Source organism: Haloferax gibbonsii ATCC 33959, assembly GCF_000336775.1.
Taxonomy (GTDB): domain Archaea; phylum Halobacteriota; class Halobacteria; order Halobacteriales; family Haloferacaceae; genus Haloferax; species Haloferax gibbonsii.
Window position 1 is genome coordinate 1 of the sequence record NZ_AOLJ01000019.1, and the last position, 110440, is coordinate 110440.

Genomic DNA, 110440 nt, shown 5'->3' on the forward strand with positions numbered 1-110440 from the left:
TGTGTATAAGAGACAGCCGCCGTACTTCACGTAGTCGCGCCGCGTCAATCCCTTCCGTGGTGTCTCGTCGCGTTCCATAGTTTTTTAGGCCAGCCTAAAATAGATAATTGCTTCGGTTCCCGGACGACAGCGGGGCCGTCACGAGCGCGAACAGCGCCTCGTCGGCTCGGCCGCGCGTCGGCTCCGACAGGAAACTGCGGGGGCCGGCCTCGCGTCGCCGCTTGGTGCGATTGGACTGCCTTCGGCCGTTCGGCCGATTCCGTGCTCACCTTGGGTCTGTCGGCGGCGAGGCGGCGGTCGAGCCGTCGGTACCGCTCGCCCTCGTTTGTTTTAGGTTGGCCTAAACTATTGAAGCTTTTCGGTTTGGTGGCGTGGGCGGCAGTAACCACTCCGTGTAACTCGATTGAATCAGTCGTTCTCGGCCTGTGGAAGACTCGTATTTCAAGCGTCTCAGGGCTCCCGTAGCTCTCTCCTAGGAGCATGAGTTCCGCATCGATCACGCCACTCACCGGTGAGTCGTCCAATACATATCATGCCACGAATATATTATATATCCTGAATGTATCCCACCAGACACTCTAATGACCAACCTTACTGATGCGATTCAACCGTATCTGTCCTCCAACGAGTCTATTCGCGCTGCTCGAGCCAACGACTCAAGCGCGGTCGTCGTTACAGACCGGCGCGTTATGGAGGTTAAACGAGGCTCAGACAGTCGAGGACGTGACCTCAAACTTGCGAAGAGCACGCTCATTACGGGACCAAACATTCTCGGTGTCAAAATCGTCGAGGAAGGGAGTGAGCGAGTGGACCTCCAAGGACTCGCCGCCGGGTTGGTAGCACTCGTACTCGGTTTGGGGATTTTCTTCGTCACCGAGCGTGTGAGCGGTGAGCTCGCAGGTCTTGCTGAACTCGTCGGACTGGCCTCGGCGTTCATTGGTGGAATCATCGGTGTCGTGTACATCTGGAACGCGGTCCAGACGAAGCAAGGCGCAGTCACGGTGAAGGTTATCGGCGATGACGGGGACGTGATTGAGACGATTTCGCTCGCGGAAGAAGAGGCGGATGTGGCAGCAGAGATCTCGAGTGTGATCGGAGCGTAATCAAATGAGTTCCTGTGACTTTGATTTCGGGGCTCCGTCAATTCAGATTCGAACTTCCCTCGCTGTCGCTCGGGCGTTCGAATCTTCAGTCGCCCAGACAACCGTTTCGGGGAGACTCGCACACGCTACGCGGTGCTCGTTGGCGTTGAAAGGGGTAGAAATGGGCCGGCTCAGATTCGAACTGAGGTTACGGCCACCCGAAGGCCGAAGGATACCAAGCTACCCCACCGGCCCGCATTTTGAGGCAAGCCACCGTCGCGTTTAACAGTTGTGATTGTGGGCCACCGTCAGACGGCGTGACACACCGCCGACCCCGCCTCAGTACCGCGAATAGGCCGCAGTGTCGAGGTAGTTGTGCGCGACCGTAATCGAGTGGTCGGCGTGGAGAATCTCGGGACCGAGTCGGACCCGCTCGTCGGCGGCGGCCGCCAGCAACTCGGCCTCCTCGTCGGTGAAGTCGTGGTGGTCCGAGAGGACGAAAAGCGGGTTTTCGGGCGGTTCGACCTGAACCACGGGGTCGCCCTCCTCGTGGAGTTCGACCACGGTCGCGTCGCGGGCGGCCTCCTCCAGCGTCGTCTCGAAGCCCATCCGGCGGATGGAGACCCCCGGCGACGACTCGGCGGGCATGTGCCCGATTGCCTCCTCGCGCTTCTCCAGCGCCTTGCGAATCAGGGCGGCGGTGGAGCGCTCGTCGGGGTTGAGCCGACGGAGTTCCGAACCTTCGAACCGGACGGTGTACTCGTCGCCGAGGACCAGATGAACCCGAACGTCCTCGCGGATGTCGTGCGAGAGGAAGAACGCGGCGTTGACACAGCGACAGAGCACGTCGAGTCGGCCGGCCCCGCCGGCGATGTCGTCGAGCGAGAAGTCGGGCGTCGTCGGCGCGTCGTGGCCGATGACGATGAATTGGCGCATGACTCCGATTCGTCGCGTGGGAACCTTATCGCTGTTCACTCGGGCGGGCGTGCGGGCGAGGGCGAAGCGACGCCCGCAGCGGGCGCGAATCTCCCCGACCGCGCACGTCATATCCGCCGGACGCTTACCTCAGGTAAGTGAGCCACAAATCCGGGCGCGACCCGATGGTCCGCCTGTTCGCCGAATACGGTCGCGAGAACCTGGCGTGGTTCGTCGTCGGGCTACTGGCGAGCGTCCTCGGGCGACTCGTCGCCATCGTCCCGGCGCTCGTCCTCGGGGTCGCCATCGACGCGGTGTTCTTCCGGAACACGGCGTACGCCCTCCCGCTGGTTCCGTCGTCGTGGCTGCCGACGACCGTCTCCGGGCAGTTCTGGCTGAGTTTCTGGCTCGTCATCGGAGCGTTCGTCGGCGGGGTCGCGCTCTCGTGGGTGCAGGGCCTCGGCCTCGCGGTCTACTCGAATCGCGTCCAACACGCCGTCCGCGTGGACACCTACGACGCGCTCCAGCGCCTCGATATGGCCTTCTTCGACGACAAGCAGACCGGGCAGGTGCTGTCGATTCTCGACGGCGACGTGCGAAACCTCCGGACGTTCCTCGACAGCACGCTCTCGGGCGGCCTCCAGTTGGTCGTCGCCGTCGTCGGCATCGCGGGCGTGCTGTTCTACCTGAACGCCCAGCTCGCGGTCGTCACGCTCGTGGCCGTCCCGCTTCTGGCCGTCTTCACCGTCTGGTTCATGCGGACGATTCGGCCGCTGTACCGCGCGCTCCGCGAGAGCGTCGGCGCGCTCAACACCCGCATCGAGAACAACGTCTCGGGGATGGAGGTCATCAAGGCCTCCGCGACCGAGGACTACGAGACCGACCGCGTCGCCGACGCCTCCATGGACTACTACCGGCGCGCCCTCGCGGTCGTCAGGCTCGACTACCTCTACCAGCCGTCGATGGAACTCCTCGCCGGCGTCGCGTTCGCCGCCACGTTCGCCATCGGCGGCGTCTGGCTCATCTTCGGCCCGCCCGCCCCCTTCACCGGGGACCTGCTCGTCGGCGAGTTCGTCACGTTCCTGTTCATGACCCAGCGGTTCATCGATCCGCTGTCCGGCGCGGGCCGCATCGTCAACTCCTACGAGAACGCCCGCGCCTCGGGCGAGCGCATCTTCGGGCTGGCCGACCGCGAGGCCGTCGTCCGCGACGCACCCGACGCCGAGTCTCTCGACACCGTCGCCGGGCGAATCGAGTTCGACGGCGTCTCGTTCGCCTACGCGACCGGCCGCGACGTGCTCCACGACGTCTCGTTCGCGGCCGAGCCGGGCGAAACCGTCGCGCTCGTCGGCCCCACGGGCGCGGGAAAATCCACCGTCGCGAAGCTCCTCCTCAGGCTCTACGAACCCACGGACGGAGCGGTCCGCGTGGACGGCCACGACGTGCGCGACGTCGAACTCAGGAGCCTCCGCGAGGCCATCGGCTACGTGAGTCAGGACGTGTACCTCTTCGACGGGACTGTCAGGGAGAACCTCCTGTACGGAGCGTTCGACGCGACCGAGACGGAGATGGTCGCGGCCGCGAAAGCCGCCGAGGCCCACGAGTTCGTCTCGCGGCTCCCCGAGGGCTACGACACCCGCATCGGCGAGCGCGGCGTGAAGCTCTCGGGCGGCCAGCGCCAGCGGCTCTCCATCGCCCGCGCGATGCTCCAAGACCCGCGGATTCTCGTCCTCGACGAGGCGACGAGCGCCGTCGACACCGAGACGGAACTGCTCATCCAGCGCGCGCTCGACCGCCTCTCGGCGGGCCGGACGACGCTCGTCATCGCCCACCGGCTCTCGACGGTCCGCCGCGCCGACGCCATCGTCGTCCTCGACGAGGGCGAAGTCGTCGAGTCGGGCACCCACGACGAACTCGTCGAACTCGGCGGCCTCTACGCGACGCTCTGGGGCGTCCAAGCCGGCGACGTGTCGGGCGTCTCCGCGGACATCCTCGCGCGACTGGTCGAGCGAAGCCGCGCGGCCGACGAGGCCGACGCGGACCGCATCGCCGACGGAGTCACCGCCGACGGCGGCGAAGGCGCCTGAGGAAGTCGTCAACCGACGCTAGGCGAAGAACGACGAAAGAAAACGGGGCGGGGCAGCGAAGCCGGGAGTCCGGCTTCGGCCGCGTCGGTGCGACTCAGTTACGCCGGAGTCGGGGCGGTTCCCTGTCCGGGTGCCGAACCGGCCTCGCCGCCGGATTCGGGCGTGGCCGGGGCGGGCGCGCCGGACTCCTTGTCGCCGGAGACGAGGAAGTCGGCGAGGTTGCCGACGAGCACCTCGTTGTCGGCCTCGTAGGCCGATTCGGGCGCGAGGAAGTCGGCGTCACCGATGGCGACGACCGTCTCGCTCTGGGCGGCGACCGTGTACGGACCGGTCTTGCGAATCGACTCGACGCGGGTCTCGCCGCCGGAGACGAGCGCCGGCGAGACGCTGTCGGCCGAGACCGAAAGCGGCGCGGCGTCGCGGAACACGACCTCGTCGACGCCCTCGGTCAGGGCGGTTTCGCCCTCGGGCGTGGCGTAGACGTTCTCGTAGTTGAGGTAGTAGTCGTGCATGTTGTACAGCGACGAGGAACCGAACGAGACCCCGTAGTCGGAGGTCAGCCCGGCGTCGCCGCCGACAGCGCCGGACGACACCGAGACGGTGATGAGACCGAGGACGCTCGTCGTGCCCGCGGACTGCGGGTCCCCGACGAGGGCGACGCGGCCGCCGGCGTCCTCGAACGACCGCAGGCCGGCGAGCTGGTCGCCGGTGTACGGCTGTTCGGGGTTGACGACGACGAAGGCGTCGGCCGACCGGAGCGAGGCGTTGAAGTTCCGCTGGGCGTCCTCGCGGGTGAGGTACTTCACCTGATGGCCGTTGGCGACGAGCGCGTCGACGAGCGGTTGCATGTCGGACTCGCTCACACCGTTCTCGTGGGCCACGTCGATGAGGACGGTTTTGGGCTCCGCGTTCGAATCCATCGTCACCTCGCCCGATTCGGGGCCGGGCGTGGCGACGAGTTCGTCCGCGTCGAACGCCTGTTTCGCGGCGTTTTCCGTGTCTGCCGGGGCGCTACCGCCGAGTTGGAAGGCGTAGGGTGCCACCGCGGCTCCGACCAAGATGAGGCCGAGCGCGACCGCGAAGACGACCGTCCCGCCGAGTAAGTTACGCTGAGACATTGCCGATCACCTCATCTTCGTACTGCACTTGTCCGTACACCATCAGGAACTGCGGCGCGCGAACGCCGTCGTACCCGATGGGACTCTCTTGGATGACGACCGACGAATTACCGTTCTGCGAGCTGAGAAGGATGATTCCCGAGCGGGTCGGGGGCTCCTTCTCGACGACCTCGTAGTTTTCGAGGCCGGCCTCGGAGGCGGCGCGGTCGATGGCCGTCTGAAGCGTGCCGATGTCGTCGGCGTAGCCGTTCTGCGTGGCGCGAGCGCCGGTGTAGACCTTCGCGTAGGCGACCTCCTCGCGCGACAGCGAGAGTTCGTCGCCGCGGTGGTCCATGACGCTGCCGACGAAGGCGTGCTTCAGCGTCTCAATCTGCGCTTCGCGGTGGTCGAGAGTCATCGACGCCTTGTCGGGGCCGGTGCGAATCTCGCTGGACGTGCCACCGTAGGGGGCCGACCCGCGGACGCCGACGCTCCCGATGACCGACGAGGGCGTCACGTAGATGCTCTCGGAGGGGAGCATCGTGTAGTACGCGCCCGACGCGCCCGTTCCTTGGACGCTCGAAACGACGGGCATCTCTTGGGCGGTCCGATTGACCGCCAAGTACATGCGCTCGGAGGCGGCGGCAGAGCCGCCGGGGCTGTCGACCTGCAGGACGACCGCCTTTATCGATTCGTTCTCTCGCGCTTCGTGGAGGTCCTCTTCCAGCTGGTCAGCTGTGTAGGAGGTGATGGTCCCGTCGACCGAGATGACCGCGACCCTGTCGGGGGTGGGCGCGGCCGCGTCGTAGACGACGGGGGCGAGGAATGCTCCAACCAGGACGGCCGCGACGAGGGCGAGGACCGAGATGGTCCGCGCCGACGCCGCGGAGGAGGGTTTTGATACCATACTTCGGACGTGACTTCTAGAGCGTGTGTCAAAATACTTGTCATCTCAAAAGACAGTTGTTCAGACAAGAACTCCGAGCGGCGGGTCGAAAATGCGCCGACCGCGCCCGGTCGCCACCGGAGGAAGTCGACGACGGTCGACCGACCTCAGTCGGTCAGCCCGTAGCCGCGCCGGAAGAGAACGACGTTGAGACCGACGACCCCGAGCGTGAGCGCCGTCAGCACGCCGAGAGACAGGTTCGGGTCGACCTCTGTGACGCCGAGGAAGCCGTAGCGGACGCCGTTAACCATGTATATCATCGGATTGAGGAGCGACGCCTGCTGGAAGGTCGCGGGAATCTCGTTGAGCGAGTAGAAGACGCCGCCGAAGAACACCAGCGGGCGCAGGATGAACTGGTTCATCATCGTCAGGTCGTCGAAGTCGTCGGCCCAGAGGCCGCCGACCACGCCGAGACCCGCGAAAAGCAGGGTGATGACGAGCATGAACGCGACGAGGTAGAACGGTCTGGCGACGCCGACGGACGTGAAGAACGCGCCGATGAGCGCGACGAGCGCGCCGACGAGCACCCCGCGGGTCGCGCTGGAGAGGACGTACGCGCCGACCATCGAGGAGTACGAAAGCGGCGAGGTCAGCGCCTCCTCGATGTAGCGGTTCCAGCGGCCGTGGAAGATGGAAAACGAGGCGTTCTCGAAGGCGTTCGAGACGGCCCCGAGGACGATGAGACCGGGGAGGATAAACAGGATGTACGGGACGCCCGCGATTTCGTTGATGCGCTCGCCGAGGATGACGCCGAACACGGAGAAGTACAGCACGTTCGTGATGAACGGCGGGACGAACGTGTTGCGCGGGCGGCGGACGAACCGGAGGACTTCGCGGCGGAGCAGGGCGTAAAAGCCGGTCACGTCGAGGCTCGTGAGGCTCACTGCTCGACCTCCGCGGTGGCGCGGCCCTCGCCCTTTCTCGTCATCTCGACGAACACCTCTTCGAGCGACGTGCGCGAGATTTCGAGGTCGACGATTTCGTGGCCGGCGCGGTCGAGCGCCTGCACCACGTCGGGAGCGACGAGGCCGCCCTGCTGGGCCGTCACGACGAGGCGAGTCCCGTCCAGTTCGACGGCCTCGACGCGGTCGTCGTCGGCCGCGAAGTCGGGGACCGCCGTCGGCGGGTCGCGGAGTTGGACGACGATGTCGTCGGTGCCGCGGTCCATCAGTTCCTCGGGGCTTGCGACCTCGATGACGGAGCCGGAGTCGAGGATGGCGACCTCGTCGCAGAGGCGTTCGGCCTCCTCGATGTAGTGGGTCGTGAGCAGGATGGTCGTCCCGCTGTCGTTGAGGTCGACGATGGTCTCCCAGAGTTCGTGGCGCAGTTGCACGTCGACGCCGGCGGTCGGCTCGTCGAGGATGAGCAGGTCGGGGTCGGTGATGAGCGCCCGCGCGAGCATGAACCGCCGTTTCATCCCGCCGGACAGCCAGTCGAACCGGGTGTCGCGCTTGTCGTAGATGCCGACGCGCTTGAGCACCTCGTCGGCGCGCTCTGCGGCCTCGTCGTGCGGAATGCCGTGGTATCCCGCCTTGTGTTCGAGCACTTCGCGGATCGGGAAGAATCGGTCCACGTTGAACTCCTGGGGCGCGAGGCCGATTCGGTCGCGGGCTTCGCGGTAGTCGTCTTCGACGTCGTAGCCGAAGACGCTCGCCTCGCCGCCGGTCTTGCGGACGAGGCCCACGAGGATGTTGATGAACGTCGTCTTCCCCGCCCCGTTCGGCCCCAACAGCCCGAAGAACGACCCCTCGGGAACGTCGAGGTCGACGCCGTCGAGGGCGCGGACGTCGCCGTAGGACTTCGTCAAGTCGCGTATCTCTATCGCGGATGCCATTCGCTGGTGCGTCGTCGGGCGTGGACGCGATTAAGCGTAGTGTCCGCGGAACGCCCCGTCACGGCGTGGCACGCCCGGTCGCCGGGGAAACCGACGACGCTCGAACCCCGCTCAAAGAGTTAGATGTGTTACCACGTGTCAAATTAGGGCCTAATATCCATCCGTACAGAACTAAGCCATTAACTAATATTATCATTATCAATCATTAACTATTAGTACCACTCGGCAGTCGAACCGGGTGAGGAGACATCCGATGGTAGTATCCGCAGCACACCACGCAACCGACCACTCGACGACCGCGACCCGAACCGACCGCTACCGACCGCCGACCCCACCGACGTAACCGATGACAAACCGCGACAACACGACCCGAACCGACACGACGACCCGCACGCCGACCACCACTCGCTCGACGACGACTCGCCCTCGCGCCGCGCGACGCTACCCCAACAACGAGGAGAACATGGACGCGCCGCTCGTCCCCTTCATCCGACAACCGGGGGAGGACGACGAGATGACGAGCATCCGGCGCGAACTGGCCGCGCTCCGCGCCCAACTGAACCGCATCGAGCGAACGATGCAGCCCACCGATACCCAATGAACCCGACCGAACTCGACAGCGACGTCTTCGCACAGGATGTTGACAACCAGAAGGCCCGCGAACTGCGGGAGATGCTGAACACGCAGGACTTCGTGTTCGCCCCCGGCATGTACCACGCCCTCGACGCCCGCCTCGCCGAGATGACGGGCCACGACGCCGCCTACATGTCCGGCTACTCGACGGTCCTCGGGCAGTTCGGCTTCCCGGACCTGGAGATGGTCACGATGACCGAGATGGTCGAGAACGCCAAGCGCATGGTCGAGGCGACGAACCTCCCGGTCATCGCCGACTGCGACACGGGCTACGGCGGCATCCACAACGTCCGCCGCGCCGTCCGCGAGTACGAGAAGGCCGGCGTCGCCGCCGTCCACATCGAAGACCAGACGACGCCCAAGCGCTGCGGCCACATCGCGGGCAAGCAGATAGTCTCCCGCGAGAAGGCCCGCGCCCGCTTCGAGGCGGCCGTCGACGCCAAGCAGTCGGAGGACACGGTCGTCATCGCCCGCACCGACGCCTACGGCTCCTCGAACGGCGACTGGGACGAACACGTCGAGCGCGGTCGCATCTACGCCGACGCCGGCGTCGACATCGTCTGGCCCGAGATGCCGAACCCCTCGCGCGAGGACGCCGTCGCCTACGCCGAGGAGATTCACGAGACGCACCCCGACCTGAAGCTCGCGTTCAACTACTCCTCGTCGTTCGCGTGGTCCGAAGAAGAGGACCCGCTGACGTTCCAGGAGCTGGGCGACCTCGGCTACAAGTACATCTTCATCACGCTGTTCGGGCTCCACTCGGGCGCGCACGCCGTCTACGAGGACTTCAAGAAGCTCGCCGAACAGGACGAGGAAGGCCAGTTCGACCTCGAACAGCGCTACCTCGGCCACCCGACCGAGAGCCACCACGAGCTATCGTTCGTCTCGCGGTATCAGGACATCGAGACCGAGTTCGACCCCGAGGCGCGCCGCCGCATCGAGGAGTCCGAAGGGTTCAGCGAGGAGCAGGCCGACCCCATCACGAGCAACGACGATGACTGAGCGCAGACACGACCGCGAGTTCGTGCGGACGTTCTTCACCTCGCCGACGGCCGTCGAGGGCGAAGACGACTCCGCGAAGATGCTCCGACGGGCGGCCGGCCTCCGCGGGATGCAGGCCCCCGACGTGTGGGTCCCCGACAACGAGGACGCCACCGCGCCGTCGATGCGCGACGAGGGGGCCGAGAACATCGTCGAAGTCATCTCCGAACACGGCTCGGAGTTCCCCGGCGAGATTCACCCCCGGATGGTCTGGCACCGCGACAGCCCCGGGACCCGGTATCAGGGCTTCCAGCACATGCTCGACATCACCGACCCCGAGCGGGGCGCGGTCGAGCACATCGACGGCTTCGTCATCCCCGAGGTCGGCGGCATCGACGACTGGAAGAAGGCCGACGAGTTCTTCACCATCGTCGAGAACGAACACGGCCTCGAAGAGGGGAGCCTCGCCATGTCGGTCATCATCGAGAGCGGCGAGGCCGAACTCGCCATGGGCGACCTCCGCGACGAGATGGGCAAGCCGACGAACAACCTCGAACGGCTGTTCCTCCTCGTCGACGGCGAGGTCGACTACACGAAGGACATGCGCGCCATGACGCCGACCGGCGAGCTTCCGGCGTGGCCGGAGCTTCGACACAACACCTCGCGCGGGGCTAGCGCCGCCGGCTGTATCGCTGTCGACGGCCCCTACGACGACATCCGCGACGTGGAGGGCTACCGCGAGCGCATGACCGAGAACCAGGCGAAGGGAATGCTCGGCATCTGGTCGCTCACGCCCGGCCAAGTCGTCGAGGCGAACACCTCGCCGCTCCCGCCGAAGACCGGCAGTTGGCTCCTCGACGCGGGCGGCGAGGAAGTCGAACTCGCGTCCGAAGACGGGGCCGAGGTGTACGACGGGGACCGCCTCTCGCTCGAAGCTACCGACGACGGCTACGAACTCCGGGTCGGCGGCGACACGCGGGAACTCACCGCGGACGAACTCCGCGAGGAACTGCTCGGCCTGACCTCGTACGTCCCGAGCATGGACGACATCGTCGACTCCATGGAGGAGTTCGAGGCGGCCAAGGAGGCCGGCCGCGGCGCTATCGCCATGACCCAGTCGGCGACGCTCCGCATCGGCGGCACCGAAATCGACATCGCCAAGGACCGCATGTGGGACGAGGCGACCTATCAGGCCGCGATGACGCCCATCAGCCTGTTCCAGGACGTGTACGAACACCGCCCCGACCAACACGAGGAGTTAGCGGAACGCTACGGCGCGGGCGTCGTCGAGCGCGCGATGGAGGTGGGACTCTAAGCTCGGGACGCGACTCCACCGCAGGGGTTCCGCCGTCGGCCCCGGGGTTCCGGCTTGGTCACGCGACGGCGTCCGGCTTCGTAGCTCCGACGACGCGCCCGCCCGAACCGTGGGGGCGGCGCGTCGCGCTCTTTTTCCACTCGACGCGCAGTTTCCGACTCGACACGACCCCGACCGACGCTATTCTCAAGTTCCGCCCGCGCGAGTTGACACGTGTGAACGATTCGACGAACACCCCGGCGACGCCCGTGGAGACGAGCGACAGCAACGGCGACGCGGACGAGTCGCTGGAACCCGACGTAGTCGTCGACTTCGAGTCCGTGGGCGTCGCGGACGAGGAGACGCTCGCGCGACTCCGGACGGTGAGCTTCTACCTCGACGAGGCGTTCGAGATTCCGGGGACGAACTACCGCATCGGCCTCGACCCGATTCTGGGGCTCGTGCCCGGCGTCGGCGACGCGACGGCCGCCGCGCTCTCGGCGTACATCCTCGTCGAGGCCGCCATGCTCGGCGTGCCGCGGGCGACGCTCGCGCGGATGCTCGGCAACGTCGTCCTCGACGCGACCGTCGGGTCGCTCCCGGTTGTCGGCGACGTGTTCGACGCGGCGTGGAAGGCGAACGCCCGGAACGTCCGGCTGTTGGAGGCCCGATACGACGACGCCTCCCCCGCGGCCGTAGAGGCCGACCGACGCTTCCTCTTGGCCGCGGTCGCCGCCATCGCCCTCCTGCTCGTCGCGCTCGGCGCGGCGACCGCGCTCGTCGCCCTGTGGGTGCTCGGACAGGTTGGACTGTTGTAAGTTACCAGTGCTCGAAACGAAGAAATCCGCTGTGTGAGTCGTTATCCACCCCCAAACTGTAAACTACAAGACATATATACGGGCTTGCAAATCATGGCGTATGGAACGACGAACTTTCCTGAAGAGCGTCGCCGCGACGGGAGCCCTCCTCACCACCGCCGGATGCATGGGCGGTGGCTCCGGGTCGCAGCCGACCGCGGGCAACGAGACGGGTAACGAGACCGGCAACGGCACGGCGGGCGAGACGACGGCCGACGTCGAGCCGGCCGAGGTCCCGGACCCCGAACTCGCCTTCCGCACCAACAGCGGCGTCCTCCGCGTGGTTCACATGGGCGGCGAGAAGATTACCGACGAGGCGACGAGCGAGGTCTACGTCACCGTCGACGACGAGCGCACCGCGACGTGGGTCGCCGACGGCGAGGAGGGGCAGGACTACCCCGTCTCGGTGGGTAACTTCCGCGAAATCGAGTCCGCCGAGAGCGGCTCGACGGTCGAGGTCGTCTGGGTCGGCCGCGCGGGTGCCGAAGAAGTCCTCGCCACCCACGAGGTCGCCGCAGAGGAGACCACGACGACCGCGACGACCAACGAGACGACCACGAACGGGACCGCCACCAACGAGACGGTCACCGAGACGACGGCCGCCAACGAGACGGTCACGACGACGAACGAGACGACCACGTCGTCGGACAACGAGACCAGCAACTGAGAACGACGGCCGACGCCGACGCGGACACCGGCGTCGGACGCGACGAGGCTTTTTTCGACTCGAAAGCGGTTCGACGTTCGCGCTGTCGCGGAGCAACGGGACCGCGATAGCGCTACGATACTCTCGGGTGGGCGGCGGCGGAACCGGCTCAGTCGTCGGCCGGGAGGCCGTCCGGGTCGGTCGCCGGTTCGGGCGCGACGAGACCGACGCGGACGCCGAGGCGACGACCCAGCGGGCCGAGCGCGTCGCGCTTCATGAACGCGAAGCCGAGGAGGATGAGCGCGAAGCCGACGACGGTGACGGGGCCGATGCGCTCGCCGAGGAACGCCCAGCCGGTGACGGCGGCGACGACCGGCGTGACGTAGTTGACGAGGCTGATTTCGACCGCGCCGATGCGGTCGAGCAGGACGAAGTAGGCGATGAAGCCGACGGCGCTGCACAGCACGGCCAAGAACAGCAGCGCGGCGACGACGACCGGCGACCACGCCACGCTCGCGAGGCCGGGCTCGCCGAGGACGGGGCTCGTGACGTGGAGCATGCCCGCGCCGAGGAGCATCATCCACGCCTGCATCGGAACGACGGGCGGGTTCCCGGGGAGCCGCTTGACGAGCACCGAGCCGAACGCCCACGCCGCGGCCGCGAGAAGGAGCAGGACGACGCCGAGGAGTTGGCCGCCGACCGACCCTGACGCGAGGGCGATGACCACCGTCCCGGCCAACCCCAGAAACACCCCGAGGAAGCCGAACCCGTCGAGGCGCTCTTCGGGCAGCATCGGCCACGCGAAAAGCGGCGTGAGGACGGGCGCGAGGCTGATGACGATGGCCGAGACGCCGCTCGTCACGTACCGCTGGCCGGAGAACAGGAGCGAGAAGTGCGCGCCGATGAGGAGCGCCCCGCCGACGAGGACGACGAGCCACTCGTCGCGGCCGCGGGGCCGCCAGTCCTCGGCCGCGAGCAGGCCGTAGGTGAACAGCACCACGCCGGCCACGTCGTATCGGAGGGCGGCGAACAGTACGGGCGGGAGGACGTCGAGGCCGACCTCGATGGCGATAAACGAGGTTCCCCAGAGGACCGCGATGGTCGCGAACAGTGCGAGCGTCCGATTCGTTTGCGTATTGATAGACACGAGATATCGACCGTAGACCCAGGTGTTGAAGCGGCTACCACGCCGCCGTACATCAAATTTCTCGGAGCCGAGATAGCACTCCACTCGGGTCGTGTTGACAAACATCTCTGAGCTGAGATACGTCGACAAGCCGTGCCGCGGCGACGCGGCGAACAAAGTAAGCTAGTTACGCGCGCCCCGATAGAGACCGAACATGAGCATCCTTGAGGACGCGCGAGCGCTCGCCGAGAGCGGGCCGGTCTGCGACGCCTGTCTGGGCCGGGCCTTCGCCGAGCGCAGTTTCGGGCTGACGAACGCCGAGCGGGGCAAGTCGCTCCGGGTCGCCGCCGCCCTCGACGCGGACGAGCCCTACGAGGCCGTCGAGACCGAGGACTGCTGGGTCTGCGAGGGGGCCTGCGCCGAGTTCGACGCGTGGGCCGAACGCTGCGCCGAGGCCATCGAGGACGTGGAAGTCGAGACGTATCAGGTCGGCACCCGCGCGCCGCCGCTCGTCGAGGAAAACGAGCTACTGCTCCGCGAGGGGGCGGGCCTCCCCGAGGACGCCGGCGAACTGTTCAAATCCGAGTTCAACCGCGAGGTCGGAAAGCGCGTGGGCCGACTCACCGGCACCGAGGTCGACTTCACCCGACCGGACGTGCAGTTCCTCCTCGACATCGAAGCCGACACCGTCGAGGCGCAGCTCAACTCCGCGTTCGTCTACGGGCGCTACCGGAAGCTCGCGCGCGACATCCCGCAGACCGAGTGGCCCTGCCGCGAGTGCGACGGCTCGGGCTACAAGGGCAAGGAGCCCTGCGACTACTGCGGCGGCTCGGGCTACCTCTACGAGGACAGCGTCGAGGGCTTCGTCGCCCCCGTCGTGACGGACGTGATGGACGGCGTCGACGCGAAGTTCCACGGCGCGGGCCGCGAGGACGTGGACGCGCTCATGCTCGGGACGGGCCGGCCGTTCGTGGTCGAAATCATGGAACCCCGCCGCCGCACCATCGACGTCGAACAGCTCGAAGGCGACATCAACGCGATGGCCGAGGGGGAAATCGAGGTCGAGGGGCTCCGCCTCGCCACCTACGACATGGTCGAGCGCGTGAAGAAACTCGACGCGAGCAAGGAGTACCGCGCCGCCGTCGAGTTCGACGACGACGTGACCGACGAGGAACTGGGGGCCGCGCTGGACGAACTTACCGGCGCGACCATCGAGCAGTACACGCCCCACCGCGTCGACCACCGCCGCGCGAGCATCACCCGCACCCGCCACGTCTACGACGCCACCGGCGACCTCGAAGACGCGCGCCACGCGACCGTCGAAATCCACGGCGAGGGCGGCCTCTACATCAAGGAACTCGTCTCGGGCGACGAGGGCCGAACCAACCCGAGCCTCGCCGGCATCCTCGACACCGGCGCGGTCGTCACCGCGCTCGACGTGATTGCGGTCGAGGGCGAGGACGAACCGTTCGAGGACGACGACTTCTTCAAGGACTGAAACGAAGCCCCGGGGAACCCCTGCGAACGTCGCCGCAGACCGCAATCTCTAATTCTCGCCCGCGACACCCGACGAGGTATGCACATCGGCGTCGACGAAGCCGGAAAGGGACCCGTGTTGGGTCCGATGGTCGCCGCGGCGGTCCGAGGGGACCCCGACGCCCTCCCGGACGGAATCGCCGACTCGAAGCGACTCGCTCCCGAGCGCCGCGAGGAACTCGCCGCGAAACTCCGTGACCGAGACGACGTGGAAGTCGGGGTCGCGTTCGTCGAACCCGAGACCATCGACGACCCCGAGACGGACATGAACCTGCTGACCGTCCGAGCGCAGGTCGAGGCCGCCGCCGAGGTCGCCGTCGACGCCGACGAACTCGTCTGCGACGCGGGCGACGTGAGCGAGTCCAGATTCGGCCGCCGCATCCGCGAGGGGTTGGCCGAGGCGGGCGTCGAAGTCGAAGTCCACGCCCAGCACCGCGCGGACGACGAACACGCCATCGTCGGCGCGGCGAGCATCGTGGCGAAGGTCGAACGCGACCGCCGAGTCGAGGAGATTGCCGCGTCGTACGGCGAGGTCGGAAGCGGCTACCCGAGCGACGGGACGACCCGCGAGTTCCTGCGGGAGTACGTCCGCGAACACGGGATTCTCCCGGACTGCGCGCGGAAGTCGTGGTCGACCTGCGCCGACCTCATGGCCGCACACGAACAGTCGTCGCTGGGCGATTTCTGAGTCGGCTCGGGAGCGGCGGTCGAAAAAGTGGAGGGTCGGTGGTTCGAGGGCGAGTCGCGGAGACGGCTCACCGCATCTCGGCGAGCGCGACGTACGAGCCTTCCTGCGCGGAGAGCCACGTCGTCAGCAACTCGTCTTCTGCGAGTCCTGCGGGGAAGATGGTGCACTCGTCTGGTGCGTCCTCGTACGGGGCGACGATGGCGACGAACTCCTCGTCGTCCGCGGGGGCGGAGCGTCGCGGAGCGTCCGGCCGGGTCGTCGTCGCGTCCGTGTCGTCGCGTCGAAGTGGCGTGTCTTCCATGAGTGGAGTGCGTGCACCGTGAGTACCGACGGGCGGCGGTTGGTCGGTTGCCGGTTCGGTCAGTATTTTATAGACAGTCTATATGATTCTGTCGGCGAATACGTCCCGATGAGGACGACCGAAACCGTCGCCGTCTTCTGATTCTGACATGGGGAACGATTGAGCGGTCGGAGAGGTATCAACTGCGAGAATCGCCACGGTGGTCTGCGGGCGGGGTCGTCGGCTCGCGGGGCTGGGCGCGTGACGGACGAGTGAGAGAAAGCGTCGGTCGGAGGTGGAGCCGACCTCAGCGGTCCTCGGTCAGGAGGATTCGGAGGATGTCACCGTACGCCGGGCGGGTGACGAGGACGCCGATGATGACACCGAGGATGGTGAAGATGGCGAAGCCCTGCAGGTCGCCGAGCGAGAGCACGGCGAGCGGGCTCATGGCGATGATGGTCGTCGCGGCGGCCGCGCCGATGACCCAGAAGGCCCGACGGAACCGCGACTGGAAGACCTTCCGCGACTTCACCGTGCCCTCAGCCATCACCTCGTCGGCGATGATGATGAGGTCGTCCACACCCGTCCCGATGACGGCGATGAAGCCGGCGATGACAGAGAGGTCGAGCGGGTAGCCGATGGCCGCGGCGAACCCGAGGAGGATGTACACCTCGGAGAGGCCGGTGACGATCATCGGCAGGGCGACCTGCGGTTTGCCGTAGCGGACGAAGACGACGCCGGCGACCGCGAGGACCGCGATGATACCCGTGATGAGCGAGTTGAACTTGAAGCTCTCACCCTGGCTCGGGGAGATGTACGACGAGGTGCCGCTGTCCTCGCCCGAGAGGTCGAGCTTGGCCGGCAGCGCGCCGGCGCGGAGGTTGATGGCGATTTCCTGGGCCTCGGACGTGTTGCGCGTCTGGAGCTGGAAGCTCGGTGCGCCGGCCCACTCGCCGGCCCGCATGGTGTCGGCGAGTCCGTCGCTCATGCCGAAGGCGTTGACGACCTCCCCGTTGACGACGAGCAGGAGACAGCCCTCGGTCGTGTTCTGTCCGCCGTCTTCCATGTAGGTACACCGAGTCCCGCCGTTCTGGGCGAGGCCGGTCTCGACGACCGCCGACTGGAACTCCTGTGCGGGTTCGTCCCGGACGGAGACGGGGACGAACGCCCCGCTCCCGACCTGGGACTCCTGTGCGGTCCCGATGGAGGTGAAGTCGGCCTGCGTCAGGACGGCCTCGCGCGTCTCGTAGGTCCGCGTGCCGTTCTGTGAGACCGGGTGATAGATGTCGATTTGGACCGTCCCGCGCTCGCCGACGAGGTCGACGACGTCCGACTGGTCGCGGTTGGGGACCTCGACGAGGATGAAGTGTTCGCCCGTCGCCGTGGTCACCTGTTGGACCGTCCCGCCGGAGAGGCCGGCCTCGTTGATCTTCGACTGGAGGACGCGGACCGTCTCGGCGCGGGTCGTCTCGGTGACGCCGTCTCTGACCTCGCCGTGGGCGTAGCCCGCGGCGTCGAGCGCGGCGGCCAAGTCGTCGGTCGTGGCGTTCTCGATGGTCACTTCGACCGTGTTGGACTCCGCGCCCACACGGGCGATGACGTCCGCGGCGTCGGCGCCGTCCAACTGAGCGGCGACCTGTCGCTCGACGACGCGGTCGGAATCGCCCTCGAACTCGACGTCCTCGGCCGTGACGCCGACGAGCGGCGCGCGGATGCGCGTCCCGCCGTCGAGTTGGAGGCCGAACTTGAGGTTCGTCGCGCCGCCGTCATCGGCGACGGGGCCCTGGGTCTGCCCCCCGATGGTCGGCGAGAAGAGGGCGAGCGTCGAGAGCAGGACGGCGACGACGAGGAAGATGACCCGCCAGTTGTCGCGGAGCGTGCTCATCGGGCCACCCCCTCGAACTTGTACCAGCGAAGGAGGGTCACGTTCAGCATGTAGGTGTTCATCAGGTCGGCGGTGAGGCCGAAGACGAGGACCGTTCCGATGGCGGCGAGCAGCTGAATGCCGAACAGCGTCGCCGTGATGGTCATGACGATCATCGCCGCGATGGACGTGAGCGTCATGGTGACACCGGTGCGCATGGCGCGCGCGGTGGACTCGTAGAAGTCACCGGACCGTCGGAGGACGTGGTTGTTCAGGAGGATGTCCGAGTCCACCGAGTACCCGATGAGCATCAGGAGGGCGGCGACGGTCCCCAGCGATAGCTCGATGCCGAGGAGGTTCATCAGCGCCACCGGGATGACGATGTCGGAGAACGCCGAGACGACGACCGCGATGGAGGGGACGAACGAGCGGAACATGGCGAACACGAGGATGCTCATGCCCGCGAAGGCGACCGCGAGGCCACCGAGGGCGAGCAGTTGCGTCTCGGAGCCGAAGTTAGCCGACACCGCGTCGATAGACCTGACTTCGAAGCCGGCGTCTTCGGCCTGCGTCTGGAGCTCGCTCGACGTCGCGCTCCCGGACTGGAAGGTCACGACGTACGTTCCGTCGGCCGCGACGGAACGAATCGATTCGGGCTGACTGTCGAAGGCCGCGGCGACCTCGCTTTGCGGGGCATCCGTTGCGATACGGAGTTCGGTCCCGCCGGTGAAATCGACGCCCGGGTTCACCGGCGCGCCAGTCGCGACGTACCACCCTCCGATGACCAGTAGGGCCACCGCGAGGACCGCGAGGGGGACGGCCACGAGTTGGCGATTCGTGTACCGGGTGTAGTCTACCTCCGGTACCGTAAACTCAACCATGGGTTGCGGTCCTGAGCGGTGCCGAATAAGGTTTCTTATCCGCGGACGGCCTCGGCCGTAAAACGGTCTGACGGGCGCGCGGCGAACCCGCGACAGGCCCATAATCGTTGGCCGACAATCGTGAGGTATGGCGACCGACCAGACGGCGACCCGCGTGGTCGTCTCCTTTCCCGACGAACTCAGCGCGTGGGGCCGCGACCAGCTGACCACCGACCACTTCGTGACCTACCTGCAGCGGGTCCACGAGGACGCCGCGCCGGGCGACGAGTGGGAGGAGTTCCTCGACGTGGGCTGTTGCGGCGACGCGTTGACGCTGACGCTCCGCGTGGAGGGGCTCGACCCCGCGGACGCGACCGGAATCGGCGAGGAGACGACCGTCGAGTTCGTCGAGCGCGAGGGGAGCGTCCACGGCGGGTGGTGCGTCCAGAGCGCGGACGGTCCCGTCTCCTCGACCGGAACACAGCGGTAGCGAGAGGCGAAGCGGGAGCGAAGTAGACGAGCGAGCGGAGGGCGGAAAAGACCCGACTCAGGGCATGTAGCGGACCGCGACGACGCCCGGCTGCGAGCGGACTTCGACGCGGTTCACGTCGAGTCTGGCGGCCCGCGAGAGCAGCCCCTCGCGGTCCGAGAGGACATCGTCGACGGCCTGTTCGGTCATGTCGTCGGGAACCGAGAGGACGTGAATCTCGCCGGTGCCGGCGCGTTCCTCCCGGACGAGTTCGCCGTCGGGGTTGTCCGCGGCGATGTCGCGGGAGTTCGTCGTCGGCGACTCGGTGGAGCGCTCGACGGAGACGGTCCAGCGCGAGTCGACCTCGACGAGTTGCCACGAGACGTTCATCGGCGGGTCGGGCGCGACGGTCCCGCGGACGGCTTCGTCCTCGGAGACGCCGGGGTTCGACGAGAGCGCGTGAACCTGCCCGGAGTGAACGTCCTTCAGGACGGCCGACTCCTCGTCGGCGGCGGTGACGAGAAACGTTCCCGTTCGCTCGGACTCGGATTCGGTCTCGGACTCGGTCTCGGTCATCACCCGGTGTAAGCCGCCGGGCCTTTTCCCCGTTTCGGGCGCTTTCGACCGCGTGTGCCACCTGTACCCACGGCGACGGTGGGCTTTTCTCGCGGCGCTTCGACGCGACTGACGATGCCCGCGCTCTGGCGGTTGACCCGGACCGAGACGGCCCGACGCGTCTACGACGCGCTCAAAGCCCGCGGACTCACGGCGACGCAGATGGACGAGTACGTCGCGGACGCCGACGCGGCGGACGTCGGCCGCGACCCCCCGGCGGGCGTCGAGATTCGCGCGCTCGACCCCGCGGAGGCGACGCGGTTCGAAGCCCGATACGACGCGTTTTCCGAACTCAGAGGCGACGAGACGGCGGTGTGCGCGTTCGATGGTGGGGCAGACGAGGAACCTGTGCTCGTCGGCTACCTCTTTCTCGGCGACCCCGGCCTGACGTACCGCGTCCACCCGCTGGAGGCCGACGTGACCTTCCCCGGCGGCTACGTCCGCCGGGTGTTCGTCGCGCCCGAAGCGCGGAATCGCGGCATCGCCACCGCGCTCGTCTCGCGGGCCGTCGCGGTCGCCGGCGAGCGGGGGGCCGAAACGGTGCACGCGCTCGTCGCCCGCGACAACAGACCCTCGCAGTGGACCTTCGAGAGCGTCGGCTTCCGAGTCGCCCGAACCCGGGCGTACTACCGGGTCGGGCCGTGGCGTCGCCGGCGCGTCAAACCGCGTTCATAGCGGTACAGAGTGCTCAGTTACGTCCCGAGCGCTCCGTTCGGGAACGTTGATATATAGATATTTGTTTTATATATACTATAGCGATTAAATTTATACTCAATCGGCCGAGTGTGTCGGACAGACAGGCATGACGGACGAACTCAGGTCAGCACTTCGCGGGAGGCTGGACGCGGTCGACGCGCGGGCGAGCGAGGTCGTGCGCTCATCGACGGGGGAGAACATGATTTCGCGGCTCGGGGTCGCGGACTGGTTGAGTCTGGGCGCGCTCTTCTGGGCGTGGGTCGGCGCGATACTGTTCGTGTCGGGCGAGCCGAACTGGGCCATCGTGGCCGTCCTCGTCGGCTTCGCCTTCGACAAGGCCGACGGCTACTACGCCCGCAAGACCGGGACCGCCTCGGCGTTCGGCCGACAGATAGACTCCTTCATCGACATCTTCGCGTACCTCGTGTCGGCGGCGCTCCTGTACCACGTCGCGCTCGCGCCCAACCCGGTCGTGAGCGCCGTCGTCGGGTTCGTCGTCCTCACCTTCGGCGGCCTGCGACTCATCCGCCACAACAGCGAGGGCTTCGGCGACGACTCGGGGACCTCGTACTACCGCGGGACGACCGTCGTCCACACGCACCTCGTCGTGCTGGCGAACTACTTCCTCCTCCAGTTCGTCCCGCCGTGGAACGGCTGGGTCGCGGGCGCGACCATCGTGGCGGTCTGCCCGCTCATGACCTCCGACTACAAGGCGTACAAGACCGACGCGGGGCACCTCCTCGTCGGCGCCGCCGGCGTCCTGACGGTCGTCGGCTGTCTCGCGCTCGAATTCGGCGTGATATGAGCGGTCGGACGCAGGGCTCGCGGGAGGCGCGGACGCTCGCGGTCGACCTCCACGTCCACACCGACGCCTCCTACGACTGCGAGATGTCGGTCGAGGCGGTGTTGGCCCGCGCCGCGGCGGTCGGCCTGGACGCGGTCGCCATCACCGACCACGACTCGGTCGGGTCGCTCCCGCGAGCGTTCGACATCGCCCACGAGTACGGCGTCCGGGTCGTCCCCGGCGTCGAGGTCTCGACGGCCGACGGTCACCTCCTCGCGCTCGGCGTCGACGACCCGCCGGCGAGGGGACGACCGCTCTCCGAGACGGCGCGGGCGGTCCGCGAGTCGGGCGGCCTCGCGGTCGTACCGCACCCCTTTCAGACGTTCCGCCACGGCGCGTCCCGTCGGGCGATTCGGGACGTGGACGCCGTCGAGGTGTACAACGCGCACACGCTCACCGGGTTCAGAAACGGGCAGGCGCGGCGCTACGCCCGCCGCGAGGGCCTTCCGGGGACGGGTGGAAGCGACGCGCACCGACCCGCGCTGGTCGGACAGGCGTACACGGCCGTCTCGGTCGCGGCGGACGGCGGCGTCACGACCGACGCCATCTTGGACGGGGTTCGCGCCGGGCGGACCGTCGCGCGGGGGACGCGAACGACCGCCCGCCAGTACCTGCGGAAGTACGCGCTGAACGCCCGGCTCAAGACCGCCTCGTTCCTGTGACGGGCCGGCTGTTCGACTCGCCCGCGGCGCGGAACGCGGCGCTCCTCAGAGTCGGCGTCGTCGCGGTCGCCGCCGCGGTCCTCGCGGTCGCCGTCGCCGCGTTCGCCCCACGGCTCGCCGACCCGGCGTGGATTCGCTCGGCGGTCGAATCGACCGGCCCGTTCGCGCCGCTGGCGTTCGTCGGCGTCCAGACCCTGCAGGTGATTCTCGCGCCGATTCCCGGGCAAGCCCTCGCCGCCGTCGGCGGTTACCTGTTCGGGACGGTCGCCGGGACGGCCTACAGCATGGTCGGCGTCGTCGCCGGGAGCGCAATCGTCTTCCTGCTCGCCCGGCGTTTCGGCCGACCCGCGGTCGAGCGCCTCGTCGCCGACGACGCGCTCGCGCGGTTCGACGGCGTCGCCGACCGCCGGGGCGTCGCCGGCCTGTTCGTCCTGTTTCTCCTGCCGGTGTTCCCGGACGACGCGCTCTGTGCGCTCGCCGGGCTCTCGCCGCTTCGACTGCGGACGCTCGTCGTCCTCGTCGCCGTCGGTCGCCTGCCGACGTTCGCGCTCGCGGCGGCCGCCGGGCGGAACGCGGGGGCGGCGAACTACGAGACGGTTGCGCTCCTCGTCGGCGTCGGCGTCGTGGCCTCGGCGGTCGTCTACCGCTACCGCGACGAGTTAGCGGCGCGAGTCGGGTGAGGCCGAGTCGGAAAAAACGAGTCCGTGGCGGTTACCGAAGCAGTCGGTGAATCCCGTAGATTCCCACCGCGCACGCGACGGGCGGGACGAGCCCGTAGATTGCGGGCAGGTCGTAGAGGAGCTGGACGACGGGAACGAGTGCGGAGACGGTCACGGGACCCACCGTGAACGGCTCTGCGGGCGTCTGAAGCTCCGCCGGCACCGACGCGACGAGCCCGACGTACACCGACGCCATGAACACGAAGCCAGCGAGCGCGAGGCTCAGGTCGTACCGCGGCTCCGAGCCGGTGCGGCGGTGTCGTCGGGCGACGAACAGTACGGGAGCGACCAGCGGCGCGACGACGAACAGCCCCACGAGGACGTAGAACGACCGCGAGAGGGTGAGCGAGCCGCCGGGGACGCCGGCGGTCGCGCCGATGAGAACCACGAGTCCGAAGGCGACGAACAGCGAGACGACACCCGTCGCGAGGGCACCGACGAGCACGTAGCACTTGAACAGCCACGACTCGCTGTGCCGGAAGGCGTACGGGAACGCGCCGATGACGCCGCCGTAGTCGTCTGCCATCGGTCGCCCTTGGGAGCGGCCGCGATTAAAGCGACCGGTGTCGTTTTGACGCCGGGCGACGCGGCATTCTGTATGCAGGTAGACCTCGGGAACGTCCTGGACACGGCGTCGTCCCACGGCGTCTCGCGCGAGACGCTCGAACGACTCGACGGCCGCGTCGCGGCCGCCCACGACCGCATCGAACGGGGCCGAGAGGCCGGCGAGCACGGCTACGAATCGCTGAACCTCCCGAACAGCACCGACCCCGCGGCGATTCGGGACGCCGTGAGCCGGTTCGACGACCCCTCCGCGGTCGTCACCGTCGGCATCGGCGGGAGCGCCCTCGGTGCGGCCACCCTCACCGACGCCCTCGAAAGCGACGTTGACGCCTACTACCTCGACAACGTCGACCCCGAGGCCGTCGAGCGCCTCCTCGACTCGCTGGACCTCTCGTCGACGGTCGTCAACGTCGTCTCGCGGTCCGGCACGACCGCCGAGACGCTGGCGAACTTCCTCGTCGTGCAGGAGGCGATGGCCGACGCGGGCGTCGACTGGGCCGACCGTACCTTCGTCACGACCGGCGAGGAGGGCAATCTCCGCGACCTCGCCGACCAGCACGACCTCCCGTCGCTCCCCGTCCCGGACGGCGTCCCCGGCCGCTTTTCGGTGCTCTCGACGGTCGGCCTCGCCGCCGCGGCCCTCTGCGGCCACGACATCGAGGCGGTGCTGGAGGGCGCGGCCGCACAGGAAGCGCGCCTGTCGGACTCGCTTTTCGACTCGCCCGCCTACGCCTACGGCGCGGTCTCCTACGCCCTCGCCGAGCGCGGCCTGCGGCAGAACGCGATGATGCCCTACGCCGAGTCGCTCGAAACGTTCTCCGAGTGGTTCGCCCAGCTGTGGGCCGAGTCGCTCGGAAAGGACGGCCTCGGCCAGACGCCCCTGCGAGCGCTCGGCGCGACCGACCAGCACTCCCAGCTCCAACTGTACCGCGCCGGCCCGCGCGACAAGCTCGTGACGCTCGTCCGCGCCACGGAGCGCGAGGACGTTTCCATCCCCGAGACCGACCTCGACGGCCTCGCGTACCTCGGCGGCTCGTCGCTCGGCGAACTGCTCGACGCCGAGTTCGAGGCGACCGAGGCGAGCCTCGCCGCGGCCGGCTGTCCGAACGTCCGCATCGAACTCGACCGCGTCGACGAGTACGGGCTGGGCGAACTCCTCTACGCGATGGAGGCCGCCTGCGTCCTCTACGGCGAGCTCGCCAGCGTTGACACGTTCATCCAGCCGGCGGTCGAGTGGGGCAAGCGCGCCGCCCGCGGCCTGCTCGGCGGCGGCGACTTCGCGGAGGCCGACGCGGTCGAAGAGAAGTCGCGGCTGGTCGTGGAGTAGTCGGAACGAGAGTCTCCCGGCGACCACGGCCGAGAGCTAACTTTTGCGACGACCACCGAACGACCACCCAGCGACGACCACCGAACAGTCCACGGGCGGGGGCTTTCGAGGGGGGTCCCGAAGTCCGGTTCTCTTCTCGAAACGACGCAAACGGCGCAGAGTCACGTGACTCCACGGAATCACGAGAATCGACCCGAATCGGTTATCCGACCCCGTTCCGAAGGGGAGGGCAATGGCACACGACACCGCCCGCACGTCTGCGAGCCCCGCAGACCACCTCCAAGCGTACGGTGGCATCATCATCGTCGTCGCCCTCTCGCTCCTCGTCGGCGCGACGTTCGGCTCGCTCGCCGGCGGCCTCGCTCGCGGCGTGGTTCCGGGTGACACCGCACTCATCGGCGCGATACAGAGCGCCGGGCAGTTCGTCGGCTTCGGCGTCGTCGGCGCGGGCTACCTCGCCGCCCGCGACGACTGGGACCTGATTCGGTTCGAGCGACCGACCGCGCGCGACGCCCTGTGGATCGTCGGCGGGTTCGTCGCCGTGATGGGCGTCTACCTCGGCGCGTCGGCGCTGATGTCAGCGCTCGGCATCCAGAGCGGCGACAGCGTCATCGCCCAGCAGGGCCGCGAGAACCCGGTGTACTTCCTGTATCTCACCGTCGTCACCATCGTCCTCGTCGGCCCGGCGGAGGAGCTCATCTTCCGCGGCGTCGCCTTCGGCGAACTCCGCCGACTCTGGGGTCCCGCGCCCGCGGTCGTCCTGTCGAGTCTGGTGTTCGCGTCGATTCACGTCTGGTCGTTTTCCGGCGAGGGGGCCTTCGTCTCGCTGGGGATGGTGTTCCTCCTCGGGAGCGTCCTCGCGCTCGTCTACGAGAAAAGCGGGAACCTGCTCGTCGCCGCGCTGGTCCACGGGCTGTACAACGCGGTCCAGTTCCTCGTGAGCTACGCGCAGGCGACCGGCATGGTCTGAAAAAGAACGTCGGACAGCCGAGTCGAGTCGGCCGGTTCGACCGGCTTACGCCGGATTCTTCCGCGACAGCTCCATCCCGCAGATGGGACAGCGCTCTTTGTTCTCGTCGAACTCGCGGCCGCAGCCCTGACACTGGAACTTCCAGCTCCGCTGTTCTGCGATGCCGTCTTGGGCGATGACTTCGACGCCGACGTTGAGCCGCTCGGCGACGTTCTGCATCGCGTAGTCGTCGGTGACGAGCGTCGCGTCGAGTTCGAACGCGGCGGCGATGAGGCGCGTGTCGGTCTCCGAGAGCACGTCGCGGTCGCCGGTCTCGCCCGCGGCGCGGAGCACCTTGTCCACGGTTCCCTGTCCGGGGATGTGGACGTACATGCCCGCGCCTTCGAGCGCGTCGAACCGGAAGGCGTGCTCGCCGGTGAGTTCTTCCTTGACGAGGGGAATCGAGGCCGTCTCGTCGTCGGTGTGGTACTCGTTGATGAACGCAGAAGCGTCGAGAATCCGCATTGAGAATCTATCCTGAAACTACCGTTGGACGACGATGTAATCCTTGACCGCCTGCACGCGGTTCACCGGGACACGGAACCGACCGCGGTCGTCCTGGTCGAACGCCACGCGGCTCGGGGCGACCTGCTCGTTCGGCTGGACGAGGAGGTCGTGAAGCTCGCCCGATTTCAGATCCATCGTGATGTTGTACAGCATCCCGAGTTCCGTCCCGTCGGACCCCATGACGGCCTTTCCGGAGAGGTTCTCGGCGAGTATGTCGGCCATACACACCCCTTCCTCGCCGGTTCACATAAACGACACGGGCACGTCTGACGGGCGGCCGACGAGCGAATCCGGGCCCGAGCGTGGGCCGCGAGAACAGTCGACACGGCGAATCGCGGGGTCGTGCGCCCGTGACGATGGACTTAACTTGAGTCACCGACTCGATTCCGGTAAGAGCTTTCTCCGGGGCGATTCTCCATGTCCGACACTGATTCGACGTCACAATCCGATACGCTTCGCACACCCATCGTGGCCGTCCTCGGCCACGTGGACCACGGGAAGACGAGTCTTCTCGACAAGATTCGCGGCTCCGCCGTCAGCGAGGGTGAGGCCGGTGCCATCACCCAGCACATCGGCGCGACCGCGGTCCCCTTAGACACCGTCTCGCAGATGGCCGGCAGCCTGGTCAAACCCGAGGACTTCGACCTCCCGGGGCTGTTGTTCATCGACACGCCGGGCCACCACTCCTTCAGCACCCTCCGCTCTCGCGGCGGGGCGCTCGCCGACATCGCCATCCTCGTGGTCGACGTGAACGACAGTTTCCAGCCGCAGACCGAGGAGGCCATCGACATCCTCAAACGAACGGGGACGCCGTTCATCGTGGCCGCGAACAAGATAGACACGACGCCGGGCTGGAACCCCCAAGAGGGGGCCCCCATCCAGAAGACCTACGAGGAACAGTCCCAGCGCGCCCGCTCGAAACTCGACGAGAAGCTGTACGAGATTATCGGCGAACTCTCCGACCGGGGCTTTTCCTCTGACTTCTACTGGCGCGTCCAGAACTTCCAGTCCAACATCGGCGTCGTCCCCGTCTCCGCGCTCACCGGCGAGGGCATTCCGGACCTGCTGGGCGTCCTCATGGGCCTCTCCCAGCGCTACATGAAAGACGAGATGGCCATCGACGTGGCCGGCCCCGGCTCCGGGACGGTCCTCGAAGTCAAGGAGGAACGCGGCTTCGGCGCGACCCTCGACGTGGTCCTCTACGACGGGACGATTCGCGCGGGCGACACCATCGTCGTCGGCGGCGCGAACGACCCCATCGTCACCGAGGTCCGCGCGCTCCTCCAGCCCCGACCGAACGCCGAGATTCGCACCGAAAAGCGGTTCGACAAGGTCGACGAGGTCGGTGCCGCGGCCGGTGTGAAAATCGCCGCCCCCGACCTCGAAGACGCGATGGCCGGCGCGCCGGTCCGCGTCGTCGGCGACCGCGACCTCGACGAGGTCATCCGCGAGGTCGAAGCCGAACTCGCCGACATCGAAGTGACGACCGAAGAGGAGGGCGTCGTCGTCAAGGCCGACACGCTCGGCAGCCTCGAAGCGATGGCGAACGCCTTACAGGAGGCCGAAGTCCCCATCCTCCGCGCCGAGGTCGGCGACATCGCCCCGCGCGACGTTGCCGTCGCCTCGACCGCCCGCGAACCCGAGCACAAGGTCATCCTCGGCTTCAACGTGGACGTGCTCTCGAACGCCGAGGACGAACTCGACAAGAACGACGTGAAGCTGTTCGAAGACGACGTCATCTATCAGCTCGTCGAAGAGTACGAGGAGTACGTCGACGAGATGAAACGCGCCCAGCAGGAGACGATTCTCGACAAAATCGTCCGGCCGTGTCGCTTCCGCATCCTCCAGGACCACGTCTTCCGGCAGAACAACCCCGCCGTCGTCGGCGTCGAAATCATGTCCGGGACCATCAAGAACAACATGAACGTCGTGAAGTGGGAAGACGGCGAGCCCACTCGCGTCGGGCAGCTCTCGGGCATCCAAGAGAACGGCGAGGACGCGTCGAGCGCCCGCGCCGGCTCGCGCGTCAGCGTCGCCATCGACGGCCCGACGGTCGGCCGGCAGATAGACGAGGGCGACGAACTCTGGATCGAACTCCCCGAGAAGCACGCGAAGATTCTCGAACAGGAGCTCCGCGACGACATCCCCACCGACGAACTGGAGGCGCTGTCCGGCTACCTCGAAAAGCACCGCCGCCGCGACCCCTTCTGGGGGAAGTAGGCGCGAGACGCGACCGGAAATCTCACAGAGTCACCGCGCCCGCGACGCCCGCCCGACGCGGTCCGGACGGCCGTTCCATGCGACCACCGGGGCCGACCCGTCCGGCGAAATAGCTATTATTCACACGTTCGTACTCGTCTCCGAGTGGTATCATGCGCACACGAACTCCCCATAGCGACAGCATCGTCTCGGAAGCGACGCGGTACGACGCCATCCTCGCGACACTGCCGCTCCCAATAGTCGTCGGGACGGCGGCCGGCACGCTCTCGCCGCTCCCCCTCTCGCTCGTCGTGGGGGCGAGCGGCCTCGTCTCGGCGGCCGTGCTCGCTTACGGGTTGTTCGTTGCGACGCCGCGGTCGGCCGTCGGGCCGACACGCGGGTCGGACGCGTCCGCCGAGACCGACGTCCCGCTCGGCGGCGTTACGTCTCGCGCTCGCGACGACACCGGGCGAAACCGTCGTCGCGGGAGCGTCTGAGCGAGTTCACGCACTCGTTTTGCACTCAGGGTCGGTTCCACTCCCAGAACCAGTACGCCGCGCCGAACAGCATCAGCCCCGCGCCGAGCGCGGAGGTCGCCGGTTCCGGGAAGACAAACAGGAGGAATCCGACGATGATGAGCGTCGTCGGGCCGATCTCGTCCGCGTATCCGAGGAGCGAAGCCATACCTCCCTTTCGACCGCCTCCGTGAAGTGTATTGTTCTCGTTCTGAGAGGACGAGAGCGCTCGGAAGCGAAGCGACAGGCCGTGAAAGGAGTCGCGGAGTGAATCGGTCGGCGACCGCGCGTCAGTCGCCACTCGGACCCCGACGGCGGCGGGGGTCGTTCGGGGTTACCGCGCGGCGGGCGTGAGGTCGTCGCCGACGGCGCTCATCACCTGGAACGCCGCGGTCGCGGCGAGTCCGCGGGCGACCTCGTTTCGGTCCTCGTCGGTGAGTCCGGCGTCGAGTTCGTCGGCGTCCGGCGAGAAGCCGGCGCTGACGGGGTGGCCGACGGGCGGGTGGACGGCCACGGTCGCCAGCGGTCCGTTCGACCCCGTCGAGAGCTCCGAGCCGACGGCGAACCCCTCGGGGAGATACGACTCGGTGCGCGAGACGATGCCGGCGACGGCCCGCCGGAGTGCGTCCATCTGCTCGACGGTCAGTTCTCGGTTGGCCGACGGCTGGCCGGCCCCAGCCACGCCGGGAGCGCCCGCATATGGGTTGTTCCCGTTCATCAGTCGTCTGCGATACGGGAAGGACGTGTAAAAAGCCGTCGTCGGCGGTGATGTGGCGAGCGAATCGAAACCGGGTGACGACGCGGTTGCGACGCGGGCGAGGCCGTCGCGGCGCGGACGAGACCGTCGCGGCTCGGTCTCGGCTCGGTCGCGGCGCGGTCACGACGCCGTCCGCGGGAGCGACACGGTGACCACGGTCCCGTGGGCCTTCGGCTTCGAGATGTCGAGGGAGCCGCCGGACGCGTCGACGATGGCGCGAACCAGCCAGAGGCCGACCCCGCTCGTGTGCGAAAGCGGCGTCTCCGAGCCGGAAAGGAGGGCGTCGCGCTCGGCATCGGGGATACCGGGGCCGTTGTCGGTGACGGTCACCCCGGCGACTTCGCCGAGTTGCCAGACGCCGACGTGCACCTCCGGTTCGTCGCAGTCGGCGTGGACGACGGCGTTGTCGAGTAACTCCGCGAGACTCCGCGGGAGCGCCGGATGCGCCCGCACGACGAGCGACTCCGGCGAGGCGATCGAGACCTGCACCTCCGGATACTCCATTTCGAGGTCCTCGACGGCGTCCGCGACCGCACAGGAGAGGTCGACGTCGACCTCGTTCCCCTCCGCGAGTTCGACGGTGCGGAGGAGCGCGACCTCGTCGCTCACTTCGACCAGCCGGTTCGCGCGCACCTGAATCGCCTCGACCGGGTCGATGTTCGAACCCGCGTCGCCTTTCGACTCGACGAGTTCGGCGTAGCCGAGGATGGCGGTGCAGGCGTTTCTGATGTCGTGTCTGAGGATTCGATGGAGGACGCTCGTGTGTGCGAGCGTCGACTCCAGTTGCTCGGAGGTCCGGTTCAGTTTGGACTGACTCCGGTTGACGAGGGCGTACACCAACAGCGCCGAGAGGCCGACGAACAGCCATCCCTTCGCCGTCTGGATGAGTTCGTGGTTCGGGAGTCCCTCTACGAGACTGTCGCTCGTCGCGACCCAGAGGAAGCCGAAGGCGGCGTAGATAAGCGCCACTCGCCCGGGAGACAGGTCGAACGGCGCGTCACCACTCATACCGGAAGGGTTCTCACAAAAGCTGATGAGTCCGTCGGTCAGCGCGGGGACCGTCAGAAGATGGATTCGCTCTGCCCGTAGGCCGCGACCGTGACGGCGGTGGTGTAGCCGTCGCCCTCGTGGGTCCCGGTCGTGAGCGCGACTTCCTCGTCGTCGAACGACCACTCGCGGAGGTTCCGGCCCGCTTCGAGCCCGTCGAGGACGGCCGCGCGAACGCTCGCTTCGTCGGTGCCGGACGCCTCGTAGAACAGGCCGGGTCCGGAGCCGGTCGCCCAGCCGAGGCCGGCGACGACCGTCTCGCCGGGCGTCGAGGTGGTCTCGCGGGCCTGCACCACGGTCAGTCGGTTGCCCGCCGGGCCGAGGTCGGGGGCCACGTCGACCGCCTCGACGGTCGCGTCGGCGGGGACGACCGAGGAGACGGCGACGAGGTTGTAGTTGTGGACGTTGGCGGCGGCGAGGGCGGCGTCGTACGACGCCATCTCGGTGGGGGCGGTGCCGACCCCGCGGACGACGCGAATCGTGTTCATGTCCGAACTCTCGCGGCGGCGGAAAAGGGGGTTACGAATAGTGGCGCTCGAAAGCCGGGGCGAGGCGGGGGCGTCGACGACCGCCGCGACGCCGGTTCCCGGCCGGGTTCAGTACTGGTAGTCCGTGAAGCCCGAGATGGGGCCGGTGCCGGACTCCTCGACGTTCGAGAGCTTCTCGTGGGCGGCGTCGAAGTCCGCGCCCGTCACCACGGTCCGGCCGTCGCGGATGGCGAACATCCCGGCCTCGGTCGTGAGCGACGCGATGTCCGCGCCGGAGTAGTCGTCGAGTTCCTCGGCGAGCGCGTCGAGGTCCACGTCGTCGGCGACGTTCATGTCGCGGGTGTGGATGTCGAGGATGCGGCGGCGGCCCTCGACGGCGGGCTTGGGCACCTCGATGAGGCGGTCGAACCGGCCCGGCCGGAGAATGGCCTCGTCGAGCATGTCGAAGCGGTTAGTCGCCGCGATGATGCGGATGTCGCCGCGGTCGTCGAAGCCGTCCATCTCCGAGAGCAGTTGCATCATCGTGCGCTGAACCTCGGCGTCGCCGGAGGTCTTCGAGTCCGTGCGCTTCGAGGCGACGGCGTCGATTTCGTCGATGAAGATGACCACCGGTTCGCGCTCGGCGGCGAGCTTGAACAGGTCGCGGACGAGCCGCGCGCCCTCGCCGATGAACTTCTGGACGAGTTCGGAGCCGGCCATCTTGATGAACGAGGCGTTGGTCTCGTTGGCGACGGCCTTCGCGAGCATCGTCTTCCCCGTTCCCGGCGGGCCGTACAGGAGCACGCCCGCGGGCGGGTCGATGCCGACTTCCTCGAACATCTCGGGGTTCTCGAGGGGCTGTTCGACCGCCTCGCGGACCTCGCGGACCTGCTCGTCGATGCCGCCGATGTCGTCGTAGGTGACCGTCGGCGACTCGACGACCTCCATCGCCTGCGCCCGCGCGTCCGTCTCGTCGTCGAGGACGGTCTGGACGGCGAACGAATCGTTGATGGCGACGCGGTCGCCGGGTTCGATGTCGTCGATGTTCAGGCTCGGTGCGAACTCGGTCAGGACCTCCTGGTTGTTGCCGTGCTGCTTGATGATGACGCCGTCGTCGGTCAGTTCTTCGACCGTGGCGATGTAGTACGAGGCCGTCTTCAGGGCCTCGTTTCGCGCCTTCATCTGGTCGACCTCGTCGACCAGTTCGGCGTGACGGTCGTCGGCGTTCTGGAGCCGCTGGTCGAGTTCGCGGTTGACGTCGACCATGCGTTCGAAGTGCTGGCGGAGTGCAGAGAGGCGCTCTGCATCCGACATCTCGGGGTCCAGATCGAGATGAGGACGTTCCGGGAGAGATGGACTCCGTGACATCAGTGATTGGCCACACTTAGGCATGCGCGTAAATGTGCCTTTGGGTCAGAGAACACGAGTGCGCCGCTCGAAGCGGTTTTAGGTGACAGCGCCACCGTGGCCGCTCGCCTGCCGGGCGAATCGAAGGCCCGCGGGCGGTGTCTACGACTCGCGCGAAGCGAACACAGGTCCAGCAGGAACACGGGCGCACTCAAGAAGATGTGGAAGGAGGAAGTTGCGGAGGTTCGGTGTGTACAGGTCGCCCCTCGTTTCGGCCCGACATGCCCTCCGCGAAGACAGATACGACGCCCATCGACTTGAAAGGAATTCGTCATCGCCGAGAACGTCCCGTAAATCGAGATGTCGGTATTCATTCGGTACGATCCGCCGAGCGATGCCTCCGGAGCGCCATCGACCGGAAGCCGTCAGCGGGTCCGCTCGCCCTGATAGCTACCGTCGTAGGTCCCGTCGTGGTTCGCGTCCGCGAGGACGATTTGAGCCACGCGCGCGCCGCGTTCGAGTTCGACCGGGTGGTGGACCTGCAAGAGCCCCTCGCCTTTCCCCTCGTAGCCGGCGTCCCAGACGGCCGTGTTCAGCATACAGGAGTTCCGCATGAGCGACGACCGCGGGTAGATGAAGCCGACGTGGTCTTCCGGGATGTGGACCGTCTCGGCGTACTGGAGGACGTAGCCGCCGGGGTCGAGTCGGTACGTCTCGGCGTCCGGGTCGGCGAACTCGAGGGGCCGACGCTCGCCGATGGTCTTCCCTTCGCGGCCGAGGCGGCCCGGTTCGACCTGTTCGAGGACCGCTTCGAGCGTCAGGTCGACGCCGTTCGGTTGGACCTGTTCGGCCGTGACCGGCGAGATGTGCTGTGCGACGAACGAGCCAGCGCGGTGCATATCCGAACCCCGTCCAGGGGGCGCAAAACTGTGCCGAACCTCGGTCGGTCGGCGGCCCGAGGACGGTGTCGATTCCGAGGTCGTGACGGGGTCCAAACACCCCGGTTTCGGGGGGATGTGAGAGCCCGAATCGCCCTCCATCTGGGGCGGTGACGACCCCCGCGGTGACAAGTCACATGGGAGAACCAACAAGGAGTTTAATGGCCCTTAGACGCTAGAAACCCCGAGACGGCGCTATCGTTCACGTTCGAAGATAGGGAAGTACGCGGGATTTATATCCGAGGACCATCGACGTTCGGGTGTTATGGGACAGACGCTCACGGAAAAGATTCTCTCGGACCACCTCGTCGAGGGTGACCTCACCCCCGGAGAGGAGATCGGAATCGAAATCGACCAAGTCCTGATGCAGGACACGACTGGGACGATGGTGTGGCTCCAGTTCGAGGCGCTCGACCTCGACGAGGCCCAGACCGAACTCGCCGCCCAGTACTGCGACCACCAGACCTACCAGTTCGACTTCAAGAACACGGACGACCACCGCTTCCTCCGTTCCGCGGCCGGGACATATGGTGCCCACTTCTCCCGCCCCGGTAACGGTATCTGCCACAACGTCCACAAGGAGAACTTCGCCGCGCCCGGCAAGACGCTCCTCGGCTCGGACTCCCACACGCCGACGCCCGGCGGCCTCGGCCAGCTCGCCATCGGTGCCGGCGGCCTCGACATCGCTGTCGCCATGGGCGGCGGCGCGTACTACGTCGAGATGCCGGAAGTCGTGAACGTCCGCCTCGAAGGCGAACTCCCCGAGTGGTCCTCCGCGAAGGACGTCATCCTCGAGATGCTCCGCCGCGAGACCGTCAAGGGCGGCGTCGGCAAGGTGTTCGAGTACACCGGCCCCGGTGCTGAATCGCTCACCGTGCCCGAGCGAACCACCATCACCAACATGGGAACCGAACTCGGTGCCACCTCGTCGCTCTTCGAGACCGACGAGAAGACCAAGGACTACCTCGAGCGCCAGGGTCGCGGCGACGAGTACGTCGAGCTGACGGCCGACGACGACGCCGAATACGCCGACGAAATCGTCATCGACCTCGGCGACCTCGAACCGCTCATCGCCTGCCCGTCGATGCCCGACAACGTGGTTCCGGTCCGCGAAGTCGCCGGCGAGAAGGTCGAGCAGGTCCTCGTCGGTTCCTGTACCAACGGCGGCTACGAGGACGTCCTCCCGGCCGCGAAGATGGTCAAGGACCAGGAAGTCGCAAAGCACCTCGAGATGATCGTCGCGCCCGGTTCGAAGCAGGCCGGCGAGATGCTCGCCCGTCAGGGCTGGACGGCAGAGATGATGGCGGCCGGCGTCAACGTCTCCGAGGCGACCTGTGGACCGTGTATCGGTATCGGCCACGTCCCCGCCTCCGACTCCGTCTCGCTGCGCACCTTCAACCGCAACTTCGAGGGCCGCTCGGGCATCGAAGACGACAACGTCTACCTCTGTTCGCCGCAGGTCGCCGCCGCCGCGGCGCTCAAGGGCGAAATCGTCGACCCGCGCGACCTCGCCGACGAACTCGGTCTCGACGCCCCCGGCATCGAGCTCCCCGACAAGTACGACGGCTCGAAGACGGACCTCATCTACGCCGAAGACGCCATCGACGACGAGCTCATCAAGGGCCCGAACATCGGCGAGGTTCCCCTGCAGGACCCCCTCGGCTCCAACATCTCGGGTGAGACCCTCCTGAAGATGGAGGACAACATCACGACCGACCACATCATCCCGGCGACGTCCGACATCCTCAAGTTCCGCTCGAACATCGAGCGCCTCTCGGACTTCACGCTCTCGCGCGTCGACGAGACGTTCGCCCAGCGCGCCAAGGATGCCGGCACCGGCGTCCTCGTCGCGGGCGAGAACTACGGTCAGGGTTCCTCCCGCGAACACGCCGCGATGTGTCCGATGTACCTCGGCATCGAGGCCGTCCTCGCGCAGTCGTTCGCCCGCATCCACAAGGCGAACCTGTTCAACTTCGGTATCGTCCCCCTCGCCATCGACGAGGAGACCTACGCGAAGATCGAACAGGGCGACGACGTCGAAATCGTCGACGACGTTGCCGAAGCCGTCGAATCCGGCCAGGAAGAGTTCACCATCCGCGTGAACGACGACTGGGAAGCGACGGCGAACCTGCACGCCTCCGAGCGTGAGCGTCGTATCCTCACCGCCGGCGGCAAGCTCCCCCTCACGAAGCAGCAGGCCGAGGGCGGCGCTGCCCCCGCGGACGACTGAACGCGACCAACACACCTTCTCACTTTTTCGCCCGGCGAGCGGCGGCCACCGCGCGGCCGGAAGTAGTGCACCGCCCGCTCCCGTGCGCGTCTGTCTCGACGTCGGTTCCGCGTCCGTCCGACGACCGTCCGCACCCGTGCCGACCGTCCGCACCCGTGCCGTCGGGCTTTTGCGTGCCAACCACGTAGCGCCGGGCGTGACGGCGTTCGACGACGCGCTCGCCGGCGACTTGGTCGTCAGGCGGGTCGACCGGGCGGACCTCCTCGACGTGCTCCGCATCGAGCGGACGTGTTTCTCCGAGCCGTGGCCGTACTCCGCGTTCGAGATGTTCGTCGACGAGCCGGCGTTCCTCGTCGCCGCCCGCGGAGACGAGGTGCTCGGCTACGTCGTCGCCGACGTGATGCCGAACCACGGCAACGACATCGGCCACGTGAAGGACCTCGCGGTCCGCCCGGAGGCCCGCGGGAACGGCCTCGGTCGGCGGCTGCTCGTCCAGTCGCTGACGGCGATGGCCATCGCGGGCGCGACGGTCGTGAAGCTCGAAGTCCGCGTCTCGAACGAGCCGGCCATCGGCCTCTACCGGAGCCTCGGCTTCGAGCCCGCCCGCCGGGTGCCGGGCTACTACGGCGACGGCGAGGACGCGTACATCATGGTCCTCGACGTGGCGGAGTGGCAGCGCGCCTGACAGGACCGCTCGCGGCCGAAGGAGCGCTTATCACGACGAGCCGCGTACACGGGTTGTGTTACCGTCCCCCACCGTGCTCTGTCTGAGTGACGACGGCGAGTTCGCGGCGTCCCTCGACTCGTCGCTGTCGTCGCTCGACGGAGCGACGACCGTCCGGCACGTCCGCACCCCCGCCGCGGCGCGCGCGGAACTCGTTTCCGCCTCGGCGGCCATCTCCTGTATCGTCCTGGCCGCCCCCACGGCGGCCGGCGACGAGGGGGCGTTCGTCCGCGACATCTACGCCCAGGGTATCGACGTCCCGGTCGTCGTCGCGGCCGCCGACCAGGAGACCGCGACCCGCGCGGTCGAAGCCGGCGCGACGGACTACGTCGTCCGCGACGACGACCCCGAGACGATGTCGTGGCTCGCCTTCCGCGTCGAGCGGGCGCTCGGCGAGTGCACCCTCGCTCGGAGCCACCGGGACCGAATCGAACAGCAGCGCGTCGTCTCCGAAATCGGAACGCGGGCGCTGACCGCCGTCGACCTCGACTCGACGCTCGACCACGCCGCGAGTCGCGTCCGCGACGTGCTCGACGCCAGTTCGGTCACGATTTTCGAGGGCCTCGACGACGGCGCGTTCCGCGTCGCCGCCGCCGCGGGCTGGTCGGCGAATCGGGACCACGGACTCGCCGCGGCCGGGGGGACGCAGGCGGTCGAGACGTACCGGTCCGGGCGTTCGACGCTCGTCGACGACTTCGACGACGACGAGCGCTTCGAGCACGCGAGCGACGCGGGCCCGTCGGGACCGAAAAGCGGAATGAGCGCGGCCATCGGCGGCGACGACACCCGGTGGGGAGTCATCGCCGTCCACGGCGTCGCCAGCGGGCAGTTCTCCGACGACGACGTGCTCTTCTTGGAGAACATTGCCGCCGTCGTCGGCGCGGCGACCGAACGGCACGAGCTGAAAAGCGCCCTCTCGGAGGTCTTAGAGCGGATGGACGAGGCGGTGATGGGGTTCGACGCGGACTGGCGCGTCACCTACGTCAACTCGACGGCCGAACACGGCCTCGGGATGTCGGCCGAGGCGGTGTTGGGGACGCGAATCTGGGACTCGGTGCCCGAGTCGGCCGTCTTCCGCGAGGAGTTCGAGCGCGCGATGGAGCGACAGGAGCCGGCGACCTTCGAACAGTACTACGACCGCCTCGAAACGTGGTACGCGGTTCGGGCGTACCCCTCAGAGACGGGGCTGTCCGTCTACTTCACCGACATCACGGAGCAGTTGGAACACGAGGTCGAGGCCGAGCAGTACGGGCGGATGCTCGCGGCCGTCGCCGACGCGGTGTACGCGCTGGACGACGAGGGTCGGTTCGCGGCGGTCAACCCCGCGTTCGAGCGCCTCACCGGACTCGACCGCGACCGCGTCATCGGGTCGTCGACGGCGTTGCTCACCGAGAACGCGAGCGCGACCGACGGCAGCGACGAGGCGTTCGCGTCGACCTCGCAGGGAATCGTGGAGTTGGACCTGCGGACGCCCGACGAGGGGGTCGTCAGAGTCGAGGACCACCGGACGCCGCTGGTCGTCGGCGGGGAGGAGGTCGGCTCGGTCGGCGTCCTCCGCGACGTGACGAAGCGACACCGCTACGAGCGCCTGCTCGCGACGCTCCACGACCGGACCCGAGAGATGATGGGCGCGACCGACCGACAGGCGGTCCTCCGGGCCGCCGTCGACGCCTGCGACGAGGTGCTCGGCGACGCCCGGACGGAGCTGTTCGTCTTCGACGAGGCGGACACGAGCCTCGTCCGGGTCGGCGCGGCCGGAACCGGCCTCGGCGACAAGCCGGTCGGGGGCGGCCTCGACCGCGGCGGGGTCTGGGACGCGTTCGTCTCCGGCGAGGTCCGGGTGGTCGAACTCGCGCCCGACGGGGGCGTCGTCGACGGCGTCGAGCGCGTCATCGCCGCGCCGCTCGGTCGTCACGGCGTCCTCGTCACCGGCCACCCCGGCACCGTCGCGCCAGACGAGGTCGACGTGGAGCTCGTGAACCTGCTTTCTGCGACCGTCGAGGAACTGCTCGACCGAATCGACGCCGAGGCGGAGCTACGCGAGCGCGACCGGCGGCTCGAGGCCCAGAACGAGGCGCTCACCCGACTCGACCGAATCAACGCGACCATCCGGAACATCAACCAGTCGCTCATCCGCGCGCCGACCCGCGGCGAGGCGCTTTCGGCCGTGGCCAAGCACCTCGTCGACGCCGACGACTACGCCATCGTCTGGCACGCAGAGGCCAGGGACGTAGACGAGACGTACCGGCCGACGAGCGACGCGGTCCACGGCGCTGACACCGCCTACGCCGACCGGCTCGGAGAGGTGGCGTCCGCTGAGCCGCTGTTTCCCCTGCTCGAAGCCGCCGTGGAGACCCGGGAGATACAGGTGGTAGCGGACGTGCTCGACGACCCCGCGTGGGCCGACCACCGAGGCGACGCCCTCAGCTACGGGTTCCGCGCTATCGCGGTCATCCCCGCGGTCGCCGACGACCGGGTGGAGGCGCTGTTCGTCGTCCACGCCACCGACCCGGACGCCTTCGCCGACGACGACGGCCTGCTCACCGACCTGGGCGAGACGGTCGGCTACGCCCTCGCGGCCACCGGGCGCGCCGACGCCATGCTGACCGAGCGCCGGACGGACGTGCAGGTACAGCTCGGCGGCGACCGGCTGTCGCTGTCGCGGCTCGCCCGGCGCGTCGGCCGCGCGGTGAGCCTCGGCGGCGTCATCCCGAACTCCGACGGCTCCGTTATCGCGTTCGTCACCAGTGACGCGGAACCCGAGGAGGTCGTCGCCGCCGGGCGGGACATCGCGACGCGCGTGCGCCACGTCTCGACCGACGACTCGGGGTCCCTGTTCGAACTCCGCCTCCCGCGGGAGTCGCTGTTCGAGACGCTGTACGCCTCGGAGGCGACCCTGCGCGCGCTCGACGCGACGCCGACCCAGACCACGCTCACCGCCGAGGTGCCGGAGCGAATCCGGGTCCGGTCGTTCGTCGACGCGCTCGACTCGAACTACCCGGGGACGAGTCTGCTGTCGCGGCGGACCGCGGACGACGGCACCGAGTCGCCGCAGACGTTCGCCGCCGAGATGCGCGAGGCGTGGACGAGCCGGCAGTACGAGTCGATTCGGGCGGCCCACCTCTCCGGATTCTACGAGTGGCCGCGCCGCAGCACCGCCGAGACGCTCGCCGAGACGTTCGACATCAGCGCGCCGACCTACCAGTACCACCTGCGCGCGGCCGAGCGAAAACTGGTCGGGCGCGTCTTCGAATGATAACATACCACATGAGAACCAGCGATACCAGCTGATTTTCAGTTACGGTTCTAGGTACCTAGAGGTGGCGCGCGCGCCACCACTAGTTGGATAGCAGCGACCGATATATTCACGAACGTCGTCGGCTCGGATGTCGGCGAGGCGCCGACGCGAACCGAACCATGGACGAAACTCGCGTGTTACCGGGCAACGATGTGGGATGGAATACGGGGACGACCGACGAGGTCGTCGCCCGACACGACTGGAGCGGACGAGACACCCTCGCGGTGACCGTCGTCACCGCGGCCGCCCAGTTGCGAGACGTGGACGCCGTCGACCTCCCGCCGCTGTCCGAGACTATCGACCCCGACGCGCTCTGCCAACTGTTCGCTCCGCTGGCGCGGGCACCGGCGACGGACGGCGGCACCCGCGGGTCGGTCGTCCCCTCGCGCGGTCGAATCGGGTTCCGGTACGCTGCCTGCGACGTGACCGTCTGGGCCGACGGAACGGTCATCGTCAAGTCCGCCTGACGCATCGACACACGAACGAATCGGTATCACCACCACCCACCACCACACGACGCGGCACCTCGTTCGGTGCCGCGAGAGCCGACCGTCGCCCGCGACCCACCCACCACCGCGCGGGCGACGCGGCCACATTTCCTTCGACGACCGACGACGCCGACGCGGCGCGACGCAACGCGACAGAGCACGACGCGAGAGTGCGACGGGTTTTGGTACACAGAGCCGCTACCGGAGGGCATGGGATACGCCTGTCCGGTCTGCGACGCGCCGCAGCGCGACGAGACGCACCTCGCGAACCACCTCGCGTTGCAGGCCATCGTCCACGGCGACGACCACGAGACGTGGCTGGACGAACACGTCCCCGAGTGGAGCGACCTGAACGCCGACTCGCTCGGCCCGCTCGTCTCCGACCTCGCCGAGGAACGGGAGTTCGACGAGGTGTTCGAGGACACGGTCGACCGCACGGGAGGCCGAGGTCACGGTCACGACCACAATCACGGCCACGACATCCCCGACCGACAGCCGCAGCAGTTCGGCGGCTCCGGCGGGTCGCAGTCGCTGTCTGGCGACGCGGCGCGCATCTTCGAGGAGGCGCAGTCGCTCACCCGCGAGATGTACGAGGAGGGAGAAGACGGCGAGGGAACCGGCGACGACGAGCACGCGGGGCGTGACGACGCCGGCGACGCCGGTGACGCCGACAGTGCCGACGACGACGCGGACAGGAAAGAGTCGTAAGTCCGGGTCCCGAATCGACTGGCGATGGAAACCCACGGGACGATTGCTCCGGCGTCGCTCGACGAGGCCGAGGCCGCCTTCGACCGCGTCGGACCGACCGCACAGGTGGTCGTCCGCGAGACGGCCAAGGCGATGGACTTCGACCGCGAGGAGTACCGAGAGCGCGTGACCGGCGACGTAATCGAGACCGTCCGCAACGCGCTGTTCGCGGAGTCGCTTTCGGTCTCCGTCGGCACGCGCGACGAGTTCGACGACTGGCGCGCGGCCCACGAGCGCTACGAGGTCGTCGAACTCGGCAACCCCGACGTGGACCGCGTCGCGTGGCACGCGGTTCCGTTCGCCGAGACGGTGCTGGCGACGACGTTCCAGAACGAGGAGGACGCCGCCGTCAGTACGCTCCGACGCAACGCCTTCGGCCGCGTCTACCGCGACGCGCTCCTCGGGGAGGAAGCCGAGACCGACGAGGCGGCCGCGGCCGACGATGACGCCGCCGAGACCGACGACGACGAAACCGACGACGCGACCGGAGCGGGCCGATGACCGACGACGGCCGCCGTCACGAGCGCCTGCCCGACCCCGAGTGGCGCGTGCTGGAATCCGAAACCGAGTACGAGACCGGCTGGTTCACCGGCGGCTACGACCTCGTCGAACAGCCCAACGGGACCACGAAGCGCTACTACTGGGCCGAACTGGCGACCGCAGTGGTCGTCGTCGCCGTCGCGGACGACCACGTCGTCTTCGTCGAGCAGTACCGGCCGAACATCCGCCAGACCCAGCTCGAACTCCCCGCGGGCGTCGTCGAGAAGGGAGAGTCGTTCACCGACGCCGGACTGCGCGAACTCCGCGAGGAGACCGGCTTCGCCGCCGACTCCGCGTCGGTCGTCGGCGACGTGTGGTGTTCGACCGGCGTCCTCCGCCACCGCCGCGGCTTCGTCTTCGCCGAGGGGCTCACGCCGGTCGAACGCGACCTCGACGACAACGAGTTCCTCTCGGTCCGCGCCGTACCGGTCGAGGAGGCCATCGAGCGGGCGACCGAACCGCCGACGAACGACGCGACCGTCGAGGGCGTCCTCCTCGCCCGCGACGAGGGTCTGCTGTAGATGGTCGACGAAATCTCCCCCGCGGCGGTCGAGGAACTCCTCGACGGCGAGGACCCGCCGCTCGTCGTCGACGTGAGCACCGAGGCCGAGTTCGCGCTCGGGCACGTGCCGGGGAGCATCAACGTCCCGCTTTCCGACCTCGTCTCGCACCTCGACCGCGTCGCGGGCGCAGAGCGCATCGTCACCGTCTGTCCGCGGGGCGAGGCGAGCGTGCAGGCCGTCCGCCTGCTTTCGGCCTACGAGGGGACCGAAAACGCCCGTATCGAGAGCATGGCCGGCGGACTCGACGCGTGGGACGGCCCGCTCGAAGAGGGCACCGACGAGGGCGGACGCGACGACGGACGCCGCTGAGCGGCGGCGTCGCTGGAGCGTGACGCGGCCGCGGACACGAGCGGTCGGACGACCGACGGACTAACGGCTCGTGTGCGCTGAGTTGCTTCGAAAAATCTCGACGGCGGGCTAACTCAGAGGTCGGTCACGCGACGTTGAACCCCTTTTCGCGGAGGAAGTCCTCCACGCGGCCGCGGTGGTTGCCTTGGAGCTCGATGGAATCGTCTTCCACGGTTCCACCGCAAGCGAATTTCGACTTCAGGTCCGACGACAGGCTGTCCATGTCGACGTCCTTCGGGTCGAATCCCTCGATGACTGTAACCTCTTTTCCGTAGCGGCGCTCGTCGATGCGGATGACTATCTCCTGAGACTCTTTCGCCACGTCCTCGCAGACGCAGAGCTCTTCAGGGAGCCCGCACGTCGAGCAGACTTCCGACATTACAGTGTGGACCTACAGGATGGGGATATTAAACAGTATCGGGAGGCGGGGTCGCCGTCCCCGGCTTCAAGCGCCCGAGTCGTCCGTGGACGACGTTTCCGATTCGTCGTCCGCCGTCGCGTCGTCGGTCGTGGTCGTGCCGTCGTCGTCGGACTGCCCGTCGTCGGTGGTCACCGCGGGGGCGCTCCCGTCGGCGTCCTTCGCCCGCTTGTCGTTTCCGGGCGGCGTCTCCGGGGCGTTGCCGCGGTCGCCGTCGCCGGACGAACCCTCGGACGCGTCGTCGGTCACGCCGGTCGCGTCGGTCGCGTTTCCGGCGTCTTCACGAACGTCATCGGCGCGGCCGCTCGCCTCAGAACGCGAGTTTCCCGGGGCATCGCTCCGTCCCGCTTCGTCAGACCGCCCGTTGCGGCCGGTTTCCGACTCGTTTTCGGCGCGGTCGCGGCCGATTCCCTTCCCGGGGTTCCCCGCGATTTCGCGGGCGATTTCGGCGACTTCGGGGCCGGTGAGTTCGCTCGCGTTCGTGCGGAGCCTATCGAGTTCGGCCGTCTCGACGCCGCGCGCCGAGAGCTCCTCGGCGGGGACCGTCGAGGCGGCGTCGGCCGTCTGGTTCAGCATGCTCCGGGTGCGCTCGATGTCGGCGACCGTCTGGGTCAGCCGCGCGCGGTACTGGCCCTCCGAGAGGGTGCCGTTTTCGCGCTGGGCTTCGAGGCGGTCCCTGCGCTGTTCGAGTTCAGTGAGGCGCTCGCGCACCGTCACGACCTGCGTGGCGACGACCGCGGCCTTCGAGGCGTTCGAGTTCGCGTTCGCGAAGCGCGCTTCGAAGGTACGGCGTTCGAGTTCCCCGTCGGTCTCGGAGCCCTGCACGCCGATGACGGCGGACAGGCGCTGACCGGGGAGCGTCTCCGACGACGCGGCGCTATCGTTGGCCGCCGTGTCGTTGGTCGCGCTGTCGTTCGCGGTCGTCTGTGCGACGGGAGCGGCGGCCGAGCCATCGGTGGCCGTTATTCCCATCGGTCCGGCCGGGGCGGCGAGAGCGAGCGGTGCGCCAACCGTCGCCAGCAACACGGCGGCGACGACGGCGAGCGCAGCGGTTCGTCGACTCATCACTCTCGTTTTGGAACCCCGTTCCGATATAAACGTGCGGTCGTGCCCCCGAATCAACTCCAGTCAACGGCAGTTTGAGCGCCGCGTACGGGTCGCCGCCGTCTTCCGATTAGGGACCGACCACCGACCTAAACGGTCGTAAGGTATTTATTCCCCTTTCGAGCCGCCGCCGTCCTCGTCGTCCGCGTCGTCTTCTGGCAGACGGAGGACGTTCTCGCGGCCGAGGCGGAAGCCCTCGATGGTTCCCTCGTCGCGCATTCCGCGGACGACCTTGCTCGTCTTGGCGTCGGTCCAGTCGAGCGCGCCGGCGACCTCCTGTTGCTTGATGCGGCCGCCGCGGGACTCGATGAGTCGGAGGACGCGCTCTTCGTTGCTCAGGAGTTCCGGCGGCGGACTCGGCTCGCCGTCCTCGTCGCCCGCGGCGGAGTCGTCGTCGGCTTCGTCTGCACCGGCTCCGGCGCTCGCCGCGGCGGTCGCTGCGTCGTCGGCCGCCGCCGAGTCGGCTTCGCCCGCGCTCGCGGTGGCCGAGTCGGTGGACGCGCCGGCGTCCGTGCTGCCAGCCGCGCCGGCCGCGTTTGCGCCGCCGCTGTCGCCGTCGCCGCCGCCGAGCGCGCCCCGCGAGCGGAGATAGAGCGCGCCGGCACCGACGAGGACGACGAGGACGAGCGCGACGAGCGCGGTCGTCGTCGGGAACGGGTCGTCGTCCGCGACGGGCGTCGCCGAGTCTGTCGGTGTCGCCGTCGCCGTCGTTCCGGAGCCGCCAGCGCCGCGTTCGAGGACGACGTTCGGCTCGCCCGAGACGAACTCGGTCTGGGAGCCGCGCCAGATGACCGTGTGTTCTCGCGTCTCGTCGCCCGCTGGTTCGACGGTCGTCGCGTCGTACTCGTCGGGCCACGAGAGGATGAGCCGGGAGCTACTGTCGAGGAAGAAGCCCTCGATGGCGTCGCCGACGACGAGGCGGTCGCCGTCGACCGCCGCGAAGTTGGACCACTCGAAGGAGTACGAGACGACGCCGAAGCTATCGGGGAGCGACCGCGTCTCCGCCGAGACCGAGACGTTCGTGGCGGCCATCTCCCGGCCGGTGGCGTTCTCTGCGGCCCCGACGGTCGAGGCGATGCGCTCCGCGAACGCCGAGGTGTAGTCGTCCGGGTTGGCCCGCACGTCGTCTCGGAGCGACTGGAAGGCATCGGTCGTGTTCTCGTCGTCGAGCCGGGTCCAGTACTGAATCTCCCAGCGGGCGTCGCCGCTCTCGGAGACCTCGACGACGATTCGCGTGCTGTCCGGTTCGACGCCCTGTTGGACGAGCGGTTCGACGCCCGGCCCGCTCGCGGAGCCCTCCTGTGCGGCCGCGGTCGGCGCGACCACGGCGAGCACGCAGAGGGCGGCACACAGGACTGCGAAGACAGCGTCTCGTGTCGCCATTGACCGTTCGTGCGAGCGCACGTAGAAAAAGTGACGCGGTTCTTCGCGCCGCTCAGTCCGCCCAGCGTCTGACGAGCGGCAGACGAGCGCGGACGACGGCGTTCGCCGCGGCCACGGCCTCGTCCGCGTCGGCGCGGGTGACGCCGTCGCCGTACTTGGCGCGCTCGTAGAGTCGGCCGACCTGTCGGGTCCGCTCGTCCACGCCGACGCGGGAGAGCGAATCGAGGTACGCCCTGACCGTCTCGCCGGGGCGGCGCGGGCGGTAGTCGCGTTCGAGGGCGAGTTCGAGGCGGTCGTACGCCCGGAACACGTCGTCCGCCGGCGAGTCGGTGCGCCGCTGATACGCCGCGGTGGCGAACCGGAGGTGCGCCGGGAGCCGGGTCCGCCTGACGCCGGCCACGACGCCGAGGAGGCCGACGAGACCGACGAATATCGTCTCCCGAGACGGCATCTCGGGGACGAGTCCGTCGTCCTCGTCGTCTTCCGTCGCGCCGTCGCCGGTCGGTGTGATGCCGAGGCGCTCGTCGATGTTGGGACCCGGCGCGCTGCTGTCGACGGGCGTCGAGTTCGTCTCGGTCCCGTTTTCCGTCGGCGTCTCGGTGTCGTTCGCGGTCGTCGTGGGCTGTTCGGTCTCGTTGGACTCGGCGTTCGTCTCGTTGGTGTCGACGCCCAGTCGACCCTCGTTTCGGGCGTCGCTGAGGGTGGTCGACTCCGCGTCCTGCCGGGGGCCGGCGGGCGTCGGGTCGAAGCGGACCCAGCCGGTGTCCTCGAAGTAGACTTCGACCCACGCGTGGGAGTCGAGGCCGCGGACGACGTAGCGGTCGCCGTCGACGCGCTCGCCGGTCGTGTAGCCGGTGACGAAGCGCGCGGGGACGCCCTCCGAACGGAGCAGCACCACCATCGTCGAGGCGTAGTAGGTGCAGTAGCCGGCGTCCATCTCGAAGAGGAACGACTCGGCGATGTCGCCGTCGGGACGGGACACCCGGAGCGAGTACTCCTTGTTGGCTTCGAGCCACTCCTCGACGGCGACGGCTTTGTCGTACGGCGTCTCCGCGTCGCCCGTTATCTCGGCGGCGCGGTCGCGGACGCGGTCGGACGTGCTGTCGGGGAGCGCGAGATACCGCTCGCGAATCTCGTCGGGGTAGTCGGTGCCCGTCCGCCGGAGCGACGCCGCGGTGTACTGCGGGACGGCGCTCGTGACGTTGTAGGTCTCGCCGATTTCGACGGCTCGGTCGGGGCGGAGGTTCCCCTGCTGGGTGACGAGCGTCTCGTTTTCGATGTCGCCGGAGACGGCCACGGGCCGCCACGCCGCGGGCATCGAGTCGAGCGGCGTCGCCGGCGTGACGGTCTGGCGGACCAAACGCGACGGCCCCTCGGGCCCGGCCAGCCGACCGCCCTCGTAGTCGCGGGTGTCGCCCGTTCTGACCCAGCCGTCGCCGGTGTAGCGGTCGAACGTCGCCGTCTGCCAGTAGTCCGGCGAGGTGCTCTGGACCTCGAAGCGGACCTGCGGCGAGAGGCTGATGCTCCCGACGATGGAGATGCGGTCGTCGGCGCTCACGAGGCTGGCCTCGACGGTCGGCTGTTCGGCCACGCCCTCGTCGGGGATGACCGGCGACCCGCCCGCGCCTGGGAGGACCGTGACGGTGGCCGAGAGGACGACCATCGCGGCGAGGACGACCGTCAGCACGTCGAGTTGGCCGCCGGCGCTCCCGAAGCGGTCGATGCCGTCGAAGCCGACCGCGGCCATGCCCGCGCCGACGCCGAGGAGCGTGAGCGTCCCCGTCGCGTCGGTGGTGAGGACGAACAGGCCGAGGCCGCTCCCGGCGACCGCGACGGCCGGCGCGATTCGCCCGCGGACCGCGAGGTACCACGCGAGGAACACCGGGCCGGGCGTCACCGCGAGCGCCCACACGTCGGCCGACAGGAGTCGGAGCGCCGAGAGGCCGCTGAGGAGCGCGAACGTGTCGGCCAAAAGGCGCTCCGGCGAGAGCAACGCGACTTGGCTCTCGGGGAGCGCGAGGAAGTACGCCGCGAAGCCGCCGGCGGCGATGAGGGCCGCGAGACCGAGCGCGTAGCGGGGGCGGAGCGTCCAGCCCACGACGGTCGCGAGGGCGAGCGTCCCCGCGGCGAGGAGGACGAACTGGTCGCGGCGACCCACGACGTTCGTGATGTCGTAGACGACCGCGAGGAACGCGCCGATGAGGACCAGCGAGGCCGCCGTCGCGAGGAGGTCGGCGGGGACGCCGAAGACGGTGTTCGTCGCGGAGGACGCCGACCCCGTCGCTGACGCCGACGCGCTCGCGGCCGACCGCGACGAGTCCGAGCCGCGCCGGTTCGTGTCCGTGCTCATCGCGGCACCTCCGGTCGCGCAGGGCCTCGGCTCGCGCCGTCAGAACGGGCACGTGGACCCGTCACGCCGACACCCCCGAGTCGGCACCGCGGGTTCCGACGCGACTCGTCGGGTTCGGCACCGACGACTCGGCCGCGTCGCGCTCGGCGCGCAGGCGGTCGAACGTCGTCTCGCGCCCGCCGAGCGTGACGTACGTCTTTCCGGCGTCGCCGCTGACGACGACTTCGGCGGTCTCGTCGGGGACCGACCCCGAGCGGAGCCGCGAGAGGTGGACGAGGACGCGCCGGCGGTCGCCGGGCGTCGCCTCAACGACCCCCGCGGGCGAGGTGAGGTGGACCGGAACGCCGGCGTCGAGAAGCGCACAGCAGAGCGTCGCGGCCGCCTCCGCGGCGTCGTCCTCGTGGCCGTCGGTCGCGCCGGCGGAGACGCGAACCGCGTCGGCCGTGACCCGGTCGTCGTAGGCTTTCACCACGAGGTCGCCGGACTTGGCGCTCGACTTCCAGTGGATGTCGCGGAGCGGGTCGCCGGGGACGTACTCGCGCAGGCGGTCGAACTCGGCGCGCTCGTCGGTGCGCCCCACGTCGGCGAGCGCCGAGAGGTCTCGCCGGGCCGCCGCCCCGAGCGAGCGGACCCGCGGGAAGACGAGCACTTCGGTCGTCCCGCCGGCGGTGAACGACTTCGAGAACAGCCCGAGGATGTCGCGGGCGACGACGGTCGTCGGGCCGAGCGTCGCCGGGCCGCGACCGCGGTAGGTCACCTCGTAGTCGACGCGGCCGTCGCCGACGACCGAGTCGACCGCGGTGTCGCCGTCGAGGCCGGGCGAGAGGGCGTCGGTCGTGGTCGCCGGAAACGGCCTGTCGGCGTCGAGGGCGAGCGAGACGGTGCGGGTCTCGCCGGGGAAGCCGTCGTCGGGCGCGACCCGCTCGACGCGGGGCGGCGAGACGCGCCAGACCTGCACCGCGCCGACGACGAGGCCGACGGCGACCGGAACGACGACGGCGTTGAGCGCCCGCGGGCCGTAGGCGACGGCGTTGGCGACGCCGACGACCACGACCGCGACGGCGACCCAGCCGCGGAGGGTGAGCTTCATCGGTCTCACTCGACCGCGACGGTGTCGAGCGCCCGCTCGACCACGTCGCGGCCGGAGCGCTCGTCGGTCGTCCGGACGCGGTGGGCCCAGACGCTCCGCACCTCGCGCTGGACGTCGTCGGGGACGACGTAGTCGCGGGCGTCGAGGGCGGCGCGGGCCTGCGCGGCGCGGACGAGCGCGATGGAGCCGCGGGGGCTCACGCCGAGGTCGGCGCGCGCTCTGGTGTCGGCGGCGAGCCGAGAGACGTAGCGCCGGACCGGCTCGCTCACCGTCACGTCGAGGATGCGCTCGCGGGCGTCGCGCACGTCGCCGGCCGACGCGACGGGTTCGAGCGACTCGATGGGGTGGTGGCCCGAGACGCGGCCGAGCAGTTCCGTCTCCTCGGCCTCGTTGGGGTAGCCGAGGTGAATCTTCTTCATGAACCGGTCGAGTTCGGCCAGCGGGAGGTCGTACGTCCGGTCGGGTTCCACGTCGTTCTGGGTCGCGATGACGGTGAAGGGGTCGGGGACGCGGCGGGTGACGCCGTCGACCGTGACCTGTAGCTCCTCCATGACTTCGAGGAGGGCGGCCTGCGTCTTCGGCGGCGCGCGGTTTATCTCGTCGCCGAGGACGACGTTTCCGAAGACCGGCCCCTCGCGGAACTCGAACTCGCTGGTCTGTTGGTTGAACACGTTCACGCCCGTCACGTCGGACGGGAGGAGGTCGGGCGTAAACTGGATGCGCTCGAACTCCCCCTCTATCGAGGTGGCGATGGCGCGGGCGAGCATCGTCTTGCCGACGCCCGGCACGTCCTCCAAGAGGAGGTGACCGCGGGCGAACAGCGCCACGATGATGTCTTCGATGGCGTCGTGGTGGCCGACGATGACGCGTTCGACGTTCTCGGAGATTCGTGTCGCGAGGTCCGACACCGCCTCGACCGAGAGCGCGGGGTCGAAGTCGGCGTCTGCATGTGCATCAGTCATTGATATCCCGGATTACCCGCCGACCGTGCCGAGAAGGACGACGGGTCTCTGTGTGCTATTATTGCTTCAGTCTACCTAACCTTGCTGGGTGTGTGCACGAGTCAACCGCGGGCGGCGAGCGAGCGGACGGCCGTCGACCGGGCCGTTCTCGGGCCGTTCCCGGGCGTTTTTATCGCTCGGCGACCCGGGTGTGGGTATGAACGCGGACGCCCAGCGGGAGGCGGTGTACGGCGCGCCGCCGGAGATGCTGGAAGTGCGGGACGACCTGACGCCGATGCTCTCGCAGTACGCCGACCTCTGTGCGGAACACGACGACGCCGTCGTGCTGTTTCAGGTCGGCGACTTCTACGAGGCGTTCTGCGGCGCGGCGGAGGCCGTCGCCCGCACCTGCGAGGTGACGCTGACCCAGCGCGAGGACTCCACCGGGACGTGGCCGATGGCGGGCATCCCCATCGACAACGCCGCGGGCTACCTCGAACGCCTGCTCGACGCCGGCTACCGGGTCGCGCTCGCGGAACAAGTCGAAGACGCCGAGGAGGCGTCCGGGCTCGTTGACCGCGCCGTCACCCAACTCATCACGCCCGGCACCGTCGTCGACGAGGAACTGCTCGACGCCGGGCGGGCGACCTACCTCGGCGCGGTCGCTCGGGGCGGCGGCGACGCCGAGAGCCGCGACAGCGACGCCGAGGACGACACCGACACCTACGGCCTCGCCGTCGTGGACGTGTCGACCGGCGAGTGCCTCGTCACCGGGGCGGACCGCGCGCTGGCGCTCGAAGAACTGGAGCGCCTCGCGCCCGCCGAACTCGTCGTCGGCCCCGACTGCGACCTCCCGGACCTCTCGTTCGACCCGATGGAGACGCCGTTCGAACCGGGGGCGTTCGACGCCGACGCGGCCCGCGAGACGCTGTCGGCGTACGCGCCCCGGCCGGACGCCGTGGTCGAGTCGGACGCCGAACTCCGGGCGGTCGGCGCGGCGCTCGCCTACGCCGAGTACGCGCAGGGCGACTCGACGCTAGAGTACGTCACCCGCGTCACGCGGTTCGACCCCCGCGAGTTCCTCCAACTCGACGCGACGGCCATCCGGAGCCTCGAACTGTTCGAGTCGCGGAGCGCCCGCGCCGGAAGCACGCTGTTTTCGGTCCTCGACGAGACGGCCTGCGCGCTCGGCCGCCGCCGACTCGAGGCGTGGCTCCGCCGCCCGCTCGTCGACCGCGACGAAATCGAGGCCCGACTGGACGCCGTTGACGCCCTCTGCGACGACGCGCTCGCCCGCGCCGACCTCCGAGAGCACCTCTCGTCGGTGTACGACCTCGAACGGCTGGTCGCCCGCGTCTCCCGCGAGCGCGCCGACGCCCGCGACCTGCGCTCCCTGAAGACGACGCTCGACCGGGTTCCGAAGGTCCGCGAGGAGGTCGGAACCGGTTCCGACCTCCTCGCGGACCTCCGCGACTCGCTGGACGAACTCGAAGACGTGCGCGACCTCGTCGGCGACGCAATCGTCTCCGACCCGCCCCAGGAGATTACGGAAGGCGGCGTCATCGCCGACGGCTTCGACGCCGAGCTGGACGACATCCGCGGCACCGCCGAGGCGGGCCGCGAGTGGGTGTCGAACCTCGAAGCCCGCGAGCAGGAGCGCACCGGCATCGACTCGCTGGAGGTCGGCTACAACCAGGTCCACGGCTACTACATCGAGGTGACGAATCCGAACCTCGACCGCGTCCCCGACGACTACCGGCGCCGCCAGACGCTGAAGAACTCAGAGCGGTTCTACACGCCCGAACTGAAGGAGCGCGAAGACGAGATTCTCCGCGCCTCGGACCGCGCCGACGCCCTCGAATACGACCTGTTCTGCGAGGTTCGCGCCGACGTGGCGACCGAGTCCGCCCGGATTCAGGCCGTCGCCGACGCCCTCGCCGACCTCGACGTGCTCCGGACGCTCGCGGACGTGGCGGTGGCGAACGACTACGCCCGCCCCGAGTTCCACGCGGGCGACCCGACCGACGAGCACGGCGGTATCCACATCGACGGCGGCAGACACCCCGTCGTCGAGCGCGCACAGGACGAGTTCGTGCCGAACCCCGCCGACCTCCCGCGGGGGAGCGTCGCGCTCGTCACCGGCCCCAACATGTCCGGGAAATCGACGTACATGCGGCAGGTCGCGCTCGGCTGCGTCCTCGCGCAGGTCGGGAGCTTCGTCCCCGCAGCGTCGGCCCGACTGCCGGTCCTCGACCGCGTGTTTACCCGCATCGGCGCGTCCGACGACATCGCGGGCGGGCAGTCGACGTTCATGCGCGAGATGAGCGAACTGACCGAAATCCTCCACAACGCCACCGGCGACTCGCTCGTCCTCCTCGACGAGGTCGGCCGCGGCACCTCCACCGCCGACGGCCTCGCCATCGCCCGCGCGGCCACCGAGTTCCTGCACGACGAGGTCGGCGCGACGACGCTCTTTGCGACCCACTACCACGACCTCACCGACGCGGCCGACGACCGCGAGGGCGTGTTCAACCTCCACTTCACCGCCGCGCGGCGCGACGGCGAAGTCACGTTCCTCCACAGCGTCGCCGACGGCCCGTCCTCGTCGTCTTACGGGGTCGAAGTGGCGCAGTTGGCCGGCGTGCCGGCGAGCGTCGTGGCGCGCGCTCGGGACCTCGTGGACGAGACTGACCCCGAGAGCGCGGACGACACCGAAGGCGATGGCGTCGCCGCCGCCGCGAACGGCGAGGTCGCCGAGGCCGCCGAAGACGGCACGCTCGCGGCCTACGTCGATGGGTTGGAGAACGGCCACCGAGAGAGCGAGAGTCCGAACCGAGCAACTGCGACGACCGCGACGGCCGAACCGACCCCCGAGCTCGAAGCCGTCGCCGAGGCGCTCCGCGAGGCCGACCTCGCGGACACTACGCCGCTGGAGGCGCTGAACCTCCTCTCCGACCTCAAAGGGAAGCTCGAATGATTCGCCGACTCGACCCGGGGACGCGCTCGAAAATCGCCGCCGGCGAGGTCGTCGCCCGCCCCGCGAGCGTCGCGGTCGAACTGGTGGAAAACGCCCTCGACGCCGGCGCGGAGACCGTCGAAATCGAGGTTGACGGCGACGGGACCGACCGAATCCGCGTCGCCGACGACGGCCGCGGGATGGCCGAGTCTGACGCCGCCCTCGCGGTCGAGCGGTACACGACGAGCAAGCTCTCGGCGGCCGACGACCTCGAAACCGTCGAGACGCTCGGCTTCCGGGGCGAGGCGCTCCCGAGCATCGCCGCGGCCGCCGCCCGACTCGAACTGACGACGAACGACGGCGGCCCGCGCGGGACGCGAGTCGTCGTCGACGGCGGCGGGGATGCGACCGACGGCGAACACGACAAGACCGTCTCGCCCGCGGGTCGGGCGCGCGGGACGACGGTCGAAGTGACCGGCCTCTTTTCGGACCGCCCGGCCCGGAAGAAGTCGCTCGCGTCGCCGAAAGCCGAGTTCGCCCGCGTCTCGGCGGTCGTCACGCGCTACGCGCTCACGCGGCCGGACGTGCGGTTCGTCCTGCGACACGACGGCCGGGAGACGCTCGCGACGCCCGGCACCGACCGCTTCGCCGACGCGCTCTTGGCGGTGTACGGCCGCGACGCCGCGAGCCACGCCTCGACGTTCGACTCGTCGCGGGAGGTCTCGGCGGCCGGCGAGACGGCCGCGGTCGAGGTCGACGGCGCGCTCTGTCACCCCGAGGTGACGCGTTCCCGGCGCGACCACGTCCACGTCTCGGTCAACGGCCGCGCCCTCGCCGAACCGCGGCTCCGCCGGGCGGTCGCCGACGGCTACGGGACGCTGCTTCCCGACGGGCGCGAACCGGTCGGCGTCGTCCGACTCCGTCTACCGCCCGCGTGGGTCGACCACAACGTCCACCCCGCGAAGGACGAGGTAGGCTTCAGAGACGCCGACGCGGTCGCCGAGGCGGTCGAATCGAGCGTCCGCGACGCGCTCTCGACCGCGGACCTCCGGCGGAGCGGCGAGGTGGCGATGGACCTCGATAGCTCGCTCGCGCCCGTCGAGGCCGCGTCGGTGTTCGACGACCTCCGCGTCATCGGGCGCTTCCGCGGCCTGTACCTGCTCTGTGAGGCCGGCGACGAACTCCTCGTCGTCGACCAGCACGCGGCCCACGAGCGCATCAACTACGAGCGACTCCGCGAGGCGGTCGAGTCGGCGGGCATCGACGCCGTCTCCGTCGACCCGCCGGCGACCGTCTCGCTGTCGCCGACCGACGCGGCGCTCCTCGACGCGAACCGCGACCTCGTGGAGAAACTGGGTTTCCGCGTCGCCGAGTTCGGCGACGGGAGCAGGAGCGGGAGCGGGACCGGAACCTACCGCGTCGAGGCCGTGCCCGCGCCGCTCGGCCGGCCGTTCGCCCCGGACGCGCTCGCGGACGTGGTGGCCGACGTCGCCGCCGGCGACGACGCCGACCCGCGGGACGAACTCCTCAAAGACCTCGCGTGCCATCCGTCGATAAAAGCCGGCGACGACCTCACCGACGACGATGCCGCGCGGTTAGTCGAGCGACTCGGCTCGTGCGAGACGCCGTACACCTGCCCGCACGGCCGGCCCACGGTGCTCGCAATCGACGAGGAGACGTTCGTCCGCGGGTTCGGCCGGCGAAGCGGCCGGCTCGGGTAGCGCTCGGCGGGAGCAACCTTGCCGAGCCACCCCGTCGCCGTCGTTCGAAATGGCGCGGTTGCTGGTGGGGAGATGAATACGACGTAGCGACCAGCGTGGCGCGCCCGGCCGCTACCAGTCCTTGCAGTCGAGACAGACGTACTCGTCGCCGTCGAGCCACCGCTTTTGCACCGACTCGCCGCACTGGGGGCACGGCGTGGCTTCGGGGGTCCATCGGTACGTGGCGAGCGTGCTCACGTCGCGGTCGTCGGGTGCGTCGGAATCGACGGCGTCGTCGGCGTCGGCAGAATCGACGGCGTCGTCGGCGACGTCGGAACCGTCAGCGTCGTCGTCGGCCGTCGGTTCGTCGGCCGCTCCGTCGTCGCCGCCGGCGAAGTCGTCGAGCGAGCGGTTCGGCATGACTCAGCGTCCGTGGGCGCGGTCCTTATCGGTGCCGACCGAGCCGCGCCGCTGACGGCCGCCGCGAACCGCGGGGCGGCGAGCGACTCACCGGACGGGGCGAGCGCCGTGCGAAACCCACACAATCAATACCCCCGAATCCCGAGAGTCGCGCATGGCAACACTCACGGACTTCGTCATCGCGCTCCTCACGAGCGTCCTCGAACTGGTGGTGACCTTCGCCGACGTGGCGCTGAGCGACCCGCTTTCCACGGTGAGTTTCCTCTTCGGCAACATCTTCATCCTCCTCGCCGTCGGCGCGTTCGCCTATCTCGTCGTCGGCGCGCTCGGCGCGGAACTCGGCATCATCGGCGTCGGCTCGTCGACCGGTAGGCCGCCGCAGCGAGAGTAATCGCTTCTTCGAGGTCGGGGCCGACCGGCGACCCGACCACGACGCCGTCAGCGTGTTCGAGCACCGCGTCCATCCGGTCGGCCACGTCGTCCGGCGTGCCGGCCATCGAGAAGGCGTCTATCATCGCCGGCGTGACGAGGCCGAACGCCTCGGAGAACGCGCCGGCGGAAATCTTCTCGCCGATGTCGCCCGCGCGCTCGGCGTCGATGCCGTGTCTGTCGAGGACCGGCGGGGCCGCCCCCGCGGTGATAAAGGCGACCGGCGGGCGGGCGGCCTCGCGAGCCGCGTCCTCGTCTTCCGAGACGGAGACGCTGGCGTAGGCGGCGAGGGTGAACTCGCCGCGCGAGTCGGGGCGGTCCTCGACGCCGATATCGACCTGTTCTCTGGCCCACGCGAGGTCGTCGGGGTGCGAGCCGTTGAACAGCAGGCCGTCTGCGTGCTTGCCGGCCATGCGACACATGTGCGGCCCCTCGCCGCCGACGTACACCGGCACCTCGCCGGGCACGTCGAAGTTGAGGCCGGCGTCGGTCGCCTCGAACGTGCCGTCGTGGGTGACGCGCTCGCCGTCCCAGAGCCGCTGTGCGACCTTGAACGCCTCCAGCACGGAGCGGAGGCCGCGCTCGTCTTCGAGGCCGAGGTTGCGGAGCGTCGAGGGGTCGCCGGGGCCGATACCGAGGAGGCCGCGGCCGCCGGATGCCTCGGCGACGGTCGCCACCTTGCCGGCGAGCGTCACGGGGTGTAGCTCGTAGGGGTTGGCGACGCCGGGGCCGAGGCGGATGTCGTCGGTCTCGGCCGCGAGCCGCGCGAGGACCGCGAAGGGGTCGCGGTTGTTGTAGTGACACGAGACGAACAGGGAGTCGTAGCCCTCGCGTTCCGCCTGCGTGCCCAGTTCGACGAGGTCGTCGACGGGATGTTCCGGGGTGAGTTCGAGTCCGAGCATAGTGTGAGCGTGGTGTGAGCGTGGAATGGTGGAGCGAGTCGTCAGGGGTCGTAGCGCCACTCGCGGAGCGCCTGTCGCACGAAGTCACCGTCGATGTCGCGGAAGTGGGCGTCGCTCTCGCCGTGGTCGCCCCACTCGAAGCCGCGGACGACGACGACGGGCGTGCCGCCGTCGCCCTCGCCCTGCACGAGGTTCGCGGCCGCGGCGAGTTCGTCCACGACGCTCTCGACGGTGACGCCGAGTTCGCGGCCGTCGCGGTCGGCCTCGCCGCGCCAGTCGCGCGAGGCGCTCAGCCCCGCCCAGCCGATGGCGACGCCGCGCTGCCCGTGTCGGAACGGCCGGCCGCAGGTGTCGGTGACGATGACCCGGTCGGCGTCGACGCCGGCGCGGATGCGCTCGGCCGACTCGCTCGGGCGCTTCGGGAGCAACAGCAGGTCGTGGTCGGGGACGTTCGAGCGGTCGATGCCGGCGTTGACGCCGACGTGGCCGAACCGCGTCTCGGTCAGGAGGAACGGCTCCGACATGACGAGGTCGACGCTCTCTTCGAGGACCGCCTGCGCGAACCGCGGGTCCTTCTCGTCGCCGGTCAGTTCGGCGAGGCGGGCGGCGAGTTCGCGCGCCCGCGGGCCGGCCGGGAAGTCGTCGAGGTCGGCGAACCGCCCTTCGGCCTTCGAGACGACGGTAGAGGCGACGCAGACCACGTCGTCGGGCCGAAGGTCGACGCGCTCCGAGACGAGGGCGGCGAGGTCGTCGCCCTCGCGGACCTCGGGCACGTCGGGGACGGGAAACAGCTCCATACCGAGTCGGAAGGCGAGGGCGGTGAAAAACGACGGGATGCTGGCGAACCGGGCCGGTATCGCAGGCGGTCGACCGGAGAGCGGTTCGGGGAGCGACGACACGCCGACTGCGCCGAGTTCAGTCGTCGCGGACGACTTCGACCGACAGCGAGCCGTCGACGACCGAGCCGACCATCATCGTGGCGTCGTCGCCCGGGTTGGCCGCCGTCGCCGTGCCGGGGTTGAGGACGCGGATGCCGTCGACCACTTCGTCGACCACCTCGTGGATGTGGCCCGCGACGCCGACCGCGCCGTCGCCCGCGGCGTCCCTGACCGCGTCGGCGACGCGGGACTCGTAGCCCGTTCTCGTGCCCGTGCCGTGGGTGACGACGAACGTGAGTCCGTCGACCTCCGCGACCTCGACGAACGGGAGGTCGATGGCCGGCGGGTCGATGTTCCCGCGGACGCCGACGAACCGCGCCGAGAGGTCGCGGAGGCGGTCGAGGGTGTCCGGCGAGTCGAAGTCGCCCGCGTGAATCACGAGGTCGGCCGAGCGGACCCGGTCTTCGACCCACCCCGGAATCCCGTCGGCCCGCCCCGGAACGTGCGTGTCGCTCAGGATAGCGAGTCGCATACCGACACCACGCGACCGGCCTGAATAGTCGTTTTGTCAGTCGCGGACGTAAGTCTGGATATGCCACACGTCGTCACCGTCTTCCTCCGAAACGGCGGCCGCGTCCTCCTCGCCCGCCGGAGCGAGGCGGTCGGAACGTATCGAGGGCGCTGGGCCGGCGTCTCGGGCTACGTCGAGGGCGACCCCGACGACGCCGAGCGCGACGCCCGACGTGAACTCGCCGAGGAACTCGGCGTCCGCGAGGCCGACGCCGACCTCGTCCGCGCGGGAGCGACCGTCTCCGTCGCCGACGAGGGCCGCGAGTGGACCGTCCACCCGTTCCTGTTCGACGCGCGGAGCCGCGACGTCGACCCGAACGAGGAACTCGCCGCGGTCGAGTGGGTCCACCCGACCGCGATTCGGGACCGCGAGACGGTCCCCGGACTGTGGACGGCCTACCGCCGGGTCGCACCCGCGGTCGAGACCGTCGCCGCCGACGAGACCCACGGCTCGGCGTGGATTTCGCTCCGGGCGCTCGAAGTCCTGCGCGACGCCGCCGCCGAGGCGGACTCGCGGGACGCGGTCGCGTCGGTCGCCCGGCGACTCCGCGACGCCCGCCCGAGCATGGCCGCCGTCGAGAACCGCGTCAACCGCGTCATGGCCGACTCGGAGACTGACCCCGAATCGGTCCGCCGACGGGCCGAGGCGGCCATCGACGCCGCGGCAGAGGCTGACGACTCGGCGGCCGCCCGCGCCGCCGAACTCGTCCGGGAGCGCGGGTTCGACCGAATCGCCACGCTCTCGCGGTCGGGGACGGTCCTCGCGGCGCTCGAAGCCGCCGGGGCGAGTGTCCTCGTCTCCGAGTCCCGACCGGGCGGCGAGGGCGTCGGCGTCGCGGAGCGACTCGTCCGTCTGGGACTCAGCGTGACGCTGACGACCGACGCGGCGCTCCCCGGACTCGTCGCGGGCGGCGAAGCCGACGCCGTCCTCCTCGGGGCCGACTCCGTGCTCGCGTCCGGCGGCGTCGTCAACAAGGTCGGAAGCCTCCCCGTGGCGCTCGCGGCCGCCCGCGCCGACGTCCCCGTCTTCGCCGTCTGCGCCCGCGACAAGATTCGCGGTGACGGCCGCGTCCTCGGCGAGGACGCCGGGAGACTGTACGACGGCGAGGCCGCGGTAGGGACCGAGAACCCGCTTTTCGAGGTGGTGCCCGCGGACCTGGTCTCGGGCGTCGTCACCGAATCCGGCGTGTTGGACGCGGACGGAATCGGTACGGTGGCGGCCGAACACGCCGCGCTGGCGGCGTGGGACGACTGAGGCGAGTGTGGCGTTTCGGGGAACCGTCGGGACCACCGCTCGGCGGGGCGAAAAGGGTGGATTCTTGGGCGTCCGCCCCGGACTCCGACTCGGTGGCGATGACGAAGGTTACCCCCACTCAGCCCCTTGTGATGATAGATTTCATCCGAGCCACCAACTACTGACGACGCGCCTCCCGTTACACCGAACCGACTTCACCCCGGAGCGACGCGTACGCGCTTCTCGCGAACCGGGCCACCTGCTGGGACCGAACGGGCTCTCGTCGGACACCCGAAAACCGGACACCGACGCCGAAGGCGCAACTTCCTTCGTGGGCCGCGGTGACCCCTCGGTCATGCACATCGAACGCATCGCGGTCGACGAGTCGGTCGGTCGCGTGATGCCGCCGGGCCTGTTCGTGGAGGCGCTTTCGAACTCCGACGCTCCGGTCGAACTCGTCGACGAGGGCGAGGCGTTCGGCCCGGGCGACGCGGTCGTCTCGTTCGGCCACAGAGACGCGTTCGTCGAGGCCGACTGGGTCCACTGCGTCCGCGCCGGCTACGACGAGTTCCCCGTGGACGCCTACGAGGCGGCCGGGACGGCGCTCACGAACAGCACCGGCGTCCACGGGACGACGGTCGGCGAGACGGTCGTCGCCTACATGCTGACGCTCGCCCGCCGCCTCCACGCCTACCGCGACGCCCAGCGCGACCGCGAGTGGGACCTGCCCCGCTACAAAGAGCCGTTCACCCTCGACGGCGAGCGCGTCTGCGTCGTCGGCCTCGGCACGCTCGGCCGGGGCGTCGCCGACCGCGCGGCCGCCCTCGGCATGGAGGTCGTCGGCGTCCGGCGCTCCGGCGACCCGGTCGAGAACGTCTCGACCGTGTTCACGCCCGACCGATTCCACGAGGCCATCGCCGACGCCCGGTTCGTGGTGCTGGCGATGCCGTTGACGGAGGAGACGGCGGGCATGGTCGACGCGCCGGCGTTCGAGGCGATGCGCGAGGACGCCTACCTCGTGAACGTCGCGCGCGGGCCCGTCGTCGACGAGGACGACCTCGTGGCGGCGCTCGACCGAGGCGACATCGCCGGCGCGGCGCTCGACGTGTTCGCCGAGGAACCGCTGTCCGCGGAGTCGCCGCTGTGGAACTTCGACGAGGTGCTCGTCACGCCGCACGTGAGCGCCGCGACGGGGAAGTACCACGAGGACATCGCGGCGCTCGTGCGGGAGAACGTCGAGAAGACGGCCGCCGGCGACCCGCTCACGAACCGCGTAGTGTGAGTTCGCCGGGGTCGAGCCGGGGGGTTCGAAGCGACGGCGAGCGGGTCAGAGGAACTTGAACAGGTCGTCGCGGCCCTGCTCGTGGAGGTGCGACCGCAGGGCGTCTTCGAGGTGCGAGATGTCGCCGCGCTTGGCCGTGATGGGCGCGATGACGTTCCGCCACTGCTTCCACGGCGGGAAGAGGCCGAGGCGGTCGCAGAGGTCGTTCAGGCGCTCGTCGCGGTCGTCGACCTTGTCCATCTTGTTGACCGCGACCACGGTCGGGATGTCGAGTTCGTCGAGGAAGAAGAACATCTCCACGTCGTGCGGGATGGAGTCTTCCGTGGTGTGGCGGTCGATGATGTCGATGACGCTCTTCCCGTCGACGACGAGGACCGCCGCGAGGATGTCGTCGGCGTTCTCCTCGATGTACTGGACGACGTCCGTCTTGATTGCCTCGCGGGTGTCGCGGTCGACGCCGGACATGAATCCGAACCCGGGGAGGTCGGTGAACATGAATTTCTCCGCGTTCCAGTCGAAGTGGTTGGGTTTGCGGGTGACGCCGGGCTTCTTACCCGTCGTGAACTTGCTGTGACCCGTCAGCTCTCGCATCAGGGTCGACTTCCCCACGTTCGACCGCCCGACGAGGACGATTTCGTCGCGGTTCGGTCGGTCTTCGAACATACCGGCGGTTCGCCGCCGCGACGGATAAGGAGGACGGTACGGACGCCGCGCTCCGGGGCGTCGACACCGAAAAAATCACGTCTCCGGGCGAGTCGCCCCCACGACGGCTCGCCGACGACGCGTGAATGAGGCGGCCGCGTCAGTCACGGCCGCCCGCCGATAACTCGCCCGCGTTCTCGTCGAGAAATCGCAACAGCGGCTCGATTTCGTCGAATCGAGGGCCGCACGCGACGGAGCCGAGATGACGGTTCCACTCGACGAAGCCGGCGTCAGCGAGTTTCGGGAGATGAACGTGGAACAGCTCCACCTCCAGTCGGTCGCGGTCGCGGCCGCCACCAACGGCCGCGTCCCGCGTTGCCGCTTCGAGGCGCGCGCGCCGCCGTCGGCGAAGACCCATCAGCAACCGTCGCCGATGGACGTTTCCGAGGGCGTCGAACGCCTCGTCAAGGCGGGGGGACGTCGCGGCTACCATCGGCGCGACCCCCGTTGGATCCGAACAGGCGTCGCGCGACGGGCGCGAGACGCCGAGGCAAAGCGTCTCCCGCAAGTCGCCGGAAGGCCCCGCTCTGGGCACCCGGTGGACACCACCCGATACCGGTACCGTCGAGAGCGCGGCCCGTCAATCACACGTTCGCACGCCTCTGCGCCACCACGGCGCGGTTTGACGGCGTACGGCTGTCGATGTCTGTGTGTGTTCACAACTACGTTCCCCGAAGGGGTATAGATAGCAAGTTGGCATTCTCTTTCTGCTTTCACAGTCCGGTCATTGAAGTAATGCATCCGGAAGCCTACGTTACATGTTATGAACCGAATGAGGTCACGAACGGACGCTATCGGCCCAAATACTAGGGGGAAACGGTGAATTTTCGGCGTCTGATCACCCCCTCCCCCGAGAGAATATCAGACAGTATGCTGACAAGAGAGTTCAATACAGCGGCCGCTGAAGGTCAGCTAGTAATGGCAGTAATCGTCGAGCTGACGATTGATTCAAGGGATTTCGACCTCGGGAGGGTCACCGCCGTGTCGAGCGGCGTCCACATCGAGCTAGAGCGCGTCGTTCCGACTGGCGGTGAGGTCATGCCGTTCTTCTGGGCGCAGGGGACCGACTTCGAGGCGTTCGAACACGCCGTCCGGCACGACCGACTCGTCGACGACCTGACCGCGGTTGCGCGCGTCGCCGACCGCGTGCTGTACAAGGTCAACTGGGGCGAGACCACGTCGAGCCTGACCCGCATTCTCACAGACAGCGAGGCGACGATTCTCGAAGCCCACGGCAACGACCCGTGGATGTTCCGCCTCCGGTTCAACGACCACGCGGCGCTCACCGACTTCCACAACCTCTGTCAGGAAGAGGACATCGAGTTCCACGTTGAGCGCATCTATACCCTCGCAGAGGGCGAGCCGGGCGTCTACAACTTCGACATCACAGACGGACAACAGGAGGCGCTCGTCACCGCCGTCTCGGAGGGCTACTTCGAAGTCCCCCGGCAGACCACGCTCAACGAGGTGGCGGACCAACTCGGAATCAGCCCGCAGGCCGCCTCCGAGCGCGTCCGCCGCGGGGCCGACACCGTCCTGCGGAAGGTGCTGTTGTCGCAGTCGGCGGCCGACCTCTCGTAGCCGACCGCTCGCGCCGAGACGCGGTTCGCCCGCGACACGAACGGGGGAGCTATTGGTCCGCCGCGAGTACGCGACGGCGACGCGATGGACAAAGCGACGCTCCGAACGACGGTGTGGGACGACCTCGAATCGTCGGGCGCGGCACGGTTTCCCTTCCCGCCGCACGGCCGCATCCCGAACTTCGCCGACGCGAAAGCGGCCGCCGAGCGACTCGCGGCGACGCCCGAGTGGGCCGACGCCGACGCGGTGAAGGCCAACCCGGACGCCCCGCAACTCCCCGTCAGGCGACGGGCGCTCCGCGAGGGGAAAACCGTCTACATGGCCGTCCCGCGGCTCCGCGACGAGGAGTGCTTCTACGAACTCGACCCCGCGCGCATCGACGACGAACACCTCGACAGCGCGCCGACCGTCTCCCACGTCGAGACCTACGCCGACACGGTCGGCCCAGACGCCCTGCCGCCCGTCGACCTCGTCGTCTCGGGGTCGGTCGCCGTCTCCGAGGCGGGCGCGCGCATCGGGAAGGGAGAGGGGTTCAGCGACCTCGAATACGCGGTGTTGCGGGGTCTCGGGGCCGTCACCGACGAGACGACCGTGGCGACGACGGTCCACGAGCGACAGGTCCGCGACGGCCTGCCGGAGCCGGACGCCCACGACGTGCCGATGGACCTCGTCGTCACTCCCGAACGGTTGGTCCGAACCGAGACCTCGCACCCGAGACCCACGGGCATCGACTGGGACGCGCTCCCCGACGAGCGCCTCGACGAGATGCCCGTCCTCCGGCGGTTGCGCGACGAGTCGTCGGAGTAGCCGAGCCCCTGCTTATTTCACCGCCCGGGCCGACGTGAGGCCGTGCGACTCGTACAGGTGTTGGTGCCGACCGGCAAGCGCGAGGCCGTCCTGCGGACGCTCGACGAGGAGGGCGTCGACTACGCCGTCTCCGAGGAGACGTCCGGGCGCGGCTTCGTCGCCGTCGTCACCTTCCCGGTCCCCAAGGAGGCCGTCGAACCGGTGTTAGCGCGACTCCGCGAGGCGGGCGTCGAGCGCGACGCCTACACCGTGGTCGTCGCCGCCGAGACGGTCGCGTCGAAGCGGTTCGACCAACTGCGCGAGCAGTACGAGGAAGACGACGAGAACGGCGACCGCATCGCCCGCGAGGAACTGGCCTCGAAGGCCGCCGACCTCGCGCCGTCGGTTTCGACCTACGTGCTCATGACGGTCATCTCGGCGCTCGTCGCCACCGCGGGCCTGCTTCTCGACTCGCCGGCCGTGGTCGTCGGCTCGATGGTCATCGCCCCGCTCGTCGGCCCCGCGATGTCCGCGAGCGTCGGCACCGTCGTCGACGACGACGAGATGTTCGGCCGCGGGGTTCGCCTGCAGGCGCTCGGCGGCGTCCTCGCGGTCGGCGCGGCCGCCGTCTTCGCCTTCCTGCTCAAACAGACCGGGGCGGTCCCGCTGTCGTCCGCGGAGGTGCTTTCGATTCCCGAGGTGGACGAGCGCCTCGCGCCCGACGTGCTGTCGCTCGTCATCGCGCTCGGCGCGGGAGCCGCCGGCGCGATTTCGCTCTCCTCCGGCGTCTCGACCGCGCTCGTCGGCGTCATGATAGCCGCCGCGTTGGTCCCGCCGACCGCCGTCGTCGGCATCGGCATCGCGTGGGGCGCGCCCGAGGCCGTCGTCGGCTCGGCCATCCTCGTCCTCGTCAACATCCTCTCCGTCAACTTCGTCGCCATCGGCGTCCTCTGGCAGCAGGGCTACCGGCCGGAGCGCTGGATTCGCCGCGACGAGGCCCGGCGAGCCGCCCTGTTCCGCATCGCCGTCATCGGGGTCGGACTGCTCGTCCTCTCGTCGTTCCTCGGCGCGGTTACCTACACGACCTACCGGAACGCCGACTTCCAAGGCGACGCGCGCGACGCCATCGAGGACGCACTCTCGGGAACCGACGCCCGACTACTGTCGATGGAACTGCAGTACGACAGCGGGCCGCTACAGGAGCCCGACGGCGTCGTCGTGACCGTCGGCTACGACCCGGCCTCCGACCCGCCGATGGTCGAACGCGAACTCACGAGGCGGGTGAACGCCGTCGCCCCCGAGCCGCTGTCGCCGTGGGCCACCGGCGAAATCGACGTCGAAGTGCGCTACGTCGCCGTCGTGGAGTAGGACGGCCGGCGTTCCGTCCCCCGTTTCGAAGGCTACAGTCGCTCTTTGTCTCTAGCGCGGCTTGAATAGCTGAACCGACGTACGGTGGGTATGCAACGACGCACGATTGCTCCGATATTCCTCGTCGGCCTCGTCCTCCTCGCGGGCTGCCTCTCGGCACCCCTGCAGGCGACGACCGACGGCGGCGTAGACGCGACGAACGCGACGACCATCTCCGCGACCGGCACCGGCGAAGTGACCGCCGACGCCGACCTCGCCGTGGTCTCCATCGCCGTGACGACCACCGCCGACTCGGCGGACGACGCCCGCGGCACCGTCGCCGACGACGTGGCCGCCGTCCGCGCCGCCCTCACCGACGCCGGTGTCGCCGAGGACGCCATCCAGACGACCGGCTTCAACATCTACCCCGAGTACGACTACAGCGGCCAGGAGCGCGACCTCCTCGGCTACCGCGCCACCCACACCCTCCGCGTCGAGGTCGCTCCCGACCGCGCCGGCGAAGTCATCGACCTCGCGGTCGGTGCCGGTGCCAGCGAAATCCGCGGCGTCGCCTTCACGCTGACCGACGAGAAGCGCGCCGAACTCCGCGAAGAGGCCCTGACCCGCGCCGTCGACTCGGCGAAGGCCGACGCCGACGCGGTCGCCAGCGCCTCCGACCTGACCGTCACGGGCGTCCACACCGCCACCGTCGGCGGCAGCGCCTCGCCCGGCCCGTACCCGGTCGCCTACGCCGAGGACGCCGCCCGCGCCTCGTCCGGTTCGACCGAGCTCTCGCCCGGCCCCGTGACCGTCTCGGCGACCGTCCAGATGGTCTACGAAGCCGAGTAAGCGACCCCACCCCGCTGACCGAGACCGAACTCCCGGTCTCGACCACCCCCCGCGTTCCCATTTCTCCGACAGCTACCTCGTAGCCACAGCTCTCGTCGAGAAGCAGGTGCTGCGGCAAGACAGAAGCGCCAGAACCGAAAAATCCCGAGTCGCTTACTCGTTGCGCGACGGCGGGATGTCGGGTTCGAACCCGATGGCCTCGACCGCGGCGTCGAGGACGGCCTCGACGTTCTCGCCCGTCTCGACGCTCATGTAGAGGTCGGCCTCCATGTCGGTCGAGCGGTCGCTCTTGTTACAGACGGTGAGGACGGGGATGTCGCGCTCCTCGAAGCGCGCCTTCACGGCGTCGCGGAGTTCGAGCTGCGACTCGATGGGGTAGCCGCACGCCCCGCTGGCGTCGGCGACGAAGATGACGGCGTCCGCGAGGTGTTCGAGGGCGCTCACGGCCTGTCGCTCGATGTCGTTTCGCTCGTCTTCGGGGCGGTCGAGCAGCCCCGGCGTGTCGATAATCTGGTAGCGGATGCGGTCGCGGTCGAAGTGCCCGATTTGGACGCCCTTCGTCGTGAAGGGGTAGCGGGCGATTTCGTTCGACGCGCGGGTCACGTCGTTGACGAACGAGGACTTCCCGACGTTCGGGTAGCCGGCGACGACGATTGCCGGTTCGTCCGGGCGGATATCGGGGAGGTTCTTCAGGGCGTCGCGCGCCTCGCCGATGCGGAGCAGGTCGTCTTCGACCTCCTCGACGACGCTCGCCATGCGGGCGAACGCCTGCTTTCGGTGCTTGCGCGCGAGGTCGGCGTCGGTCTTGCGGAGCTTCGGCTGGTACTCGCGGGCGATGTTGTCGACCTGCCGGGAGGCCCACATCACTTCCGAGAGGCTCTTTCGGACCTCGTCCACGTCGACGATGGCGTCGGCGAGCTCGTAGTAGAAGGGGTCGACCGTCCCGAAGTCGGGCCACTCGACGACGACGTTTTCGAGGTTGTCGGAAAGGATGTTCGACGCCGTCTGGAGCATCGACTGCTGAGCCTCCAACTTGTTCTGCTTCGCTCGCCCCGTGCGCGCGGCCCGCGAGAAGGCCTTGTCGATGAGTTCGTCCGACCGGGGCGTGGTCGGGAGAGACTCGAAAATCATTGCAGTCCGCTACATGGCCGAGCCGTAAAAGCGCGTCCGTTTGGGGCTCGGCGCTTCGAGCGGTGGATTCGCCGTGCAGGTCTCACGCACGGTTCGACCGGAAGCGAGGGGGTCGCGGGCGACCGGCGCGCGGACGCGGACGTGAGCGAGTGGTCGAACATCCACCCACGACCGCCACGAAGTTCTTGCCCGCCCGAGGTCTACATCGACCCATGACTGACTGGAAAGCTGTCGCCGTCGGTTTCGTCGTCATCGTCGTCGTCGGCACCGGCGGGCTCGCGCTCCCGCTCATCGGCCAAATCGGGGCGGGGCTGCTCGGGGGCTTCGCGGCGGGCTACCTCGCGGGCGGCACGCTCGGCAACGGCGCGTGGAACGGCCTCGTCGCGGGCTCCATCTCGGGTATCGTCGTGACGCTCCTCGCGGCCCTGCTCGGGAGCCTCCTCGGACTCGCCGGCGGGCCGCTGGGCGGACTCCTCGGCGGCGTCGGCGTCCTCGTCGCGGGCGTCGTGCTGACGCTCATCTTCGCAATCGACAGCGCCATCGCCGGGGCCGTCGGCGCGTGGGTGAAAGGATAGTCAGACGAACGCGGCCGCGACTCGGACTCTCCCCGAACGCGATAGTCCCAAAAAACGGGGTTTAGCATGGTGCTAAGTCCGTTATCTCACGTAAACGGTCGCGGGTCTCTAAGGGAGCGGGACCACACCCGACGGCCATGGGTAAGGAGCCAACGCACACCCGTCGAAGAACCCTCCAATCGATTTGCGGCGTCGCCGTCGCCGGTCTCACCGGTCTCGCTGGCTGTAGCTCGTCCGGGGACTCTGACTCGACGACGCAAACGACCGACGCGCAGACGCAGACCGCGACCGAGACGCAGACCACGACGACCGCGACCGAGACGACCGCGAACGAGACGGCCGAACAGGCGGAGGAAACAACCGAAAGCGGGCTCGAAGCCGCCGACTTCGTCGAGAACCCCGAGGAGATACACCCGACGCTGGTCGAAGCGACGTCGGTCCCCTCGGACGAGGTGCTGCTCGGCTTTCGGCTCGAAGACTCGTCGCTCCCGTTTACGACCGAGGTGTACCGCGCGCCGGACGACGCCGAGGTGCAGGCGACGGAGACCTACGACACCCAAGACCTCTCGCAGGTCGACTTGCTCCCCGAGTCGCCGCAGGCGCTCGATACCGTCGACACCGACCGCGAGGACATCCACTACGGGACGACGACCGTCGGAGAACCGCTGAAAGTCACGCTCGTCGCGCGCCACGACACCGACACCTTCGACTGGAGCGCGTGGTCTCGAACCGGCTATCCGTACGACGGCCACGACGAGGAGGACCCCGCGCTCGAAGTCGACTGTTACTGCGGCGGGATGAACTACACCGCGCCGAGCGGCGGGACGTGGGCGCGAGTGATTCAGGTGACGCCGACCGAGCGCGTCGACACCGGGACGACCGTCGCGCTCAACTGGACGTCGAGCCGACTCTGAAGGCGTAATCGACGCGGTTCGCCGCTCCGCGGGCGCGGTCTACTCGCCGCGTTCGAGGTACTCCCGCTGAATCTCCACGACTTCGGTCGAGTCTGCACACTCCGAGTACCGGCGGAGCGGCTCCTCGTTGAGTTCGAGGAACGTGTGGCCCCAGTTGAACTTCGAGAGGATACCCTCGGCCCGCTTCTTCTCGCCGAAGATGACGAGGGCGGCGGCTATCGCCTCGACCGTCGTCAGCTGCATCGGGCGGCCGAAGTTCACGGGGTTGGCGGCGACGAGATAGGGGAGCGCGCGGTGCTCGCCGGGGAGCGAGAACATGGCCTCGCCGGCCGACTCCCACGAGCAGTCGAGCGCGACGAGCGCGCCGGTGTCCGCGTCGGCGGGCGACAGCGCCCTGTCGGCGTGGGGGTTGAGCACGACGCCGTAGGGAGTCTCTCGGTCGGAGCCGTGGAGGGCGGCCATGTCGAAGCGTTCGAGCTTCTTCGCCGTGCACTTCTTCGGGTCGTCGTCGCCCTCGTATCGAACGTGCAGGTCCACAGCCGCGATACGCGACTGGCCGAGAAAAGCGTCCCGAACGCGGCGGCGCGCGCGAGGAGTCGGACGGCAGGGCCGGCGTCGGATACTTCCGGTCGGCCGACGAAGAGAGGGCGTGCATCCCGACGCGACGTATCTGGCCCGGCAGTACTACACGGCGCTCGACCACCACGGATACGACATGCTTCGGAACATCCTCGAACCGGAGTTCGTCCAGCACCGCGGCGACATGACGCTCTCGGGGCGCGAGGAGTTCGTCTCGTTCATGCGGGACGACAGGCCGCAGAAGGACACGCGACACGTCATCGAGCGCTACATCCAGTCGAAGTCCGACGACGAAATCGTCGTCCGCGGCCACCTCGAAGACCGCGACGGCGACGAACTGTTCGTCTTTCTCGACCGGTTCCGTGCCCACGACGGGAAGCTCTCGGAGCTGAAGACGTTCGTCAAGTCGTCGACGGCGAACTGACGGGGCGAGTCTCGGGAGAAAGGAGAACGGAGAGAGTGAGAGAGAAACGCCCGGGCGCGGTTCGTCCCGGTCAGTCCTTCTTACCCGCACCGACGGCGGCCTCGCCGACGGGCTCGTGGCCCTCGATGACCTCGCGGCCGCCCATGTAGGGCTGGAGCGGTTCGGGCACGTCGACCGTGCCGTCCTCGTTTTGGTAGTATTCGAGCAGCGCGACCATGACGCGGCCGACGGCCGTGCCCGACGCGTTGAGCGTGTGGAGGTACTCCGCCGACTCGTGGCGCTCGGGGCGGTAGCGGAGGCCGGCGCGGCGCGCCTGGAAGTCCTCGAAGTTCGAGGCCGACGAGACCTCGAGCCAGCGGCCGCCCTGTTCGGGGGCGTCGTCCGACTCCGTGCCGGGAGCCCACACTTCGAGGTCGTAGGTCTTCGCCGACGCGAAGGTGAGGTCGCCGGTGCAAAGCGAGAGGACGCGGTACGGCAGCCCGAGGCGGTCGAGCACTTCGGCGGCCTCGTCGACGAGGGCTTCGAGCCGGTCGTACGACTCCTCGGGCTCGACGAAGTTGACGAGTTCGACCTTGTTGAACTGGTGGACGCGGACGATACCGCGGGTCTCGGTGCCGTGTTCGCCCGCCTCGCGGCGGAAGTTCGGCGTGTACGCCTGGTGCTTCAGCGGGAGGTCGTCCTTCAGGAGAATCTCGTCGCGGTACATGTTCGTGACCGGGACCTCCGCGGTGGGACAGAGCCACAGGTCGTCGTCCTCGTAGTTCTCGGTCTCCGAGCCGCCGATGCGGTAGGCGTCCTCGGCGAACTTCGGGAGCTGACCGGTGCCCTCCATCGAGGTGGTCTTGACCGGAATCGGCGGGAAGAGGTCGACGTACTCCTGTTCGCGGTGCACGTCGAGCATGAACTGCACGAGCGCGTGTTCGAGCATCGCGCCCTCGCCTTTCAGGAAGTAGAAGCCCGAGCCGGTGGTCTTGGCCGCGCGACCCTCGTCGATGATGTCGAGTTCCTCGCCGAGGTCGTAGTGGGGCGTCACCTCGTCGGGAAGCTCGCGGAGGTCGTCGAAGCCGACGCGGCGGACCTCCTCGTTGTCGGCCTCGTCGGCCCCGACGGGAACCGACTCGTGGGGGAGGTTGGGCAGTTCCATGAGCGCCTCGTCGAGTTCCGCTTCGAGTTCGTCGGCGCGGGCTTCGAGCTCCTGTAGCTCCGTCTTGAGTTCGCCCGAGCGGTCGATGGCCTCCTGTGCTTCCTCGTCTTTCCCTTCTTGCTTCAACTGGCCGATTTTCTGGCTGACCTCGTTGCGCTCGTGGCGGAGGTCGTCGCCCTCGGCCTTCAGCGAGCGCCACTCGTCGTACACGTCGAGGACGCGGTCGATGTCCACGCCCTCCATGTTACGGGCGGCGAGCGCGTCGCGAACTCGCTCCGGTTCGTCGCGGAGCAGTTGCCTGTCAATCATTGGGCTGTGGTTTCCGGGCGGGCGGGAAAATCGTATCGCATCGCCGAGGGACGGGGGGGGCAAATCAACGGCGGACGAGCGCGACGAACCCGCATCTGGGGAGCGCGACGAACCCACGTGAAGGCGGCCGCAGCTCCCGGATTCGAGCGTGGAGACCGCTTTGCGGTCGCCCGTAATCAACGCGGGGGGCGGGCGACCGAACGCTTTTCTTCCCCGGAGACGGCCGTCAACTATGGCTATTGGCGACGTCGAACCCGTCCCGGACAGCACGGACCTCTACTACGTCGACAGCGGCATGTACGAGGTGGAGAAGTACGGCTCGGTCTACCTCGTCGACGCCGAGAAACCGGCGCTCGTCGACACCGGCATCGCCGCCGACAGAGAACACGTCTTCGGGATGCTCGACGAGGTCGGCGTCGACGACCTCGCGTACATCCTGCCGACGCACGTCCACCTCGACCACGCGGGCGGCGCGGGCTACCTCGCCGAGCGCTATCCCGACGCGACCGTCATGACCCACGAAATCGGCGCGCCGCACCTCGTGGACCCGTCGCGGCTCATCGAGGGCACGAAAGCGGCCGTCGAAGACCAGTGGCAGTTCTACGACGAACCGCACCCAATCGACGAGGACCGCGTCGAGGGGCTCACCGACGGCGACGAGATCGACCTCGGCGACCGGACGCTCACGGTCCATCACGCGCCCGGCCACGCGCCGCATCAGGTGATGTTCCACGACGACGGCGACGATGTGCTGTTCGTCGGCGACGCACTGGGCATCTGGGAGCCGAAGTCGCGGACGCTCCGACAGACCTCGCCGCCCTCGCAGTTCCACCTCCAGAAGGCGCTCGACGACGTGCGCACTATCGAGGACATCGACCCGGAGACGGTCTGTTTCGGCCACTTCGGCCCGAAGCCCTACGACAGCGACCTCGCCGGCGAGTACAAGCGCGTCCTCGTGGAGTGGGTCGAGGCCATCCGACAGAAGCGCGCGGAACTCGGCGACGACGAGGCCGTCATCGACCACTTCGTCGAGCACACCCAGATGGCCGAGGTGTGGGGCGAGCGGAAAGCCCACGACGAAGAGCGCCTGAACACCCGCGGCGTGCTCGGTTACCTCGACTACATCGGCGACGACGAGTGACACGAGCGGGTCGGGTGGTCCGGGCGATTCAGGCGATTCAGGCGATTCAGGCGATTCAGGTGGCTCGGACGGATTGGACGGACCTACCGGCGCGAGCGGCGCGCTGATACCGACATCAGACATCTAAAAGCGGCGCGAACGGGTTCGTAATCGGTGTTTCCCCGCGGTATCGCGGGGTTTCAACAGACCGAACGTACATAGTTTTAAATGTTGAATCATTACTAACAGAGCATGGACTGGCGGGACGCGGAGGCGGCGTTCGACGACCCTGTCATCGAGCGGACGACCCTCCCACGGATGTTCGAATCGAGCGCGTCGCGGAACGCCACGCGAGTCGCACAGCGGTACAAAGGCGGCGTCTACCGCCGGTCGCTGGTCGCCGAGGGCGTCGTTCCGGCGGCCCCCGACGGCGACTACGCCGACCTGACCTACGAGGAGATGCGGGGCATCGTCCGTCGCCTCGCGGCCGGGTTCCGCGACCTCGGCATCGAGACCGGCGACCGGGTCGGTATCCTCTCGCACACGCGAATGGAGTGGGCCCAGACCGACTTCGCCGTCCTCGGCGCGGGCGGCGTCGTCACCACGGTGTACACCTCGTCGTCCGAGCGACAGGTGCAGTACTTGCTTTCCGACCCCGGCGCGAACGCCGTCGTGGTCGAGAACGAAGAGCTGTTAGAGCGCGTGCTCGCCGTCGAGGACGAACTCGACCTGCGCTTCATCGTGGTCGTAGACGAGTACGAGGGCCACGAGGACCGCGACGACGTGCTGACGCTCGGCGAACTCTACCGCCGCGGCGAGGAAGTGTACGACGAGGCGGCCTACGAGTCGTGGCTGGACGAGCGCGAGCCCGAGGACCTCGCCAGCCTCATCTACACCTCGGGGACGACCGGCCAGCCGAAGGGCGTCCAACTCACCCACTGGAACTTCCGGTCGAACGTCAACGAGAGCTACCGGCGGTTCGGTCCCCGCCCGGACAAAGGCGACACGCCGGTCATCGGCCCCGACTCGGTCGCGCTGTCGTTCCTGCCGCTCGCGCACGTCTTCGAGCGCATGGCCGGCCACTTCATGATGTTCGCGGCGGGCGCGGCCGTCGCCTACGCCGAAAGTCCCGACACGCTCCGCGAGGACTTCCAGCTCGTCCGGCCGACCACGGGGACGAGCGTCCCCCGCGTGTACGAGAAGCTCTACGACGCGATTCGGGCGCAAGCCAGCGAGTCGCCGGCGAAAAAGCGCATCTTCGAGTGGGCCGTCGGCGTCGGGCAGGCGTACCACACGACCGACGCGCCGGGCTACCTGCTCACCGCGAAACACCGCCTCGCCGACCGGCTCGTGTTCGGGCAGGTGCGCGAGGCGCTCGGCGACAACCTCGACTTCTTCATCAGCGGCGGCGGGAGCCTCTCGGCCGAGCTCTGCGCGCTCTACCACGCGATGGGCCTCCCGATTTACGAGGGCTACGGGCTCACCGAAACGTCGCCCGTCATCTCGGTCAACCCCCCCGAGGAGCCGAAAATCGGTACCATCGGCTATCCGCTCCGGAACGTCGAGACGAAACTCGACACGACCGTCGTCGGCGACCAACTCGGCGACGCGGGCGGCGAGGTGGGCGAACTGCTCGTCCGCGGGTCGAGCGTCACCGAAGGCTACTGGAACAACCCCGAGGAGACCGAGGCGGCGTTCGTCGAGGACGACGAGGGCGAGCGCTGGTTCCGCACCGGCGACGTGGTCGAACTCCGGCCCGACGGCTACATCACCTTCCGCGAGCGCGCCAAGCAGATTCTCGTCCTCTCGACGGGCAAGAACGTCGCGCCCGGTCCCATCGAGGACGCGTTCGCCTCCTCGCCGGTGGTCGAACAGTGCATGGTCCTCGGCGACGGCCGCAAGTTCGTCTCGGCGCTCATCGTGCCCAGTTTCGACGGGCTGCGGAAGTGGGCCGACGAGGAGGGCATCGACCTCCCCGACGAGCCGAAAGCCATCTGCCGCGACGACCGGGTGTACGAGCGCATCGAAGCCGAGGTTGAGGCGGCCAACGAGAACTTCGAGTCCTACGAGCGAATCAAGCAGTTCCGCGTCGTTCCCGAGGAGTTCACGGAGGGGAACGACCTGATGACGCCGACGATGAAAAAGAAGCGCCGGAACATCCTCGACCGCTACGCCGACGAGGTGTCTCTCATCTACGACGAGGACCGCCGGAGCGAAGAGCGGCGGGGTGGCGGGCGGGCCGCGACTCAGTGAAGTCGGACAGCCGAACCGTCCCCAGCCGTCTTTTCGCCGAACGTCTCCCCAACTCCGCGGAGATACCGCCCGAGATGTGTGGACTTATCTTCCGTCGTCACATGGACCGAATCAATGGAGGCGATATAAGTGGCCGCAGCAGGAGGGGCCAACCTCATCCCGCTCGTCGCCGCGATAATCGGCATCGGCGTGGTCTCGCAGGTGCTCTCGGACCGGTTTCAGGTCCCCAGCGTCGTGTTCCTCATCGCGTCGGGTATCCTGCTCGGTCCGGAGGTCCTCGGCGTCATCTCTCCCGACTCGTTCGGGAACGCACTACAGGCCATCGTCGGTCTCTCGGTCGCTATCATCGTGTTCGAGGGCGCGTTCCACCTTCGAATCGACAAGCTACGGGAAGCGCCCGCCGCGACGTTCCGACTCGTCACCGTCGGGGCGATAATCGCGTTCGTCGCGACGGGCGTCGTCGTCCGCTACGCGCTCGGCGCGCCGTGGGCGGTGTCGTTCCTCGTCGGCGCGCTCCTCGTCGCGACCGGGCCGACGGTCATCGCGCCGATTCTCGAAGTCGTCCCGGTCCGCGACCGGGTCGGCGCGGCGCTCGACACGGAGGGCATCGTCAACGACGTGACGGCGGCCATCGTCGCCGTCGTCATCTTCGAGGCAATCCTCGAAGGCGTCAGTAGTCCCGACGCTCTCGTGACGCTGTTCGCCGAGCGACTCGGCGTCGGCGTCGTCGTTGGCGCAATCGTCGCCGGGTCGCTGTACTACGCGCTCCGGTACGTCGACCTCTCGCCGGGGAACGCGCCGCAGAACGCGCGTCTGCTCGTCCTCGCCGGCGCGCTCGTGTCCTACGCGGCCGCCGACTACGTCGCCACGGAGGCCGGCATCGCGGCGGTGGCGACCGCCGGCATCCTCCTCGGCAACGCAGACGTGCCGTACGAAGAGGAAATTTCGGCGTTCAAAGGCGACATCACGCTGCTCGTGCTGTCGTTCGTCTTCATCGCCCTCGCGGCGCTGTTGGACTTCCAGAACCTCCTGAACCTCGGCGTCGGCGGCCTCGCCGTCGTCGCCGCCGTCGCGCTCGTGATTCGACCGCTGTTGGTCTTCATCTCGGCGCGCGGCGACCGGTTCACGAGAGAAGAGAAGCTCTTCATGAGCTTCGTCGGCCCGCGCGGCATCATCCCCGCGTCCGTGGCCTCGCTGTTCGCCATCGCCCTCCAGGAGGAGGCGACGCGGCTCGCGGCCGAAGGAATGGCCCAGCAGGCCGCAATGCTGAACCAGAGCGCCTCGATTCTCGTCGGCACGGTCTTTCTCGTCATCCTGACGACCGTCGTCTTCGAGGCCGGCCTCGCTCGTCAGATCGCAGAATACCTCGACGTCATCCCAATGCGTGTACTCATCATCGGAGGCGGGAAAGTGGGCCGTGCGCTCGCCGAACGCCTCGCAGACCGCGGAGAGAACGTGGTCCTCATCGAAGAGGACCAAGAAGTAGTCCAGACGGCCCGGAACATGGGCTTTACCGTCCACCACGGCGACGGAGCCGACACGAGCGTCTTACGCTCCGCGGGGGCCGCGAACGCCAAGTTCGTGGTCGCCGCCACCGGCGACGACGACGTGAACCTGCTCGTCGCGCAGTTGGCGAACTCGAAGTTCGAACCCGAGAGCGTCCTCGCGCGGGCGAACAACCCCGACAACGTCGAGGCGTTCGAAGAACTCGGCGTCCGGACCATCTCGTCGACCATCGCCACGGCGCAGGCGCTCGACAACTACATCGAGCGCCCGTCGATGTCGAACTGGATGGGCGAAATCGGCCGCTCCGGCGACGTTCAGGAGGTCGAGGTCACCGCCGAGAAACTCATCGGCCGGACCATCCGCGAAGTCGGCCCCGAACTGCCCGACGGCTGTCTCGTCACGCTCGTCTCGCGGAACGGCGACACGACGGTCCCCAACGCGGAGTTCACGCTCCAGGAGGGCGACCGCATCACCATCATCGGCGAGCGCGAGGCCGTCCGGGACGCAGAAGAGTTAGTCAACCCCGAGTAGCGGCTCTCGCCGCCCGCGACCCGTCGATTTTCACGCCGTCTCCGGCCGGTCAGCGCCGCGCCCAGCGGACGAACACCGCCCAGTAGCCGACGGTGAGCGCGACGAGGACGTACCAGACGGGCGCGCCGAGGTCGGGCCTCGGAACGAACCCCGCGGAGGCGGCCCCCGCGGCCGCCAGCGCCGCGAAGGCCCCCGACAGTACGGTCGTCGTGAGATTCATCACCGCGTTGTTCTCGACTTGCGGAGTATGAACGTGACGGAAGGCGCACGTATATTCGTGAGCGATAGCCGAGGTCGGCGGTTCGGGGAACCGCCGACACGCGGTCCACGAATTTCGCTCGCTTCCCGGGACGAATCAGGATAAAAAACGCAGGGCGGCCCTACCGACTGAACTCGATTGCCGCACCGCTGCCACCTTTTTCCCTCGCTCCGCTCGGCAAAAATCTGGACCAAAAAACAGCCGAGTTCCCACCCTACCTGCTGAACTCGATTGCCGCGCCCTGACCGAAGCCGACGCAGAGCGACGCGAGGCCGCGGTCCACGTCGCGCTTCTGCATCTCGTGGATGAGCGTCACGGGGAGGCGCGCGCCGGAGGCCCCGAGGGGGTGGCCGAGGGCGATTGCGCCGCCGTTGACGTTGAGTTTGTCCGCGTCGATGCCGAGTTCGCGGCGGGAGTACTCACACTGGCTGGCGAACGCCTCGTTGATTTCGACGAGGCCGTAGTCGTCGATATCGGTGCCGGCGCGGTCGAGGAGGCCGCGGGTCGCCGGGACCGGGCCGATGCCCATGACCGTCGGGTCGACGCCGGCGACGTTGTTCGTGCCGACCGAGGCGAGCACGTCGAGGCCGTGTTCGTCCGCGAACTCGCGGCTGGTGACGAGGACCGCGGCCGCGCCGTCGGTTATCTGCGAGGAGTTGCCGGCGGTGACGGAGCCGTCGCCGGAGAAGGCGGGGTCGAGGCCGCCGAGAATCTCCATGGAGGTGTCGCGGCGGATGCCCTCGTCCTCGGTGACGACGCCGTCGTCCGTCTCGACCGGGACGATTTCGTCGTCGAACCGGCCCGAGTCGGTCGCGTCGGCGGCGCGCTGGTGGCTCCGGAACGCGAACTCGTCTTGGGCCTCGCGGGAGACCTCGTACTCCTCGGCGACCTTCTCCGCGGTCATCCCCATCTGCAACTGGAAGATGTTGTACTGCTCGCTCAGTTCGGGGTGGAGGTGCTGGTAGGAGTCGCCGTCCATCGGCACGCGGGACATGCTCTCGACTCCGCCGGCGACGATGCACTCGCGGTTGCCGGCGGCGATGGCGTCGGACGCGGAGATGATGGCCTGCATGGAGGAGGCGCACCAGCGGTTGATGCTCGTCGCGGGCGTCCCCTCGCCGAGGTCCGACAGGAGCGCGATGACGCGAGCGACGTTGTTGTCCTGTTCGGTGCGCTGTTGGGCGACGCCCCACATCAGGTCTTCCACGTCGTCGGGGTCGACGTCGTGTTCGTCGAGGATGTGGTCGATGAGCGTGACCGAGAGGTCCTCGCTTCGAACGTCTTCGAACACGCCGCCCGCCTTGCCGAACGGCGTGCGGTACGCGGCCGCGATGACTGGCTCTGGCATGGCACATCATCGGGGTTCGAACACCATAAATAGTTTAGAACTCACTATTCGTCGTGACGAGTTGTTTATCGGGTCGAAAAACGCCGAGAAAGCGGTGAAAGTGGAGACGACGGCACCGAGTCTCGGAGCGTCAGGAACGAGTGGCGGAGTCGCTGTCCGGCCGACCGGGGATTCCGCCGGTACCCGCGTCGGCGACCGTTGGCTCCGCCGGGAAGAGTTCCGGCGCGACGTCGGCCGAGGCGTGCTCGAAGGGCACGTCGTCGGCGCTGGCGGCGTCCGCCGGGTCGTCGGATGCGATGCGTTCGGTCATGGTCAGTCGCTCGTGACCGGCTGTTCGGCCTCCGCTTCCTCCTCGGCGAACGGGTACCACGACTGCTTGGCGTCGTGCATGTACGGCGCTTCGAAGTCCGTCTCTTCGGGGACACAGTACTCGGTGACCGCCTCGGTCCCCTCGGCTTCGACCCACTCGCGGAACGTCTGTCCGGGCTCGCGGCGCTCCGCGAACGCCTCCACGAGCGACGCGATTGCCCCCGGCACCTCGTCGGCCGGGATGCGCTGCCGAACCCACTCGACGAACGACGGCTCCTCGCCGATGCCGCCGCCGACGCCGATGTCCATGGCCTCGACCATCTCGCCGTCCTTCTGGGCGCGCATGCCGAACAGGCCGATGTCGGCCGTGTTCGCCTGCCCGCAGTCGGCGGTACAGCCGGAGTAGTGAATCTTCAGTTGGCTCACGTCGTCGGGCACGTCCACGTTGTCGCGGAGCCACCGGAGCATCCGGGCGGTCCGGGCTTTCGTCTCCGTGAGCGCGAGCGAGCAGAACTCCGTGCCGGTGCAGGCGACCGTGCCGCGCTGGAACGGGTTCGGGACGGGCGTGTGCTTGCCGAGGAGCGGCTCGGCGAGCAGGTCGTCGAGCTTCTCCTCCGGCACGTCCATCAGAAGCGGGTTCTGCCGGCGGGTGAGTCGGACCTCGCCGGAGCCGTACTCGTCGGCGATGTCGGCCAGTTCGATGGCGTCGGACGCCGTGAGCCGGCCGACCGCGACGCTGAGGCCGACGTAGTAGTCGCCGTTGGCCTGCTCGTGGACGCCGACGTGGTCGTGTTTCCCGGCGGACTCCGAGCGGCCCGCGTTGTAGGTGTACTCGTCGCGGATGTTCTCGCCCGCAGACCGGAGTTCGAAGTCGACGTACTCCTCTTGGAGCAGGTCGCGGATCTTCTCCGTGCCCCACTCGTCCACGAAGAAGCGACTGCGGGCGCGGGCCCGAACGTCGCGGTTACCGTGTTCGTGGTAGAGTTCGACGAAACCGCGGACGACCTCGTAAGCGCGCTCTTCGTCGGCGACGAAGATGTCGAGGTCGCGGGCGACGCGCGGCTTCCGGGAGCCGAGGCCGCCGCCGACGCGGACGTTGAAGCCGGTGACCGTCTCGCCGTCGATTTCTTTCTTCGCGGGTTCGAGCCCCACGTCGTTTATCGAGTCCTGCGCGCAGCCCTCCCGGCAGCCGGTGACGCTGATGTTGAACTTCCGCGGCATGTTCGACAGGGCGTCGTTCCCGCGGAGCTCGGTCTGGAAGCGGTCGAGGAGCGGCTGGGACTCGACGAGTTCGTGTTTGTCGCGGCCGGCGACCGGACAGCCGGTGATGTTCCGCATCGTGTCGCCGCCGGCGGACCGCGAGGAGACGCCCGCCGCTTCGAGCTTCTCCCAGACCTCGGGGATGTCCTCGAGTTCGAGCCAGTGGAGCTGAATCGACTGGCGCGTCGTCAGGTCCAACCAGGCGTCGCCGAACTCGGGGTTCTCGACCGGCCCGGACGCGTAGTCGCGCGCGACCTCCCCGATGGCCCGGAGCTGCCCCGGTTCGAGGACGCCGTTGGCGTTCGTCAGCCGCATCATGAAGTACGAGTCCTGACCCGTCCGCTGCTGGAAGACGCCCCAGAACTTGAAGCGCGTGAACCACTTGTCGCGCTCGTCTTCGGGGATGGCGTCGACGCCTTGCTCGGCGAACTCCTCGATCTTCTCGCGGACCGCGTCGCCGTAGAGCTCCGACTTCCACGCTTCCTTTTTACTCGCCATTTCCGACCACCAGTGGGCAATCATCCACTATTCCTGTGCGTTTGTTTGCGAACTTGGTCATGTTTCGTGATAACACGACTCGACAGAGGTTGATAAGAGTATTCGTTGAGAATCTTTAGAAATAGGCCTTCTAAGGCGTATTCGTCCATTCTATAACCGAATATTCCGAATATAAGGTCATAATCTGCGCAGATAATCGGTTGATTATTGGATAATCTAAACAGACCATAATGGACGATAATGTGGTATGGGACTCGAACGCGGTTCACCGACGAACGGTGAGCGCGCGCAAGTCGTCGAAGGAGTTCACGTTGTGAAACGCGTGCGTTCCGGCGTGAGCCTCCACTTCGCGGTCGTCGAGGACGGTGACGTCGAGCGCGGACATCACGGCCTGTAGGCGGTCGTCACCGGCTCGGATGGTGTCGGTGCAGGCGACCTCGCCGGCGCGGCAGTGGATGACCGCGGGGAGCGGCTGGGTCGTCTCCGAGACCCGCGGGACGACGCCCGCGCCGCCCTGCAGGCGGCCGAAGAGATGCGAGATGAACCCGCTCGGGACGAGCGGCATGTCGCACGGGAGGACCGCCGCGTACTCGGCGCTCGTCGCCCGCAGCGCGGTTCGCAGGCCGAAGACCGGCCCCCGGTCGGGATGGGCGTCCTCCGCGAACCGGACGTCGAAGTCCAAGAGCGCGCCGGCGAGCGCGTCCCGCTGTTCGGCGCGGCAGTTGACGACGAGTTCGTCGACGACGGGGTCGAGCGAGGCGGCGACACGGTGAATCATGGGCTGGCCGCCGACGGTGGCCGTCGCCTTGTCGATGCCGCCGAATCGAGTCGACCGACCGCCGGCGAGAATGATGCCCGCACGGCCGGTGTCGAGGTGTGGGTGCGACTCGTCGGCCATTCTCAGGCGGCGGCGCGTTCGAGTTCGCGGGGCCGTCCGCCGGCGGCGACGAGCGCCATCAGTCGCTCACCTCGGCCGCGAGGAGGTCGGTGGACGCGGTCGTCTCGGGGTGTTCGAGGCGGACGGCGCACTGCTTGAAGTTCGGTTCGTTCGACTGCGGGTCGACCGCAGGGCTGGTGAGTCGGTTAGTCATCGGGTGGTGGATAGAGAGCCAGACGAGTCCCGGCGGGACGGCGTCGTCGGGGTCGAGCGTCGCCGGGACCGACGCCCGACGGGAGACGACGGTGGTTCGGCGGTCGCCCTCGGGGTCGGCGACCGCGTCGCGGTGCGCGTCGATTGTGTCGGGGTGCGCGCGGGCGACCGGCTCGTCCGGCGTGTCGCTGCGCGTGCGGACCCCGGTGTTGTACCCGTCCGCCTCGCGGCCGGTCGTGAGCGTCAGCGGGTACGACTCGTCCGCGGGTTCGGGGAGCGACGACCCCGAGAGCGCGCTGAACTGCGCCTTCCCGGACGGCGTCGGGAACGACCACGTCGGGTCGTCGGACTCCCCGTCGGCGTCGTCGTAGTAGCGGTAACCGCCCTCGCTCGTCGGGTCCGGCGCGGGCCAGCGGACGGCGCGCTCGCCGTCGAGTCGCGTGTACGAGAGCCCCGAGCAGTCGGCGTCGGTGCCCGCGGTGAGTGCGGCGAACTCGTCGAACACGTCGCTCGGCGAGACCGACGGTCTCGGGAGCAGTCCGGGCGAGACGCGGGCGGCAACGTCGGCGATGATGTCGAGGTCCTGCCTGACGCCCGGCGGCGTCTCGGTGGCCGGGCGGACCCGCGAGACCGTCCGCTCCATGTTCATCGTGGTCCCCTCGGACTCGCCCCACGTCGCCGCGGGGAGCACCACGTCGGCGAGTTCGACGGTCTCGGACCGGAAGGCGTCCTGCACGACGAGGAAGGAGTCTTCGAGGACCTCGCGGGCGGCCGTCGCGTCCGGGAACCCGGCGAGCGGGTTGGTGGCGACGGTCCAGACGACCGACGGCGACGACTCGAACATCCCGACCGGGCCGGGACCGTTGTCGTCGGGGAGGCGGGAGACGGGCACGCCCCACGCCTCCGCGACGGTCCGGCGGTGGTCCGGGTGTTCGAACGGTCGGTGGCCGGGCCACGTCCCCTTCGAGGAGACGACGCGAGTGCCCATCGAGTTCGCCTGTCCGGTGAGAGAGAAGGGGCCGGAGCCGGGGCCGAGGTTCCCGGAGGCGAGACAGAGGTTCACGAGCGCGCCGGCGGTCGCGGTGCCGCGGACGCTCTGGTTGACGCCCATGCCCCAGTAGACGAGCGTGGGGGCGTCGAGGAGCGACGCCAGTTTCTCGACTTCGTCGAGCGAGACGCCGGCCTCGGACGCCGCCTCTTCGACCGGGGGGAGTTCGTCGACGACGCGGTCGAAGCCCTCCGTGTACCCCTCGACGAACGCGTCGTCCACGCGGTCGGTCTCGACGAGGTGACCGAGGACCGCCTGCGCCAGCGCGAGGTCGCCGCCGGGGTCGATGGCGACGTGGTCGTCGGCGACCGCCGCGGTCTTCGTCTCGACGGGGTCGACGACGACGAGGTCGCCGTCGTCGGCCGACTGCCGAATCCACCGGAACATCACCGGGTGGGCGACTGCCGGGTTCGCCCCCCAGACGAGGTGCGTCTCGGCCTCGGGGATGTCGTCGTAGGTCGGCGGCGGCGCGTCGCTCCCGAAGGCGCGGTAGTAGGCCTTGACCGCGCTCGCCATGCAGAGCGTCGTGTTCGCGTCGTAGTTTCGGGTACCGATACCGCCGCGGGCGAGCTTCCCGAGGGCGTAGGCGGCCTCGTTCGTCTGTTGGCCGCTGCCGAGGACGGCGACCTCGTCGGGGTCGTCGGCCATCGCGTCGGTGATGGCGTCGCCGACGCGCGCGAGCGCGTCAGACCACGAGGTCTGCCGGAGCTCCCCGTCCTCCCTGACGAGCGGTCGCGTGAGCCACGACCCGTCTGGGTCGGCCGATTCGCGGATACCGCGACCGCAGGCCAGCCCGTTGTTCACGGGGTGTGAAGGGTCCCCCCGAACCGCTTCCAGCCCGTACGAGGTGTCGGAGCCGAGGTGGACGTGTCCACAGCCCACGGCACAGCGCATGCAGGTCGTCGGGACTTGTTTCGCCACGCGATTCACCACCGGCTATTCGTCGAGAATGTACCGCATTTGGGCGGGCATCTCGGTCCATTCGTGAATATCATTTCACTATCTTGGCTCACAGTGGCGGAAGATAACCATAAAACCCTAATCGTTTAAGAAAGGATATTTTCCCCGAGTATTCTGAAGAAAGAGACAATATACAAGCATATGAAAGGAATATAATCGCGTAATCAATCCATTTTCGAATATGTTTTTGAATTGTTTTTCTGAAATTAACGTTGTGCGGCGGAGTCGCGCCGAGTTCCTTGTCATCGGGGAAGTTCGGCCGCGCGCACCAGCGGCGGCGCTCCGACGCTCTTATGCGTCTCCCCGGGCAATTTCTGGGGGATGAGTGAACGGGCGCTCGAGGTTGTCGAGTTTCTGCTGACGGCCCACCTCTACACCGACGACCGAACGCTTGACGAAAACGACCTTCCCCCGCGGTATCGACGCGTCTTCTGGGCGGACGCCGAGGACGACGGCGACGAGGACGAGTCGTCGATGGGCGGCATCGAGCGACCGCTCGTCGTGACCGAGTCCGTCGCGCGGAAGGCGACCGGCGTGGAACACCCCTGGGACGCGATTTCCGACCTCATGTTCACCCAGCGCGAGGACTTCTCCGGCCGCCTCTCTCTGACGCAGCCCGAGATGGCGCTGGAGTGGTTCGTCAAACGAGCCGACTACGACCGGCTCGTGACGAATCCGACGGTCGCGAAGTCGGTCGAGGACCGGGACGACGTGGACGTGACCCACGCGGACGCCAGAGAACAGACCCGGCCGATTCACGCCGACCGCGTGTGGATAGACAGCCTGCTGGACGAGTACTTCGACGACGAGGACGACGCCGAGATGCTCGACCTCGTGCAGGTCCGCGCGCCCGAGGAAATCGAGATGACCCTCGACGACCTCGTGCTCACGACGGACCAGGAAGGCGAGATTCACAAGCTGATGAAGGCCATCGAGCACCGCGAGTACCTCGCGGACATCGGCCTCCGCGAAATCGGGAAAATCCTCTTCGTCGGCCCGCCGGGGACCGGCAAGACCACCGTCTCGCGGGCGCTCGCCCACGAGCTCGGCCTCCCGTTCGTCGAGGTGAAGCTCTCGATGATTACGAGCCAGTACCTCGGCGAGACGGCCAAGAACGTCGAAAAGACCTTCGAGGTCGCAAAGCGGCTGTCGCCGTGTATCCTCTTTATCGACGAGTTCGACTCGGTGGCGAAGACCCGCCGGTCGGACGAGCACGCGGCGCTCAAGCGCGCGGTCAACACGCTGCTCAAGAGCATCGACGACATCTCGCTGATTCGCGACGAGGTCATCCTCATCGGCGCGACCAACCACCCCGACCAGCTCGACTCGGCGGCGTGGCGGCGCTTCGACGAAATCGTCAACTTCCCCAAGCCGGACCGCGGGATGCGCGCCGACATCCTCCGGGTCATCACGAACCGAATGGACATCGACGAGTTCGACCCCTCGGCCATCGCCGACGTGACGGAGGGCCTCACCGGCTCCGACCTCCGACTCGTCCTCCGCGAGGCCGTCCTCGAAGCGCTCACCGAAGAGCGGATGGAACTCACGCAGGACGACCTGCTCGAGGCCGTCGCCGACTTCGAAGAGCGCGACAACCTGAAGAACCTCGACATGATGTCCGACTCGTCGGAACTCGTCGCGGGCTCCAACGACGGTCACGACCACGACCACGACCACGACCACGACGGTCACGCGGACGAACACGAAGGCGAGACGCAGAAAGACGCCGGCGCGGCGCAGTAACTCCGCTTTTCTGACAAAACATTTACTAGTGGGCCGCAAACGGCGAGCCGATGCCCTCCAGCAGACGCCGATTCGTTCGGACGATTGCGGCGGGCGGGGTTCTGACGGCGCTCTCCGGGTGTACATCGGACCTCGAACCGTCCACCGCGACGCCCCTTCCCGAACCTGAGCCGAATCCTGCGCCCGCCTCTGGGGACCCGATTACAATCTCGCGCGACTACCGAGCGTCCTCGAAGTACGACTACTATCCGGACGCCGCGGAGATTCGACGACGCACCGGCTATCGCAAGCACGTGAACGAGTCGGGAACGACGAGAGAGCCGATATACGAGCGAGAACCGGCGTCGTCGTGGGTGACGCGAGTCGGCGGGACCGTCGCGGGAACCGAGGCGATGGCGACGGCGCGGGAGCGACTCGGCGTCGAGTCGGGAGAGAACATCAGCCCGGGAATTGGGTACAACGACGGAGGCGAGAGGCGGGTGATGCTCGGCTACGAGGTGTGGCCGAATCGGAGCGGTGAAACGCGAACGCCGGCCGTCGAATTCGAGGCGCTCGTCTCGGCGGTTCCGCGCACGGTTACCGCGAACTTCCGGTTCGAAGCGGCGACGCTCTCGGGGACGTTCCACCCCCTGGTCGAATTCCGGCAGAGATACCGGTCCTGACTCGCCGCGGTCGGCCACGTTTATACCTCGCCGCCCCCGTGGTTGAGTCGATGCGCGTGACCCTCCTCGGGACCGGCGACACGACCGGCACGCCCACCGTCGGCTGCGACTGCGAGACCTGCCTCGCGGCCCGCGAGCGGGGCATCGAGCGGACGCGCTTTTCTGTCCACGTGCAGAACGAGCGGACCGGCGAGTCGCTCCTCGTCGACTTCAGCCCCGACTTCCGCCACCAGTTTCTCACGCAGGACGTGCCGCTGCCGGACGAGGCCTTAGTCACCCACATCCACTTCGACCACCTCGACGGCCTCGGGAACGTCTACCGCCTCCTCGACGACCTCGCGGTCCACGCCGCCGACGAGGTCGACCCGGTCACGGGCGAGAGCGTCGCCGACGCGATTCGCTCGAAGTTCTCCTACCTCGACCGCATCTCGGTCGAAGACCAGACGCCGTTCGAGTCGTTCCGCGCCTGCGGCCTCGACGTGACGTTCGTGCCGGTCGTTCACCCGCCGCTGGTCTGCTACGGCGTCGCCATCGAGGACCCCGTGACGGGCGCGAAGCTCTCGCTTTCGGGCGATACCACCTACGCCATCCCCGAGGAGTCCCGCGACGTGCTCCGGAACCCCGACCTGCTTCTCGCCGAGGCCATCGTCCCCGCGTCCGTCTGCGAGTACCACCCCATCGGCGGCGACGACTACGACGAAAACGGGGTCGCGCGGACCTTCGGCACGAAGCACATGACCCGCGAGGGTGCCATCGCGCTCGGCGAGGAACTCGACGCCGACGAGACTCGCCTCGTCCACGTGGCGCACTACTACCCCGCCGACGAGGCGTTCGAAGAGCCGCTGGCGGTCGACGGCGAGGTGTACGAACTGTGAAGCTGCGAACTATTGCCGGAGACAGGGCGTTCAGGTATCTCGTAATAGCCGGCTTTGTCGCGGCCGCAACGAACTTCATCCTGACGTACGTCGACACGGGCCGCCTCGACTTCTTCGGGGCGGCCGTGCAGTTCGCCCTCGTCATCGTCATCGGCGTCGCGCTCGTGACCTACTGGAACTACATGGAGCGACGGGCCGACTCGGAGTGAGAGTCGGGGAGCGAACGCGCCGGTCCGATGCGACTTTGCGGCCGGAGCGCGTCGGGACGGCCGTGTCCGATATCGTCGACGCGCTTCGATACAGCACGCCGCTGGCCCTCGTCGCCGGCGTCGTCTGGTACCTCGTTGCCTCGTGGTCCGGCGAGCCGAACTGGGTCGAAGGCGCGGTGTTCGTCGTCGGTTTCGGCGTCGTCGCCACGCTCGGCTGGCACTACTCCGACGAGCGGAACGAGTAGCGACCCGGCGAGAGACCGGCCGAGTCAGAAGTACCGGTCGAGTCCCGACTGTCTGCGAACCGCCCCGGCCGGGTCGGCGACCCAGCCCGTCCGCGACTCGCGGAGGCCGTCGCGGTCAAGTTCGGGCGGGTCGGCCGCCTCGAACGCCGAGCAGTCGGCACCGCACTCGGAACCGGGGTCGACCACGCGGTCGAAGTGGGCGCAGGTCGGGCGGCCGTCGGCGTCGGCGCGGGCGTGGGCGCAGGCGGGGAGGTCGTAGGCGCGCCACCCTTTTCCGTAGGCGCGCTCGGCGAGTCGGAGGCGGGCGGTTCGCTTTTCGGCGGGCGAGACGAGCGCCACGTCGGTGTGTAGCGAGTGGTACTCGGTGGGTTCGACGCCGGTCGAACCGGGCGAGAGCGGCTGAGGCTCGCGGACGACCTCGCGGTCGCCGGTGTCGGGGTCGAAGCGCCAGACGCCGACTTCCCCGGGGATGCGGTTGAGGTGCGCGCCGGTGACGTAGCTCTCAGTCGAGAGAATCACTTCGTCGAAGACCGCGAGACTCACGTCGAGGCGGAGCTGTCGGAGCAGGTCGCCGGGACTGCCGAGGTCGGGTTTGTTCTCGATGCCGACGAGCCGGGAGAACCAGTCGTGGGGATAGCGGGCGGCGCGGCGGACGTACTCTCGGCTCCGTCGGCGCTCGGACTCGAAGAAGCCGACCTCGACGGCGCGGTCGGTGGCCCGCCGGGCGCGGGCGGGGTGGCAGTCGAAGCCGTCGCGCCAGAAGACGGCGCTTCCGGCCCCCACGTCGCTCTCGATGGCCGTTGCGGGAATCTCGCTGTCGGTGATGCGGGCGCGTTCGTCGAATTCCGGACCCGGAACGACGGCGCACACGTCGATGATGCGGCTCCCCGGCGAGGCGACCGACGCGCCGAGTTGGCGCGCGGGCAGCCAGTCTGTCGTCTGTTCGAGCCGGGCGCAGAGCGCCAGTTCGAAGGCGAACTCCGAGGGCGACGACACCGGAGCGGGCACGCGAGACGGTCGGAGGCGGAGCGACAAAAAGCTCGCTCTCAGAGCGGTCGACCGTCGTGTCGGTGTTCTCGCATTTGATTCTCGGGGAGATACCTATTTGAAACAGAGCGGGGCAGTACTGACCGATGAAGGGGGAAGACAACGCAACCCACAGTATCAGACGGAGAACGTACCTCGGTATCGCGGCCAGCGCGGGGCTCGCCGGTCTCGCCGGCTGTAGTTCCGGAACGACCGCGAGCGCCGCGCGGGCACCGCCGAAGGTTCCGAAGGGGGCGCTCAAAGCCGGCGGCTGGGAGTACATCGGGGGACACTCCCTCGACCCGGCGTTCGAGCGGTCGGTCGGCCCGGCGAGCGTCTCCGCGGCGTTCGAGACGGTCGTGTACGAAGACATGGGCCTCTCGGAGACGCTGAAAGAGAAGACGCTCGGGCAGGCAGAGGGGCAGTTCTCGCTGTTCTTCGCGACGCGCGTGACGCTCGACCCGGGCCTGTCGAACCTCCCGGAGACGGTCCGCGGAACGGTCGTCGACTTGGTCGAGAAGCACGCGCGGAAACACTACGAGACGCAGTTATCGGACGTTGGCGTCACGGACATCGAACAGACCGACACCCGGTCGACGACGGTCGATACCGGCGATTCGGCGCGCGTTACCGACTACGGGGCGACGATTTCCTTCGACACGATTACGTTCCCGTTCACGGACGAAAAGGAGTTCACAATCGAAGGACAGGAGTTCGACGTCAGCGGGATGCTGGCCGTCTGGGAGCACGACGGGACGATTCTCGTCGCGGGTGGCGCACACCCCGGCGAGAACATCGAACTCAGCGTGACCAAGGAGCCGACCGAGGCCATCGAGGTCTCGGTCGACATCGACCTCGGACTCACGCCGGACGCCTACCGAGACGAGCTTCGCTCGCTCGTCAAGGGCGTCGAATAACCGACGGATTCCGGAGCCGATAGCCGTTCGAGGGGTTACTCGAATCGGTCTACGAACCGTCGTGCTGGGGGGCACGACTAACCATTTTTCGAGGCATCGCCGGGAGCGGGAGACGCCGCTGAATCGCCGCGCGCGGTGTGTGACCGCCCGACGTAGCCACAGCAGACCCGGTCCGAGAACAGCACCTTTATCAGTCGTTCGGAGCCAAGTTCACGCAAGATTACTCTCAGGAGGTCAATGGTGACGAAAAACCCACAACAACCGGAGGTGAACATCGGACTCGTCGGTCACGTCGACCACGGAAAGACGACGCTCGTTCAAGCGTTGTCCGGCTCGTGGACGGACCAGCACTCGGAGGAGATGAAGCGCGGAATCTCCATCCGACTCGGGTATGCCGACGCGACGTTCCGTCAGATTCCCGGCGTTGACGCGCCGGAGTGTTACACGGTCGAAGAGGAGACCGAAGACGGCGAAGAGACCGAAGTGCGCCGCACCGTCTCGTTCGTCGACGCGCCCGGCCACGAGACGCTCATGGCGACCATGCTCTCTGGTGCCGCCATCATGGACGGCGCCATCCTGCTCGTGAGCGCGACCGAGGACGTGCCGCAGGCCCAGACGGCGGAGCACCTGATGGCGCTCGATATCATCGGCATCGAGAACATCGTCATCGCGCAGAACAAGGTCGACCTCGTCGACCGCGAGCGCGCTCTCGACAACTACGAACAGATCAAGGAGTTCGTGGAGGGAACGGTGGCCGAAGACGCGCCCATCGTCCCCATCAGCGCCCAGCAGGAGGTCAACCTCGACCTCCTCATCGAGGCCATCGAGGAGGAGATTCCGACGCCCGACCGCGACGAGACCGAAGACAGCCGGATGTTCGTCGCGCGCAGCTTCGACATCAACCGCCCGGGGACGACCTGGGACGGCCTCATGGGCGGTGTCATCGGCGGCAGCGTCGTCGCCGGCAAGCTCGAGGAGGGCGACGAACTCGAACTCCGCCCCGGCCGCGAAGTCGACGAGGAGGGCCAGACCGAATGGCGCTCCATCACGACCGAGGTCCGCTCGCTGCAGGCGGGCGGCAACATGGTCGACGAAGTCCGGCCCGGCGGCCTCTGCGGCGTCGGGACCGGTCTCGACCCGAGCTTCACGAAGGGCGACGCGCTCGCGGGACAGGTCGCCGGCGAGCCCGGCACGCTCCCGCCGACGCGCGAGCAGTTCACCATGGACGTCGAACTGCTCGACCGCGTCGTCGGCGGCGAGGAAGACGAGGGTATCGACGAGATATCCACCGGCGAGCCCCTGATGCTCACCGTCGGCACCGCGACGACCGTCGGCGCGGTGACGAGCGCGCGAAGCGGCGAGGCGGAAGTCTCGCTCAAGCGCCCCGTCTGCGCCGCCGAAGGCGCGAAGATAGCCATCAACCGCCGCGTGGGCGCCCGCTGGCGGCTCATCGGTATCGGGACGCTCAAGTGACGTGACCGCCACCGTAGTCGTCATGGACACGAACGCGCTCATGATGCCGGTCGAACTCGACGTTCGCGTGTTCGACGAACTCGACCGGCTGCTCGCGGCCGACGCGGACCTCGTGGTCCCCACGGCCGTCCTCGACGAGCTGGAGAAGCTCTCGTCGGGCGGCGGGACCGAAGGCGTCGCGGCGAGCGTGGGCGCGGACCTGGCGACCCGGTGCCGGGCGGTCGAAACCGAGGAATCGTACGCCGACGACGCGGTCGTCGAACTCGCCGAATCGGGCGAGGTCGACTACGTCGTCACGAACGACAAGCCCCTCCGTGACCGGGTGCTCGACTGCGGGATTCCCGTCGTCGGCATCCGGGGGCACGCCACGCTGGCAATCACGGAACCTTAACGAAACTATGTACAAACGGGTACGACTCAAAGATACAGTCGAAGTCCCACCCCGACACCTGGGCGACGTGACGCCCGAGCGGGTCAAGCGACTGTTGCAGGACAAGTTGGAAGGACGGATGGACGAGGACGTGGGGAGCGTCGTGAGCGTCGTGAACGTCAACGACATCGGCGAGGGCACCGTGCTGCCCAACCGCCCCGGCGTCTACTACGAGGCCGATTTCGACGCCATCACCTACGACCCCGACATGCAGGAGGTCGTCGACGGCATCGTGGTCGAAGTCGTCGAGTTCGGTGCCTTCGTCGGCATCGGGCCGGTCGACGGGCTGCTCCACGTCTCGCAGATATCCGACGAATACCTCGCCTACGACGGCGAGAACCAACAGCTCGCGTCGACCGAGTCCAACCAGACGCTCGCCGTCGACGACGAGGTTCGCGCACGCATCGTCACCAAGAGCATCGACGAGCGCAACCCGCGCGACTCGAAGATCGGCCTCACGGCCAAACAGCCGGGGCTCGGCAAGCACGGCTGGCTCGAATCGAAGCGCCAGCAGAGCGAGGCCTCGGCGGAGGGTAACTGATGGCGAAGCCCCGTCTCGCCTGCCGCGAGTGCCACTTCGTCAACGACCCGGACAAACAGACGTGCGAGAACTGCGGGTCGAGCAGTCTCACCGAGGACTGGGCGGGTTACGTCGTCATCACCCACCCCGAAGACAGCGAAATCGCCACCGAGATGAACGTCACCGAACCCGGCGGCTACGCGCTTAAGGTCCGCTGAGCATGCTCACCCTGCCGACGGCGCTTCGGGCGGCGTTCAAAGAGCCGTTCGGCCCGGTGTACACCGAGGCCGACGAGCTCCTCGCAGACGCATCCAGCGAGGACGCGGACGCGCCGCTCGTCGCCGTCGGCGACGTCGTCACCTTCCACCTCCGCCGCGCCGGTCGCCCGCCGGACGTGGCAGTCATCGACGGCAAGACGAAGCGCGAGGCCGTCGGCGAGGAGATTCGCCGGGCGGTCGAGACCGGCCGTCTCGTCGAGGTCGAAAACGAACCGGGAACCGTCTCCGTCGACCTCGTGGCCGCGCTCGTGACTGCGCTCGACGCCGACGAGCCGACGACGCTCCTCGTCGAGGGCGAAGAGGACCTCGCCACGCTCCCGGCGGTGCTCGCCGCGCCCGTCGGCTCGACCGTCGTCTACGGCCAGCCCGACGAGGGAATGGTCCGCGTGACCGTCACCGACGCGGCCAAGACCGAGATGCGGGACCTCCTCGCGCAGTTCGACGGCGACTTCGACGCCGTGGTCGCGCCCATCGACGCCTGAGACGCGGGCGCGCTCGTCCCTTCGAAATCCTTTTACTTGCTTCGGGGGGAATTACTGGTAACTGAACCATGGATATCGAAATCATCTCCGAGGAGGAGAACCCCATGTTGCACCGGACGGACGTTCGATTCGAGATCGTCCACGAGGAAGCGACGCCCTCGCGTCTGTCGGTTCGCGACTCGCTCGCGGCCAAGCTGAACAAGGACTCCGACGAGGTCGTCGTCCACGAGCTCGACACGAAGTTCGGCATGCGCAAGACCGCGGGCTACGCGAAGGTCTACGAGAGCCCCGAGTTCGCGCGCGACGTCGAGCAGGAGCACATGCTCGAGCGCAACAAGATCACCGACGCCGAAGTCGAAGCCGAAGAGGCGTAGTCCCGGCTTCGAACCGCCGTTTCTTCACACTCGATGCGCATTCTCGGAATCGAAGGTACAGCGTGGGCCGCGAGCGCCGCGGTTTTCGAGACCGACGACCCCGACGCGCTCCGCTCCGGAACCGGGCGGACGCCGGACCCCTCGGCCGACCACGTCTTCATCGAATCTGACCCGTACCAGCCCGACAGCGGCGGCATCCACCCGCGAGAGGCCGCAGAGCACATGGGGACCGCCATCCCCGAGGTCGTCGAGACCGCACTGGCGCACGCCGCGGAGCGACACGACGGCGACGGTCCCGTCGTCGACGGCGTCGCCTTCTCCCGCGGCCCCGGGCTCGGCCCGTGTCTCCGCATCGTCGGCACCGCGGCGCGCTCGGTCGCCCAGACGCTCGACGTGCCGTTGCTCGGCGTCAACCACATGGTCGCGCACCTCGAAATCGGCCGCTACCAGTCCGGCTTCGACTCGCCGGTCTGTCTGAACGCCTCGGGCGCGAACGCCCACCTCTTGGGCTATCACAACGGCCGCTACCGCGTCCTCGGCGAGACGATGGACACCGGCGTCGGCAACGCCATCGACAAGTTCACCCGCCACGTCGGCTGGACCCACCCCGGCGGCCCGAAAGTCGAAGAGGCCGCGAAGGACGGCGAGTACGTCGAACTGCCATATGTCGTCAAAGGAATGGACTTCTCGTTTTCCGGCATCATGAGCGCCGCGAAGGACGAGGCGGACGCGGGCACGCCCGTCCCCGACATCTGCGCCGGCCTGCAGGAGACCATCTTCGCCATGCTCACCGAGGTGGCCGAGCGCGCCCTGTCGCTGACGGGGACGGACGAACTCGTCCTCGGCGGCGGCGTGGGCCAGAACGCCCGCCTGCGCGAGATGCTCGCCGAGATGTGCGACCAGCGCGGCGCGAAGTTCCACGCGCCCGAGCCGCGGTTCCTTCGCGACAACGCCGGCATGATAGCCGTGCTCGGCGCGCGGATGCTCGCCGCGGGCGACACGCTCGCGGTCGAGAAATCCACCGTGGACCCGAACTTCCGTCCCGACCAGGTCGACGTGACGTGGCGCGGCGCGGACGAGTCGGTCGCGCGCGCCTACACCGACGACGGCGCGATTCGCGGGGCCGAGGCGACCGTCGACATCGGCTCCGAGGAGGTCGTCAAGCGGCGCGTCCCGAAGACGTACCGCCACCCGGAACTGGACGACAAACTCCGCCGCGAGCGGACGAAAGCCGAGTCGCGGCTGACGAGCGACGCCCGGCGCGCCGGCGTCCGGACGCCCGTCGTCCGCGACGTGGACCCCGTCGACGGCGTTATCACGTTCCAGCGGGTCGGCGACGCGGACCTCGCGGAGCGACTCGACCCCGAGGCCGTCCGCGTCGTCGGCGAGTACCTCGCGCGCCTCCACGAGGCGGGTATCGTCCACGGCGACCCGACGACGCGGAACGTTCGGGTCGGAACCGGACCGGACGGCGAACCGCGCGTGTACCTCATCGACTTCGGCCTCGGCTTCCACACGGGTCACGTCGAGGACCACGCGATGGACCTCCACGTCTTCGCCCAGAGCGTCGAGGGGACCGCCGACGACGCCGAACCCCTCCTCGACGCGCTCGAAGCGGGCTACGAGGCCGTCGGCTCCGAGGAGGTCATCGCCCGGTTGCGAGAGGTCGAATCCCGCGGTCGGTACCGGTAGGTCGCCGCGGCCGAACTCGTCGGAAGGCCAAAACGATTTATCCCGAGCCGGCGTATTCGTCTCACATGGCAGACAAACCGCAGCGCGGAACGCTTTTCGGCATCCCGTACAACTTCGAGCGCCCGAGCGCCGGCCGACTGCTCTCGTCGTACTGGCAGCCCGGTAAGGGCATGCTGGTCGAGAAGCCCTTCGGTATCGGCTACACCCTGAACCTCGCGAGCTGGCGGTCGTGGGTCGTCCTCCTCGTCGCCGGCGGCCTGCTCTGGAACGAGCGCCAGAAGGCGGAGGAGTCCGAAGAAGAGGCCGAGGCCGACGACGGCCCCGTCGAAGTCATCGTCGACTGAGGCGAAGCGACCGACACCGACGACTTTTCCACGTCCGCCCGCGGAGGGGCGGGCATGCTCCGATACGTCACCACGAACGCGGGGAAGGTCCGCGAGGCGCTCTCGTACCTCGACGACGACGTGACCCAACTCGACTTCGACTACACCGAGGTACAGGCGTCCGAACTCGGCCCCATCGCGGCACACGGCGCGCGCGAGGCCTACCGCTACGCCGACGAACCGGTGCTCGTGGACGACGCCGGCCTCTTTATCGACGGCTTCGAGGGCTTCCCCGGCCCGTACTCCTCGTACGTCGAGGACACCCTCGGCGTCGAGGCAGTCCACCGACTGGCCGCGGCCGAACTCGACGAGCCCCGTCGGGCCTCGTTCCGCTGCGTCCTCGCGTACTGCGACGGCGAGGCCTTCGAGGCGAGTCCGGACCCGATAGACCGCGACGACCGGACCGTGGCGGCCGCCCGCGGCGCGGAACAAGACGCGGAGGAGACGGAGGCGCTCCCGGTGAAGCTCTTTACGGGGAGCGTCAACGGTCGCATCGTCCCGCCGCGCGGCGAGGGGGGCTTCGGCTACGACCCCATCTTCGAACACGACGGCGCGACGTTCGCGGAGCTGAGCGCCGAGGAGAAGAACGGTATCTCCCACCGCGGGCGGGCGTTAGCGAAGTTCGCGACGTGGTACGCCGAGCGATAGCGAGGAGTTCGTCGAAAATCTTCGATTTTCGGAAGTTTGCTGAGCGAACGGAGTGAGCGAAGCAAACGTCGTCGGGCGCGAAGCGTCCGACGGAAGTTCGCCGAGCGGTAGCGAGGCGAATCTCGTCTGGCGAACCGAGCGAACGGGAGCCGTCGCCGACCACCCCACCGACCGCTACGTTTACTTCGCCGGCGCAACCCCGAACCGCATGGACCCGAGCGACTTCTTCGAGGGCGGGACCGTCACCGTCTCGGCGGCGACCTACGCGGTCGTCAAGGCCGAGCGGGGCGACCCGGACGCCTTCGCGACGATTCGAGACGAGAACGAGACGACGGTCGTCGTCGAAGAGGGGCGCGTCGACGAGGCGACCGCCGTCGAAGTCGAGCGGGGCTGGAAGCGGCTCACCTTCGAGATGGTCCTGCCGTTCGAACTCGTCGGCTTTCTGGCGCAGGTGGCGGGCGCGCTCGCCGAGGAGGACATCTCGATATTCGCGCTGTCGGCGTACTCGACCGACCACGTGCTCGTCCGGGAGGACGACGCGGCGGCGGCCGCGACGAAACTCGAATCGCTCGGCTGTACCGTCGAGCGCGCCGGGAGCGCTGGAGACGAGAACTAACGTCAAAACTGGTTCGCGAGCAAACAGGTTGATACGTCCGGGGGTGGCACACTAGTCGTGATGTTCCCCGACTGCGACGAACCCCTCCCACTCGTCACCGACCCCTCCAACGGTATCGACTGCATGCGCTCCGTCCGATTGACAGCCGGCCCTGGCCCCGCCACTCCCCACAATCGCGGGGGTTCACACTCAGGGTCGGCGAGCGCCTACGGAGACGCATGAACCGAGCGAACGTCGTCGCCGCCGGCGCGGCGAGCGGCTACGGCATCGCCGTCTTCGCCGCCATCGCGGTGTTCTTCGGCGACGCCTCCCGGAGCCTCGGCGTCGCCCTCGCCTTCGGTCTCGTGACCGTTCTCGCCATCTTCGCGGTGACTCGCGTCCTCAACGACTGAGCCGGCGGTTGGGCCGGCAGTCGGGGCGGGCTGCCGGCGTCTACGCCCGCGGGTCGCGGTCCGGGCCGGGGTACGACCCGTCTTCGACCTCGACGTAGAGGCTCTCTGGCGCGAACAGCGTCGCGAACGCCTTCGGGTGTCGGACGCTGACGGGGAAGCGACCGCCGAGCGCCGCGCCCGCCTGCGCCGAACTGAGGCGGTCGTCGAACGTGAGGAGGTGCATCGCGCCGCCGCGGTAGGCCGACGCCAGCGCGGGGTTGTCGCCGTCCGGGTGGGAGACGAGTTCGGCCCACGGCTCGACCTTCTCGCGCCAGTCGGCCGCGAGGTCGGCGTCCGCGAGCGACGAGATGACCGCCTCGGCGTCGTCGAGGAGCGGGTCGCTGGCGACGAGCGCCGTCCACGAGTGCCGCCGGAGGTGGTCGAGCGCCGCTCTGGCGGGGCCGTCGGCGAGGAGGTCCGCCGCGAGCACGTCGGCGTCGGCGACGACCCGCGCGGGCGAGGGCTCCGACTCAGGCATCGTCACCTCGGCGGGCGCGGAGCGCCTCGGTGATGTCGGCTTCGGTCGTCTCGTAGGCGGCGGCGCGAGCGAAAAGCGACTCCCAACTCATGTCCGTCACCACGGGACGGCTCGAAAAGAATCCGACGCAACCGGTTTCGGACTCGAACCGTTACGATTCTCTGGTATTGAAATTGTTTGTGATTACGTTGCGTGGGAAACAGTTAATCCGCGTTCGGCGAACCACAATGCATGGCGATAGAGCGACGGCGTTTCTTACAGGCTGCTGGTGTCGGCGCGGTTCTCGGACTGAGCGGATGCACGGGGAACGCGAATCCCCCGCAGGCGAACAACGGGACCACAGAGGAGTCTCAGGGGAGCCAAAGCGGGAGCGGCGCGACCCAGGAACTGACGCTGGCGACGACGACGAGCACCTACGACACGGGCCTGCTCGACGCGCTGAACCCGGTGTTCGAAGAGAAGTTCAACGCCCGCGTGAAGACCATCTCGCAGGGGACCGGCGCGGCCATCGAGACGGCGCGGAACGGCGACGCGGACGTGATTCTCGTCCACGCCCGCGGCGCGGAAGACGAGTTCCTGCGAGAGGGCTACGGCGTCAACCGCCGCGACGTGATGTTCAACGACTTCGTCGTCGTCGGCCCGGCCGACGACCCCGCCGGCATCTCGGGGATGTCGAGCGCGGCCGACGCCTTCGCGACCATCGCGGACGCCGAGGCGACGTTCGTCTCCCGCGGCGACGACTCGGGGACGAACAAGAAGGAACTCCTCATCTGGGAGGCCGCCGGCGTCGAACCGTCGGGGACGTGGTACCGCGAAATCGGCAAGGGCATGGGCGACACGCTCGTGCAGGCCGACCAGTCGGGCGCGTACACGCTCGCCGACCGCGGGACGTTCCTCGCGACGCAGGACAACATCGACCTCGAAATCCATGTGCAGGGCCCGCTCAAGGGTGGCCCGACCATCCTGAAGAACCCCTACGGCGTCATCCCGGTCAACCCCGCGAAGTACCCCGACGTGAACTACTCGCTGGCGATGGCCTACGCCGGCTTCCTCACGAGCCCCGAGGGACAGGAGATGATCAGCAACTACACGGCGAACGGGTCGCAGCTGTTCTTCCCCAACGCGCTCTCTGAGGACCCGCAGTTCGGCCAGTACGTCCCCGAGAACTACGACGGCGGGGAGAACGCCTCGTCGTCGGCGTCGGTCTCCGACGCCCAGTTCGAGTCGTGGGTGGCACAGCACGTCCCCGAGGACTTTTAGTCCGACCGGACCCCACCACCGCCCGTGTTCGCCCTCGGCGACCTGAACCTCACCTACCTCGTCAGCATCACGGCCGTCTCGCTGTACGTGAGCACCGCGGCGGTCGCGCTGAGCGCCGCGCTCGGCCTCCCAATCTCGCTGGCGGTCGGGTTCCGCGACTTCTACGGGAAGTCGGTCGTCACCTCCGTCATCTCGACGGGGATGGGCTTTCCGAGCGTCGTCGTCGGCCTCGTCGTCCTCTTGGCGCTGTCCCGCTCGGGACCGCTCGGGACGTTCGACCTGCTGTTTACCCCCGAGGCGATGATTCTCTCGCAGACCATCCTCGCGCTCCCCGTCCTCGTGAGCGTCTCGCTGTCGGCGGTCCAGTCGGTTCCACAGGACCTCAGAGACGCCGCCTTCGCCGCCGGCGGCACCTCGACCGACGTCGCCCTGTTGGTCGTCCGCGAGGCGCGCTACGGCATCGTCACGGCGCTTCTGGCCGCCTACGGCCGCGCCATCAGCGAGGTCGGCTCCGTGCTCATCGTCGGCGGCAACATCGTCTTCTCGGACAGCACGTCGTTCACCCGGACGCTCACGACGGCCATCACCGTCGAAGCGCGGAAGGGGAACATCGAGACGGGCATCGCGCTCGGAGCCATCCTGCTCGCGCTCGTCCTCGGCGTGAACGCCCTCGGCGCGCGCTTCCGCGACCGGACCCCCGGACGGAACGGGAGGGGACGATGACGACCGAGAGACCCGGAACCGGCGGGCCCGGTGTCGGCGAGTCCGACGGGTCCACCGCACCCGACCCGGCGTCGAACGGGGCGGGGCGCGGCGGGACCCGACTCGCGGCTCACGACCTCGGCCACGGCTTCGGCAACGGCGCGGTGCTGGAAGACATCTCGCTGGCCGTCGAACCGGGGGAGATTCTCGCCGTCGTCGGTCCCTCGGGGACGGGCAAGACGACGCTCTTCCGACTGCTCGCCATGTTCGAGCGTCCCGACGAGGGGACGGTCGAGGTCGGCGGCGACGACGTATGGGACCTCCCCGAAGCGCGCCGACTGGCGGTCAGACGGCGAATCGGGATGGCGTTCCAGACGCGGAGTCTCTTCTCGACGACGGTCGAAGAGAACGTCTCTTACGGCCTCCGAGTCCGCCGGTCGTGGTCGGCTCGCATCCGCGACGCGGTCGAAGGGCTGTTCGGTCGCGACGAGCCGTCGGACACGGTCGAAAAGGCGCTTCGGACCGTCGGGATGTTCGACAAGGTCGACCGCGACGCCGGGTCGCTGTCGGCGGGCGAGGCCCAGCGCGTCGCCATCGCGCGGGCGCTCGCACCCGACCCGGACGTGTTACTGCTGGACGAACCGACCTCGAACCTCGACCCGCGGAACACCGCCGCCATCGAGTCGGCGATGCGGGCGGCACGGGACCGCGGCATCGCCGTCGCACTCGCGACTCACGACATGCAGCAGGCCCGGCGGGTGTCAGACCGGACGGCCGTCATCCTCGGCGGGACGTGCATCGAATCGGGACCGACCGACGAGGTGTTCGAGTCGCCGGACGACGACCGGGTCCGCCAGTTCGTCGAGGGGAAACTCGTCTACTGAACGCGGGAGGCGAACGGCAATCCCGGCAGTGGTATAACAGCAGATATTGCACGTAGATAGCGTGTGACCCCTGTCTGACGCAGATTTAAGGTTCCCCGTACGTACCCGAGTATGGGGCGCGCACTCGGCCTCAGTTCCCATCCTCCCACCGGCGCGCCCGGCACGAAAACCACCACCACCATCGTCGTTCTGGTTCCCCCGGTACGACATGCGGCGCCGCCACCACGGCGCTGTTTTCCGAAACAAATTACACCGCAGAGAAGCCTTTCGACCGGCGAACGTCGGCGCGGCGTCAGCCGAGTAGTTTCGACCGAACCCGTTCCAACGCGTTTCGCTCCGTGAGCAGCGCGAGTTGGTCGCCGGGTTCGACGACGGTCCCCGGAAGCGGAATCGTCATCGGCTCGCGCTCCCGGCCGTGGGCGTAGACGCGACCGTCCGCGCCGAGGTCGATGTTGGCGACGTGGTCGCCGACGACGGGTGCGCCGTCGGGGACGGTTACCGTCGTCAGTCGGAGCTGGTCGGTGAGGTCGCCGATGGCGTTGAAGTCGCCGCCGAGGAGCGCCGTCTTCGCGCCGGCCGCGCCGAGGCGTTCGGGGTAGATAATCTCGTCCACGTCGTCGGCGTAGCGCTCGTAAATCTCCTGGCGGTAGTCCTCGCTGATGCGCATGACCGTCCGGCAGTCGTACTCCTTTCCGAGCATGCAGGCCGCGAAGTTGATGTTCGGGTCGCCGGTCAGCCCGCCGACGGCGTCTGCGCCCTCGACGCCCGCCTCCCGCAGGACGCTCTCGGTCCCGCCGTCGCCGAGAACCGCCTCGAAGCCCTCGTCGCGGGCGCGGTCGACCTTCTTGTCGTTGTTGTCGACGACCGTCACGTCGTGGCCCTCCTCCCGGAGCACGCGGGCGGTCCGTGAACCCACGCGGCCGTAGCCAACGATAACGAATTTCATGGTAGTAGTATGCACACCGGATGGCTAAAAGATGGCCCCCGTCAGGGTCGAGTCCGTTCGAGTCGCTCCGTGACCGAATCGATGGTGTCCGCGAGTGACGGCGTCCCGAAGAGGGCGACGAGCACCGCGCCGACCGTGTCGAAGACGAGGTCGACGATAGTGTCGCCGAGACCGTACTGAACGAGGACGGCCTCCGAGCCGACGGCGTCGGCGGCGAGTCGCGCACCGAACTCGAGTACCTCCCAGAACACGCCGGCCGCGAGCGTGAAAAGCAGGATGTAGACGAACATGAAGCGGTCGGGGAGGTAGACGGTCTCGGTGTACTCGTCGACGGCCCGCGCGGTGACGTAACCGACCGCCGCGACCACGGTCGCCGAGAGCGTGTGGGTGACGTGGTCCCACCAGTCGATGTAGTGGTACGGGCCGAGCATGCCGATGGCGTGGAGCAACACCGCCAGCGCCAGCCAGAGGCCGAGAAGCGGGTGGAGCCGAATCTGCCAGTCGCGGCGGAGCACCGCGGGGAGGAACGTCGCCGCCAGCGCGAGCACGGCGTTGACGGCGACGCTCAGGTTCCGCGTGTAGAGACCGACGAGGAAGATACACACGATGATGGCCTGAATCGCCCGTCCCGCGAGTCGCTCGATTCGACTGGGGACCATTGCGGTGTGCTACGACCTGAGCAGCCTAAATTCGACCGTGAGACTAGCTAGCACGACCACCGACATCGTTTTTCCTCCAGATTGCATACGCCCCATCGATGATGGCCACCACTCACGCCCTCGCGGGTGTCGTCCTCGGCACCGCCGTGTGGGCGCTGGTCCCCGAGGCCGGGATGCTCCCGGTGCTCGCGGCCGCACTCGGCGGCCTGTTCCCCGACTTCGACCTGTACGCGGGCCACCGGAAGACCCTCCACTTCCCCGTGTACTTCAGCGCGCTCGCCGTGCCCGCGGTAGCGGTCGCCGCGCTGAACCCGACGACCACGACGCTCGCCGTCGCGCTGTTCCTCGCGGCGGCCGCGCTCCACTCCGCGTCCGACGTGCTCGGCGGCGGCCTCGAACTCAAGCCGTGGCTCGGCACCTCCGAGCGCGCCGTCTACGACCACTGGAACGGCCGGTGGCTCGCCCCGAAGCGCCTGATTCGCTACGACGGCGCGCCCGAGGACCTCGCGCTGACGCTCGCCTTTGCCGTCCCGCCGGTCCTCGCCTTCGACGGCCTCGCGGAGACGCTCGTCATCGCCGCGGTCGCCGTCTCCGGCGTCTACGTCCTGCTCCGGAAACCGATGGTCGCCATCGCGGAGACCGCCGTCGCGGCGATACCCGACCACGTCGTCGACTACGTGCCGGAGCGGTTCGTCCGCGACCTCCGGTAAGCGGCACCCGTTTTCGAGGCGTCTCGACCGCCAATTCTCCGGGTTTCAGCGCCGCTTCCGTTCCGAACCGACAGCCGTTTCGAACCGACAGCCTGCGAGGGGGCCGACCGGGACAAGACACTTATCTGACGGCCGCGCGGTCGAACTCACCCGAGTTCCAGAATGACAGACCAACGACGCGCCGTCAGAGACGCGTACGACCGCCTCGCGGACGACTACCTCGACCAGCGGAGCGACGACGCGCCCGCGGTGCTCGACGAGTTCGCCGACGCCCTCGACCCGGACGCGCGGGTGCTCGACGCCGGCTGCGGGCAGGGAACGCCCGTGACGGACGCTCTCGCGGCCGACTTCGACGTGGTCGGCGTCGACTTCTCCCGCGAGCAACTGCGCCGCGCCCGCCGAGACGTGCCGGCGGCGCGGTTCGCACAGGGAGACATGACCGCGCTTCCGGTCCGGTCGGACTCCTTCGACGCCGTCTGCGCGTTCTATTCCGTCATCCACGTCCCAATCGCGGAACACGAGCGGGTGTTCGCGGAGTTCGCCCGCGTCCTCCGGCCCGGCGGCACCCTGCTTTCGACCGTCGGCGGCGAGGCGTGGACCGGGTCGAACCCCGACTGGCTCGACAGCGGCGTCGAGATGCGCTGGAGCTTCCCCGACATCGACGAGACCTACGAGACGCTCGATTCGACCGGGTTCGCGGTCGAATCCGAGTTCGTCGTGGACGACGAACTGGGGAGCCAGTACCCGTTCGTGTTAGCGCGATACGAGAGCTGAGACGGCTATTTTAGCGGGGAAGGCGCGTCTCAGTCGGTCGGTTTCGCGGTCGGAGACGGGGGCGCATCGGCGCGGGCCTCCCGCCGATGGAGCAGGTACGCACAGCACACCGCGACGACGCCCGCGGCGGTGGCGATGCCGAACGCGACGCGGTAGCCGGTCGGCGTGTAGACCCGCGCGCCGGCCACCGTCTCGCCCGTCCAGTAGGCGTCGAGGGCGAGACCCATCACCGCCGGAAACAGCGCCGCGCCGAAGTAGCCCATGCTGTTTATCGCGCCCGTGACCGTCGCGCTCGCGGTGGCGTCGTGGCGCTCCTTGGCGACCGTGAAGGCGATGACGGCCCCGCCCATGACGAACAGCGCCGAAAACAGCAGGACGCCGACCACCAACAGCGGCGGCGTCACGAGGAGGAAGACGAGCCCGTACGCGAGGGTGAAGACGACACAGGAGGCGACGATGAGTTCGGTGCGGTAGCCGATGCGGTCCGAGAGCGTCCCCAGCACGGGCGACCCGAGGAGGAAGCCGACGTTGCCGACGAAGACGAAAAGCGAGGCCGTCCGGACCGACACGTCGTAGAGGTCGGCGATGTAGGGCACGCCCCACAGGCCGGTGACGGTGAAGTTCGTGCCCAAGACGAGAAACAGCATCGTCCCCATCAGCCACGTCTCGCCCTCGCGGAGGACGCGCTTCGTGTTCTCGACGACCGTCCCGAGTTCGACCGACGACGCGGGCGGGCGGACGCCGTCGAGGGGGTCGAACCCGGCGTCTCGCGGTCGGTCGCGGACCGCGAGGTACGTCACGACGGCGAGGCCGACGCCGCCGACGCCGACCCCGAGGAGCACCGAACGCCAGCCGACCGAGTCGATTGCGACCGCGAGCGGCGTCGTCGCCAGCACGCCGCCCATGCCCGCCGCGGCGACGGTCCACCCGGTCATCGTGGCGAACTCGTCCGGCCGGTACCAGTTGGCGAGGAACCGAAGCGTGGCCGTGTAGAGGACGCTCCCGCCGAGACCGAGGAGCGCCCGCGAGGCGAACGCCACCCCGTAGGTCGGCGCGAGCGCGAAGCCGAAGACGCCGAGCGCCATCACGGCGAGCCCGCCGGCGGCGACCCGGCGCGACCCCGCGCGGTCCACGAGGATGCCCGCCGGGAGCTGCAGGCCGGCGTAGATGTAGAAAAAGGAGGCGTGGAGCATGCCGAGTTCCGCGCCGGTCGTGTCGAACGTCCGCGCGAGGTCGTCGGCGAGGACCGCCGAGGTGACGCGATGAAAGCTGACGAGGAGAAAGCCCGTCGTCAGGAGCGCCCAGAGCGCCCACCGGACGCGGGTCGGTCCGAACCGCGAAAGCCGTGTCATGGCTCAGGCGACATCGCGTGCGTGTAAATGTCTATCGTGGATATTCGTGTGAGATGCTGCGGGTAAGCGGTGGTCCGTTCCCGTTCCCGTTTCCGACCCGACCCGACCCGACCCGACCGTGAGTTCCTCCGCTATCCCCCAAGCGTATATCGGCGGCACGTTACGTACGTGCCATGCTCGCGTCTCTCACTCTCGCGTTGATTTCGCTCGGCGTCGCCGTCGGACTGCTCGGCACGCTCGCCGAAACCGACGATCCCGACGAGTACGATTACGTCGTCGCGAAGGACGGCACCGGCGACTACGAGACGATTCAGGCCGCTATCGACGGCGCGAAGTCGTTCCCGCCGGACCGAATCCGAATCCTCGTCCGGGACGGCGTGTACGACGAGAAGGTCGAAGTCCACGCGTGGAACCCCGACATCACCCTCGTCGGCGAGAGCGCCGAGGGGACGGTCATCACCCACGGTGACCACTTCGAGAGAATCGACCGCGGCCGCAACAGTACCTTCTTCACCTACACGCTGAAGGTCCGCGGCAACGACTTCCGCGCCCGCGACCTGACCGTCGAGAACAGCGCCGGCCCGGTCGGACAGGCCGTTTCGATCCACGTGGACGCCGACCGGGCGAGCTTCGAGAACTGTCGCTTCCTCGGCCACCAAGACACCGTCTACGCCGCCGGCGAGGGCGCGCGCCAGTACTTCTCGGACTGCTACGTCGAGGGGACGACCGACTTCATTTTCGGCGGTGCGACCGCCGTCTTCGAGGACTGCCGCGTCCACTCGAAAGCCGACTCGTACGTGACGGCGGCCTCGACGCCCGAGAGCGAGCCCTTCGGTTTCGTCTTTCTCGACTGCGAACTGACCGCCGACGCCGACGTGTCCGAGGTGTATCTCGGCCGCCCGTGGCGGAATCACGCCCGGACCGCGTTTATTCGCACGCGGATGGGCTCGCACGTCGTCCCCGTCGGCTGGCACAACTGGTCGCGTCCGGAAGCCGAGGAGACGGTCGAATACGCGGAGTACGACAGCCGAGGCCCGGGTTCGGAGGGCGAGCGGGTCTCGTGGGCGACGGCGTTGGCCGAGGACGAGGTCGGGAGGTACTCGAAGGCGAACGTGTTGGGTTCGGAGGATGCTGGTGAGTGGTGGGACTGGGAGGAGTGAGAGTGCGAGTGGGGCGGTTCAGTCTCAACCGGAATCCAGTAACTGCTCGGCGACGAGACGCCTCGCTCGATAGTTAGATTCCGAGAAGAGCCTAGGCCGGGATTTGAACNGGTTCAGTCTCAACCGGAATCCAGTAACTGCTCGGCGACGAGACGCCTCGCTCGATAGTTAGATTCCGAGAAGAGCCTAGGCCGGGATTTGAACTCACTCGCAAATCAGAGATTTGCTCGCTGCTCAAATCCGGCTACGGCTTCCGCTCGTCACGTTGTTCCTCACAGAAAGCCTAGGCCGGGATTTGAACCCGGGCTCTCGTCCTTACCAAGGACGCGCTTTACCGCTAAGCTACCCAGGCAGGCATTCCTTGGTTGTCCGGGTTACTNAGCCTAGGCCGGGATTTGAACCCGGGCTCTCGTCCTTACCAAGGACGCGCTTTACCGCTAAGCTACCCAGGCAGGCATTCCTTGGTTGTCCGGGTTACTCTTTAGGGGTTTCGATTCGAACCGACCCGGAACCGTGGTAGCGTATGTCGATTAGCGGTCCGCCGCGGAGGTGACCGCGTCGTCGCCACCGCCGCCCTGATAGAGGGCCGCGATGCGCTCGACGGTCCCCTCGGAGACGGTCTCGTCGGCCGGGGGGAAATCGCCGTCGTGGGTGTCGGCCAGTCCGGCGGCGTACTCCACGAGGGCGGTCGGCGGGGCCGAGCCGACGGCCGTGGTGCCGGCGACGACGGCGAGCGTGCAGATGTTCACTTCGAGTTCGCCGTCGAGGTCCGGGCGTGCCGCTTCGTCTGCCGAGCGGCGGCGAGTCTGGTCGCGGCCGAAGGCGCGGACCGTCTCGACGGCGTGGTCGGCGGCCTCGGTTCGGGCGAGGAGGTAGAAGCCGCGCGAGACGAGCACGTCCGCCGCGAGGATGTCGAGGTCCGCGTCGGTGTCCTCCTCGGGGCTATCGAGATGCGTCCACGGCTCGTCGTGGGCGAGCGACCGGGTGAGCCGGAGGCCCTCGTAGATGAGTTGCACTCCGGCCGCGCGGGAGGCCATCCCGTTCAGGTCGACCTTCGGTTCGACGGCCCGCGCGCTCACGAACGTGAGCACTGCCGGCGTCAGGGAGGCGGCGTCGAGGCGTTCGTCCAGCGCCGCACGGAGGGCCTCGGGCTCGATATCGGAGAGGGCCTCGCGCGCGGCCTCGCGGGCTCGCACGGCGTCGTCCATCGGCCGAGACTTACGGTTGGGAGGGCAAAGACCTTTGGAAAACCACGGCACAACGGGCGTATGATACGGACGACGGACGACGGCGACCTCCGGGTCGTGACCATCGACCGCCCGGCGCGACGGAACGCGCTCAGACCGACCGACCTCGACGCCCTCGAAGCCGCGGTCGTCGAGGCCGACGCGCCGGTGGTCCTCCTCCGGGGGAACGGCCCGGCGTTCTGCGCCGGCGCGGACCTCGACAGCGTCGCCGACCTCGACGATCCGGAAGCGTTCGCAAAACACGGCCAGCGCGTCGCCGACGCCATCGAAGCCGCCGAATCGGTCGTCGTCGCCGGCATCGACGGAGCGGCCCGCGGCGGCGGCGTCGAACTCGCGCTCGCCTGCGACGTGCGGGTGGCCACCCCGCGGGCGACCCTCGGCGAACCGGGCGTCCGACTCGGCCTGTTCGGCGCGTGGGGCGGGACCGTCCGCCTCCCGCGCGTCGTCGGCGAGGGTCACGCCCTCGAATTCTCGCTTTCGGGCCGCGTCGTCGACGCCGACGAGGCGCTCCGGATGGGCCTCGTCTCCCGAATCGTCGACGACCCGCGCGCGGTCGCGGCCTCGATGGCCGACAACGACCACCGGTCGCTCCGAATCATCAAGGAGCGACTGCGCGACCGCGACGGGCGGGAAGCGCGACTCGAACGGGAAGCCGCCGGCTTCGCCGAACTTCATCGGGCGAACGTCGACGACATCGCGGCGTCGCGCGAAAAGTGAGTGCTGCGAACGGAGCGGTTCGACGGCTGGTTACACGTCCAGCGCCGACGGCGCGGGGGGCATCGACCGCTTGTGGGCGCTGCCCGCGACGAGGCCGACCACGCGGTCGACCTGTTCTTCGGTCACGCCGAGGTGGCGGACCGTCGCGGACTTCGAGAGCGGGCCGTCCACGTGGAGCGCGAGAATCGCGTCGAGCGCGTCGTAGGTGAGCCCCAGTTCGCCCTCGTCGGTCTGGCCGGACCACATCTCGGCCGAGGGGGTCTGTAACACGAGTTCTTCCGGCACGCCGACGTGGGCGGCCAGCTGGCGGACCTGCTGTTTGTAGAGGTTCCCGATGGGGTTGCAGTCGACCGCCTGGTCGCCGTACTTCGTGAAGTAGCCGGTCATCGCCTCGGCGCGGTTGCCCGTCCCGAGCACGATGCGGTTCTCGTGGTTGGCGACGAAGTAGTTGAGCACCGCCCGCGTGCGGACGTAGACGTTCCCGGCGGCCATGCGGTCGTCGGCCGCCTCGGGGAACGTGTCGAAGAACGTCTCGGCGATGGGCTGAATCTCGACCACGTCGTACTCGATTCCCAGCATCTCGGCGACCCCCTCGGCGTCGCTCATCATGTCCTCGGCGTTCGCCACGCTCGGCATGACGAGCCCGTGGAGGTTCTCCTCCCCGAGCGCCTCGACGGCGAGGAAGGCGGTGAGCGTCGAGTCAATCCCCCCGGAGAGGCCGAGGACGGCCCCGTCGGCTCCGGCGGCTTCGACGGTGTCTTCGATGAAGGTCGTGATGTGTTCGCGATGCGCTTCGAGTTCCGCTTCGGAGAACAGGAGGTCGAACGGGGCGTCCTCCGAGAGAACGTCGACGGATGTCATGGGCGCCGGTTGGAACCGGGGGCCCAAATAGTCACGTGTCACGCGAAAACAATGGACGGCCGTCCAGTTTTCGCGGGGGTTCGATGGGGTGAAGCGCTACGTTCAAGTGCCCCCGCGGTCTACGGATTTTTGCTTCGGAACGCGGTTCGAAGCGCAGCGCGCCGATGTGTTGTCGAACGAAGTGAGACAACGCGCGGGGCGAACGAATGTGAGCGCCGATGGGTGACTGAACGAAGTGAAGTCAGCCACGGGGTGAATGCAATGAGCGCCGATGGTCGACCGAGCGGAGCGAGGTCGAGTCAGGGGCGCAAGCAAAGCGTAGCGCGCCGATGGTCCAGTGGTAGGACACGAGCTTCCCAAGCTCGGAGCCCGGGTTCAATTCCCGGTCGGCGCATCTTCTGAACGGAGCCAGACGAGGAGCCGAGAGGCTCCGAGTCCATGGAGTGAAGAGATGCGACCTGAGGGAATTGAAGCAGCGAGCAACGCGAAGCGTTGCGAGTGGGGTTCAATTCCCGGTCGGCGCACTTCCGGTGAGACGCTGTCTCACCGACGTACCGCTCGTTTCACTCGCGGTACTCCCTTCGGTCGTTTGCCGACCGACCTTCGCAAACCTTCGGTTTGCTCAGTTCTGGCGAGATGCTATCTCGCCAACGTGCCGCTCGTTTCACTCGCGGCACTCCCGGTCGGCGTACAGCCGGCTTTATTGACAGTTGTCCGAACGGGGCATATGGACACCGAGACGTCCCTCCTGTCGATTCGGCGGTGGCTGATGGTCCTCTCGCTGTTGCTCACGGTCCAAGTGTACGCCAGCGTCACCGACACCGGCGCACTCGACGCCCCCGGCCAGCCAGTGAGACTCGCACTGATAGGTGCGGGAGTCTACGTCGTCATCGCGTTGCTTCTCACCTTCTTCGAAGAATAGCACGCGTCACCGACTCAGAAAAACAGGTTCTGCACGTCGTCGAGCTCCGGCGATTCGGAGCGAAACACCGGCTCGCGGGCGGTCTGCCGAAGCATCGCGTGGCGTTCGAGGGCCGAGTCGAATTCGAGAATCGCCCGCTCGATATCGCGGGCCAGCGCGTCGATTTCGCCGTGGAGTTCGTCGTCGTCGGCCATGATACGCGTAGTTAGTCGAGGGCTGGTAAAACGGGCTCGGCCGCGAGTCGTCACCGGAGCCGTCGGGTGCAGTTCCAGCAGAGGTCGAAGGTGGTGTCGGCCTCGTTTTCGACCCCGCAGTTCGGGCAGATGCGCTCGCCCGTCGGCGTCGTCTGCACGCCGGCCTGCGAGCCGTCGTCGAACGACGCCGCGATTTCGGGGTGGGCGTAGCGGTCCGTCCGGGCGGAGTCCCGACCGGTCCCCTCGCCCATCGTCGGCTCACCGCCGTTGACGAGGTACCGATAGACCAGGAGCTGGAGCAGGGTCAACCCGAGGGCGTAGACGACGATCCAACCCCAGATGTCCATCACACATTGACTTACGTTAGCATGCTATATCGGTTCTTCGGTCGAACGGGTCTGCTGACGCTCTCGACGGTGGTCGCGGGCGATGCCGGCGCGGCGGTCTGGCACCGAAAAGGGAGTTACTCGCGTCGGTGGGAATTCACCGGTCCGTCGAGTTCGCGGTCGAACTCGTCGAAGGCGTCGAGGTCGTCGGGGAGCTCGTAAGGAATCTCGCGCTCGTCGGCGCGGCGCTCGCCGCCGGCGTCGAGCGGTTCGGCCGCGTCCTCGAAGCCGGGCTTTACTTTCACGCTCTTGGCGGGCGAGCCGACAGCGATGTGGTGGGCGGGCACGTCGCCCTGCACGACCGACCGGGCCCCGACGATGGCGTTCTCGCCGACCGAAACGCCGGCGTTCACCATCGCGTCGTAGGTGATGCGCGCGTCGTCGCCGACGGTCGTGTGGTAGTTTCTGACCTCGGTCTGGTCGACGGTGTCGTGGGAGTGGCTGTAGATGTGGGCGCTGTCGGAGATGGAGACGCGGTCGCCGATGGTGAGTTTCCCGCGGTCGTCGAGGTGCACGTCGTCGTGGATGACCGTGTTGTCGCCGACGGAGATGTTGTGGCCGTACGAGAAGGTGACGCCCTTGAAGATGCGGAGGTTGTCCCCGGCCTCCTCGAAGAGGTGGTTGGCGAGCATCTGTCGGAACCGGAGGGCGAACGCGACGTTGTCGGCCATCGGCGTCGCGTCGAACTGCCGCCAGAGCCACTGGAGATGCTTCGAGCGCTTGAACTTCTCGTCGTCCTTCTCGGCGTAGTACTCGGCTTCGAGCGTCGCGTTGCAGGGGTCGTACCCCTGCAGTCGGACCCGCGTCGCGGGCGAGACGGGCTTGCCGTTCTGCCAGCGCTCCCACGCCTCGCGGTCGCCGAACAGGTCGATGAGGGTGTCCCGAACGACCGTGCAGGTGTCTTCGTCCGAGGCCAGACGAGCGTCGACCTCGTCGATAAACGCCTGTAAGCCGTCTTCGGCGTCTTCCGGAAGCGAAACGCGGACCTTTGTCATTGCACCGTCGTAAGCCGTCGAGATTCAAAGGGATTCGGTTGTGCGAACCGCGCGTCAGGCCTCCTCCGGGCAATATTAGCTGGTTTCGGGGGTCGGGCGCGTGTCTGATGGAACAAGTTCGACCCGTCGCTAGCGCCGAACGGAACCCGAAACGGACCGAGTGGGGTGTCTCTCCGATGGGTGATACGAATGGTGAAACCTATCACAGTCGCCCGAGTTTACACGATAATGAGTGAAAAATTCAGAGAAGGGATTCCGGCGTGGACGCGGGAACACGCCGCTGGCCTCCGCCGCGACGACTCGAACGTCGCGCCGGTCATCTATCCCCCGGACGAGCGACTTGACGACGACCTGCACATCTGGGACACGTGGTTCCTCCGGAACCGCGACGGCTCCGTCGCCGAAATCGACGGCTATCGCGTCATCTTCTCGCTGACGTCGTCGTCGGACCTCCTCCCCGGCAAGCGCCACGACGTGGCGACGATTCGCTACTTCTACTCCCGAGACGGCGAGGAGTGGACCACCGGCGGCGTCGTCTTCGACGGCGGCGCGCTCGGCCAGCGTCAGTGGGCCGGGTCGGCGATGTACGACCCGGACGGCGACGGCGACGACGTCTATCTCTACTACACCGCGGCCGGAGAGGACGGCGCCGAGGAGCTGACC

General features: G+C 68.3%; 117 protein-coding genes and 4 tRNA genes (1 of these 121 cut by a window edge). 68 read left to right on the forward strand and 53 right to left on the reverse strand.

The features are described 5' to 3' along the window. The first annotated feature begins 581 nt into the window (after nucleotides 1-581). Nucleotides 582-1103, forward strand: a complete 522-nt coding sequence (locus C454_RS12540) for a hypothetical protein (RefSeq protein WP_049905164.1) — start codon at nucleotides 582-584, stop codon at nucleotides 1101-1103. A gap of 161 nt (nucleotides 1104-1264) precedes the next feature. Here C454_RS12540 and C454_RS12545 read toward each other — a convergent pair. Beyond that, nucleotides 1265-1337: transfer RNA gene (locus tag C454_RS12545), tRNA-Pro, on the reverse strand. An 84-nt stretch (nucleotides 1338-1421) separates the two neighbouring features. Then, entirely contained in the window at nucleotides 1422-2018 is a 597-nt protein-coding gene (gene trmY / locus C454_RS12550) for a tRNA (pseudouridine(54)-N(1))-methyltransferase TrmY (protein ID WP_004976249.1), read from the reverse strand. Between the two features lie 164 nt (nucleotides 2019-2182). Between trmY and C454_RS12555 the strand changes: the two genes are divergently transcribed. Then, nucleotides 2183-4084, forward strand: a complete 1902-nt coding sequence (locus tag C454_RS12555) for an ABC transporter ATP-binding protein (RefSeq protein ID WP_004976251.1) — start codon at nucleotides 2183-2185, stop codon at nucleotides 4082-4084. A gap of 98 nt (nucleotides 4085-4182) precedes the next feature. Here C454_RS12555 and C454_RS12560 read toward each other — a convergent pair whose 3' ends face one another. The 4 genes from C454_RS12560 to C454_RS12575 all read right to left on the reverse strand — a co-directional run bounded on the left by C454_RS12560 (nucleotide 4183) and on the right by C454_RS12575 (nucleotide 7961). After that, nucleotides 4183-5202, reverse strand: a complete 1020-nt coding sequence (locus tag C454_RS12560) for a hypothetical protein (RefSeq protein ID WP_004976253.1) — start codon at nucleotides 5200-5202, stop codon at nucleotides 4183-4185. After that, the gene (locus C454_RS12565; protein ID WP_004976255.1) at nucleotides 5189-6088 is read right to left on the reverse strand and encodes a S49 family peptidase; all 900 of its coding nucleotides are present in this window, start codon (nucleotides 6086-6088) and stop codon (nucleotides 5189-5191) included. The genes C454_RS12560 and C454_RS12565 overlap by 14 nt, the downstream gene beginning before the upstream one ends. 146 nt (nucleotides 6089-6234) lie before the next feature. Then, the gene (locus tag C454_RS12570; protein ID WP_004976259.1) at nucleotides 6235-7011 is read right to left on the reverse strand and encodes an ABC transporter permease; all 777 of its coding nucleotides are present in this window, start codon (nucleotides 7009-7011) and stop codon (nucleotides 6235-6237) included. Then, nucleotides 7008-7961: an ABC transporter ATP-binding protein gene (locus C454_RS12575; RefSeq protein ID WP_004976261.1), complete on the reverse strand. Its 954-nt coding sequence runs from the start codon at nucleotides 7959-7961 to the stop codon at nucleotides 7008-7010. Before C454_RS12575 ends, C454_RS12570 begins: the two co-directional genes overlap by 4 nt. Before the next feature lie 346 nt (nucleotides 7962-8307). Between C454_RS12575 and C454_RS12580 the strand changes: the two genes are divergently transcribed. The 5 genes from C454_RS12580 (at nucleotide 8308) to C454_RS12600 (ending at nucleotide 12393) form a co-directional block, all read left to right on the forward strand. Beyond that, nucleotides 8308-8562 carry a hypothetical protein gene (locus tag C454_RS12580; protein ID WP_004976263.1) on the forward strand — a complete coding sequence of 85 codons (255 nt, stop codon included), beginning with the start codon at nucleotides 8308-8310 and terminating at the stop codon, nucleotides 8560-8562. After that, entirely contained in the window at nucleotides 8559-9596 is a 1038-nt protein-coding gene (aceA, locus tag C454_RS12585) for an isocitrate lyase (protein WP_004976265.1), read from the forward strand. Before C454_RS12580 ends, aceA begins: the two co-directional genes overlap by 4 nt. Next, complete coding sequence (gene aceB / locus C454_RS12590) at nucleotides 9589-10890, forward strand: malate synthase AceB (RefSeq protein ID WP_004976267.1); 1302 nt, start codon at nucleotides 9589-9591, stop codon at nucleotides 10888-10890. The genes aceA and aceB overlap by 8 nt, the downstream gene beginning before the upstream one ends. A 215-nt stretch (nucleotides 10891-11105) precedes the next feature. Next, nucleotides 11106-11687, forward strand: coding sequence for a DUF4112 domain-containing protein (locus C454_RS12595; RefSeq protein WP_049905165.1), 582 nt, complete (start codon nucleotides 11106-11108; stop codon nucleotides 11685-11687). Nucleotides 11688-11787: 100 nt separating this feature from the next. After that, nucleotides 11788-12393, forward strand: coding sequence for a twin-arginine translocation signal domain-containing protein (locus C454_RS12600; protein WP_049905166.1), 606 nt, complete (start codon nucleotides 11788-11790; stop codon nucleotides 12391-12393). A 148-nt stretch (nucleotides 12394-12541) separates the two neighbouring features. On the opposite strand, the gene C454_RS12605 is transcribed toward C454_RS12600, so the two are convergent. Next, nucleotides 12542-13519: a DMT family transporter gene (locus tag C454_RS12605; protein ID WP_004976276.1), complete on the reverse strand. Its 978-nt coding sequence runs from the start codon at nucleotides 13517-13519 to the stop codon at nucleotides 12542-12544. A gap of 193 nt (nucleotides 13520-13712) precedes the next feature. Here C454_RS12605 and C454_RS12610 point away from each other — a divergent pair, with 193 nt between their 5' ends. Together C454_RS12610 and rnhB are read left to right on the forward strand one after the other, a co-directional pair. Further along, entirely contained in the window at nucleotides 13713-14996 is a 1284-nt protein-coding gene (locus C454_RS12610; protein ID WP_004976278.1) for a tRNA pseudouridine(54/55) synthase Pus10, read from the forward strand. 78 nt (nucleotides 14997-15074) lie between these two features. Beyond that, nucleotides 15075-15722, forward strand: a complete 648-nt coding sequence (rnhB, locus tag C454_RS12615; protein WP_004976280.1) for a ribonuclease HII — start codon at nucleotides 15075-15077, stop codon at nucleotides 15720-15722. Between the two features lie 67 nt (nucleotides 15723-15789). On the opposite strand, the gene C454_RS12620 is transcribed toward rnhB, so the two are convergent. From C454_RS12620 to secF, 3 genes are all read right to left on the reverse strand, one after another. Next, entirely contained in the window at nucleotides 15790-16023 is a 234-nt protein-coding gene (locus C454_RS12620; protein ID WP_004976282.1) for a DUF7511 domain-containing protein, read from the reverse strand. 286 nt (nucleotides 16024-16309) lie between these two features. Further along, complete coding sequence (gene secD / locus C454_RS12625) at nucleotides 16310-17887, reverse strand: preprotein translocase subunit SecD (protein WP_004976284.1); 1578 nt, start codon at nucleotides 17885-17887, stop codon at nucleotides 16310-16312. Next, nucleotides 17884-18747 carry a protein translocase subunit SecF gene (secF, locus tag C454_RS12630; RefSeq protein WP_042663512.1) on the reverse strand — a complete coding sequence of 288 codons (864 nt, stop codon included), beginning with the start codon at nucleotides 18745-18747 and terminating at the stop codon, nucleotides 17884-17886. Before secF ends, secD begins: the two co-directional genes overlap by 4 nt. A gap of 127 nt (nucleotides 18748-18874) precedes the next feature. Between secF and C454_RS12635 the strand changes: the two genes are divergently transcribed. Further along, nucleotides 18875-19216, forward strand: coding sequence for a hypothetical protein (locus tag C454_RS12635; RefSeq protein ID WP_004976286.1), 342 nt, complete (start codon nucleotides 18875-18877; stop codon nucleotides 19214-19216). A 57-nt stretch (nucleotides 19217-19273) separates the two neighbouring features. On the opposite strand, the gene C454_RS12640 is transcribed toward C454_RS12635, so the two are convergent. Beyond that, nucleotides 19274-19771, reverse strand: coding sequence for a DUF5812 family protein (locus C454_RS12640; protein ID WP_004976287.1), 498 nt, complete (start codon nucleotides 19769-19771; stop codon nucleotides 19274-19276). 114 nt (nucleotides 19772-19885) lie between these two features. Between C454_RS12640 and C454_RS12645 the strand changes: the two genes are divergently transcribed. The 4 genes from C454_RS12645 (at nucleotide 19886) to C454_RS12660 (ending at nucleotide 22692) form a co-directional block, all read left to right on the forward strand. Continuing rightward, nucleotides 19886-20485: a GNAT family N-acetyltransferase gene (locus C454_RS12645; protein ID WP_004976288.1), complete on the forward strand. Its 600-nt coding sequence runs from the start codon at nucleotides 19886-19888 to the stop codon at nucleotides 20483-20485. 127 nt (nucleotides 20486-20612) lie between these two features. Continuing rightward, the gene (locus C454_RS12650; protein ID WP_004976289.1) at nucleotides 20613-21311 is read left to right on the forward strand and encodes a CDP-alcohol phosphatidyltransferase family protein; all 699 of its coding nucleotides are present in this window, start codon (nucleotides 20613-20615) and stop codon (nucleotides 21309-21311) included. Beyond that, nucleotides 21308-22012, forward strand: coding sequence for a CehA/McbA family metallohydrolase (locus C454_RS12655; protein WP_004976290.1), 705 nt, complete (start codon nucleotides 21308-21310; stop codon nucleotides 22010-22012). Before C454_RS12650 ends, C454_RS12655 begins: the two co-directional genes overlap by 4 nt. Further along, nucleotides 22009-22692: a TVP38/TMEM64 family protein gene (locus C454_RS12660; protein WP_004976291.1), complete on the forward strand. Its 684-nt coding sequence runs from the start codon at nucleotides 22009-22011 to the stop codon at nucleotides 22690-22692. Before C454_RS12655 ends, C454_RS12660 begins: the two co-directional genes overlap by 4 nt. Before the next feature lie 31 nt (nucleotides 22693-22723). Here the strand turns inward: C454_RS12660 and C454_RS12665 are convergent, their stop codons facing one another. Beyond that, a complete protein-coding gene (locus C454_RS12665; protein WP_004976292.1) occupies nucleotides 22724-23257 on the reverse strand; it encodes a hypothetical protein in 534 nt (177 codons plus the stop codon). 72 nt (nucleotides 23258-23329) lie between these two features. Here C454_RS12665 and C454_RS12670 point away from each other — a divergent pair, with 72 nt between their 5' ends. Both C454_RS12670 and C454_RS12675 read left to right on the forward strand, forming a co-directional pair. Continuing rightward, complete coding sequence (locus tag C454_RS12670) at nucleotides 23330-24622, forward strand: hypothetical protein (protein ID WP_004976293.1); 1293 nt, start codon at nucleotides 23330-23332, stop codon at nucleotides 24620-24622. Between the two features lie 232 nt (nucleotides 24623-24854). Next, nucleotides 24855-25592 carry a CPBP family intramembrane glutamic endopeptidase gene (locus tag C454_RS12675; protein WP_004976294.1) on the forward strand — a complete coding sequence of 246 codons (738 nt, stop codon included), beginning with the start codon at nucleotides 24855-24857 and terminating at the stop codon, nucleotides 25590-25592. A 45-nt stretch (nucleotides 25593-25637) separates the two neighbouring features. Here the strand turns inward: C454_RS12675 and C454_RS12680 are convergent, their stop codons facing one another. Beyond that, nucleotides 25638-26096: an NOB1 family endonuclease gene (locus C454_RS12680; protein WP_004976295.1), complete on the reverse strand. Its 459-nt coding sequence runs from the start codon at nucleotides 26094-26096 to the stop codon at nucleotides 25638-25640. Nucleotides 26097-26114: 18 nt separating this feature from the next. Continuing rightward, nucleotides 26115-26360: a PRC-barrel domain-containing protein gene (locus C454_RS12685; RefSeq protein WP_004976296.1), complete on the reverse strand. Its 246-nt coding sequence runs from the start codon at nucleotides 26358-26360 to the stop codon at nucleotides 26115-26117. A 195-nt stretch (nucleotides 26361-26555) separates the two neighbouring features. Here C454_RS12685 and infB point away from each other — a divergent pair, with 195 nt between their 5' ends. Together infB and C454_RS12695 are read left to right on the forward strand one after the other, a co-directional pair. Continuing rightward, entirely contained in the window at nucleotides 26556-28358 is a 1803-nt protein-coding gene (gene infB, locus C454_RS12690) for a translation initiation factor IF-2 (protein WP_049905167.1), read from the forward strand. A gap of 152 nt (nucleotides 28359-28510) precedes the next feature. Beyond that, entirely contained in the window at nucleotides 28511-28834 is a 324-nt protein-coding gene (locus tag C454_RS12695; protein WP_004976298.1) for a hypothetical protein, read from the forward strand. Between the two features lie 25 nt (nucleotides 28835-28859). On the opposite strand, the gene C454_RS20775 is transcribed toward C454_RS12695, so the two are convergent. The 6 genes from C454_RS20775 to C454_RS12720 form a co-directional block, all read right to left on the reverse strand. Beyond that, the gene (locus tag C454_RS20775) at nucleotides 28860-29021 is read right to left on the reverse strand and encodes a hypothetical protein (RefSeq protein WP_004976299.1); all 162 of its coding nucleotides are present in this window, start codon (nucleotides 29019-29021) and stop codon (nucleotides 28860-28862) included. A 165-nt stretch (nucleotides 29022-29186) separates the two neighbouring features. Then, a complete protein-coding gene (locus C454_RS12700) occupies nucleotides 29187-29570 on the reverse strand; it encodes a DUF5811 family protein (protein WP_004976300.1) in 384 nt (127 codons plus the stop codon). Nucleotides 29571-29729: 159 nt separating this feature from the next. Then, nucleotides 29730-30578: a sensor histidine kinase gene (locus C454_RS12705; protein ID WP_004976301.1), complete on the reverse strand. Its 849-nt coding sequence runs from the start codon at nucleotides 30576-30578 to the stop codon at nucleotides 29730-29732. A 92-nt stretch (nucleotides 30579-30670) separates the two neighbouring features. Further along, nucleotides 30671-31144, reverse strand: coding sequence for a pyruvoyl-dependent arginine decarboxylase (locus C454_RS12710; protein ID WP_004976302.1), 474 nt, complete (start codon nucleotides 31142-31144; stop codon nucleotides 30671-30673). 108 nt (nucleotides 31145-31252) lie between these two features. Then, on the reverse strand, nucleotides 31253-32491 hold the full coding sequence (gene pan2, locus C454_RS12715) for a proteasome-activating nucleotidase Pan2 (protein ID WP_004976303.1): 1239 nt from the start codon (nucleotides 32489-32491) through the stop codon (nucleotides 31253-31255). A 404-nt stretch (nucleotides 32492-32895) separates the two neighbouring features. After that, the gene (locus C454_RS12720; RefSeq protein WP_004976305.1) at nucleotides 32896-33369 is read right to left on the reverse strand and encodes a deoxyuridine 5'-triphosphate nucleotidohydrolase; all 474 of its coding nucleotides are present in this window, start codon (nucleotides 33367-33369) and stop codon (nucleotides 32896-32898) included. A 304-nt stretch (nucleotides 33370-33673) separates the two neighbouring features. On the opposite strand from C454_RS12720, the gene C454_RS12725 reads away from it, so the two are divergent. The 8 genes from C454_RS12725 (at nucleotide 33674) to C454_RS12760 (ending at nucleotide 42307) form a co-directional block, all read left to right on the forward strand. Next, the gene (locus tag C454_RS12725; RefSeq protein WP_004976307.1) at nucleotides 33674-35638 is read left to right on the forward strand and encodes an aconitate hydratase; all 1965 of its coding nucleotides are present in this window, start codon (nucleotides 33674-33676) and stop codon (nucleotides 35636-35638) included. A gap of 196 nt (nucleotides 35639-35834) precedes the next feature. Beyond that, entirely contained in the window at nucleotides 35835-36323 is a 489-nt protein-coding gene (gene rimI, locus C454_RS12730; protein ID WP_004976308.1) for a ribosomal protein S18-alanine N-acetyltransferase, read from the forward strand. A gap of 82 nt (nucleotides 36324-36405) precedes the next feature. Continuing rightward, on the forward strand, nucleotides 36406-39618 hold the full coding sequence (locus tag C454_RS12735; RefSeq protein ID WP_049905181.1) for a bacterio-opsin activator domain-containing protein: 3213 nt from the start codon (nucleotides 36406-36408) through the stop codon (nucleotides 39616-39618). 161 nt (nucleotides 39619-39779) lie between these two features. Beyond that, complete coding sequence (locus C454_RS12740) at nucleotides 39780-40127, forward strand: HalOD1 output domain-containing protein (RefSeq protein WP_004976310.1); 348 nt, start codon at nucleotides 39780-39782, stop codon at nucleotides 40125-40127. Nucleotides 40128-40358: 231 nt separating this feature from the next. Further along, complete coding sequence (locus C454_RS12745; RefSeq protein WP_004976312.1) at nucleotides 40359-40856, forward strand: DUF5810 domain-containing protein; 498 nt, start codon at nucleotides 40359-40361, stop codon at nucleotides 40854-40856. Between the two features lie 24 nt (nucleotides 40857-40880). Next, nucleotides 40881-41396, forward strand: a complete 516-nt coding sequence (locus tag C454_RS12750; RefSeq protein ID WP_004976313.1) for a DUF5809 family protein — start codon at nucleotides 40881-40883, stop codon at nucleotides 41394-41396. Next, a complete protein-coding gene (locus C454_RS12755; RefSeq protein WP_004976314.1) occupies nucleotides 41393-41956 on the forward strand; it encodes an NUDIX hydrolase in 564 nt (187 codons plus the stop codon). Before C454_RS12750 ends, C454_RS12755 begins: the two co-directional genes overlap by 4 nt. Then, nucleotides 41957-42307: a rhodanese-like domain-containing protein gene (locus C454_RS12760; RefSeq protein WP_004976315.1), complete on the forward strand. Its 351-nt coding sequence runs from the start codon at nucleotides 41957-41959 to the stop codon at nucleotides 42305-42307. Nucleotides 42308-42431: 124 nt separating this feature from the next. Here the strand turns inward: C454_RS12760 and yciH are convergent, their stop codons facing one another. The 6 genes from yciH to C454_RS12790 form a co-directional block, all read right to left on the reverse strand. Next, complete coding sequence (gene yciH / locus C454_RS12765; RefSeq protein WP_004976316.1) at nucleotides 42432-42725, reverse strand: stress response translation initiation inhibitor YciH; 294 nt, start codon at nucleotides 42723-42725, stop codon at nucleotides 42432-42434. Between the two features lie 66 nt (nucleotides 42726-42791). Next, nucleotides 42792-43829, reverse strand: coding sequence for a DUF7096 domain-containing protein (locus C454_RS12770; RefSeq protein ID WP_004976317.1), 1038 nt, complete (start codon nucleotides 43827-43829; stop codon nucleotides 42792-42794). A 147-nt stretch (nucleotides 43830-43976) separates the two neighbouring features. Next, nucleotides 43977-45251 carry a helix-turn-helix transcriptional regulator gene (locus C454_RS12775; RefSeq protein WP_004976318.1) on the reverse strand — a complete coding sequence of 425 codons (1275 nt, stop codon included), beginning with the start codon at nucleotides 45249-45251 and terminating at the stop codon, nucleotides 43977-43979. Nucleotides 45252-45303: 52 nt separating this feature from the next. After that, complete coding sequence (locus tag C454_RS12780; protein ID WP_004976319.1) at nucleotides 45304-47601, reverse strand: transglutaminase TgpA family protein; 2298 nt, start codon at nucleotides 47599-47601, stop codon at nucleotides 45304-45306. Nucleotides 47602-47662: 61 nt separating this feature from the next. Then, entirely contained in the window at nucleotides 47663-48691 is a 1029-nt protein-coding gene (locus C454_RS12785; protein ID WP_004976320.1) for a DUF58 domain-containing protein, read from the reverse strand. Between the two features lie 5 nt (nucleotides 48692-48696). Further along, a complete protein-coding gene (locus C454_RS12790; protein WP_004976321.1) occupies nucleotides 48697-49653 on the reverse strand; it encodes an AAA family ATPase in 957 nt (318 codons plus the stop codon). A gap of 196 nt (nucleotides 49654-49849) precedes the next feature. Here C454_RS12790 and mutS point away from each other — a divergent pair, with 196 nt between their 5' ends. After that, a complete protein-coding gene (gene mutS / locus C454_RS12795; RefSeq protein WP_004976322.1) occupies nucleotides 49850-52609 on the forward strand; it encodes a DNA mismatch repair protein MutS in 2760 nt (919 codons plus the stop codon). After that, nucleotides 52606-54309, forward strand: a complete 1704-nt coding sequence (gene mutL, locus C454_RS12800; RefSeq protein WP_004976324.1) for a DNA mismatch repair endonuclease MutL — start codon at nucleotides 52606-52608, stop codon at nucleotides 54307-54309. Before mutS ends, mutL begins: the two co-directional genes overlap by 4 nt. 111 nt (nucleotides 54310-54420) lie before the next feature. On the opposite strand, the gene C454_RS12805 is transcribed toward mutL, so the two are convergent. Beyond that, nucleotides 54421-54708 carry a DUF7573 domain-containing protein gene (locus C454_RS12805; protein WP_004976325.1) on the reverse strand — a complete coding sequence of 96 codons (288 nt, stop codon included), beginning with the start codon at nucleotides 54706-54708 and terminating at the stop codon, nucleotides 54421-54423. A gap of 154 nt (nucleotides 54709-54862) precedes the next feature. Here C454_RS12805 and C454_RS12810 point away from each other — a divergent pair, with 154 nt between their 5' ends. Beyond that, complete coding sequence (locus C454_RS12810) at nucleotides 54863-55099, forward strand: hypothetical protein (RefSeq protein ID WP_004976326.1); 237 nt, start codon at nucleotides 54863-54865, stop codon at nucleotides 55097-55099. Here C454_RS12810 and C454_RS12815 read toward each other — a convergent pair. The 3 genes from C454_RS12815 to C454_RS12825 form a co-directional block, all read right to left on the reverse strand. Continuing rightward, the gene (locus tag C454_RS12815) at nucleotides 55053-56039 is read right to left on the reverse strand and encodes a 5,10-methylenetetrahydromethanopterin reductase (RefSeq protein ID WP_004976327.1); all 987 of its coding nucleotides are present in this window, start codon (nucleotides 56037-56039) and stop codon (nucleotides 55053-55055) included. The two genes, C454_RS12810 and C454_RS12815, sit on opposite strands and share 47 nt — an antisense overlap. Before the next feature lie 41 nt (nucleotides 56040-56080). Further along, nucleotides 56081-56836 (reverse strand): coenzyme F420-0:L-glutamate ligase, encoded by a 756-nt coding sequence (locus C454_RS12820; RefSeq protein WP_004976328.1) that lies wholly within the window; start codon nucleotides 56834-56836, stop codon nucleotides 56081-56083. Between the two features lie 118 nt (nucleotides 56837-56954). Continuing rightward, nucleotides 56955-57449 carry a metallophosphoesterase family protein gene (locus C454_RS12825; protein WP_004976330.1) on the reverse strand — a complete coding sequence of 165 codons (495 nt, stop codon included), beginning with the start codon at nucleotides 57447-57449 and terminating at the stop codon, nucleotides 56955-56957. 60 nt (nucleotides 57450-57509) lie between these two features. On the opposite strand from C454_RS12825, the gene C454_RS12830 reads away from it, so the two are divergent. Together C454_RS12830 and ddh are read left to right on the forward strand one after the other, a co-directional pair. Next, complete coding sequence (locus tag C454_RS12830; RefSeq protein ID WP_004976331.1) at nucleotides 57510-58742, forward strand: NUDIX domain-containing protein; 1233 nt, start codon at nucleotides 57510-57512, stop codon at nucleotides 58740-58742. 334 nt (nucleotides 58743-59076) lie between these two features. Further along, entirely contained in the window at nucleotides 59077-60003 is a 927-nt protein-coding gene (gene ddh, locus C454_RS12835) for a D-2-hydroxyacid dehydrogenase (RefSeq protein ID WP_049905169.1), read from the forward strand. Nucleotides 60004-60048: 45 nt separating this feature from the next. On the opposite strand, the gene engB is transcribed toward ddh, so the two are convergent. After that, nucleotides 60049-60666, reverse strand: coding sequence for a GTP-binding protein EngB (gene engB / locus C454_RS12840; RefSeq protein ID WP_004976333.1), 618 nt, complete (start codon nucleotides 60664-60666; stop codon nucleotides 60049-60051). A 139-nt stretch (nucleotides 60667-60805) separates the two neighbouring features. Further along, a complete protein-coding gene (locus tag C454_RS12845; RefSeq protein WP_049905170.1) occupies nucleotides 60806-61138 on the reverse strand; it encodes a DUF7344 domain-containing protein in 333 nt (110 codons plus the stop codon). Between the two features lie 485 nt (nucleotides 61139-61623). Here C454_RS12845 and C454_RS12850 point away from each other — a divergent pair, with 485 nt between their 5' ends. The 4 genes from C454_RS12850 (at nucleotide 61624) to C454_RS12865 (ending at nucleotide 65268) form a co-directional block, all read left to right on the forward strand. Next, entirely contained in the window at nucleotides 61624-62286 is a 663-nt protein-coding gene (locus C454_RS12850; RefSeq protein ID WP_049905171.1) for a helix-turn-helix domain-containing protein, read from the forward strand. 84 nt (nucleotides 62287-62370) lie between these two features. Then, on the forward strand, nucleotides 62371-63093 hold the full coding sequence (locus tag C454_RS12855) for a 5-formyltetrahydrofolate cyclo-ligase (RefSeq protein ID WP_004976336.1): 723 nt from the start codon (nucleotides 62371-62373) through the stop codon (nucleotides 63091-63093). 42 nt (nucleotides 63094-63135) lie between these two features. Beyond that, entirely contained in the window at nucleotides 63136-64440 is a 1305-nt protein-coding gene (locus tag C454_RS12860) for a TIGR00341 family protein (protein WP_004976337.1), read from the forward strand. A gap of 90 nt (nucleotides 64441-64530) precedes the next feature. Continuing rightward, nucleotides 64531-65268 (forward strand): SIMPL domain-containing protein, encoded by a 738-nt coding sequence (locus tag C454_RS12865; protein ID WP_004976338.1) that lies wholly within the window; start codon nucleotides 64531-64533, stop codon nucleotides 65266-65268. 153 nt (nucleotides 65269-65421) lie between these two features. Here C454_RS12865 and C454_RS12870 read toward each other — a convergent pair whose 3' ends face one another. Then, a complete protein-coding gene (locus tag C454_RS12870; protein WP_004976339.1) occupies nucleotides 65422-66399 on the reverse strand; it encodes an NOG1 family protein in 978 nt (325 codons plus the stop codon). A gap of 212 nt (nucleotides 66400-66611) precedes the next feature. On the opposite strand from C454_RS12870, the gene C454_RS12875 reads away from it, so the two are divergent. Both C454_RS12875 and C454_RS12880 read left to right on the forward strand, forming a co-directional pair. Then, complete coding sequence (locus C454_RS12875; protein WP_004976340.1) at nucleotides 66612-66974, forward strand: DUF5518 domain-containing protein; 363 nt, start codon at nucleotides 66612-66614, stop codon at nucleotides 66972-66974. 137 nt (nucleotides 66975-67111) lie between these two features. After that, nucleotides 67112-67888, forward strand: coding sequence for a hypothetical protein (locus C454_RS12880; protein WP_004976342.1), 777 nt, complete (start codon nucleotides 67112-67114; stop codon nucleotides 67886-67888). Nucleotides 67889-67927: 39 nt separating this feature from the next. Here C454_RS12880 and C454_RS12885 read toward each other — a convergent pair whose 3' ends face one another. Beyond that, complete coding sequence (locus tag C454_RS12885; protein ID WP_004976343.1) at nucleotides 67928-68425, reverse strand: DUF367 family protein; 498 nt, start codon at nucleotides 68423-68425, stop codon at nucleotides 67928-67930. A 112-nt stretch (nucleotides 68426-68537) separates the two neighbouring features. Between C454_RS12885 and C454_RS12890 the strand changes: the two genes are divergently transcribed. Beyond that, on the forward strand, nucleotides 68538-68891 hold the full coding sequence (locus tag C454_RS12890; protein WP_004976344.1) for a nuclear transport factor 2 family protein: 354 nt from the start codon (nucleotides 68538-68540) through the stop codon (nucleotides 68889-68891). A 70-nt stretch (nucleotides 68892-68961) separates the two neighbouring features. Here the strand turns inward: C454_RS12890 and serS are convergent, their stop codons facing one another. Beyond that, nucleotides 68962-70344, reverse strand: a complete 1383-nt coding sequence (gene serS, locus C454_RS12895) for a serine--tRNA ligase (RefSeq protein ID WP_004976345.1) — start codon at nucleotides 70342-70344, stop codon at nucleotides 68962-68964. A 232-nt stretch (nucleotides 70345-70576) separates the two neighbouring features. On the opposite strand from serS, the gene C454_RS12900 reads away from it, so the two are divergent. The 3 genes from C454_RS12900 (at nucleotide 70577) to C454_RS12910 (ending at nucleotide 75754) form a co-directional block, all read left to right on the forward strand. After that, entirely contained in the window at nucleotides 70577-71485 is a 909-nt protein-coding gene (locus C454_RS12900) for an MBL fold metallo-hydrolase (protein ID WP_004976346.1), read from the forward strand. A 231-nt stretch (nucleotides 71486-71716) separates the two neighbouring features. Continuing rightward, nucleotides 71717-73717: an AMP-dependent synthetase/ligase gene (locus tag C454_RS12905; RefSeq protein ID WP_004976347.1), complete on the forward strand. Its 2001-nt coding sequence runs from the start codon at nucleotides 71717-71719 to the stop codon at nucleotides 73715-73717. 129 nt (nucleotides 73718-73846) lie between these two features. After that, entirely contained in the window at nucleotides 73847-75754 is a 1908-nt protein-coding gene (locus C454_RS12910; protein WP_004976348.1) for a cation:proton antiporter domain-containing protein, read from the forward strand. Between the two features lie 49 nt (nucleotides 75755-75803). Here the strand turns inward: C454_RS12910 and C454_RS20780 are convergent, their stop codons facing one another. The 6 genes from C454_RS20780 to nasA form a co-directional block, all read right to left on the reverse strand. Next, nucleotides 75804-75974: a hypothetical protein gene (locus tag C454_RS20780; protein ID WP_004976349.1), complete on the reverse strand. Its 171-nt coding sequence runs from the start codon at nucleotides 75972-75974 to the stop codon at nucleotides 75804-75806. Between the two features lie 253 nt (nucleotides 75975-76227). Further along, on the reverse strand, nucleotides 76228-77361 hold the full coding sequence (locus tag C454_RS12915) for a thiolase family protein (protein ID WP_004976350.1): 1134 nt from the start codon (nucleotides 77359-77361) through the stop codon (nucleotides 76228-76230). Nucleotides 77362-77491: 130 nt separating this feature from the next. Continuing rightward, a complete protein-coding gene (locus tag C454_RS12920; RefSeq protein ID WP_004976351.1) occupies nucleotides 77492-77671 on the reverse strand; it encodes a hypothetical protein in 180 nt (59 codons plus the stop codon). Nucleotides 77672-77673: 2 nt separating this feature from the next. Beyond that, on the reverse strand, nucleotides 77674-79428 hold the full coding sequence (locus C454_RS12925) for a nitrite/sulfite reductase (RefSeq protein WP_004976352.1): 1755 nt from the start codon (nucleotides 79426-79428) through the stop codon (nucleotides 77674-77676). 265 nt (nucleotides 79429-79693) lie between these two features. After that, nucleotides 79694-80326: a molybdenum cofactor guanylyltransferase gene (locus C454_RS12930; RefSeq protein WP_004976353.1), complete on the reverse strand. Its 633-nt coding sequence runs from the start codon at nucleotides 80324-80326 to the stop codon at nucleotides 79694-79696. A 58-nt stretch (nucleotides 80327-80384) separates the two neighbouring features. After that, nucleotides 80385-82499: an assimilatory nitrate reductase NasA gene (nasA, locus tag C454_RS12935; protein WP_199522922.1), complete on the reverse strand. Its 2115-nt coding sequence runs from the start codon at nucleotides 82497-82499 to the stop codon at nucleotides 80385-80387. Between the two features lie 348 nt (nucleotides 82500-82847). Between nasA and C454_RS12940 the strand changes: the two genes are divergently transcribed. From C454_RS12940 to C454_RS12960, 5 genes are all read left to right on the forward strand, one after another. Next, nucleotides 82848-84269 (forward strand): ATP-binding protein, encoded by a 1422-nt coding sequence (locus C454_RS12940; RefSeq protein WP_004976356.1) that lies wholly within the window; start codon nucleotides 82848-82850, stop codon nucleotides 84267-84269. A gap of 50 nt (nucleotides 84270-84319) precedes the next feature. Next, nucleotides 84320-84931 carry a hypothetical protein gene (locus C454_RS21040; protein ID WP_239639942.1) on the forward strand — a complete coding sequence of 204 codons (612 nt, stop codon included), beginning with the start codon at nucleotides 84320-84322 and terminating at the stop codon, nucleotides 84929-84931. A 50-nt stretch (nucleotides 84932-84981) separates the two neighbouring features. Next, nucleotides 84982-85806 carry an MBL fold metallo-hydrolase gene (locus C454_RS12950; RefSeq protein WP_004976360.1) on the forward strand — a complete coding sequence of 275 codons (825 nt, stop codon included), beginning with the start codon at nucleotides 84982-84984 and terminating at the stop codon, nucleotides 85804-85806. Continuing rightward, entirely contained in the window at nucleotides 85803-86015 is a 213-nt protein-coding gene (locus C454_RS12955) for a hypothetical protein (protein ID WP_004976361.1), read from the forward strand. The genes C454_RS12950 and C454_RS12955 overlap by 4 nt, the downstream gene beginning before the upstream one ends. Before the next feature lie 62 nt (nucleotides 86016-86077). After that, nucleotides 86078-86260 (forward strand): hypothetical protein, encoded by a 183-nt coding sequence (locus C454_RS12960; protein ID WP_231608255.1) that lies wholly within the window; start codon nucleotides 86078-86080, stop codon nucleotides 86258-86260. Nucleotides 86261-86284: 24 nt separating this feature from the next. Here C454_RS12960 and C454_RS12965 read toward each other — a convergent pair whose 3' ends face one another. Beyond that, nucleotides 86285-87268: a DUF5787 family protein gene (locus C454_RS12965; protein ID WP_193363461.1), complete on the reverse strand. Its 984-nt coding sequence runs from the start codon at nucleotides 87266-87268 to the stop codon at nucleotides 86285-86287. Between the two features lie 125 nt (nucleotides 87269-87393). On the opposite strand from C454_RS12965, the gene C454_RS12970 reads away from it, so the two are divergent. The 12 genes from C454_RS12970 to C454_RS20785 all read left to right on the forward strand — a co-directional run bounded on the left by C454_RS12970 (nucleotide 87394) and on the right by C454_RS20785 (nucleotide 95491). Then, nucleotides 87394-88203 (forward strand): DUF6517 family protein, encoded by an 810-nt coding sequence (locus C454_RS12970; RefSeq protein ID WP_004976366.1) that lies wholly within the window; start codon nucleotides 87394-87396, stop codon nucleotides 88201-88203. 237 nt (nucleotides 88204-88440) lie between these two features. Further along, nucleotides 88441-89676, forward strand: coding sequence for a translation initiation factor IF-2 subunit gamma (locus C454_RS12975; RefSeq protein WP_049905172.1), 1236 nt, complete (start codon nucleotides 88441-88443; stop codon nucleotides 89674-89676). A 22-nt stretch (nucleotides 89677-89698) separates the two neighbouring features. Beyond that, a complete protein-coding gene (locus C454_RS12980; protein ID WP_004062994.1) occupies nucleotides 89699-90067 on the forward strand; it encodes a hypothetical protein in 369 nt (122 codons plus the stop codon). 7 nt (nucleotides 90068-90074) lie between these two features. Next, nucleotides 90075-90647: a DNA-directed RNA polymerase gene (locus C454_RS12985; protein ID WP_004041780.1), complete on the forward strand. Its 573-nt coding sequence runs from the start codon at nucleotides 90075-90077 to the stop codon at nucleotides 90645-90647. After that, on the forward strand, nucleotides 90647-90844 hold the full coding sequence (gene spt4 / locus C454_RS12990; RefSeq protein WP_004041779.1) for a transcription elongation factor subunit Spt4: 198 nt from the start codon (nucleotides 90647-90649) through the stop codon (nucleotides 90842-90844). Before C454_RS12985 ends, spt4 begins: the two co-directional genes overlap by 1 nt. Nucleotides 90845-90846: 2 nt before the next feature. Beyond that, nucleotides 90847-91386, forward strand: coding sequence for a GTP-dependent dephospho-CoA kinase family protein (locus C454_RS12995; RefSeq protein WP_004976368.1), 540 nt, complete (start codon nucleotides 90847-90849; stop codon nucleotides 91384-91386). 68 nt (nucleotides 91387-91454) lie between these two features. Next, nucleotides 91455-91760 carry a 30S ribosomal protein S24e gene (locus C454_RS13000; protein ID WP_004976369.1) on the forward strand — a complete coding sequence of 102 codons (306 nt, stop codon included), beginning with the start codon at nucleotides 91455-91457 and terminating at the stop codon, nucleotides 91758-91760. Between the two features lie 33 nt (nucleotides 91761-91793). Next, nucleotides 91794-93452, forward strand: coding sequence for a bifunctional N(6)-L-threonylcarbamoyladenine synthase/serine/threonine protein kinase (locus tag C454_RS13005; protein ID WP_004976370.1), 1659 nt, complete (start codon nucleotides 91794-91796; stop codon nucleotides 93450-93452). 65 nt (nucleotides 93453-93517) lie between these two features. Beyond that, nucleotides 93518-93796, forward strand: coding sequence for a DUF5808 domain-containing protein (locus tag C454_RS13010; protein ID WP_004976371.1), 279 nt, complete (start codon nucleotides 93518-93520; stop codon nucleotides 93794-93796). 54 nt (nucleotides 93797-93850) lie between these two features. After that, on the forward strand, nucleotides 93851-94483 hold the full coding sequence (locus C454_RS13015; RefSeq protein WP_004976372.1) for a non-canonical purine NTP pyrophosphatase: 633 nt from the start codon (nucleotides 93851-93853) through the stop codon (nucleotides 94481-94483). A 208-nt stretch (nucleotides 94484-94691) separates the two neighbouring features. After that, nucleotides 94692-95099 (forward strand): ACT domain-containing protein, encoded by a 408-nt coding sequence (locus tag C454_RS13020; protein ID WP_049905182.1) that lies wholly within the window; start codon nucleotides 94692-94694, stop codon nucleotides 95097-95099. Between the two features lie 218 nt (nucleotides 95100-95317). Next, nucleotides 95318-95491 carry a hypothetical protein gene (locus tag C454_RS20785; protein ID WP_004976375.1) on the forward strand — a complete coding sequence of 58 codons (174 nt, stop codon included), beginning with the start codon at nucleotides 95318-95320 and terminating at the stop codon, nucleotides 95489-95491. A gap of 40 nt (nucleotides 95492-95531) precedes the next feature. On the opposite strand, the gene C454_RS13025 is transcribed toward C454_RS20785, so the two are convergent. Then, nucleotides 95532-96008, reverse strand: coding sequence for a PIN domain-containing protein (locus C454_RS13025; protein ID WP_004976376.1), 477 nt, complete (start codon nucleotides 96006-96008; stop codon nucleotides 95532-95534). A 231-nt stretch (nucleotides 96009-96239) separates the two neighbouring features. On the opposite strand from C454_RS13025, the gene C454_RS13030 reads away from it, so the two are divergent. Genes C454_RS13030 through C454_RS13040 form a run of 3 tightly spaced genes read left to right on the forward strand, consistent with a single transcriptional unit; the run spans nucleotide 96240 to nucleotide 98854 of the window. Continuing rightward, entirely contained in the window at nucleotides 96240-97268 is a 1029-nt protein-coding gene (locus C454_RS13030) for a substrate-binding domain-containing protein (protein WP_004976377.1), read from the forward strand. Nucleotides 97269-97292: 24 nt separating this feature from the next. Continuing rightward, nucleotides 97293-97991 (forward strand): ABC transporter permease, encoded by a 699-nt coding sequence (locus tag C454_RS13035; protein WP_004976378.1) that lies wholly within the window; start codon nucleotides 97293-97295, stop codon nucleotides 97989-97991. After that, on the forward strand, nucleotides 97988-98854 hold the full coding sequence (locus C454_RS13040; RefSeq protein ID WP_004976380.1) for an ABC transporter ATP-binding protein: 867 nt from the start codon (nucleotides 97988-97990) through the stop codon (nucleotides 98852-98854). The genes C454_RS13035 and C454_RS13040 overlap by 4 nt, the downstream gene beginning before the upstream one ends. 292 nt (nucleotides 98855-99146) lie before the next feature. On the opposite strand, the gene C454_RS13045 is transcribed toward C454_RS13040, so the two are convergent. Both C454_RS13045 and C454_RS13050 read right to left on the reverse strand, forming a co-directional pair. Continuing rightward, a complete protein-coding gene (locus C454_RS13045) occupies nucleotides 99147-99800 on the reverse strand; it encodes a potassium channel family protein (protein WP_004976381.1) in 654 nt (217 codons plus the stop codon). Nucleotides 99801-99841: 41 nt separating this feature from the next. After that, nucleotides 99842-100459, reverse strand: coding sequence for a hypothetical protein (locus C454_RS13050; RefSeq protein WP_004976383.1), 618 nt, complete (start codon nucleotides 100457-100459; stop codon nucleotides 99842-99844). Between the two features lie 98 nt (nucleotides 100460-100557). Between C454_RS13050 and C454_RS13055 the strand changes: the two genes are divergently transcribed. After that, nucleotides 100558-101169: a metal-dependent hydrolase gene (locus tag C454_RS13055; protein WP_172795736.1), complete on the forward strand. Its 612-nt coding sequence runs from the start codon at nucleotides 100558-100560 to the stop codon at nucleotides 101167-101169. Nucleotides 101170-101331: 162 nt separating this feature from the next. Then, nucleotides 101332-101943, forward strand: a complete 612-nt coding sequence (locus tag C454_RS13060) for a class I SAM-dependent methyltransferase (protein WP_004976385.1) — start codon at nucleotides 101332-101334, stop codon at nucleotides 101941-101943. A 29-nt stretch (nucleotides 101944-101972) separates the two neighbouring features. Here the strand turns inward: C454_RS13060 and C454_RS13065 are convergent, their stop codons facing one another. Next, a complete protein-coding gene (locus C454_RS13065) occupies nucleotides 101973-103295 on the reverse strand; it encodes an MFS transporter (RefSeq protein ID WP_004976387.1) in 1323 nt (440 codons plus the stop codon). Between the two features lie 173 nt (nucleotides 103296-103468). Between C454_RS13065 and C454_RS13070 the strand changes: the two genes are divergently transcribed. After that, nucleotides 103469-104455, forward strand: a complete 987-nt coding sequence (locus C454_RS13070; RefSeq protein ID WP_004976388.1) for a pectinesterase family protein — start codon at nucleotides 103469-103471, stop codon at nucleotides 104453-104455. Between the two features lie 280 nt (nucleotides 104456-104735). Here C454_RS13070 and C454_RS13075 read toward each other — a convergent pair. The 3 genes from C454_RS13075 to C454_RS13085 form a co-directional block, all read right to left on the reverse strand. Continuing rightward, a tRNA-Thr gene (locus C454_RS13075) sits at nucleotides 104736-104807 on the reverse strand. A 28-nt stretch (nucleotides 104808-104835) separates the two neighbouring features. Continuing rightward, nucleotides 104836-104907 (reverse strand) — tRNA-Thr (locus C454_RS13080). 78 nt (nucleotides 104908-104985) lie between these two features. Next, a complete protein-coding gene (locus C454_RS13085) occupies nucleotides 104986-105663 on the reverse strand; it encodes a DUF7114 family protein (protein ID WP_004976389.1) in 678 nt (225 codons plus the stop codon). 60 nt (nucleotides 105664-105723) lie between these two features. Here C454_RS13085 and C454_RS13090 point away from each other — a divergent pair, with 60 nt between their 5' ends. After that, the gene (locus tag C454_RS13090; protein ID WP_004976390.1) at nucleotides 105724-106419 is read left to right on the forward strand and encodes an enoyl-CoA hydratase/isomerase family protein; all 696 of its coding nucleotides are present in this window, start codon (nucleotides 105724-105726) and stop codon (nucleotides 106417-106419) included. Nucleotides 106420-106449: 30 nt separating this feature from the next. On the opposite strand, the gene C454_RS13095 is transcribed toward C454_RS13090, so the two are convergent. Next, nucleotides 106450-107280, reverse strand: coding sequence for an NAD+ synthase (locus C454_RS13095; RefSeq protein ID WP_004976391.1), 831 nt, complete (start codon nucleotides 107278-107280; stop codon nucleotides 106450-106452). Nucleotides 107281-107603: 323 nt separating this feature from the next. Between C454_RS13095 and C454_RS13100 the strand changes: the two genes are divergently transcribed. Both C454_RS13100 and C454_RS13105 read left to right on the forward strand, forming a co-directional pair. Further along, nucleotides 107604-107674 (forward strand) — tRNA-Gly (locus tag C454_RS13100). A 333-nt stretch (nucleotides 107675-108007) separates the two neighbouring features. Next, nucleotides 108008-108202, forward strand: coding sequence for a hypothetical protein (locus tag C454_RS13105; protein ID WP_004976392.1), 195 nt, complete (start codon nucleotides 108008-108010; stop codon nucleotides 108200-108202). A gap of 14 nt (nucleotides 108203-108216) precedes the next feature. Here C454_RS13105 and C454_RS13110 read toward each other — a convergent pair whose 3' ends face one another. From C454_RS13110 to C454_RS13120, 3 genes are all read right to left on the reverse strand, one after another. After that, complete coding sequence (locus C454_RS13110; protein WP_004976393.1) at nucleotides 108217-108396, reverse strand: hypothetical protein; 180 nt, start codon at nucleotides 108394-108396, stop codon at nucleotides 108217-108219. A 50-nt stretch (nucleotides 108397-108446) separates the two neighbouring features. Beyond that, nucleotides 108447-108743 (reverse strand): DUF7577 domain-containing protein, encoded by a 297-nt coding sequence (locus tag C454_RS13115; protein WP_004976394.1) that lies wholly within the window; start codon nucleotides 108741-108743, stop codon nucleotides 108447-108449. A 116-nt stretch (nucleotides 108744-108859) separates the two neighbouring features. Beyond that, a complete protein-coding gene (locus C454_RS13120; protein ID WP_004976395.1) occupies nucleotides 108860-109777 on the reverse strand; it encodes an acyltransferase in 918 nt (305 codons plus the stop codon). Nucleotides 109778-110005: 228 nt separating this feature from the next. Between C454_RS13120 and C454_RS13125 the strand changes: the two genes are divergently transcribed. Further along, a protein-coding gene (locus C454_RS13125; protein ID WP_004976396.1) for a glycoside hydrolase family 68 protein crosses the window boundary here: on the forward strand, nucleotides 110006-110440 show its beginning. It continues 855 nt past the right edge of the window; only the first 435 of its 1290 coding nucleotides appear in the window; its start codon is at nucleotides 110006-110008; its stop codon lies beyond the right edge, outside the window.

Bases quoted from the DNA above. Each gene is read 5' to 3' on its own strand.
- C454_RS13005 (WP_004976370.1), top strand. From the start codon at position 91,794: ATGCGCATTCTCGGAATCGAAGGTACAGCGTGGGCCGCGAGCGCCGCG.
- C454_RS13050 (WP_004976383.1), bottom strand. From the start codon at position 100,459: ATGGTCCCCAGTCGAATCGAGCGACTCGCGGGACGGGCGATTCAGGCC.
- C454_RS12830 (WP_004976331.1), top strand. From the start codon at position 57,510: ATGCCACACGTCGTCACCGTCTTCCTCCGAAACGGCGGCCGCGTCCTC.
- C454_RS12905 (WP_004976347.1), top strand. From the start codon at position 71,717: ATGGACTGGCGGGACGCGGAGGCGGCGTTCGACGACCCTGTCATCGAG.
- C454_RS12995 (WP_004976368.1), top strand. From the start codon at position 90,847: ATGCTCACCCTGCCGACGGCGCTTCGGGCGGCGTTCAAAGAGCCGTTC.
- C454_RS13105 (WP_004976392.1), top strand. From the start codon at position 108,008: ATGGACACCGAGACGTCCCTCCTGTCGATTCGGCGGTGGCTGATGGTC.
- C454_RS12870 (WP_004976339.1), bottom strand. From the start codon at position 66,399: ATGATTTTCGAGTCTCTCCCGACCACGCCCCGGTCGGACGAACTCATC.
- serS (WP_004976345.1), bottom strand. From the start codon at position 70,344: ATGATTGACAGGCAACTGCTCCGCGACGAACCGGAGCGAGTTCGCGAC.
- C454_RS12950 (WP_004976360.1), top strand. From the start codon at position 84,982: ATGCGCGTGACCCTCCTCGGGACCGGCGACACGACCGGCACGCCCACC.
- aceB (WP_004976267.1), top strand. From the start codon at position 9,589: ATGACTGAGCGCAGACACGACCGCGAGTTCGTGCGGACGTTCTTCACC.
- C454_RS13085 (WP_004976389.1), bottom strand. From the start codon at position 105,663: ATGGACGACGCCGTGCGAGCCCGCGAGGCCGCGCGCGAGGCCCTCTCC.
- C454_RS13090 (WP_004976390.1), top strand. From the start codon at position 105,724: ATGATACGGACGACGGACGACGGCGACCTCCGGGTCGTGACCATCGAC.
- C454_RS12760 (WP_004976315.1), top strand. From the start codon at position 41,957: ATGGTCGACGAAATCTCCCCCGCGGCGGTCGAGGAACTCCTCGACGGC.
- engB (WP_004976333.1), bottom strand. From the start codon at position 60,666: ATGTTCGAAGACCGACCGAACCGCGACGAAATCGTCCTCGTCGGGCGG.
- C454_RS12700 (WP_004976300.1), bottom strand. From the start codon at position 29,570: ATGAACGGGAACAACCCATATGCGGGCGCTCCCGGCGTGGCTGGGGCC.
- C454_RS13040 (WP_004976380.1), top strand. From the start codon at position 97,988: ATGACGACCGAGAGACCCGGAACCGGCGGGCCCGGTGTCGGCGAGTCC.
- C454_RS12920 (WP_004976351.1), bottom strand. From the start codon at position 77,671: ATGACCGAACGCATCGCATCCGACGACCCGGCGGACGCCGCCAGCGCC.
- C454_RS12560 (WP_004976253.1), bottom strand. From the start codon at position 5,202: ATGTCTCAGCGTAACTTACTCGGCGGGACGGTCGTCTTCGCGGTCGCG.
- C454_RS13060 (WP_004976385.1), top strand. From the start codon at position 101,332: ATGACAGACCAACGACGCGCCGTCAGAGACGCGTACGACCGCCTCGCG.
- C454_RS12805 (WP_004976325.1), bottom strand. From the start codon at position 54,708: ATGCCGAACCGCTCGCTCGACGACTTCGCCGGCGGCGACGACGGAGCG.
- C454_RS13110 (WP_004976393.1), bottom strand. From the start codon at position 108,396: ATGGCCGACGACGACGAACTCCACGGCGAAATCGACGCGCTGGCCCGC.
- C454_RS12790 (WP_004976321.1), bottom strand. From the start codon at position 49,653: ATGACTGATGCACATGCAGACGCCGACTTCGACCCCGCGCTCTCGGTC.
- C454_RS12565 (WP_004976255.1), bottom strand. From the start codon at position 6,088: ATGGTATCAAAACCCTCCTCCGCGGCGTCGGCGCGGACCATCTCGGTC.
- C454_RS12985 (WP_004041780.1), top strand. From the start codon at position 90,075: ATGTACAAACGGGTACGACTCAAAGATACAGTCGAAGTCCCACCCCGA.
- C454_RS12780 (WP_004976319.1), bottom strand. From the start codon at position 47,601: ATGAGCACGGACACGAACCGGCGCGGCTCGGACTCGTCGCGGTCGGCC.
- secF (WP_042663512.1), bottom strand. From the start codon at position 18,747: ATGGTTGAGTTTACGGTACCGGAGGTAGACTACACCCGGTACACGAAT.
- C454_RS13010 (WP_004976371.1), top strand. From the start codon at position 93,518: ATGGCAGACAAACCGCAGCGCGGAACGCTTTTCGGCATCCCGTACAAC.
- trmY (WP_004976249.1), bottom strand. From the start codon at position 2,018: ATGCGCCAATTCATCGTCATCGGCCACGACGCGCCGACGACGCCCGAC.
- C454_RS20780 (WP_004976349.1), bottom strand. From the start codon at position 75,974: ATGAATCTCACGACGACCGTACTGTCGGGGGCCTTCGCGGCGCTGGCG.
- C454_RS12865 (WP_004976338.1), top strand. From the start codon at position 64,531: ATGCAACGACGCACGATTGCTCCGATATTCCTCGTCGGCCTCGTCCTC.
- C454_RS12645 (WP_004976288.1), top strand. From the start codon at position 19,886: ATGCCCGCGCTCTGGCGGTTGACCCGGACCGAGACGGCCCGACGCGTC.
- C454_RS12975 (WP_049905172.1), top strand. From the start codon at position 88,441: ATGGTGACGAAAAACCCACAACAACCGGAGGTGAACATCGGACTCGTC.
- C454_RS13095 (WP_004976391.1), bottom strand. From the start codon at position 107,280: ATGACATCCGTCGACGTTCTCTCGGAGGACGCCCCGTTCGACCTCCTG.
- C454_RS12915 (WP_004976350.1), bottom strand. From the start codon at position 77,361: ATGCCAGAGCCAGTCATCGCGGCCGCGTACCGCACGCCGTTCGGCAAG.
- C454_RS13025 (WP_004976376.1), bottom strand. From the start codon at position 96,008: ATGCCTGAGTCGGAGCCCTCGCCCGCGCGGGTCGTCGCCGACGCCGAC.
- C454_RS12770 (WP_004976317.1), bottom strand. From the start codon at position 43,829: ATGAGTCGACGAACCGCTGCGCTCGCCGTCGTCGCCGCCGTGTTGCTG.
- pan2 (WP_004976303.1), bottom strand. From the start codon at position 32,491: ATGTCACGGAGTCCATCTCTCCCGGAACGTCCTCATCTCGATCTGGAC.
- C454_RS12580 (WP_004976263.1), top strand. From the start codon at position 8,308: ATGACAAACCGCGACAACACGACCCGAACCGACACGACGACCCGCACG.
- C454_RS13015 (WP_004976372.1), top strand. From the start codon at position 93,851: ATGCTCCGATACGTCACCACGAACGCGGGGAAGGTCCGCGAGGCGCTC.
- C454_RS13070 (WP_004976388.1), top strand. From the start codon at position 103,469: ATGCTCGCGTCTCTCACTCTCGCGTTGATTTCGCTCGGCGTCGCCGTC.
- C454_RS12725 (WP_004976307.1), top strand. From the start codon at position 33,674: ATGGGACAGACGCTCACGGAAAAGATTCTCTCGGACCACCTCGTCGAG.
- C454_RS13120 (WP_004976395.1), bottom strand. From the start codon at position 109,777: ATGACAAAGGTCCGCGTTTCGCTTCCGGAAGACGCCGAAGACGGCTTA.
- C454_RS12845 (WP_049905170.1), bottom strand. From the start codon at position 61,138: ATGGTAGCCGCGACGTCCCCCCGCCTTGACGAGGCGTTCGACGCCCTC.
- C454_RS12755 (WP_004976314.1), top strand. From the start codon at position 41,393: ATGACCGACGACGGCCGCCGTCACGAGCGCCTGCCCGACCCCGAGTGG.
- C454_RS12695 (WP_004976298.1), top strand. From the start codon at position 28,511: ATGCGCACACGAACTCCCCATAGCGACAGCATCGTCTCGGAAGCGACG.
- C454_RS13115 (WP_004976394.1), bottom strand. From the start codon at position 108,743: ATGGACATCTGGGGTTGGATCGTCGTCTACGCCCTCGGGTTGACCCTG.
- C454_RS12970 (WP_004976366.1), top strand. From the start codon at position 87,394: ATGAAGGGGGAAGACAACGCAACCCACAGTATCAGACGGAGAACGTAC.
- C454_RS20785 (WP_004976375.1), top strand. From the start codon at position 95,318: ATGAACCGAGCGAACGTCGTCGCCGCCGGCGCGGCGAGCGGCTACGGC.
- C454_RS12640 (WP_004976287.1), bottom strand. From the start codon at position 19,771: ATGACCGAGACCGAGTCCGAGACCGAATCCGAGTCCGAGCGAACGGGA.
- C454_RS12745 (WP_004976312.1), top strand. From the start codon at position 40,359: ATGGGATACGCCTGTCCGGTCTGCGACGCGCCGCAGCGCGACGAGACG.
- C454_RS12620 (WP_004976282.1), bottom strand. From the start codon at position 16,023: ATGGAAGACACGCCACTTCGACGCGACGACACGGACGCGACGACGACC.
- secD (WP_004976284.1), bottom strand. From the start codon at position 17,887: ATGAGCACGCTCCGCGACAACTGGCGGGTCATCTTCCTCGTCGTCGCC.
- C454_RS12930 (WP_004976353.1), bottom strand. From the start codon at position 80,326: ATGGCCGACGAGTCGCACCCACACCTCGACACCGGCCGTGCGGGCATC.
- C454_RS12600 (WP_049905166.1), top strand. From the start codon at position 11,788: ATGGAACGACGAACTTTCCTGAAGAGCGTCGCCGCGACGGGAGCCCTC.
- C454_RS12720 (WP_004976305.1), bottom strand. From the start codon at position 33,369: ATGCACCGCGCTGGCTCGTTCGTCGCACAGCACATCTCGCCGGTCACG.
- C454_RS12665 (WP_004976292.1), bottom strand. From the start codon at position 23,257: ATGGCAGACGACTACGGCGGCGTCATCGGCGCGTTCCCGTACGCCTTC.
- C454_RS12925 (WP_004976352.1), bottom strand. From the start codon at position 79,428: ATGGCGAGTAAAAAGGAAGCGTGGAAGTCGGAGCTCTACGGCGACGCG.
- C454_RS12540 (WP_049905164.1), top strand. From the start codon at position 582: ATGACCAACCTTACTGATGCGATTCAACCGTATCTGTCCTCCAACGAG.
- C454_RS12655 (WP_004976290.1), top strand. From the start codon at position 21,308: ATGAGCGGTCGGACGCAGGGCTCGCGGGAGGCGCGGACGCTCGCGGTC.
- aceA (WP_004976265.1), top strand. From the start codon at position 8,559: ATGAACCCGACCGAACTCGACAGCGACGTCTTCGCACAGGATGTTGAC.
- C454_RS12710 (WP_004976302.1), bottom strand. From the start codon at position 31,144: ATGAACACGATTCGCGTCGTCCGCGGGGTCGGCACCGCCCCCACCGAG.
- C454_RS13065 (WP_004976387.1), bottom strand. From the start codon at position 103,295: ATGACACGGCTTTCGCGGTTCGGACCGACCCGCGTCCGGTGGGCGCTC.
- C454_RS12635 (WP_004976286.1), top strand. From the start codon at position 18,875: ATGGCGACCGACCAGACGGCGACCCGCGTGGTCGTCTCCTTTCCCGAC.
- C454_RS12850 (WP_049905171.1), top strand. From the start codon at position 61,624: ATGGCAGTAATCGTCGAGCTGACGATTGATTCAAGGGATTTCGACCTC.
- C454_RS13045 (WP_004976381.1), bottom strand. From the start codon at position 99,800: ATGAAATTCGTTATCGTTGGCTACGGCCGCGTGGGTTCACGGACCGCC.
- C454_RS12670 (WP_004976293.1), top strand. From the start codon at position 23,330: ATGCAGGTAGACCTCGGGAACGTCCTGGACACGGCGTCGTCCCACGGC.
- C454_RS12825 (WP_004976330.1), bottom strand. From the start codon at position 57,449: ATGCGACTCGCTATCCTGAGCGACACGCACGTTCCGGGGCGGGCCGAC.
- C454_RS12810 (WP_004976326.1), top strand. From the start codon at position 54,863: ATGGCAACACTCACGGACTTCGTCATCGCGCTCCTCACGAGCGTCCTC.
- mutS (WP_004976322.1), top strand. From the start codon at position 49,850: ATGAACGCGGACGCCCAGCGGGAGGCGGTGTACGGCGCGCCGCCGGAG.
- C454_RS13000 (WP_004976369.1), top strand. From the start codon at position 91,455: ATGGATATCGAAATCATCTCCGAGGAGGAGAACCCCATGTTGCACCGG.
- C454_RS12785 (WP_004976320.1), bottom strand. From the start codon at position 48,691: ATGAAGCTCACCCTCCGCGGCTGGGTCGCCGTCGCGGTCGTGGTCGTC.
- C454_RS12685 (WP_004976296.1), bottom strand. From the start codon at position 26,360: ATGGCCGACATACTCGCCGAGAACCTCTCCGGAAAGGCCGTCATGGGG.
- C454_RS12815 (WP_004976327.1), bottom strand. From the start codon at position 56,039: ATGCTCGGACTCGAACTCACCCCGGAACATCCCGTCGACGACCTCGTC.
- C454_RS12650 (WP_004976289.1), top strand. From the start codon at position 20,613: ATGACGGACGAACTCAGGTCAGCACTTCGCGGGAGGCTGGACGCGGTC.
- C454_RS12875 (WP_004976340.1), top strand. From the start codon at position 66,612: ATGACTGACTGGAAAGCTGTCGCCGTCGGTTTCGTCGTCATCGTCGTC.
- C454_RS12750 (WP_004976313.1), top strand. From the start codon at position 40,881: ATGGAAACCCACGGGACGATTGCTCCGGCGTCGCTCGACGAGGCCGAG.
- C454_RS12980 (WP_004062994.1), top strand. From the start codon at position 89,699: ATGGACACGAACGCGCTCATGATGCCGGTCGAACTCGACGTTCGCGTG.
- C454_RS12900 (WP_004976346.1), top strand. From the start codon at position 70,577: ATGGCTATTGGCGACGTCGAACCCGTCCCGGACAGCACGGACCTCTAC.
- C454_RS12740 (WP_004976310.1), top strand. From the start codon at position 39,780: ATGGACGAAACTCGCGTGTTACCGGGCAACGATGTGGGATGGAATACG.
- C454_RS12555 (WP_004976251.1), top strand. From the start codon at position 2,183: ATGGTCCGCCTGTTCGCCGAATACGGTCGCGAGAACCTGGCGTGGTTC.
- C454_RS12680 (WP_004976295.1), bottom strand. From the start codon at position 26,096: ATGCGGATTCTCGACGCTTCTGCGTTCATCAACGAGTACCACACCGAC.
- infB (WP_049905167.1), top strand. From the start codon at position 26,556: ATGTCCGACACTGATTCGACGTCACAATCCGATACGCTTCGCACACCC.
- ddh (WP_049905169.1), top strand. From the start codon at position 59,077: ATGCACATCGAACGCATCGCGGTCGACGAGTCGGTCGGTCGCGTGATG.
- spt4 (WP_004041779.1), top strand. From the start codon at position 90,647: ATGGCGAAGCCCCGTCTCGCCTGCCGCGAGTGCCACTTCGTCAACGAC.
- C454_RS13055 (WP_172795736.1), top strand. From the start codon at position 100,558: ATGATGGCCACCACTCACGCCCTCGCGGGTGTCGTCCTCGGCACCGCC.
- C454_RS12675 (WP_004976294.1), top strand. From the start codon at position 24,855: ATGGCACACGACACCGCCCGCACGTCTGCGAGCCCCGCAGACCACCTC.
- C454_RS12575 (WP_004976261.1), bottom strand. From the start codon at position 7,961: ATGGCATCCGCGATAGAGATACGCGACTTGACGAAGTCCTACGGCGAC.
- C454_RS21040 (WP_239639942.1), top strand. From the start codon at position 84,320: ATGCCCTCCAGCAGACGCCGATTCGTTCGGACGATTGCGGCGGGCGGG.
- C454_RS13020 (WP_049905182.1), top strand. From the start codon at position 94,692: ATGGACCCGAGCGACTTCTTCGAGGGCGGGACCGTCACCGTCTCGGCG.
- yciH (WP_004976316.1), bottom strand. From the start codon at position 42,725: ATGTCGGAAGTCTGCTCGACGTGCGGGCTCCCTGAAGAGCTCTGCGTC.
- C454_RS12855 (WP_004976336.1), top strand. From the start codon at position 62,371: ATGGACAAAGCGACGCTCCGAACGACGGTGTGGGACGACCTCGAATCG.
- C454_RS12610 (WP_004976278.1), top strand. From the start codon at position 13,713: ATGAGCATCCTTGAGGACGCGCGAGCGCTCGCCGAGAGCGGGCCGGTC.
- C454_RS12820 (WP_004976328.1), bottom strand. From the start codon at position 56,836: ATGGAGCTGTTTCCCGTCCCCGACGTGCCCGAGGTCCGCGAGGGCGAC.
- mutL (WP_004976324.1), top strand. From the start codon at position 52,606: ATGATTCGCCGACTCGACCCGGGGACGCGCTCGAAAATCGCCGCCGGC.
- C454_RS12775 (WP_004976318.1), bottom strand. From the start codon at position 45,251: ATGGCGACACGAGACGCTGTCTTCGCAGTCCTGTGTGCCGCCCTCTGC.
- C454_RS12940 (WP_004976356.1), top strand. From the start codon at position 82,848: ATGAGTGAACGGGCGCTCGAGGTTGTCGAGTTTCTGCTGACGGCCCAC.
- C454_RS20775 (WP_004976299.1), bottom strand. From the start codon at position 29,021: ATGGCTTCGCTCCTCGGATACGCGGACGAGATCGGCCCGACGACGCTC.
- C454_RS13030 (WP_004976377.1), top strand. From the start codon at position 96,240: ATGGCGATAGAGCGACGGCGTTTCTTACAGGCTGCTGGTGTCGGCGCG.
- rnhB (WP_004976280.1), top strand. From the start codon at position 15,075: ATGCACATCGGCGTCGACGAAGCCGGAAAGGGACCCGTGTTGGGTCCG.
- C454_RS12880 (WP_004976342.1), top strand. From the start codon at position 67,112: ATGGGTAAGGAGCCAACGCACACCCGTCGAAGAACCCTCCAATCGATT.